We start from the raw sequence: 115,343 nt of genomic DNA, 5'->3' as shown, positions 1-115,343 counted from the left end.
CCCGCTTGGCCAAAACCAAATCGGATTACGAAATGATGCAACCATTAGCTAAAATGAATGCTATCAGCCAAAGAGAATTGATAGCCGCCCGATCTGCTTATAATGCTTCTCAAGCCGCTATTAAAGCCGCATCAGCTAATTTAAAAAATTCAAAAATAGAGTTAGGATATAGTAACATTGTTTCTCCGATTTCCGGATTAATCGGAATCTCAAAAGTCAGAGTTGGCGATTATGTCCGTCCAGGCCCTGCATCTGTTTTAAATACCGTTTCAGATTTAGGTGATGTAAGAGTTCGCTTTACTATAAGTGAACAGGAATTCTTGCGCATTTTTAAAGAAATATCAAAGAAAGATTCTGATTTAAAAAATGCCTCAAAAACTATTTCGATCCTACTTTCAGATGGTTCAATTTACCCTGAAAAAGGGAAAGTTAGTTTTGCTGACAGACAAATTGATCCCGCCACCGGTGCTGTAACTTTTGAGGCTGCATTTGCCAACCCACAACAATTAATTCGACCTGGTCAATATGTAAAAGTTCTTATTGTAACTGATGTCCGCAAAGATGCATTGCTTATACCTCAACGCTCTGTTATTGAAATGCAGGGGATTACACAAGTGTATGTATTAGGAAAAGACAATAAAGTGGAAATGAAAGCCATACAACTGGGTCCGGCGTTCAAAGACTCTTACATCGTTACTGATGGACTAACAGCCAATGACAAAATTGCGCTTGGAGGAACTTCTCAATTAAAAAGTGGCAACGTTGTAACGCCGCAAATTAAAGAATGGACTCCAGGGCAAGGACAAGCAGTTAAATAATTCTGTGCTAACTTAATAATTTACAAACATCATTATGGGAGAATTTTTCGTTAGAAGACCAATTGTTGCCATGGTAATCAGTATCATTATTATTATACTTGGATTACTGGCTTTACAGAAAACGCCTGTCGCTCAATATCCTGATATTGTTCCACCTTTAGTAAAAATCACTACTTCATTTACAGGAGCAAATGCCATAAATGTAGAACAAGCTGTAGCCACACCAATCGAACAGAAAGTAAATGGTGTAGAAAACATGCTATACATGAAATCCATCAATACTTCAGACGGAGCGCTGACTGTCGAAGTAACTTTTGATGTAGGAACTGATTTGGATAATGCCAACATGCTTACGCAGAATAAAGAAAAACAAGCAGAACCTTTTTTACCTCAGAGTGTTAAACAACAAGGGGTTTCGATTAAAAAATCTTTATCATTTCCGATGATGATTTTTACGCTTACCTCAACTGATCCTAAATACGATGGCGTTTTTCTAAACAACTATGCCTACATCAACGTTATTGACGCTCTTGCCAGAATAAAAGGTGTTGGAGATTGTATCCTTTTTGCAGGAAGTGAATATTCGATGAGAATATGGCTTCAGCCTGGGAAAATGAGCAGTCTCGGAATCACGGTCGATGAAATCAAAAAGGCATTGAATGATCAGAACATGATTACACCTGGAGGAAAATTTGGTGCTGAACCTGCTCCGATGGGAACAGATTTTACCTATAGCGTAACACTTCAGGATCGATTGGTAACTCAAAAACAATTCTCAGAAATTATAGTAAAAAGCAAAGAAGACGGATCAAAAGTACTTCTTAGTGATATAGCAAGAATTGAATTGGGTACTGAAAATTATAGTTCGACTTCACGCAGAAATGGCAAACCCAGCGCGGCAATCGGAATATTCCAAATGCCTGGAAGTAATGCTTTAGAAGTAGCTGCAAAAGCTAAAGCAACTATGGACGAGATCTCTAAAAGATTCCCTTCCAATGTTGAATATCAGGTTTCACTGGATACTACAACAGCAATTACAGCGGGTGTTGAAGACATTCTTCATACTCTTGTTGAAGCTATTGTTTTAGTTATACTTGTGGTTTTTATCTTTCTTCAAAACTGGCGTGCGACATTAATTCCACTGATAACGGTTCCGGTTTCATTAATTGGGACAATTGCCGTTTTTCCATTATTAGGATTTTCCATCAACACACTTTCGTTATTAGGATTAGTATTAGCAATTGGTATTGTCGTCGATGATGCTATTGTTGTTGTGGAAGCTGTTGTACATCACATTGAACACGGAAAATCTCCAAAGGATGCCACTATACAAGCGATGCGAGAAGTGTCAGGACCTGTAATTGCAATCGCACTTATTTTGATTGCAGTATTCGTTCCTGTAGCAATGACACCTGGAATCACTGGCCGATTTTACCAACAATTTGCCATAACGATTGCCGTCTCGGTCGCCTTCTCTGCTTTTAGTGCCCTATCCTTAAGTCCCGCGCTCTGTGCAATGTTGTTAAAACCCACAAAGCCTGTAGCAGAACAAACTGGATGGCTTGCTAAATTTTTTACAGGATTTAATAGAATTTTCGAAAATGTCACAGGCAGATATATCAAAGGAGCAACATTCTTTGCTAAAAAAGCCATACGTATTATTGTTTTGCTTGCTGTCGTTTTGGTCGCAGTCGTATTCTTAGGCAAGAAAGTGCCGGCAGGATTTATTCCTGAAGAAGATCAGGGATATGTATTGGTAAATGTTAACGCACCTCCTGCTTCATCTTTACAAAGAACTGATGAAGTTACCAGAAAAATTGAGTCGATTTTATCAAAAGAAGAAACACTGGACTGTTACACCACCATTAATGGATATAGTTTATTAACCAGTTCTTATTTACCTGCAAACGCTTTCATCTTTATTTCACTTAAACCTTGGGATGAAAGAACAATGACAGCGAAACAAATAGCCGATAAAATCAACGGTCAATTTGCCAGACAAATTACTAATGCAACCGTAATGGCGTTTGGTCCGCCTGCGATTCAGGGACTTGGAGCATCGGCTGGGTTTAGTTTGATGTTGCAGGATAGAGGCGGGAATACTCCGCAATATCTCGCGCAGCAAACGCAGCTCTTCCTTGCTGAAGCACAAAAACGTCCAGAAATAAAAAGGATTTATACGACTTATAACGCCGGAACACCTCAGGTTAAATTGGAAATTGATAACGACAAAGCCATGAAACTGGGTGTGCCTGTTTCGAAAGTAACAGAAGTATTAGGTACCTTTTTGGGAGGAACTTATGTGAACGATTTCAACCGCTTTGGACGTCAGTACAAAGTATACTTACAGGGAGAAGCCATAGATCGAGTAAAACCGGAAAATCTGAATCTGATTTATGTAAAAAATGATAAAGGCGATATGTTGCCAATATCTACTTTGGTAACTGCAACAAAAGTCTCGGGTCCTGATTTTACAAATCGTCTTAATTTATTCCGATCGGCAGAAATTGGAGGAGCTCCAAACGAAGGTTATAGTAGTGCGCAGGCACTAGATGCTTTGGAAGAAGTAGCAAAAGCAACACTTCCGGCAGATATGAGTTACGATTACATCAACCTTTCGTATCAGGAAAAACATTCTCCGGGAGGAGGAACTGTATTCTTAATGGCATTGGTCTTTGTATTCCTAATTCTTGCCGCACAATACGAAAGCTGGAAATTACCTTTCAGCGTATTACTTGGTGCACCATTTGCGGTTTTCGGAGCCTTTTTAGGATTGTTCCTCGCAAGATTAGGAAGTGATGCCTACGTTAACAATGTATTTGCACAAATTGGTCTGGTTCTGTTAATTGGATTGGTCGCGAAAAATGCCATTTTGATTGTGGAATTTGCCAAAGAAGAATATGAAAAAGGAACACCACTCTATGAAGCGTCTATGACTGCGGCTAAACTTCGTTTCAGACCAATCTTAATGACGGCTTTTGCTTTTATTCTTGGAGTTGTACCGTTGCTAACTGCGACTGGTGCCGGTTCACAGGCGCGTATCGTAATGGGAATGGCCGTATTTAGCGGAATGTTGATTGCCACAGTTCTTGGAGTATTGATTGTTCCGGGATTGTTTGTTATGATTGAAAATATCGGAAAAAAGAAAGATGAGGTTGTAGCAACTGAAATTAGTACGGATTCAAAAACTACAGATCATGATGAATAAAGTAAAAATAGTAATCGTTATTCTTACTCTGGCAGTATTGCCTACAGCTTGTCTCGTAGGACCAAAATATCAAAAGCCAGAAGACCCTCAAGCGGCTAATTTCCGTTACGGACCTGGATATGCTGATACGCTTGCTTCTGTAGTTAACGTAAAATGGTTTGATCTTTTTAATGATGATGTTTTAAAGGGACTCATCAATAAAGGTTTACAAAATAACTACGATCTGAGAATTGCCATGGCCCGCATTGAACAAACGAGAGCAGAATTAGGGTATTCAAAAGCCGACTTCCTGCCTTCAGTTGGATACAGCGCAACAGTAAACAGCAATGAAAAAGCTTTTATGCCTTCAAATGCTTCAGCTACTTTATCCTGGGAATTGGATTTCTGGGGAAAAGTTCGACATGAAAACAGAGCCGTTCAGGATGAATTAATCGCCAGCGAAGAAGGACGAAAAGTAATTCTTTCTAATCTGGTAAGCGATATTGCCACTGCTTATTTTGAACTTCGGAATTTTGATAATCAACTGATTATCACAAACAAAACTCTCGAAACCAGAAGAAAAGCATTTGATATCATCGATTCAAGATTCAAGGCTGGTTATGTTTCTGAAGTAGATAAAATGCAAATAGCACAACAAGTTGCGATTGCTGAAGCAGTTTTGCCATCCATTCAAAGACAGATAACTATTAGAGAAAATACAATTTCAATACTGACAGGACAGGTACCGGGTCCTATAGAACGCGGAAAAACCGTTACTGAACTTGAGGTAGCCAATAACATACCCGTTTCGATCCCTTCTATTCTATTAAGAAACCGACCAGATGTTAGACAGGCTGAAATGTATTATATGGCTTCCAACGAAAGAATTGGCGTAGCGCAGGCAATGCGTTTCCCTTCATTCAATATCGCAGCACTTGCAGGATTTGCAAGTCAGGATGTAAGCAATTTATTTAACGGTTCTTCTTATTTGCAAAATGCAAGTGCTTCCGTAGCCGGACCTATTTTTAATTTTGGAAAAAACAAAAGAAGAGTAGAGATCTACAGACAAATTGCCGAAGAATCGAGACTCTCCTACCAAAAAACCTGTATCATTGCCCTTTCTGAAGTTGAACAATCGTTGCAAAATGTAAAAACCTATAAAGACGAATGGGCTGCAAGAGACAGACAAGTTATTGCCGCAAGAAAAAATTTAGAATTATCTGAAGCCAGATATTACAACGGTTATGTTTCTTATCTTGAAGTTCTTGAAGTACAACGCTCTCTCTTTGACGCCGAATTAAGTCTTTCAGACTTAACCCAAAGCCAATTGGCTTCTATGATTCAGCTTTACAGAGCTTTAGGTGGGGGATGGAATTAAATTAAGGTACAAAGGTTCAGAGTTGCAGAGGTACAAAGGTTTTATAACTGATATTAAAAACAAAAAGCACTATAAAAATAGTGCTTTTTGTTTTTAACCTTTGTACCTCTGTACCTTTGTTTCTTTGAACCTTAATTAGCAGAATTCGTTAAACGCATCTTGCAAATTCTCAGCGATTAATTCAGCTGGACGACCTTCGATGTGGTGACGCTCTAACATGTGAACCAATTCTCCGTTTTTGAACAAAGCCATAGAAGGCGATGATGGAGGAAAAGGAAACATATGTTGTCTTGCAGCATCAACCGCTTCTTTGTCAACACCTGCGAAAACTGTAATTAAGTGATCTGGTTTTTTAGCACCTTCTAAACTCATTTTTGCTCCCGGACGTGCATTTCTAGCAGCACAACCACAAACAGAGTTTACAACAACTAAAGTGGTACCTTCAGCTTTGATAGCATTATCTACAGCGTCAGCACTATGTAAATCTTGAAAACCTGCAGCAGTCAATTCAGCTTGCATTGGTTTTACCATTTCTTCTGGATACATATTGTTTATTTTTAAATTTTACTTTTGATTTTGCAAAGTTACAAAGTTTAAGCGCAACTACTTAATTTGAAGTATAAAGTTTTGTTATAGTTCGATTGGGTTTAGTCGAAAGTTGTAAAGTCATAAAGTCTAAAGTCAAAATGTGACTTAAAAACACCCTATTTATATAGCTTATTTAATAAACTTTTTCTGATACGGATACGTCTCATAAATCGTATTATCTTCATTAATCGAAAATCCTTTTGCAGCATCTTCTTTGGCACTACCTATCAAAGTATTAACTTCTTCTTTTGACTTTCCTAGTTTAAACAAGCAAATTGCTTTATAATATTTTGCATCCGAAAATTCCGGATAGATTTTGAGTGCTTTATCAAAAATTGCAATTGCCTCATCCCATTTTTTCAATTCATACTTAGCGATTGCTTGATAAAAATACGCAGTGGGATGCTCTAATTGCTGTCTGTTTTTGTAAATATCTGTGACATAATCATCAAAAAGTTTTTCAGCCTTTTCATATTCATTCAACTGCAGGTAACAAATTCCAATATAAAAACTATAAGGATGATCCATTCTATATCCGTTTCCATACAATTTTATACATTCTTCCAAATCTACAATGGCGTCTTTATAAGTCTTTGCAAATATGCATTTTATAAAGCCTCTATAAGGTAGCCATTCCTGCTTATTGTAGAAAACCGCTTTATTCAGATACTGCATTCCTACTTCATATTTTTTACATTTGAACCATAAACGTGAAACAGTACTGTCTTTTTTCAAGCCTTGGTCAAGACAGGCTTGCCACTCAGACATTTCAAATCCATAATGATATTTTTGAGCACAATTGGTTAAAAATTCCTCAACAATTGCGTCGTGCGCTTTATTTGTTGATACTTGTGCAAATGAGAAAAGAGTAAATAAGAAACTAATACCGAAAGTAATATTTTTCAAAGGCTTTGTTTATGGTTAAATTTATTTTGAAAGAAAAATCACTCTAAATAAAGCTTTTATAAATGGCATTTTGGGACACTTTAAAATAACTTTAACATCCTGCAATAAACTCGTTTCTTCGTCCAAAAACTTAAAAACTAATGCAGGATTACCTTTTTTAAATAAAGAGGAGAAAACAGGGCTTCCTAATTCGTTATGATGATACAAAATATCCAAAAGCAGTAAATCATAAAACCAGAATCGGTTCTTTTTATGAAAGGATGACATTTTGAACTTTTCGCTTTGAATAAATTCTATTAATGCTGAAGATTTTTTATCCGAATTTCTAAAAGTAAAACCGGTACTTGCCTTTGTCCATCCGCCGGCAGTTCCAATATTTAAAACTCTTTTGGTATTCATTTTCCAAAAAGGATAACAAGTCATCGGGATACTTCCCTGCTCCTTTTTTATAATTTGAAATGTCTCTGCTCCGAGTTTCTGCAAATAAAGCTGAATCTCCTTTTCGTATTCTTCTTTGGGAAGCAAATTCTCCGAAAATAAGGTATATTCGACCAAAGCTTCTGTTTTCGAAGTGGGCAAAACATACATAAAACGCGTATTTCCTTTTTGTTCCACCGAAAAATCCATGAAAGTAGCCTGTTCCGGATTGAAAATTTCATTTTCTGATTTCACAAACCAACCCACAAAATGCTGTTGCAAAACCGGATATTTGGTTTGAGTTTGAACAAAAGCTTTCGTATAAATACTATTGAATAAGTAATCACAGGTATATCTGTTTTCTTCGGTTCCCACAAAAACATGGGTTTCCAATTCATTGATATCGGTTACTTTTTCATTTAAAAAAGTAATATTTGATTCTTTAGAAATGGCTTCAAAAACAAAATTGTAAAAATCTATTCCCCGAATTTGATTGTATTGATAAGGTTTCAGCTCCAAATCTCTTTTGAATTCTTCATTCGCAAACAAAGCCGAATTCCATTTTTTGGATATAATCGAATCCCACATTGTTTCCTTCTCTGTCCAAAAACACCAGGTTCTGTCATTGCTTTTCTTTTGACTTTCATCTAATAACAAAATCGACTTGTCATTGAATTTTCCAGACAAAACCATTTTATAAACGGTCATCAAAGTCGACAAACCTGTTCCTGTAAATATGTAGTTGAAATGTTTTATTTGCGAAGAATTCATTCTCAAAAATAAGGAATTTTATTCTTTCAATTTTTCTAAAAGCAGTTTAAAATCTTTTGGGCTGAGGTAATTGTTATACTGTAGTATGATTTCATTTTTCTCATTCAAAACACACAAAACCGGATATACAATTTGATTGTTCATCGTTCCGAGTTGCAAAGCCAGTTCATGAACACCAACGTTATTGCCTGTTGGCTGGTATTTAAATGTTTGATTATTAAATGAAATATCCTTTTTCTCCTCTGCATTAAAATCAATAAAATAGAAATCTGAATTTAAACTTTGGATAATTTCCTGCTTTTTAAAAGTCGTGCTTTTCATTTTTTGACAATATTGGCACCAATCGGTATGTATAAAAACTATAATTTTCTTCTTTTGAATCAATTGTAAACTATCGATCGCCTCAAAAGATCTGCTTTGAAGTTGACAGAATCCATTTGAAGTAATTCCAAAAAAGAAGATAAGTATTGCTAGCTTTTTCATTTCGTTATTTTTTGCCACAGATGCCACAGATTAAACTTTATCTCAAAGTATATCGCAATCCAAAAAACCCGCGAATTGACTGATTTTGCCCGTAAACATAAGTTGTATCAAAAGTCAAACCGTATGGATTATCCGGTGTTACCAATACTTTTCCGGCCGAATCGTATTGGACATTTTTATCAAAAGGATCATTTGCTCTTGAAATCAAAAATGGATTTTTCTGCATTGGCGTGAAATTCAAAAGGTTCTTGATTCCTCCATAAAGTTCAAAATTCTTCCATCCAGAATACGTAAACTGAATATTCTGAATACTATACCAAGGCGAGTTTGGATCTCTAGGATCTAAATCGCTCAGTAAAGGCAACTTCATCGGACTGTAAACATTTCCGGTATAATCCAACAATAAATTTAAGGATTCTATTTTATACGAAACGCTCCAGGTTGCCGTAAAATTCTCGGTTAAAAAAGGTCGTTCTGAAACCCCGTTTTCCACATTTTTATTGTCTAAAACAGTAGCTCCCAAAATCATCTTTAATCCCGAAGGAAAATTAACATCCACATTCGTACTGATTCCCTGACTTATAGCGTAACCGTTGATATTGTCGTAAATGATTTTATTCGGATCGGTTTCGTAATCAGATATGATTTTATTACTGAAACGGGTATAAAAAGCCGTTGTTTCAATTCCGATAAAAGTGCCGTTTCCGAAATTTATTTTTTGAATGTAATTCAGATTCGCATTTACAGATTGTTCCGGTTTCAAATCATTCTGAATCACAACATCTCTCGAACCAGTTAATGCTGCGTGATCTTCGGTAAATAAATTCACAACACGAAAACCCGTTCCGGCATTCAATCTGAAAATCGTGTTTTCATTTTTCTTCCAGCGATATGCTACTCTTGGCGTATAAATCGATCCATGAATTGAGTTATAATCGTATCGCATTCCCAATAAAACCTGACTTTTCGGCGAAAGCGTGATTTCATCCTGAACAAAAATTCCGGGTAACCAGGTACTTTCTGCTTCTTTTGTTGCCGTTGTATTGTCATCGTAATAAGAATAGCGATTGGCAATTCCGGCAAGCAAATCGTTTCTTCCCAACTTTTTATCCCAGGTCAATTGCAAAAAACCAATTTTCTGATTCGCGATATACGATGTTGTTCCGTAACGACTGTCCTGATAATGCACATTTCCGGAGAACGAAAGCATCAGTTTTTCTTCAAATGGCAATTGATAACTTCCTATTAATTCGCCTCTTTTGGTATAAATACTTTCGCCGTAAATTTCATCGCCGCCTCGGTATTTTTTCTCCCAGCGCACATCACCGCCCCAGCGATCTTCGTACATTCCACGAGCCGCGATAGTAAAAAGTCGATTTTCATTTCGCAAAAAACTCCATTTATTGAAAACCGAAATCCGTTCAGACAAAGTTACGTCTGTAAAATTGTCTTTGTCTTTATCAACCACTTCATTGTAATTAAAGTAATTGATTCCCAAAAGTGTCATTGATTTTTTGGTGGGACTGAATTTCATTCCTAAATCGACATTGGTTTCTAAATAAGTTGTCGTAAAAACATCAGCAGCAAAAACCGGCGCATTCGTTGGGTTTTTAGTGATAATATTGATCAGACCGCCAACGGCTTCACTTCCGTACAAAGACGAAGCCGGACCTTTTACGATTTCAATTCGCTCTACCAACGAATTCGGAATTCCCGATAAACCATAAACCGTCGAAAGACTGCTCACGATTGGCATTCCGTCAATTAAAACCAAAGTATAAGGACCTTCCAAACCATTGATATGAATATCGCCCGTATTGCAGACACCACAATTAAGCTGTGGCCGAACACCGTTGATGTTTTGTAGTGCTTCATAAATGCTCGGAGTTGGATTCTTCTTAAAGAAAACCGGCGAATAAACCTCAACCGGAACAGCACTTTCTAACCTTTTGACTGCTTTTAAAGTTCCTGAAACCACCACTTCGTTAAGTTGATTTTCATTATCGGTCAGTTCAAAATCATAAGATTGAATAGAATCTTTTATCACTTGAATTTTCCTTTTTAAAGTTTGAAAACCCATTTGAGAAATCTGAATAGTATGATTTCCTATCGCAACATTTTCTAAAGAATAATATCCCAAACTATCCGTAACTGTTTTTTGTTTAGTACCTAGTAAATGTACGTTCGCGGCTTGTATTTTATTTCCTTCGCCAGTTACAAAACCAGAAATGGTAGTGGTTTCCTGCGCAAAAGAAAATTGTAAAGTAAACAGAATCAATATTACTATTGAGTTTTTCATTATTATAAAATTAAATTTAGACAAAACTAAAAATTAAATTTGACAAACAATGATTCTGAAACTGAAATTTTTAATTCAATTTAAATCAATATGTTATAATTTTGTTTAAACACATAGAAACATAGTATTTTGTTTGAGATTGAAGATTAATTTAAAAAGCTAGCTTTCACACATAGTCCCGAAGCTTCGGGATGTTTACATGCAAGTGAAACGCCTTTTAACGACTACAAAAACTATGTTTCTATGTGTTTAAAAATATCGACCAGAATATCAACTAAACCTTTCATCAATAAGTTCTTTATTAATAGAAGCGCCGGCGAAGGATCCCGAAGAAACCGCCATTGCCACAGATCTTGCCTGAATAACACAATCCCCGCTTGCATAAACTCCAGGAAGAGTTGTTTTCTGCATTATATCGACTTTAATTAAACCTTGTTCAGTAATTTCACAACCTAAATCTGAAGGTAAAGCGCAATGCTGTTCAAAAGGTGGTCTGAAATAAATCGCTTTTACTGTTGTTTTTGATTGGTTTTTGAAGATTACTTGCTGGATATTTCCGTTTTCATGCTCCAAGGACTCAATTTCGTCTTCAATGATTTCGATTTGATGCTGTTGAAGAATTTCCTTTTGCTCCATTGTTAAATTTGATTTTCCATTGGTCAGCAATCTTAAATCTTTGGTCCAATTCGAAATCAGTTTTGCATATTCAAAAGCCATTTCTCCGTTGGCGATGATAGCCGTTTTCTTTGTTTTCATTTCATATCCGTGACAGTATGGACAGTGCAAGACCGAAATGCCCCAACATTCAGCCAAACCTTCGATTTTTGGAAGCAAATCTTTTACTCCTGTTGCAAATAACACTTTTTTAGAAGTGAAAGTTTCTCCTGAATCTGTTTTGATCTCGAAACCGTCTTTTGTTTTTGTTGCTTGAACAGCAAGTCCTCTGTAAAACTGAACAGTTTTATAAAAATCTACTTGTAATTTAGCTTTCGCCGAAATGACAGCAGGCACTTCCCCATCTTGTGTAATGAAATTATGCGAATGTGGCGTTTGTCTGTTACAAGGCAAACCGCTGTCAATAACCAAAACCTTACGTAAAGAACGCCCTAAACTCATTGCCGCCGAAAGACCGCTGTAACTTCCGCCTACAATAATCACTTCAAAATGTTTCTGTTCCATAACGCTATCTTTTAATGATTTTTACTTTTGTGTGTTTTGTAATTCAGCAAATGCCCGATGATCATTCCGATTCCGCCAATGAAAATCAGATCAAGATGAATATCCAGAATGATTTCGCTTAAAACACTGATCCAAATTAACATCATTGAAACAATCAAAATTGTTGCTATTAATAGTCCTGATTTTTTTATAATTTTAAAGATTGCAAAAAGCCCGATCGTTGCGAAAAGCAAATCAATAAATGGATTGTGACTCATGCCTAAAGGCAGCACAGTCAGAAGCGGAAAAATCAGACAATGCACCAAACAAATCGTCGCGCTTGAAATTCCTAAAATATCGTAAAAAGGTGTTGTAGTTTTCTTCATTTCGTGTACATTTGCTTAATGCAATTTTGTTGCAAATATACATATAAAAATCAAATGCAACATTGTTGCGTTATTATTTTTTATTAAAAAAAATGAAAACAACGAGAAACACCACAGCAAAAACGGCCGTTTTAGAGATTTTTGGAAAATCTAAAACCGCGCTTTCACATACAGAAATTTACAAACAAATCGAAACTTTATGCGATCGCGTCACCGTTTATAGAATTTTAGATCGCTTGGTTAATGACGATATTGTCCACAAAATTGTTGACCTTGACGGAACCGTTAAATATGCAAAATGTCATCATCATGCACAGCGGGTTCACATTCACAATCACGCTCACTTCAGTTGTGAAAAGTGTCTTGAAATAACTTGTCTTGAAAATGTAAAGCCGAGTTATATCATTCCGCACAATTATAAAGTGAACGATATAAACTTTACGTTGTCAGGATTATGTCCCAATTGTTCCAATTCTAACATTTAAGATTTAGACTCGTCTAAAAATATTGTTGCGCGAATGTAATTTTTATATACATTTGTTAAAACAACATTTTTAAAATGACCAAATCTTTAGAAGAAGTTAACCAATCGGTTGCAACAGAGCATAAAAAGACAGGATTCCGCAAAATATTAGCCTTTTTAGGTCCCGCATACTTAGTAAGTGTTGGTTATATGGATCCCGGAAACTGGGCAACAGATATTGCCGGCGGAAGCCAGTTTGGCTACACTTTAGTGTGGGTTTTGTTAATGAGTAACTTAATGGCTTTGTTACTGCAAAGTTTAAGTGCCCGTCTTGGAATCGTAACACAGCGCGACCTTGCACAGGCTTCCAGAGAAACCTATTCTAAATTCATCAACTACATTTTATACTTTTTGGCAGAAATTGCCATTGCGGCCTGCGATTTGGCCGAAGTTTTAGGAATGGCAATTGGAATCAATCTTTTATTTGACATTCCGCTCATGGAAGGCGTTTTAATTACCGTTTTAGATACTTTCCTTTTATTATTTCTAATCAATAAAGGAATTCGAAAAATGGAGGCCTTTATAATTGCTTTGGTTGCTATTATTGGGTTTTCTTTTATTTTCGAAATGATTTTTGCCGAACCGGAAGTTTCAAAAATCATAGCAGGTTTAGTTCCTTCAATTCCAAATTCGGCCGCTTTATATATTGCGATCGGAATTATTGGAGCGACTGTAATGCCACACAACCTTTATCTGCATTCTTCTTTGGTGCAAACCAGAAAATTTGACCGGAGTCCTGCCGGAATCAAACAAGCCTTAAAATACAATTTGATTGACTCAACGATTGCGCTGAACCTTGCGTTCTTTGTAAACGCAGCAATTTTAATCTTAGCCGCTGCTACCTTTCATAAAAATGGAATGTTTGAAGTTGCTGAAATTCAGGACGCGCATAAATTCCTGGAACCATTATTAGGAACCAAATGGGCACCTATTCTCTTTGCCGTTGCCTTAATTGCCGCTGGACAAAGCTCAACCGTAACCGGAACCTTGGCTGGGCAAATTGTAATGGAAGGTTATCTTCATTTACGCATTCAGCCTTGGGTTCGCCGTATCATTACGCGTTTAATTGCCATTGTTCCCGCCTTAATCGTGATTTATATTTACGGGGAAAGCGTCACGGGGAAACTACTGATTCTAAGTCAGGTTATTTTGAGTCTTCAATTGGGTTTTGCTATTATCCCGCTGATACATTTTGTGAGCGATAAATCGAAAATGAACGGTTTTCATATTTCAAAACTAACTCAGGTTGTTTCCTGGATTATTGCTTCCATCATTGTTTCGCTGAATGCCAAGTTGGTTTATGATGAAATAACTTCGTGGCTCGAAAGCGCTAGTAACCCAATGATACTATGGTTTACGGTTATTCCGCTTGCATTCGGGTTTCTGGCTTTACTGCTTTATATCATTGCAAAACCTTTTATAGTAAAAGCTCAGGCAAAATTTGTGAACCATTCTCCACACAATTTGAAACTGCAATTTTCTCCAAAAGAAAGCCAGAGCTATAAAAACATCGCAATCTCTGTAGATTTCTCCAAAGCGGATGAATCTGCCTTGAACAGGGCTTTTGAATTAGGAGGACTTGACACGCAATATACTTTAATTCACATTGTAGAAACCGTTGGTGCCTTAATGTATGGAGGCCATGTTGATGATCATGAAACCACGATCGATGAGAAATTATTGTTAGAGTACAAAGAAATGCTTTCGCAGAAGGGCTTCAGCATCAAAACCGAACTTGGTTTTGGAAAACCTAACAGCGTGATTCCGAAAATCATAAACGAAGGAAATTTTGATATTTTAGTCATGGGAACGCACGGCCACACCGGATTAAAAGACATTTTATTTGGTACCACCGTAGACAAATTGAGACATAAAATTTCGATACCTTTGTTAATTGTTAAATAAATTAGGCACAAAGGTCCAGAGTTGCAAAGGGACAAAGGTTTTTTTACTTTGAACCTCTGTCCCTTTGAACCTTTGTGCCTCAAAAAGAGAAAAAATGACTTTTTCAGAAGAAAACTATCTTAAATCTATCTACCATCTTACGGCTTCTTTGGAAACTGAAGTGAGCACCAACGCTATTGCGGAAATGATGGAAACCAAAGCTTCATCGGTTACGGATATGCTTAAAAAGCTGGCAGATAAAGATTTAGTAAATTATAAAAAATATCAGGGTGTTTCCTTAACCGAAAACGGAAAACTGGCTGCCAAAATGATTGTTCGAAAACATCGTTTGTGGGAAGTTTTTTTGGTGGAGAAACTAAACTTTAGCTGGGATGAGGTTCACGATATTGCGGAACAATTAGAACACATCAAATCAGAGCAATTGATTAACCGTTTGGATGATTTCCTTGGGAATCCAACGGAAGATCCACACGGCGATCCGATTCCGGATGCGAATGGCCGAATCGTTAAGATTGAAAAACAGCTTCTTGCTGAATTATCAGTACATCAAATTGGGGTTTGTGTGGGCGTGAAAGATACTTCTTCGGAGTTTTTGAAATACCTGGACAAACAGGAAATCGCTTTAGGATCTAAAATCGAATTTCTTTCTAAGGAATCTTTCGATTTATCCGTTAAAATTAAAGTTGATGGAAGGGAATTATCTATTTCGAATAAAATTGCCTCTAATTTGTTTGTGAAGCTTATTTAGGAAAGGGTTATACCACAGAGATACGCGGAGGTTTTTCACAGAGGAACGCGAAGGACTGATTTTTTTCGTTTGTCAGACTGAGCGAAGTCGAAGTCTCGCAAAGTGACTCAGCGAACCGGGCTTCGACTTCGCTCAGCCTGACAAACTGAATGCTATAGCTTCAATATTAGTAAAAACTAAACAATACCTTTTTCAATCATTTCTAACATTACCGGCGAAGCATTTTTAAATGTCGGTTCTTGTTCGATAATACTTCCGGCGTTTTTCTTATTTACTTTGAATGTTACGTCGTTATCCGTCGTAAACAAAAGTGCCGTCAAAAACGGATTTTTGATATAAGTTCCTAAAACCATTAAAGCTTCATCTAAAGTATGGATACTTTCAATTTCTTCGGTTTTGTAACGTGAAGTCAAAGAGATTGAATACGTATTGTCTTCATTCAAAACCAATCGGAAGTAAATGTTTTTAATCTCGGTATCGCCAATCGTTTTGGCTAATGTAAGTTTGGCAAAAGTGCCGCTTTGAATGCTTTCTTTGACGCGTTCGCAAAAAAGAGCAAATATTGTTTCGTACATTTTTTTTAAGGTGCTAAGGTTCTGAGATGCTAAGGTTCTAAGTTTTTAAAACCTTTTGAATCTCTGTATTGTGTTATTTAACCGCAAAGTCCGCAAAGATTTGCGCAAAGAGCACAAGGAAAAACTTTGTGTGTCTCTGTGTAAAACTTTGTGCAACTCTGTGGTATAATTCTATTTCCCTGTAAATTCAGCTTTTCGTTTCTCTAAAAATGCTGCAGTTCCTTCTTTAAAATCCTGGGTTCCGAAACATTTTCCGAATGATTTTATTTCAGTTTCAAAACCATCTTTTCCATCTTTAAAATTGGCATTGATGGCTTTTATCGCTTTTCCTATAGCAAATGGTGCATTTTTAATGATTTTTTGAGCGATTCCGTTTGTAAATTCAAGAAGTTCGGCTTGAGGAACTACGTGATTTACTAAACCGTATTGTTTAGCCTCTTCGGCAGAAATCATTGCAGCGGTCATAATCATTTCCATCGCACGGCCTTTACCCACTAATTGCGGCAAACGCTGTGTTCCTCCATAACCAGGAATCAATCCTAAAGTTACTTCCGGCAATCCCATTTTTGCATTGTCTGATGCTACTCTGAAATGACATGCCATTGCTAATTCTAATCCACCACCAAGTGCAAAACCATTAACGGCTGCAATTACGGGTTTCTTTAAGTTTTCTATATAATCAAAAAGTGATTCTTGTCCTTCGGCAGCTAATTGTGCCCCTTCAACTACTGTATAATTGGCAAACTCTGAAATATCAGCTCCAGCCACAAAAGCTTTTTCGCCGCTTCCGGTCAAAATGATAACGCGAACCTCATCATTTTTGCCTAATAATTTGATGGCTTTATTCAGGTCACTGATCGTTGCTTTGTTCAAGGCATTCAGTTTTGTAGGTCTATTTATGGTTACGGTAGCAATTTTTTCTTCAATAGAAATTAAAAGATTTTCGTAGTTCATGGTCGTGGTTTTATGAGTTTGTGATAGGCAAAGAAACGATGAATGTGGTTCCTTTTCCGTAAGTTGATTCAAAGGTAATTGTTCCTTTGTAATTTTCGATGATGTTTTTTATAATTCCGAGGCCAAGACCCATTCCACTGGTTTTAGTCGTGAATTTTGGTTCGAAAATTCGGCTGGTATCCAATTTCTGAATTCCGATTCCGTTGTCTTTTACCGCAATTTCCACCGTATTATCTATACGTTTAACGGTGACCAAAATAGATTTATGGAACTGACTTTCCGGAATTGCCTGCGTTGCATTCTTAACCAGATTCGTAATCACACGTATTAACTGCGTTCGGTCCATTTTGGAGATGATTTCCTCTTCTTCGCTTTCAAAAACAATATAATCTTCGTTGAAAATATCTAATGCCAATTCCACAACCTCAACCACATTCAACGTTTCATTTTGCTGAGCCGGCATTGAAGCAAAATTCGAAAAAGCCGAAGCCACCGCCGTCATAGTATCTATTTGCTGGATTAAAGTTTCAGAATAATCATTTAATTTCTGCTTGGCATCTGGATCTGTCGGGTCAAATTTTCTCTGATAACTCTGTACCGTCAAACGCATCGGGGTAAGCGGATTTTTAATTTCATGCGCTACTTGTTTCGCCATTTCACGCCAGGCTTCTTCACGCTCGCTTTGGGCTAGTTTTATCGCACTGGTTTCGAGTTTGTCCACCATTCCGTTGTAAGCCTTGATCAGGAAGTTAACTTCTTTACTATTGGCTTCTAGAACAATCTTTTCGTTTTTCTGGTCCAAATTGGTTTCTTCCAATTTATCTGAAATCGTTTTAAGCGATTTGGTAATGTATGTTGAAAGGAAGTAAGCTAACGCAAACGCGACAATCAACATAAAAGAATATACCTGACTTAAACGAATCAGGAAAGTATTCAACTCATTGTCATAATAACCGTCATCTTCTAAATAAGGGAGATTTAATATTCCGAGTGGTTTGAATTTTTCATCTTTAATCAAACTGTATGATGATCTGTTTTTAACTCCGTCGATCGTTTTAATATCTACAAAGCGCTTTTCGATAGACGATTTAACCAATTTCAGAATATAATCCGGAACTGGAGGCGCTACTTTATCAACCGCAAAAGATTCTTTCGACGATTTCAGCAGTTTTCCATCAAGGCTGTAAATATTGATTTCGATTTTGTGAATCTGAGCCAATTCGTGGATCTTATCCTTAAAAATCAAATCTAAATTAGAAGTTTTCAGCGGATATGTCGTAGTCGAAAGCACGTAATTGATATGTTCTTTTACTGCATTTTCTTTACGTTCTAAACGTTCCTGATGGTATTCTTTGGCTTCATTCTTAAACTGAATAATCGAAATCGAAGCCAATAAAAAAGATGCTACAACAATCAATACAATCATCGAAAGGAATATCCTTACACGAAGAGAAAGCATTGACATTTTGAAGTTGTTAAACATAGTTTTGTTTTGTTTGTTTCAGGTTTCAAGTTTCAGGTTTCGTCGCGGGTGGCAACTTGAAACCTGAAACTTGAAACTAAAAAACTATTTTCTTTCGCGAATTCTTTTGTAAAAACGAAATCCCAACATGATTAAAACCGAGAATAAAACAATTCCGATTACACCGAAAATCCAGTTGATGGCACTTTTTAAAACTACCAGAAATACTACAGCAAATAAGATAATGGTAGCTCCTTCATTCCATAAACGCATGAAATTGTTGGAATATTTTACCTCATCATTTTGCAATTGCTTGAAAATTTGATGGCATTTTAAATGATACAAATACAGCAAGAAAACAAAACACAATTTTACGTGCATCCAGGGCATTTTGAGCCAGGCGTTTCCTAAATCGGTAAAAAACAACATCCAAAAAGCAAAAATACTGGCCAAAATTGCCGATGGCCAAGTGATAATGTACCACAAACGGTAGGCCATTATTTTATACTGAGCTTGTAAAATTTCCTTTTCAGGAGATGGTTTTTCGTTGGCTTCAATTTGATAAACGAATAAACGCACAATATAAAACAATCCCGCAAACCAGGTTATTACAAAAATAAGATGCAGTGATTTTAAGTAGTTATAATATTCCATTTATTTTTTAAATGTAGATTGTACAAAAAGATCAGCCATAGCTTTCCCATAATCTTCATTTTCGTATACGACTGAAGCCACAAAGATTTTATCATTGAAAGTTCTTGAAAAAATCAGTATTGTTGCAACCGTTTTTCCTTCTTCAGTTATTGTTATTTGTGATTTTCTGAAATCCAAACCTGAAACATTCTCCACTCCTGTTGAATAACCTCCCAGTTGACCTTTTGGATAAATCTTACCAATATCTTTCAAAAGAAGAAAATCTTTTAACTTCATCTTAAGATCAAGTGATCTTGCGTCTCCTGAAAAATCTTCATAATTCGCTGAGAAATAATTCTCTTTATTTCTTTTAAAGGCAACTATAGAATGTGTCGTTTTAACTAAGGTTGTATCTCCTTTAATTTCTCCTTTTTCCTTTAGGTTCACCTTTTCATAATCGTCCGGAACAGTAATTGTCCACTTAAATGTTTTGTCAAAAAAACTATTATCTACAAAAGTGTCTCTTTTTTTGCATGCAACGAAAATCGCTAAAGCGAAAAGTATCACTGAAAAATATTTTATTCTACTCATTTATAAAAACTTATTATTATTTAGCCCACTCATTTATCCAGTTACTAACCGTCTGACACCACTCATCATCATCATTCAAACATGGAATCGCTAAGAATTCTTCGCCTCCTTTTGCTTCAAAATCTTCTTTGGCGCGCATGGCGATTTCTTCCAGTGTTTCTAGACAATCAGAAACAAAAGCTGGTGTTACAACCGCTAATTTCTTAATTCCTTTTGCTGGCATGTTATCAATTTCAACATCGGTATAAGGTTCTAACCATTTGTCTCCAGCTAAACGCGATTGAAAAGTCAAACTATATTTATCCGCCGGAATTCCTAATAATTTTATGACTTGTCTCGTTGTTTCATAACATTGGTGACGGTAACAGAAATCATGTGCCGGCGAAGGCGTGTTACAGCAAGAGCCATCAATTTTACAATGCGACTTGGTTACATCTGTCTTACGAATATGACGCTCCGGAATTCCGTGATACGAGAATAACAGGTGATCGTAATCAAAACCAACTAAATGTTTCTGAATCGAATCGGCCAAATTCTTGATATAATCTGGTTTGTTGTAAAACGCAGGAACATCTGTAAAAGTCATGTGCGGAAATTTCTTCTTACGGATTTCTTCAGCTTTAACTAAAATTGTCAAAGTCGAAGCCATTGCATATTGCGGATACAATGGAAAAAGCATTACTTCTGTCACGCCTTTATCGTGCAATTCCTGTAGCCCTTTTTCGATTGTCATTGTCCCATAACGCATTGCCAAAGAAACTGGAACGTTTACCAAAGGCTGTACTTTTTTCTGCATTCGTTCAGACAGCACCACTAACGGAGAACCTTCTTCCCACCAAATTTTAGCATATGCATGTGCTGATTCTTCTGGTCTTTTTCTAAGGATAATACCACGAACTAAAAAAGCTCTCAACAAATACGGGACATCGATCACGTATTTATCCATTAAAAATTCGTCTAAGTACGGTTTTACATCTTTTGTAGTTGGACTTTCCGGAGATCCTAAGTTTACTAATAATACGCCTTTCATTATTTTTTTGCTTTAGGCTTTAAGCATTAGGCTTTAAGCTTTGTTTTTGTTTTAGTTTTCGGCAAAAGTAGAACTTGCTACTTTTTAGAAATATGATAATTATTACTTTTTAGTTATCGTGAAATATCTAAAATCGATTTGTTAAGTTTTGTCGCACGCAGATTCGGCAAATTTTTTATTTGTGGAAATTTGTGAAATTTGTGGCAAAAAACCTAAACATTCGTATTAATCGACATCAAATACTTCTTTGGAGTTGTGGCAAACTTTTTCTTGAACGCTGCGATGAAATGACTTCCGGTACTATAACCGATTTTCAATCCCACTTCGTTAACATTATACGATCCGCTATCTAAAAGTTTTCGGGCGAAATCCATTTTGTAGTCGAATAGAAAACCGTAAACGGTATCGCCGTAAATTTGTTTGAAACCCATTTTGAGTTTCTTCAAATTCAAACCAATTTCATCTGCGAGTTCTTGCAATCCTGGCGGTTCGGCCATATTGGCGATGATAATTTCTTTGGCTCTTCGGATTTTCAAGACATTATCTTCATCAATCAAAAACGGACATTGTTCTGCGTTTGGATCTTCGGTTCTGTTGAAATACAAACTCAATAATTCATATCCTTTTCCTTTATAATAAAGGTTTTTTATCGATGGATGAAGGTTATAATGAAACAGCTGACTCAACACAATAGCCATAGAAGGACTGATATTTCCTTCGTTATAATACTTTTTATCCTTATTATCAGGACTTAAAAAAGTAATATAATCTGCTTCCGCAGAAAACAACGCGTGAAATTTCTTGATGGATACAATAACAGAAATGACCCACGAATTTGGAGCGAGTTCTAAATTCAGCGGTAATTCTTTCTGTGGATTGTACAAAAGCAACGATTTTTCTTCCTTCAAATCAAGAGCATAAGAGCCTTGATTGAACAGGAATTTGGCATTGCCTTTTATTCCGAAGTGAAACTGTATCAGACCACTACCCACTTCGTGCTGTCCAAAAAACGGTTCTAAACTGTCGTTTTGAAAACGGATCAGCGTAAAGTCGTCTTCAATTTTTATAATTTCCTGAGAACTCATAGCGATATTTTTTTGAAACGAAAATCATAGCAATTGGAATATGTTATTTAGAATCACTCTAAACAAATCATTTCAAACAACTTGATTTTGCTACAAAAATACTTCTTTTTGCATAAAAACAGACGATTAGAAACAAAAAAACACCCAGCGATACAAAAAGTACTTTGAGCGTTACTTTTATAACCACTATAGTAATAATTTTGTTGCACTTTTATGAAAGTGAATTTATGGAAAACAATAATGTACCGAAACACCTATATTTTTATTCAGTTGGTCTGAGTTATAAAAAAGCTGATGCTGAGGTAAGAGGTCAATTTAGTTTGGATGCAGTTGCGAAGACTCGTTTGCTTGAACAAGCTAAAACAGAAGGAATAGAAAGTTTAATTGTCACTTCAACTTGCAACAGAACCGAAATCTACGGTTTTGCTGAACACCCATTTCAATTAATAAAACTTATTTGCGATAATAGTAACGGATCTGTAGATGCTTTCCAAAAAGTGGGATTCGTTTATAAAAATCAGGAAGCTATAAATCATTTGTTTCGCGTAGGAACTGGTTTAGACAGTCAAATTCTGGGCGATTTTGAAATTATATCTCAAATTAAAACGAGTTTCACGCATTCTAAATCAATGGGTTTGGCCAATACTTTTATGGAAAGATTGGTAAACGCCGTGATTCAGGCGAGCAAAAGAATCAAAAACGAGACTCAAATAAGTTCTGGAGCAACTTCGGTTTCTTTTGCATCGGTTCAATACATTATGAAAAATGTAGAAGACATCGGAAACAAAAATATTTTACTTTTCGGAACAGGAAAAATCGGAAGAAATACTTGCGAGAATCTTGTAAAACATACTAAAAACGAACATATTACTTTAATCAACCGAACAAAAGACAAAGCTGAGAAATTGGCCGGAAAACTAAATTTGATTGTTAAAGATTATTCGGAACTTCATTTAGAACTTCAAAAAGCTGATGTTGTGGTTGTGGCTACTGGCGCGCAAAACCCAACAGTTGACAAAGCTATCTTAAATCTTAAAAAACCTTTATTGATTTTAGATTTGTCTATTCCGAAAAACGTTCATGAAAACGTAGAGGAATTAGAAGGCGTAACCTTAATTCACATGGATTATTTGTCGCAATTGACAGATGAAACGTTGGAAAACAGAAAATTACACATTCCGGCTGCAGAAGCAATCATTGAAGAAATAAAAGAAGAATTTGTGGTTTGGATGAAAGGCAGAAAATTTGCTCCAACTATCAACGCTTTAAAAGAAAAACTGAACGCGATTAAAGATTCAGAATTAAACTTCCAAAGCAAAAAAATCACTGATTTTAATGAAGCCCAGGCTGAAATCATCAGCAACAGAATCATTCAAAAAATCACTACACATTTCGCAAACCACTTAAAAGACGACGACACCATGGTCGATGAAAGCATCGAATGGATCGAAAAAGTCTTCAAAATAAAAGCATCTTAAAACATAATTTTCCACCATATAAGTCATATAAGTTCATTTAATATAGTTATTTACGCAATGCTTAAATTTACTTATATGACTTATATGGTGGAAAAAAATTAAAACATGGCTGAAAAAATAATCAGAATAGGGACTCGCGATAGCGAATTGGCACTTTGGCAAGCACATACTGTCGAGAAAAAACTAAACGATTTGGGTTATAAAACCGAGATTGTTGCGGTAAAATCTACAGGTGATATTATTTTGGACAAACCGCTTTACGAACTTGGCATTACAGGAATTTTTACCAAAACCCTTGATGTTGCCATGATTAACGGCGATTGCGATATTGCAGTTCATTCTATGAAAGATGTTCCAACGGCATTACCACAAGGAATTGTTCAGGCTGCGGTTTTAGAAAGAGCCAATGTTTTAGACATTTTAGTACATAAAGGAAATCCGGATTTTGAGAAACCAAGTACAATAGCAACCGGAAGCTTGCGTCGTCAGGCCTTATGGCTCAATAAATATCCTAACCATACGGTGGTTGATTTACGCGGAAACGTAAACACACGTATGCAAAAACTACAAGACAATAACTGGGATGGAGCTGTTTTTGCTGCTGCAGGTTTGGAGCGCATTAACATAAAACCAGAAAATTATATCAATTTAGATTGGATGATTCCGGCACCGGCGCAAGGAGCGATGCTTGTTGTGGCAATGGAAAATGACAATTATACTTTAGATGCGCTTTCGCAGTTAAATCATATTGAAACGGAGATCTGTACGTATATCGAACGTCAGTTTTTAAGAACGCTGGAAGGTGGTTGTACTGCTCCAATTGGTGCTTTGGTCACTTATAATGAAGACGAAGACACTTTACATTTTCAGGGCGTTTTGCTTTCTGTTGATGGAAAACAAAAACTGGAAGTCGACAAAACGGTCGATATTTCAGAATGGAAAAAACTAGGATTCTTCGCCGCACAGGAAATTCTAAACAATGGCGGAACGGAATTGATGCAATCTATTAAAGAATCTTTAAAAAAATAATGGCAAAATCAATTCAGATATTATCCACAAAAAAGCTATCGGGCGAACAAAAACAAGCGTTAACAAATGCTGGTTTAGAAGTTATTGATACCGATTTCATTCAAACTCAAAATAAATCTTTCGAACTAAAAGACCTCAACGAAAATCTAATTTTCACCAGTCAAAATGCCGTTCACAGTATTTTATCACATCCAAAAGCGGAAGAACTCAAAAGTAAAAACGTTTTTTGCGTTGGTTTAAAAACTAAGATTCTTTTATCTGAAAGTGGTTTTAATGTGGTGGCTTACACTGGTTACGCTTCAGATTTATCTGAAATTATCACTTTGATTTATCGTTCTGAAAGCTTTATTTTTTTCAGCGGAAATCTTCGAAGAGAAACGTTACCAAAAGCTTTAAAAGACGCTGAAGTAAAATTCAATGAAATTCAGGTTTACGATACATCATTAACGCCTCAGAAAATAAAAACAGCCGTTGACGCGATCTTATTTTTCAGTCCGTCTGGTGTTGAAAGTTATTTGAAAGACAACACCATCAAAAAAGAAACCTGCTTTTGCATTGGAGAAACTACTGCAGACGCTTTACATAAAATTACCAAAAACATCATCATTGCAGATCAGCCAACGGTCGAAGATGTGATTGAAGACGTAATTGAAGAATATAAATAAACCTTTGCAACTTTGTCCCTTTGTGACTTTGCACCTAAAATAAAAAACATGTTAAAAAACGACCTATTTTTAAAAGCATTAAAAGGAGAAACTGTTCAACGCCCGCCTGTATGGATGATGCGTCAAGCCGGAAGATATTTACCAGAATTCATCGCTTTGCGTGATAAATATGATTTCTTTACCCGTTGTCAGACTCCGGAATTAGCTGCAGAAATTACGGTTCAGCCAATTCGCAGAATTGCACCGGATGCAGCGATTTTATTTTCGGATATTTTGGTTGTACCTCAAGCAATGGGAATTGAAGTTTTAATGAAAGAAAATTTCGGTCCCTTTTTACCCAATCCAATTCGTTCATTGGCTGATGTTCACAGAGTTTATGTTCCGGACATTCAGGAAAGTTTAGGTTATGTAATGGATGCCATTAAATTAACTAAAGAAATGCTGAACGACGAAGTGCCATTAATTGGCTTCGCTGGTTCACCTTGGACAATTTTCTGTTATGCTGTTGAAGGAAAAGGCTCTAAAAGCTTTGATACTGCAAAAGGTTTCTGCTTTTCAAACCCTGCTGCAGCACATACTTTATTACAAAAAATTACAGATACAACTATTCTATACTTAAAAGAAAAAGTAAAAGCGGGAGTTGATGCCGTTCAGATTTTTGATTCTTGGGGAGGAATGCTTTCTCCGGTTGATTATCAGGAATTTTCATGGAAATACATCAACCAAATCGTTGAAGCTTTGGCTGATCACGCGCCGGTTATTGTTTTCGGAAAAGGATGTTGGTTTGCTCTTGGCGAAATGGGTAAAAGTAGAGCTTCGGCATTGGGTGTAGACTGGACTTGTTCGGCTAGAAATGCACGTTACTTGTCTGGTGGAAACATTACTTTACAAGGAAATTTTGATCCGTCACGATTGCTTTCTCCAATTCCGACGATTAAGAAAATGGTTCACGAAATGATCGACGAATTCGGAAAAGATAAATATATCGTAAATTTAGGTCACGGAATTTTACCAAATATTCCTGTTGATCACGCGAAAGCGTTTATTGACGCGGTTAAGGAATATGGGCAATAGTATAGTCTCGATTGGCTTTCCTGCAAGGTTTCCAAAACCTTGTAGGTATAAAATAGGCAACGTTATAAATTAGCAGACCTACAAGGTTTTGAAAACCTTGCAGGATGAGAAAAAAAAAGATAATAAATGAAGTTGGAGGTATTAGAAAAAGATTATTATTACCATATTTATAACCGTGGAATTAACGGAGTAAATATTTTTGAAAATGAAAATAATAAAATTTATTTCCTAAAACAGTTCTCAAAATATTTATCCGATAAGGTTTCAGTCTTTGCATATTGTCTGATGAATAATCATTTTCATTTCGTCATTCGATTGAATTCAGAAGAGAAAGAGGTTACTCAGGCATTCTCAAACCTATACAATTCTTATGCAAAAGCATTTAATAAGCAAACTAACAGAACGGGAAGTTTGTTCGAGAAGCATTTTAAAAGAATACAATTAAAAAACGAAAACTATTTAAAGCATTTGATTATTTATATTCATCTGAATCCTAAACATCATTTTGATATAAATTTTAAAGATTTTAGATTTTCATCTTATCAAGCTTTTACATCTGATAAAGAGACAAAAATAGAACGAAATGAAGTTTTAGAATTATTTGGAGATTTTGAAAACTTCATATTTTGCCATAATCAAAAGAATGATTTTTTAAATGAAACTTATACTTTTGAGTAGTACGTTTCATCCCGCAAGGTTCCCAAAAACCTTGTAGGTCTATCTGGAGACAATCAAAAAATTTAAATAGATTACGCAAACAATTAAATACCTACAAGGTTTTGGAAACCTTGCAGGAAACGCAAAACAAAATGCTCAACAAAGGCCTTAGAGACGAAGAAAGTATCAGAATAGAAAATACGCTCCGAACTTTACACGCACTTATTTTTGTGCCAAGGTTTTGGAACGCTGAAGATATTAGCCTGGTAGATGAGCAACTGAAGAGTTTTGGTTTAAGTTTAGAACGAACAATTGAAATACCGGAAGAAGAATTAATTATTCTGCTTCAGAGATGCCATCTAGATTGGAATCAACAAGAGAAATTTGCTGATATTTTGATTCATTTATCTCAAGAAAAACAATTTGATTTCTTAGGTAAAGCACTTGCTATTTACCAATACATCCAGAGAGAAAGCAAGGTTTTCTCCTTTGGAATAAATGCCAAAATCACATCCGCTAAAAACAAGTAAACATGAGTTTTACAGATTGGAAAATAGATCGAATTAAAAATGTTACTGCTGAAGAATTTTTCACGCTAGTCGATAAAAATAAAAATCACATTTACAAAACTTTTCCTGTAACGCTTGCCAATTCTGATTCTTTAAAGAAAGCAGAAGGTTTTATGGCCGTCAATCTTGAAAAAGAAAAAAACAATGAAGGCTTTTATTTTTTCGCAAGAGATATTAAAACCAATGACTTAATTGGTTATTTATGCGTAAAAACTATTGATTATCGCATTTCAAAATGTGAATTAGGTTATTTTACTGATGAAGATTTTCAGGGAAAAGGAATTACATCAAAAATGGTTTCAGCTGCACTTGATTTTTGTTTCAACGAATTGAAAATGAACAAAGTTTTCATCTGTACACAAGAAATTAACTTTGCAAGCCAGCGCGTTGCATTAAAACACAATTTCAAACAAGAAGGAATTTTACGAGACGAATTTAGAAATGGTGATGGCGAATTGCAGAACACTCTTTATTTCGGATTGCTTAAATCAGAATATAATACTCATGAAAGATAAATTTTACGCATACATACAAAATCTACAAGATCAAATCTGTGCCGGATTAGAAGCTGTTGACGGAACAGCAAAATTCCGTGAAGATCTTTGGAAACGCCCAGAAGGCGGCGGTGGAAGAACGCGCGTTATTGAAAACGGAAATGTTTTCGAAAAAGGCGGTGTAAACATTTCGGCCGTTCACGGAAAACTTCCTGAAACGATGCAAAAAATGTTTGGCGTAGGCGAAGCTGATTTTTTTGCCTGCGGATTAAGTTTGGTTTTACATCCAAAAAACCCAATGACACCAACCGTTCACGCAAACTGGCGTTATTTTGAAATGTACGATGAACATGGAAAAGTGATAGAACAATGGTTTGGAGGAGGACAGGATTTAACGCCTTATTATTTGTTTGAAGAAGATGCAACGCATTTTCATCAAACGTGTAAAACCGCTTGTGACAAACACAATCCGGAGTTTTATCCAAAATATAAAAAACAATGTGACGCTTATTTTTGGAATGCTCACAGAAACGAAGCCCGCGGAATTGGCGGTTTGTTCTTTGATTATTGCAAAGCAAATGAGCAAATGTCGATGGAAGATTGGTTCAATTTCGTATCTGAAGTTGGGAATAGTTTCTTAGAAGCTTATGTTCCAATTGTGGAGAAAAGAAAGAATTTAGAATATACTTCTGAAAACAGAAAGTGGCAGGAAATCCGTCGTGGCCGTTATGTCGAATTCAATTTGGTTCATGACAAAGGCACTTTATTCGGTTTAAGAACCAACGGAAGAATTGAAAGTATTTTAATGAGTCTGCCTCCGCATGTACAATGGGTTTACGATCATCATGCAGAAGCAGGAAGTGAAGAAGAAAAATTAGTGAAAGTATTGGAAAATCCTCGTGAATGGATCTCATAAATTGAACCCAATATTCATTTAACTTCTTTGTAATCATAAATTTAAATTGTAATTTACTCTAAAATCTTCAATCTAAAATCTAAAATATTATGGAAAGAGAAATGAACATTGCACAATTAGATCGCATGCATTCCGGTCAAGGATTTATTGCCGCTTTAGACCAAAGTGGCGGAAGTACACCAAAAGCACTTGCGCAATACGGCGTTTTGGAAAACAGTTACACCAATGAAGAAGAAATGTACACTCTTGTACATGAAATGAGAACCCGAATAATTAAGAGTCCTGCTTTTAAAAGCGAATATATTCTGGGAGCTATTTTGTTTGAAAACACTATGGATCGCAAAATCGACGGACAATGGACTGCCGATTATTTATGGGAAAAGAAAAACATCGTTCCGTTTTTAAAAGTAGACAAAGGACTTGCTGATCTTGCCAATGGTGTACAGTTGATGAAACCTATTTCCAATTTAGATGAATTACTAGATAGAGCTGTAGAAAAAAATGTTTTTGGAACTAAAATGCGCTCTGTTATCAAAGAAGCAAATGCTGAAGGAATTCGTGAAGTTGTTGAACAGCAATTTGAAGTTGGTTTACAAATCTTTCAAAAAGGACTTGTTCCGATTATTGAGCCTGAAGTTGATATTTACAGTGCTGATAAAGAAAAATCAGAAGAAATTCTGAAAGAAGAAATTAAGAAACAGCTTAGTTTATTGGATAAAGAGGTTAAAGTGATGCTGAAATTGTCTATTCCGAATGTGAATAATTTTTATAAAGAATTAATGTCAGATCCACATGTTGTGCGTGTTGTAGCATTGTCCGGAGGATATTCAGAAGAAGAAGCCAATGCGAAACTGACGCAAAACCACGGATTGATTGCCAGTTTTTCAAGAGCACTTTCCGAAGGTCTTTCTGCTGGCCAATCTGATGATGAATTTAACCAAAAACTTGATAAAACCATAAAAGCGATTTACACCGCTTCAATTACATAAAATAAAACATTAAAATTCTAATAAATTGGATTGTCAATTAAGGATTAAGATCTGTGATTTCTAATATCTGAATACCCACAATCAAAAATCTAAAATCAGCAATCAAAAATCTAAAATAGTTATGTTCCCATTACAAAGAGGCAGAAGACTACGAGTAAATGAATCTATCCGTAGTTTAGTTCGCGAAACAACATTAAGTCCAACTGATTTTATGTTTCCGATGTTTATTGCAGAAGGCGAAAATTATAAAGTTGAAATTCCATCCATGCCGGGGATTTTTCGTCGTTCGATCGACTTAACCGTTGAGGAAGTAAAAGAAATTTTTGCTTTAGGAATTCGCGCTGTCAACATTTATGTAAAAGTAGATGAATCACTAAAAGACAATACCGGAAAAGAAGCCTGGAATCCAAACGGATTAATGCAAAATGCTATTAAAGCCATTAAAGCTGCTTGTCCTGAAATGGTTGTAATGCCAGATGTTGCCCTTGATCCCTACTCTATTTATGGTCACGACGGAATCATCGAAAATGGCGATGTTGCCAATGATGCCACTAACGACGCATTAGTAAAAATGGCCGTTTCGCACGCACAAGCCGGAGCCGATTTTGTAGCACCAAGCGACATGATGGACGGACGTATTTTACGTTTGCGCCAAGGATTGGATGCTGCAGGATTTCATAATGTGGGTATCATGAGTTACTCAGCTAAATATGCTTCTGCATTTTATGGTCCGTTTCGTGATGCTTTGGACAGTGCGCCGAGAGAAGCTGATGTAGTGGTTCCGAAAGATAAAAAAACATACCAAATGGATTATGCCAATCGTATCGAAGCGATTAGAGAAACCCTTATGGATGTCGAAGAAGGTGCCGATATGGTAATGGTAAAACCAGGAATTGCTTATCTTGATATTGTACGTGAGGTAAAAAATGCCGTAAATGTTCCGGTAACCGTTTTTCATGTTTCAGGAGAATATGCCATGATTAAGGCAGCTGCAGAAAGAGGCTGGCTGGATAATGATAAAATTATGATGGAACAGTTAATGTGCATTAAAAGAGCGGGAGCAAGTTTAATTTCGACGTATTTTGCGAAAGAAGCTGCAATTATTTTAAACAAGTAATTAGTGACAAAATAAAGTATATTTTAGCGTCTCAATTTAAACCCTAAAAATATATGAAAAACGTATTACTTACTTTCATGATGGCCGCTACTTTAACAACTGTAGCACAGGAAATTAGAATTAAAAAAGATAAAATTAGTATCGACGAAACGGAGGTTGCCATTTTAGACAAAGAAAAAGTAGTTTACAAAATCTTATCTCTTGACAATCGCCCAATATTTTCAATTGAGCGAAAAAGCAATTCTTTACTTGATGGTTCTACTGTTTATTGGTCACTTCTTACTGATCTAAGCAACAATAAAACCAATGAAATTATTGATTACGGAAAAGATCAGGGGTTAAGTTTTCAGAGAACAATCGTAGCAAGTGTTTGTAATGATAAATACAAATTTATTAGCGCATCTGGTATAGACGAAAAAGGTGTTTTAGAATTTATTAATGGTACCCCAACAGATATTAAAAAAGTATTTGCTGATGCTGACCAAAAAACAAAAGACCAGTTAAAAACAGAATATGATGCAATGACTGCACTGAATGTAAAAGTTTCTGGTGGTACAATTTACCAAAAACAAGAAGTTTATAAAAATGGTGCTCCTGTATTAGAATATGTAGCAATTGGTGATGTGACTAAAAGTAACGTTACGTTTATGCCCAACTTTCCTCCAAGTTTAGTTTATACCGTAAATTCTACTTTTACAGAAATAGACAATAATAACAGAGAACAAAGAAGAACCAGAGTTGTTGGTGCATGGTATGCAACAAAAACAGGTTACAGAAACCCTAACACTGATAAACACATTAAAGACGAAATAATAACACCTGATAACAAATACTTTAATCTTAGAGGAACTCTTACTGATAGTGAAAAATTCAATCTTGATTTTTATGGTAATGAAGATAAAGATTTGCTTTCAAAACAAATCGTTGCAAAATTGCTTTATAATGGTTACAAATTTGAAGCAATGAAATAATAATTAATTTAATAATGAAAAAAGTATTATTCTTAACTGCCGTTTTAGCTTTTGCTTCTTGTAAAAAAGAGCAGGAGCCTTTTGGAAAATCAACTGAAGCTACGACCGAATCTTATTCAGAAGGAGAATCGGCGGAAGTCAAAACACCTGAAGCTTTAGGAAAATCAATTTTTGAAGGAAAAGGGAATTGTGTTTCCTGCCATCAGGTTGATCAAAAAGTTATTGGTCCGAGTATTCAGGAAATTGGTAAAACATACAAAGACAAAAAAGGCGATATTGTTACTTTCCTTAAAGGAAATGCAGATCCAATTGTTGATCCGAGTCAATTTTCAGTTATGAAAACTAATTTCCCGGTAACGCAGGCAATGACTGATGAAGAATTAAAGGCCATAGAAGCTTACATTTACAGCAATTTGAAATAAACAATTTCCTGCTGACATACTGTTGTCGCAAGGTCATCGTACATTTGAAATCAAACAAAACAATTGAACTAAAATGGATATTCAAAAATTTAGTATTATTGGGATTTCAGTACGAACGACTAACGAAAATGGTCAATCGGGAGAAGATATTCCCGCTCTTTGGAACAAATTTATGACAGAAGGAATTGCTGAAAAAATTCCGAATAAAATAGACAATGCTCTTTATTGTGTTTATACCGAATACGAAAAAGATCATACGAAGCCTTACACAACAATTTTAGGATGTCTTGTAAGCTCTTTAGATTTTATTCCGGAAGAAATGACAGGCAAAGCTATTGAAAAAGCAACTTATGAAAAATTCACTGCAAAAGGAAATCTTCATGAGAACATTGTTTTTAATGAATGGATGAAAATCTGGAATTCAGATTTAGACAGAAGTTTTACCTCAGATTTTGAAATTTACGGAGAGAAAGCACAAAATCCTGAAACTGCAGAAGTTGATATTTTTATTGCAATTAATTAGATAAAACAAAAACGGCGCTAAATTAGCGCCGTTTTTTATGATTATAAGATTACCAGATTTTTACTCTTTTCGCTGGTTCTATGTACATTTTATCTCCCTGTTTAATTCCGAATGCCTGATAGAAAGCATCAACATTCTGAATTGGCACATAAGCCCTGTACATTCCTGGAGAGTGTGGATCTGTTTTTACCTGACTTTTAATTGCCTCATCTCTGGTTTTTGTTCTCCAAACCGTAGCCCAAGAAATGAAGAAACGTTGTTCAGGCGTAAAACCATCAATTAGACCTGGATTTCCATGTGCTTTTAAGTACAATTGCAATCCGTCGTAAGCAGCATTAATTCCACCTAAATCTCCAATGTTTTCTCCCAAAGTAAATTTACCATCTACATGAATTCCCGGCAGTGGCTCTAAAGCACTATATTGATCTGCAAGTTCATTTCCTAAAGTTGTAAATTGTTTTAAATCGTCAGCAGTCCACCAGTCTACAAGATTTCCATCTGCATTATAACGTGCTCCTGAATCATCAAAACCATGTGAAATTTCGTGACCAATTACAGCTCCAATTCCACCATAATTCACAGCTTCATCGGCTTGGTAATTGTAAAAAGGCGGTTGTAAAATTGCTGCTGGGAAAACAATTTCATTATAAGACGGGTTGTAATAAGCATTAACAGTTTGTGGCGACATTCCCCACTCTGTTTTATCCACTGGCTTATTTAATTTTTCTAAACCTTTTTTGAAATTCCATTTTGATAAATTGTGTGCATTCTCAAAATAGCTTCCACCTTCAGCAACACTTTTAATTTCTAAAGCAGAATAATCTTTCCATTTGTCCGGATAACCCACTTTTATAGTGATTTTGTTCAGTTTCTCAATTGCTTTTACTTTTGTAGCGTCAGACATCCATGCTAAATTATTAATACGGTTTTGGTAAGCCGTAATCACATTGTGAATCATATCAATCGCTTTGGTTTTTGCTTCAGCAGGAAAAACTTTCTCTACATACAGCTTACCAAGTGCCTCTCCGATACTTCTGTTTACAACCTGTAAAGCATTTTCTTCACGAGGTAATTGTTTAATTGCTCCTCTTAAAGTTTTACTGTAAAAGTCAAAATTTGCCGATTCAATTTCAGTTGTTAAATGTGAAGTTGAACGGTTCAATAAAGTCCATTTTAAATATTCTTTCCATTGTGGTACTTTGTTTTCAGTAAAAACGGTTTGCAACGCTTTCATATAACGTGGTTCAATAACTACAACTGTGTCCAGTTTTGCCAAACCAAGTCCTGTAAAATAAGCATCCCATTTAATTGCCGGAGTTAACTTTTGAAGTTCAGCAACTGTCATCGGGTTATATTGAAGACGACTGTCTCTACTCTCAACACGATTTAATCTCGGACTTGACAAAGAAGTTTCCAAAGCCAGGATTTCTGCTGCGCTCTGTTTTGCTTTTTCAGGAGATTCTCCAATAAACTGCATCATTCTCGCTACATGAAGCTCATATTTAGCACGTTTTTCTTTTGAATCTTTATCTTCAGAAGTGTAATAATCTTTATCAGATAAACCCAATCGGCTTACGCCAAGACTTACCGAATTTTTTGAACTGTTTTTTTCATCAGCTCCAATGTAAATTCCGAAGAAATCATTTCCGCCCTGAGGTTCCATTTCTACTAAATACTTTTGAAGATCAGCTATATTTTTAATAGCGTCAATTTTTTTCAAGTATGGTTTCAAAGGTTCTATTCCTCTTTTGTTTCTCCCTACTGTGTCTAAAACAGTATTGAATAAATTGACAGCTTTACCTTGATCGGTATTCGATTTATACTTTGGATTTTTTGAAGCTTCCTTCAAAATTGCCATTGCATCTTTATCTGTTTTTTTGATCAATTCATTAAAACTTCCCCACGTTGTACGGTCACTCGGGATTTCGGTTTTATCTAACCATGTTCCGTTTACATATTGAAAAAAATCCTGACTCGGACTAACCTTCGTATTCATGTAAGAAACATTGATACCCGGTTCTTTTGGTTTTGCATCTTGAGCCTCAACTGCAGTGAATGTAAACATTGCAGAAACTACACAAAACATAGGTTTAGTAAGCTGTTTAATCATATTTCTTTATAATTTTAGTATATCTACAAACATATTGTTATTATTCGGAACTCTATGTTAAAATTTATCCAATAATTTCAGGTACGATTTTTAATGCAAAAAATCGATCATAAACAACAAAAAATTTCATGAATATATGTCTGATTATAAGTCATTAATTCAAATTGTTTTTGGAATATTTGCTAAAACTTTTATTACAGTGAGAGCAAAAATTCAGAATGCCTTTTCAGGAAAAATTGAAGCTATCGGATTTCCAATTTTAGCTTTATGCTGGGTGAGTTTCTTTTGGGGAACAACGTGGTTAGCATCTAAAGAAGCGGTTAGACATATGCCCGGGCTGCAGGTGGCCACTATTCGTCAGTTTTTGGGTGGCCTTCTTTATGTTGGTTATTTTCTAATCAAAAAAGAGCCATGGCCAAGAGGGAAACAATGGAAAACGATTATTATTTTATCTATTTTGAATTTTGCGTTAAGTAATGGCTTAAGTACTTGGGGCGTAAAATATATCAGCAGCGGATTAGGTGCTATTATTAGTGCTCTGTTTCCAATTTGGATTATTGTTATCAATTTTTTTAATGGTATAAAAATCGCCAAAGTGGCTTTATTCGGAATGCTTATCAGTTTTGGTGGGATCTGTATCATCTTCATGGATTACTTATCTGATTTTCTACGGCCAGATTTTCAATTCGGAATCTTTTTAACCCTCATTTCAACTATTACTTGGGCTTTCGGAATTTTGGAAACTAAGAAAAAGGCGGCCAGTTTTAATCCCTATTTCAGTTTAGGATTGCAGATGTTGATTTCGAGTGTATTTTTATTTGGAATTACAGAAGCCGCAGGAACTAATATTCCTTTGAGTGAAATCTCTTTAAATTCCTGGTGGGCGATTGCTTACTTAATCATTATTGGTTCGGTCTTAACTTTCATCGCCTTTATTTATACATTACAACATCTTCCAACGGAAATCAGCAGTATTTATGTGTATATAAATCCGATAGTTGCCATGGTTTTAGGATCTTTCATTTTTGGAGAAACCCTTACACAGGCCATTGCCATTGGTGCGGCCGTGACTTTAATTGGATTATACTTGGTCAACAAATCTATTAGAAAGACTAAAATTTAAAGAATATTATGTCTCTTTTGATCTCTCGCAAAGACGCGAAGTCGCAAAGTATAACTTAAAAAATAAAACTTTGCGACTTCGCGTCTTTCCGTGATTAAAATATTCTAACATATTACTTTTAATCAAAGTCAAAAGCCTGTTAAAAACAACACATAATTAGTTTTTTGAAAACTCCTTTTCGTATTTTTGCGCCAAATTCTGTTTATGAAATCTTTACTATACAAATACCGCAAATTCTTTATTGTTTTAATTGTATTTTCGGTAGTTACTATATCCCTATTTTATTCGGCTTTAAAACCACAAAAAACATTACCCATTTACAATCCGGCTGACGTAAATCCTGAACTGGTTGATAGCACCATTCAATACAAAAGCAAATACCACACCATTGCAGATTTCTCTTTTGTAAATCAGAATGGCGATACGATTACGCAAAAAAATTACGAAGGAAAAATTTATGTAGCCGACTTCTTCTTTACGACTTGCGGATCGATTTGTCCAAAGATGTCGACCAATTTATCAGAAGTTCAAAAAGCAGTTCTTAACAATCCTAAAGTAATGCTCCTTTCTCATACTGTCTTTCCTGAAGTAGATAGTGTTTCTGTTTTAAAAGCTTATGCTGTTAAATACGGAGTTGTAGACAGCAAATGGAATTTGGTTACCGGCGATAAAAAAGAGATTTACACGATGGCCAGAAAATCATACTTAGCGGTGAAATTAGGTCGTCCTGATCAATTGTATGATATGGTTCACACAGAGAATTTTGTTTTGGTAGATCAAAAACGCCGCGTTCGGGGATTTTATGACGGAACAAATAAAGAAGAAATTCAAAGACTTATAGAAGACATCAATTTCTTGTCGCAAGAGTAAAATTGGCTTATTTAAGTAAATTTTGGCACAATCAAAACGGTTAATTGCCTTGAAATAAAGAATTATTGTCTATTTTTGCAATCTAAATTCAATCTAAATAAGCTTGCAAAATACAATCCATACCCTGAAAAAAGGCGAAAAAGCCATTATCAAAGATTTTGATATCGATCTTATTCCTCTAAAGTTATTAGAAATGGGTTGTTTGCCGGGCAGCTTAGTCGAATTACTTCAAATTGCTCCTTTTGGAGATCCTTTATATTTAGACATTAATGGCTCACATGTTGCCATTCGTATAGAAACTGCTCGTGAAATTGAAGTTGAACTTATCAAAACCAATTTGTAATGAGCATTCAAAATATAAATGTTGCCCTTATCGGGAATCCGAATACCGGAAAAACTTCTGTTTTTAATCAACTTACCGGTTTAAATCAGCAGGTTGGAAATTACCCGGGAATCACCGTTGAGAAAAAAATTGGTTTCTGTAAACTTCCTCATAACATCAAAGCTAATATTCTTGATTTACCAGGAACATATAGTCTGAATGCCAGTTCAATGGATGAAAGTGTTGTGATTGAACTTTTGCTTAACAAAAACGACAAATTATATCCGGATGTTGCAGTAGTGGTAACCGATGTTGAAAATCTGAAACGAAACTTACTGATTTACACTCAAATAAAAGACCTTGAAATTCCGACGATTTTAGTCATCAATATGTCTGATCGTATGGAAAGCAAAGGAATTACACTTGATATTCCCTACTTAGAAGAAAAACTAAAAACCAAAATTGCCTTAGTAAGTTCGCGTAAAGGTCATGGAATCGAGGAGTTAAAAGAATTAATTGTTTCATACAAAACGATTCCGCATGAACCTTGTTTAAATGCTTCTGTAATTGATGCTGCCTATTTTGCAAAACTACAACACGCTTTTCCAAATCAATTATTGTATAAATTATGGTTGGTTATCACGCAGGATGTTAATTTTTTGAATTTGGAACGTAATGAAATCCGAAGCACTTTTACCAAATCACATTCGGAATTAAAGCGCCTACAGCAAAAAGAAACCATCAAAAGGTATCAATTTATCAATGATGTTCTGAAAGAAGGTTTACAGGTTGATGAATCGATGGCAAAAGATATTCGCGCAAGACTTGACCGTGTTTTAACGCACAAGTTTTGGGGTTATGTAATTTTCCTTGCGATTTTGTTTTTGATTTTCCAATCTATTTTCAGCTGGTCAACGATTCCTATGGATTTCATTGACAGCACTTTTGCTTCTTTAAGCAGTTGGGCCGCTTCAGAATTGCCAAGTGGTATTTTAACCGATTTGCTTTCACAGGGAATTATTCCTGGAATTGGCGGAATTCTGATTTTCATTCCACAAATTGCCTTTTTGTTTCTGTTTATTTCCATTTTGGAAGAAAGCGGATACATGAGTCGTGTGGTATTTTTGATGGATAAAATAATGCGTAAATTTGGGCTTTCAGGAAAAAGTGTCGTGCCTTTGATTTCAGGAACTGCATGTGCTATACCGGCAATCATGGCTACTAGAAATATCGAAAACTGGAAAGAACGTTTAATTACTATTTTAGTAACACCGTTCACAACTTGTTCAGCAAGATTACCGGTTTATACGATTATTATTTCGCTCGTAATTTCGGATCAGCGCGTTTTGGGAATTCTAAATTTACAGGGTTTATCGTTAATGTTATTGTATTTACTAGGATTTGGAACTGCTATTTTATCTGCTTATATCTTAAATAAGATTCTGAAATTTAATTCTAAAACCTATTTCGTAGTCGAAATGCCGAGCTACAAAATGCCGCTTTTAAAGAATGTTGGGATTAATGTTGTAGAGAAAACCAAAGCGTTTGTTGTTGGTGCGGGTAAAATTATCTTAGCAATATCTGTGATTTTATGGTTTTTAGCTTCTTTTGGCCCCGGAAGAGATTTTAACGAAGCCGAAACTATCGTAAAAGAAAGATTTGCCAATACAACTTTAAATGAAGTTCAGTTTGAAAACGAAGTCGCTTCTCAAAAATTAGAGAATTCATACATCGGAATTATGGGTAAAGCCATTGAGCCTACCATTTCGCCTTTAGGCTACGACTGGAAAATAGGAATTGCGATTATCAGTTCGTTTGCCGCACGTGAGGTTTTTGTTGGAACTCTTGCCACCATTTACAGTGTTGGAGACAGCGACAATGAAGCAACCATTAAAAGCAAAATGCAGAAAGAAGTAAATCCGCAAACGGGCGAGAAAATCTTTAATTTTGCTTCTGGAATTTCACTATTGCTATTTTATGCTTTTGCGATGCAATGCGCCAGTACATTGGCCATTACCAAAAAAGAAACGAATTCGTGGAAATGGCCCGCGATGCAATTATTCTTAATGAGCGGTTTAGCTTATTTTGTAGCACTTTTAGCCTATCAACTTTTAAAATAAACGGCTATGATACAAGAAATTATTGCCTTTGGAATATTATTTATCGCCGTTGTCTTTTTGATTAAGAAGTTCTTTTGGAAATCTAAGAAGAAAAAGGATTGTGGCGATGGGAATTGTGGATGTTCGTAGAAGAAGGTTCAAAGGGGCAAAGGCTCAAAGGGACAAAGGTTTTGGAAACAATTCACAGAGATATATAGATTAAAATTAATTTCAGAATATGGCAAACTTTATTTATTATGTATTTTTCATATTCTTAAACCTGTTTTTATTCTTATTTCTTCATAAAAAGAATCTTTTAAATCGTTCTGCTAATTTAATCATTGCAACAATTTTTATAAGTATCTACATAACACACCAATTAAATTTCTTTGCACATCAAATAAACCCATCGGATTTCCGAAAAATATGCGCTTTTAGTATTATTCTAATATTCTGGTTTTATTTAAATAATTACATATTAAAAAAAATGGAGACAAAAATAAGTTCTCTAAATTTTTTCAATAAATATATATGCATTTTTATGCAAAAAGGTTTTTTAAGCTATCTCCTTTTTATCATGACAACAATTACTCAAGTAGATTGGATTTCGCGCATGCACTAACCTAAGATTTAAAAAAAGCATTTTGTAGAAATACACAAAGTAAAAAAACACAAAGCTTCACAGAGATTTATATTTCTTTGTGAAGCTTTTTGTTTTCTTGGCGAATCTCTGTGGAATAAAAATCTATTTCACTCCCTCCCATTCTGCGTAAAACTGCGCCAGAAAGGTTTCCATAAACTTATGTCTTTCAGCTGCAATTTGTTTTCCTGTTTCCGTATTCATTTTATCTTTTAAGAGTAAAAGTTTTTCGTAGAAGTGATTTATCGTTGGTGCATTATTCTTTTTGTATTCTTCCTTGCTCATGTTTGTTACAGGCGCAATTTCAGGGTCATATAAGGCTCTATTTTTAAATCCGCCATAATTGAACGCTCTTGCTACTCCAATTGCCCCTATTGCGTCTAAACGATCCGCATCCTGAACGATATCCAATTCTATAGAGGAGAAGTTCTTTTCGAAATTTCCGCCCTTATAAGAGATGTTTTCGATGATGTTTACCACGTGTTGAATGGTATCTTCAGAAACATTCTCAGATTCCAAAAACAATCTGGCCGTTTTTGGCCCGATGGTTTCATCTCCATTATGAAATTTACTGTCGGCAATATCATGAAGTAAAGCGCCAAGCTGAACAACAGTCAAATCGCAATCAGTATCTTTTGCAATTAAAAGGGCATTTTTATAAACGCGCTCGATATGAAACCAATCGTGTCCACCTTCGGCATCATTTAGTTTTTCTTTTACGAACGCAATTGTTTTATTTATTAAATCAGAATTATTCATAGTTTTTTGTGTTGGGAATGGCACGCGGATGACACGGATTTAAACGGATTAACACTGGCTTTTTTCTATTTTAAATAAAAATGTTGATTGTCAAAGCTTACACTTCAACAATCAACAATATGTTTTCAATGTCAATTACAATATCAAAATTCAATTGCAATATCAATCTGAAATCTAAAATCTACAATCTAGCAGGTTCAACCCATTTAAAAATGTGAGATTCCTGCGGAATTACTAATCTTTCAGAAATTCTAGCCATACGGGCTGGTAATTTCATTAAGTAATCACGTGCTTTTTCTGCTTCATCTGTCAAATTAGAAACTTTGTCAATTTCCCATTTGTCAATTAATTTCTGCATGATATCTACATAATCATTTGCAGTGTAAACACCGATACGTTGTGCAGAATCAGAGAATTGTTCGAAAGCTGAACTGATCTTTTGACCGGATTCTCTTAAGAAGTGAGCCGGCATCACGATTTTTTGTTTCATCATGTATTGAAACGCCAACATCATTTCGCTAGGATCAACCTGGAAAATTCTCGTAACAAATTCGCTGTAAGCATGATGATGACGCATTTCGTCACCAGCAATCATTTTACACATTTTAGACAACTTGTTATCACCAAATTTCTTAGCCATTTGAGCTACTCTGTTGTGTGATACATAGGTTGCTAATTCCTGGAAACTAGTATATACAAAGTTTTTGTATGGGTCAGATCCAGTTCCGATATCAAAACCGTCGTTGATTAAGTGCTGTGTTGTCATTTCAATTTCACGCATGTTCACACGACCAGACAAATACAAGTATTTATTTAGTAAATCACCGTGGCGGTTTTCTTCTCCTGTCCATTGACGGATCCATTTAGACCAACCGTTTCCACCATTCTCTACCTGATTTATTCCTTCAACATCCATCAACCATGATTCATATGTAGGCAAAGCCTCTTCAGTGATCGTGTCACCTACTAAAGTTACCCAGAAATCATATGGTAATTCTTTGGCAATTTCGCGTAATTCTCTAACCTCCTCAAAGAAATTATCTCCTTCAGAATTAGGTAGAAAATCTGACGGCTGCCAAATTTTTTCTACTGGAATTAAATACTGTTCTACGAAGCTATCTACGTTTTTTTCCAAAAACTGCATAACCTCTAATCTAATGTTTTTTATAGACATTACTTATTTAAGATTGCGATTTGTGTTTCCGTTTTATTTCTGAAAACAAAAATCTATTTATACTCGTTTACTCCTTCAACAACTGCCTTTTCTGTCAACTTCATTAACTCGGCAAAATCATAATCTTTTACAGCCATTGCTTTATGTGCGGTAAAGGTAAGGTGATTTCCTAAACCAACCGGGAAAAAGCCATATTTTACCATTTTCCATGAATTGTTGATACTTACCGGAACCACATACGCTGATGGCGCATATTTACAAAGAATTTTCAAACCGCTTTGGGCGAATTCTTTTGGTTTACCAGTTTTACTTCTTGTGCCTTCGGGGAAAATTACTGCAGATCTTGTATTCTTTTCAATATATTCAGACAAGCCTTTGATTACAGGAATCGCTTGTTTAGGGTCTTTACGGTCAATTAGGACCGAACCTCCGTGGCGTAAATTGAAAGATACACTTGGGATTCCGCTACCTAACTCCTTCTTACTTACAAATTTACAATGAAATCGTCTAAAATACCAAATCATTGCCACGATATCGTACATACTTTGGTGATTAGACACAAAAATCAAAGGAACTCCCGTGGGAATTGTCTCTCTATTTTTAATAGTATACGTAGTTCCGACAAGATTGGTACATCTTAAAAGGAAAAAATTTAAATAATCAACGCTAATTTTATGAGCCTGATAGCCAAAAACATTTAGGCAGATCCATTGTATCGGATGAAAAACAACCAGACACAATCCAAAACATAAATAGTAAATTACGGATATGGGATACGAAATTATCTTTTGCATGCTTTAAAAAATTAATTGCCAAAAGTAATAAATAAATTTTTAGCGGTATAAAAATTATACAAGTATCAGCATATACGGTACTTAAAAGAAATAATGCTCTAAAAACTATACCAATTTGTACGAATTGTATTTACATTAATAATTGGATTTTACAAATTTAAGCGCTGTAGGACTATTATACATTATAAAAAAAGTGCCAATTCATTTCATAAAACCCATCAACCACTTTAAACCGAAAATAAAAAAATTACCTTTGTACCTGATATTGCAATTTTTTTCTGAATTAAATGAACTTCACTTACCCTAAAAATGAACGCTTAAAGAGCAAAACGACAATTGGTTTACTGTTTTCCGAAGGGAAATCGGTTTCAAAATATCCATTGCGTTTGGTTTACCGTCAAGCGGAAGCTGATTCAGAAGAAAAAATTAAAATGGGCGTTTCCGTTTCTAAGAAATATTTTAAGAGAGCCGTTGACCGCAATTATTTCAAAAGAGTGTTGCGAGAAACCTATCGATTAAACAAACATTTGCTTTGGGATAATGTGGAACAGCCTTATTCTCTGATGTTTTTCTATCAAACGAAAGACAAATTATCTTACGAAGAAATCAATACCAAAACGATTCAGTTGTTTGAGAAATTTCTGCAACAAATAAACAAAACGACAGATTCTGAAACCAAAACAGAAATCTAAATCTCAAAAAACAACTTTGTTTATCAAATTAGAGAAAAAATTATAAAAAAATTGTAGTTTTAACTCTAAATTGGAACTTTATGAGATATATTTTTTGTTTTTTCTGTTTTGTTTTAATTCTTTCTGGTTGTAATAAATCATACGATGCCAAAGATACAGTTATGGCCGTTCAAACTGTAAAACTTCCGCCTAAAAATGAATCAGCTGTATACGACAAAAGTTCAGATCAGTCGGATCCGGCAGCTCCTCCTGCGATAAAAGAAAAAATCGAACAGAAAATCATAAAAGAAGCGACTTTAAGATTTGAAACTGATGATCTTGAAACTACTTTCAATCGAATTCAAAACGCAGCGACCACAAATAAAGCAAGAATAATAAACGATTCTGAAGGAAAAGATTTTGCAACCGTTTTTAGAAATCTTACAATAAAAGTTCCAAGTCAGAATTTTGATCGTTTTATAAGTGATATTTCTAAAGGAGTTTCTTATTTTGAAGTTAAAAGTATATCTGCCGAAGATGTTACGGAACAATTTATTGATCTGACATCCAGATTAAAAACCAAGAAAAAGCTCGAAGAACGTTATCTTGAAATCTTAAAAAAAGCAAACAAGGTAAGTGAGATTTTAGAAATTGAGGAACAAATTTCGACTATTCGTGAAGAGATCGATGCCAAAGAAGGCCAACTCAAATATTTGGAAAGCCGTGTTTCTGAAAGCACGATTACTATTGAATTTTACAAAACAATTGCCGAAAAAGAAGGCGTTAAAATATCGTATGGCTCCAAACTGTGGACAGCAATTAAATCAGGATTCTATAGTTTATCTGATTTATTGATTTCATTATTAAGCGTTTGGCCGTTTGTTATCTTATTTTGTTTAGTAGCCTATTTTATTAGAAGAAGATTAAAAAGAAAAAAAGCATAAATCATGTATCCTTATCTCAAAAAGAAGTTCGTTATACCAGCCGTTGCCGCAGGATTTTTATTTATTGGAACCAGTTTCAAAGATGATTTCTTTGAGATCGCCAAACAAATCGAAATCTTCACGACTTTATTTAAAGCGGTTAACACCAATTATGTCGACGAAACCAATCCCGGTGATTTGATGGACAAAGCGATTAAAAGCATGTTGGGAAGTTTAGATCCGTACACGGTTTACTTTAACGAACAAGATGTTGTCAATTTTAAAATCAATAATACCGGAGAATATACTGGAATTGGCGCCTTGATATCTCGCAAAAAAGATCGTTTAATTGTTCGTGAGCCTTATAAAAATTATCCTGCAGATAAAGCCGGATTAAAAGCGGGTGACGAAATTATTCAGATTGGTGATGTTTTGATTGCCGATTTTAAAGACGACGCTTCTCAATTATTGAAAGGAACAAAAAATACCAAAATCCAGATCAAGTACCTTCGTCAGGGAAAAACCTTTACAACTGAGTTGGTTTTGAACGAAGTTGATATCAAATCGGTTCCGTTTTATGGAAAAATTGATGACAAAACAGGTTATATCGTTTTGGCACATTTTAGCAGAAAAGCGGCTGCAGAAGTAAAAGAAGCTTTAGAAAAACTGAAAGCTGATGGTGCAACACAAATTGTTTTGGATTTAAGAGGAAACCCAGGCGGTTTGTTAAATGAAGCAATTGACATCTGTAATTTATTTGTTCCGAAAAATGAAGTTATCGTAACAACAAAATCAAGAATTGAAAAACACAACAACACTTATAAAACGACCAAAGAACCTGTTGATACACAAATTCCACTTGCTATTTTAGTAAACGGAAGAAGTGCCTCAGCATCTGAAATTGTTTCCGGAGCTTTGCAGGATTTAGATCGCGCTGTTATTTTAGGAAGCCGCAGTTTTGGAAAAGGTTTGGTACAGCGTTCTGTTGACCTGACTTACGGAACTCAGTTGAAGGTTACCATTTCTCGTTATTATACACCATCTGGCCGTTGTATTCAGGCGTTGGATTATGCGCACAAAGACAAAAATGGTGTCGCTCAAAAAACGGATGCTAAAAATTTCAATGCTTTTAAAACCAGAAAAGGAAGAACGGTTTATGATGGTGGAGGTGTCTTGCCAGATATTGAATTAGACGAAACTAAAATGAGTCCGATTACGACAGCATTATTGAAGAATGACGGGATTTTTGATTATGCTACAACGTATTATTACAAAAATCCAAATTTAGGAGATAAGATTCCGGTGCTGACTGATGCTGATTACGCGAGCTTTAAGCAATATTTAAAAGCAAATAAGATCAGTTTTGATACCGAGACCGAAGTAGCTTTGAAAAACACTTTGGCAGCAGCCAAAACGGAGAAAATAGACGAAACAATTGCCCCGGAATACCAACAATTATTGGCAGCACTTGAAAAAAGCGAAACCACCCTATTGGATAAAAACCAAAAAGAAATTAAAGGTCTAATTCAGGAAGAGCTTATCAAAAGATACCAATATCAGGAAGGTTTATATCAATTTTACATTAAAAATAATTCAGAAATTAAAAAAGCGGTCAACGTTTTAAATAATCAAACCGAGTACAAGACGATTTTAAAAATTTAAAAAAAATGAAAATTTGCAGACTGTTGTTTTTATTTTTTATTTACAATTTATCGGCACAGCAAAAACCTATTGAAACCATTTATTTTGAGTTTGATAAATATGATCTTACTCCACAACAAACCGAAGTTGTAACTAAATTTATTAAAAGTATAGACACTACAAAAGTGGAGTCTGTACAGATTTATGGCTATTGCGATGATCGCGGTAACGACGACTATAATTTTAGATTATCAAATAATCGTGCTAATACGATTCAGAACCTCTTGGTTTCTGCCGGTTTTAATCAAAGTAAAATTGTTATTTTAGAAGGAAAAGGCCGTGTTGTCTTAAAACCGGACACCGTAGAAAACCTTCACGAAACCCGTACAAAAAATCGGCGGGTTGACTTGATTGTGGTGAAACGCAATAGTTTTGGAAAGGGTATTTATACCTCGTTTAAAGACAATTTAAAAGTTGGTGATAAAATATACCTTGATAATATATTATTTGACATTGGATGTTCAAAACTTACTCCTGCTTCAAAAAAAGAACTGGATAAAATTGCGGTAAAACTACAAACTGATAAAAAAATTCAATTTGAAATTAGAGGTCACGTTTGCTGCACTCCCGAAATTTACAGTGACGGAATTGACAAAGATACAAAAGAAAGAAGACTTTCGTGGAACCGTGCCAAAACCGTTTTCAATTATCTTTCTACTAAAAAAGTCTCCAAGAACAGAATGTCTTATCAAGGTTGTGGAAATAAATATCCTTTAGGACGTGGTGATGATTTTGACAGACGGGTTGAATTTTTGATTACTAAGATTTAGTGTCGTTTTGCCACAAGTCACTAAAACTTAAAGGTTTTTTACTTAAAGTTTTACTCTAAACAAAACTACTATTTTGCTATTTATCAGATTATTATAAAACTAAAAAGACTCTTATAAAACTATTGCAACATCGTGTCATTAATTTAAAATTCCCAGTTTTCTTATTCTCCGCGAATCATTTCAATATGCGGAATATCATCTTCTAAATACATTTCGCTTGTCTGGACAAATCCATGGCTTTCGTAGAATTTCTTTAAATAAAATTGTGCTCCAATGGTAATTTTATCTTTCCCGAAATTTGCTTTTATTCCAGCGATAGCTTCACGCATTAAATCGTGTCCCCATTTTTTATCGCGATAATTGGCATCAACAACAACTCTTCCAATAGAAGCATTATCAAAACTAATTCCGGCATCGAATAAACGTGAATACGCTACTACTTTTCCATCGTATTCGCCAATTAAGTGTAATGCTTTCTTGTCTTTGCCGTCAATATCCAAATAAACGCAGTTTTGCTCCACTACAAAGATCTCGCTTCTTACTTTAAGCAAATCATATAACTCGTGAACCGTTAGTGCCTCAAACGGCTTTATTTTCCATTTTAATTCCATTGCGAACTATTTATTCTTATTTGAAAGATCAAAATTAAATTTAAAAATCAAAATTACACTGTGATTTAAAAAAGAAATCCCGAATACTTAAAGCAAACGGGATTTATATTATTCTCTAATTATAAATTAGGATTCTTATTTCCTTGTCATCAAAATTTCCATACTTTTGTATTCTTCACCATTCTTCGTGTCATACATTTCCATCTTACGGGTATTTGCATCCACAAAAGTATAAACTTCACGATAAGGTGTTTTTTTACCATTTAATGGGCTAACCATTTCCCCTTTTAATTCAACCTTCTTAGTAGCTTCATCATATTTTCCTGTCGCAACCATCATACCAGTACCCATGTTATCGATAAAAGTAGTCGTAAATTCTTTGCTTGCATTATTATATGCCAAAGTAGCTTTTCCTTCAAATGGTTGCCCTATCATCGTTCCCTGATAATCGGTTTCCTGATAACGTCCACCATAGATCATTTTAATATTTGCTGTAGATGTAGCATTACTAGGTTTGCCATTTGGTTCTTCCCAAAAAGTCATATCACATTTCCAGGTTCCGGTTTCATCTGCCATCATTTTGTGGGCATTTCCAGGCGTAGCATATGCTGTCCACAATTTCATTTGCGTTGCAGAATCTAAAGGCTGCTCGGCAATTGGTTCTTCTGTTTTAACGCTATCCGTCACTGTAACGGCTTCCGTTTCTGGTTTTACTTCTTTTTTACAAGAAACAAAACACAGCACCAACATTGATAATCCTACATAAAAACTTTTCATAATTTACTGATTTAATGTTTGTTAAAACAAAAGTATGAAAATTATTGCAAACTATCTTTTATCAATTTTGACAGATTTTATAATAGCTTCTAACTCCAGCATTAGATCTCTTTCCTGATTGGATGGAGAATAGCAAAAACCTTCAATGACTAAAATTCTATTATAAGCTTCATCGACAATTGCATAATTGATAAAGGGTCCGGTCATGAAATCGTTCTTCAGCTCCCAGGTTCCTTTGGTTTCAAATGTCTTTTTCCCATCTAATGAAATAGTCGAAAAATACGGCGCATAAGCTTCACCGGTAATCATTTGTGTATTGGGTTCACGGCCTTTGATGTAGCGTCCGACTGAATCGCGCATTTTAACAATATTCCCAACAATGTCTGAAGTTTTAGTCAATTGTTTGATGGGTACCTGATAAATTAGAAGACTTGTATTACCGCTGATAATTTCTTTTTTCAGCCAAATAAAGTTCTTTTTGTGCAACATATATTCATACCCTATCGGGATTTGAACGCCAATATGAAATTTATTTTTGAGTACGGCTGGATTTAATAAGGCTTTGCTGTTGTCTTGCTGAATTTTTTCGATTTCGGCATCACGAATCATTTTGATAATTTGCGATCCGTTCATTTCGATACTACAAATAATATCGTCTACCGATTTTCCGTAGATACGAAAGGTGTTATGTGGTAATGCCTTGCTGCGGATAATCTCGAATTTATCTGTAGCGGCTTTTTTCACTACAATAATACTTCGGCTATCGGTAACAAAACCTTCGAGTAATCTTGCGGGGTATTGATTGATTGTAAAAAGAGGTTCTTCCTGAGTAAGACCCCAAACTGGCGAGGCAAATTTATTTCGAATGCTATCACCCACTTCTCCGTACCACAACTGATCATCAATAATGACCGAAATGGTATTGGTTTTACCCGAAACAGGTTCAGGTTGCTTTTCGGTTTTTAAGCACGAAAGCAATAGAAACGGGATTAGGACCAATAAAAAATGGGTTTTATTCATTTTATTAATTTATGAAATAAAACCCAAATTTAAATGATTTTTTTTTATCCGTTTATTTTGAGCTTCATTCCCGGTTTTAAATCTTCATTTTTAATACCATTCCATTTTTTAATATCTGAAATTGTAACTCCAGGATATTTTTTTGAAATACTATATAATGAATCTCCTTTTTTCACGTAATAATCTTCGCCCATGCTTTTTGCAGAAGCTGTTTTCTTTTTGAAAGAATCAACTGAAGCATTTGAAGCAATAGCTGTATTAACTGCAGCAGTTTCTTCGATTGCGGGAATTTCTTTAGAAATCACTAAAGTTTTCCCTAAACCAATATTATTTGACGTTAGATTATTAAGCTCTTTTAGTTCAGCAATAGTCGTACCGAATTTTTTAGCAATGCTTCCTAAATTGTCTCCGGCTACTACAACATATTCTTGCGCCTTACCTGTAGTTTTATCTTTATCATCAACAGCAGCAATGGCTTCTTCTGATTTTTTCTCTATTGCAGGAATTGTTTTAGCCTCTTTTGAAGCTTTAAGCGGATCAACATCAGATTTGATTTTTAACGTTCTTCCAAGTGCAACTGAATTTGATCTAAGGTGATTCCATTTTTTTATATCACTAATACTTACATCATACTTCTCGGCAATAGCGCCTAAATTATCGCCTTTTTGAATTTTATACAACTGAACATCTGTATCAATTGCTTTATTCAATTGTACTTTTGCTTTAGGAGTTACTTTTAAAGCTAAACGACTTGACATTGTTTTATTTTCAGCTTCGTGTCTTACATAAGCGTAAATCTTGTCTTCGTTGCTAACAAAAGTTGCAATTTTATCTTTTGGTAATCGAATAAAATGATTTTCTCCCTGATAAAAAGGAACAACATTTAATTTATAAGAAGGGTTTAAAAGCTGAATTTGAGATTGTGGCATGTCTAACAAATCGGCAATTTGTTTGAATGACATTTCGCTTTTAACATTAACTGTATCCGTTTCAAAGTTTTTAACGACAGCTCTTTCCGGGTTAATACCGTGTTCTTTATGATATTCAAAAAGATACATTGTTGCATAAAATGCCGGTACATAACCTTGCGTTTCTTTTGGAAGATTACTACGAATATCCCAATATTTTGTTTGACCTCCAGAGCGGCGAATCGCTTTGGTCACGTTTCCGGGACCTGAATTATAAGAAGCCAAAACAAGCTCCCAGTCACCAAAAATAGTATACATTTTAGAAAAATAGTCTGAAGCTGCGGCAGTAGATTTCAATGGATCACTGCGCTCATCGACGTAAGAATCGATTTTAAGTGCGTATTGTTTTCCGGTTCCGTACATAAATTGCCAGAGACCTGTTGCGCCCATTCTAGAAACTGCTTTAGGATTTAAAGCAGATTCTACAATAGCTAAATATTTAATTTCTAAAGGAATATTTTGTTTGGCAAAAGTTTCCTCAAAAATTGGAAAATAATATTCTGATAAAGCCATTAATCGGGAAATCGATTTTTTACGGTTCTTAAGAAATGACTTTATTATGTTTTCTAATCCCTGATTGTATTCAATATTAAAAGGAGATTTCTCATTCATTGCCTGCAAACGCTGTTTTAAAAGCTCAGTTGGCAATTCGGCATTAACATCCTGATCTGTATTTACAGTTTGAATATCTGTTGAAAAATCATTGTAGATATCTAAACTCAAACATTCCTTCATCCAGAGACTGTCAACTTTTGCAGCCACCTCGTCCTTTTTGAAAGAACTCTTTACAGAATCTAAGTACGACAGCTTTACTTCTGGTTTTATATCCAGCGAAGTTGTTGCAGTTTCCTGCGCAAACATCGTTATTGAAAAAAGAGCTGTAACCGCTAAGGAGATTTTCTTTACAATCATATAACATATTTTTAAAATCCTATAATTCAAACAATTATAGTAATCGTATTTTTGCAAACTTAAATAGATTACCAATGAAAAATATGCAAAAAAATGTTAATTGTGATTTTTTAGTCTAAAATCGCAGCGATTCCAGGTAAAATTCTTCCTTCTAACATTTCAAGCATTGCTCCACCACCAGTAGAAACGTAGCTCATTTTGTCTTCAAAACCGAACTGTTTTACAGCAGCAACAGAGTCACCACCACCTACTAATGAAAAAGCACCATTTTGCGTAGCTTCCGCAATATAATCGCCTAAAGCGATAGTTCCTTTTGAAAATGTTTCCATTTCAAAAACACCTAATGGTCCGTTCCATAAAATAGTTTTAGATTCTAAAATTACTTTTTTGAAATTTTCCAAAGATTTAGGACCTGCATCAAGACCTTGCCATCCATCAGGAATTTCTTTTACATCTACCACTTGTGTATTTGCTGTATTTGAGAAATCATCAGCAGCAATAACATCAACCGGAATATGAATCTGAACTCCTTTTTCTTTAGCCAATCTTAAAATTTCAAGTGCTAATTCTTGTTTATCATCTTCACAAATAGAATCACCAATTTTACCACCTAGCGCTTTAACGAAAGTAAAAGTCATACCTCCCCCTATAATCATGTGATCTACTTTATCTAAGATATTTTCGATAACCGTGATTTTTGAAGAAACTTTAGAACCTCCAAGAACAGCGGTAACTGGTTTCTCGCTATTTTTAAGAACTTTATTTAAACTCTCTATTTCTTTTGCCAATAATGTTCCGAAACATTTTTCCGTTGGAAAAAATTGTGCAATAATTGTTGTTGAAGCGTGTGCTCTGTGAGCTGTTCCAAAAGCATCGTTTACATAGATATCTCCAAGAGACGCTAATTCTTTTGCGAAAGCAACATCTCCAGCTTCCTCTTCAGCATGAAAACGTAAATTTTCTAACAATAAAACTTCACCTGGCTTTAAAGCTGTAGCTGCAGTTTGAGCTGGTTCTCCAACACAATCAGTAGCAAACTTAACTTCAACACCTAAAATTTCAGAAGCTGTTTTTAAAATATGTTTTAATGAATATTTTTCTTCAGCACCTTTTGGTCTTCCCAAATGTGACATTAAAATAACGCTTCCGCCTTGGGCTAAGATCGCGTCAATTGTTGGTTTTGCAGCTTCGATACGAGTTGCATCTGTTACATTAAAATTCTCATCCAATGGCACATTGAAGTCAACACGGATGATTGCTTTTTTATTTTTAAAATCGAAATCGTTTAAAGTTTTCATTTGATAATTTTTTAATTTTTTGAAAGAAAAACAAATATAGAACTTTTAGAGTAGTATTAAATTTGAAATATGTAAAAATAACCTATCAATAACAACGAAAACGATGTAATTTATGAAAAAAAACAAATTAATAATTAAAAAAGAGAAAAATGGTTGCTTATACCATTATGAAGTTAAACATACTGCAGTAAAAATCTTCTTTATTTTCTTCAAAATAAAATGAAATTCAGACTGCAGTAATTTAACTGTAAATATTAGTCGTGAACAGGGCCTTGCGTACAAGGACAGTTACTGATAGACTGTAAGAAATCAAATCCGATAGTAATTACGTGTGTACCGGTATTATAATTTCCAAGATCATTGAACATTACCTGATAAGAATATCCGAAGTAGAATTTAGACTTCATGAAACCCGCCATTGGCCCAACAGATAATGGTTTAGGAAATTGGTCGTTTAAGAAACGATAAGAAACTCCGATCCAGTAATAATCTTCGTAACGATTGTAACGTCTGTATTTGAAATTAAAATCGGTTGTAGAACGTTTATCACTTGCAAAATACTGGTAGAATACTGATGGTTCATATTCGATACGACTGTTTTCTCCATCTTTAAAAACATATCCGGTATAAACCTGGTAGTTTGAAAGTAAATTAGGTTCTATACCACGATATTTATCTGTGTTTTTCTTTAAAACGTTATTTGCGTTAAAACTCACATAAAAATTCCTGTTACGATACAAGGCACTAATATCAAAGTTATTATTGGCATTATAGCGATTATCTGTAACAGATGGGTCGATAACAGGATGTTCTATCGTCGTATTAAATTCATCTGTATCAATTCTAAACGTATTAAAATTATAGGAAATACCAAGAGACAAATATTGCTTTGTATAATAATCAAGAATCAAGTGATGTGCAAACGAAACTTTCGCTCCTGTTTGTCTTGTATAACCGTTCTTATCATTATAAACGGAGATTCCTACCCCGGAACGATCTAAGACTCTGAAATCAGCATAAAGCGATTGATTTTCTGGTGCATCCTTAATTCCAACCCATTGGGTTAGTCCATTGGCTCTAATTCTAAGATTATCACCAATCCCCGCATAAGCAGGCGAAAGAACAAAAGGGTTATCAGCCAAATACTGAGTAAACACTGGTAGGTTTAACTCCTGGCTGTAACCTGATGTTACAGCCATGAGTACTAAGGATAAAATTAATTTTTTCATTGTAATGATTTTTTTAGACAACATTATAGGGGGCATTATTTTGTTATCTGTATAAAGTGAAATGTCCAACAAACTCTCTTGCATCTTTCTCGTCATTTAGTTTAAGAACATACCAGTAATCACCAGAAGGTAATTCCTCTCCATTGTATTTTCCATCCCATTTTTGACCATAGCGATATTTAGCAATCTCACGTCCGTATCTATCGAAAATTGAGAATATTAAATTTGTATAAATGTTTGTACAGCCAGGACCCCACGATGTATTTGTTGCACCACCAGGAGTAAAGTAATTATCAAGACAAACATCTACATATTTCATAGGAACCGGCAACTCGAATTCACATCCGTTTTGATCTCTAACAATAACCTGATAGATACCAGATTTGTAGACATTGTATTTATTGGATGATGTAAATGGTTCACCGTTGAAACTGTACAAATAATCTTTTTTACCTCCTACACCCTGAACTTCAATAACGTTCATTTCTGTAACTCCCGCTGAAATTATATTCATAGTCAGTTTATCAAAGCTTTCGATATCGAAACTTTGTGTTGGCTGAATGCAACCATTGCTATGTCTGGCATATATTATATGCGTTCCAGGGGCAACATCTTTAAATTCCTTTTCAAACTGATAAGTAGTTCCTTTTGGATCATCAAGAATATAGTCAACATCTGCGTCCGCAACGTTAGGATCGATTGATACAGTTACAGTATTGGTTTCACAACCATAATCAACTTTAGCAATTGGCTTCATGTCTACCGGCATCGGTACATCAACGTCTAATTCCTGAGGGCAGTTTCCGTTATCTTTTACGAACACTGTGTGTATACCTCCTGCAAGATTTGGAAATGTATGTTGTGTTCCGTTAACCAATTGATAAGCACCATTAATATCGTCTAAACTAATCATGTATGGTGGTGTACCACCTGCCAAGTCAATTGTAAATGCACCATTAAGATCTCCAACACACTGTTCAGGCATTGTCATTCCAGGCGTTTCAACAACTGAAAGTGGTGCGTCAGGTTGTTTTATCTCAACTACTTCACTATCAAAGCACCCATGCTCATCAGTTGCTATCACTGTGTAGAAACCAGCTTTTAATTTCTCAAAAATGTTGCTGTCGAAGTATTGATCGTTTCTTGGTGAAATAGAGTATTTATAACTTCCTGTTCCGCCTTTACCGATTACTTCAATCTGTCCATCATTTCCACCAAAACATTTAACTGCAGTTGGGATAAATTCAGCTGAGAATACTTCTTTCGGCTGATCAATCGTAACAGACTCAGGTACAGTTTCACAATCGCCACTTTTAACAACTACCTTATAATCACCAGCTAAAAGATCATCAAATCTACCTTCTGACTGTGGTCCTTTTAGCACGTTTCCAGCACCATCTTGCAAGATGTATTGATAGTTTCCTAATCCGCCTGAAGCACTTGCAACAATTACTCCACTTGGATCTTCACGACATAATACTACAGCATTTGTTATATCTAAATTAGCCAATAATGGTTCAATAGCTTTTATTGTGATTTCATTAGAAACAAAATCAACACATCCATTAGCATCCTTCACATAATATTTGTATGAACCCGGAGCAACATCAAACGAAACAGAACTTGTAAATGGAGCTGTTGAATATGTAAAGTTATCACTACTATAAGTGTATGGAGGCGTACCACCAATAGCACTTAACGTAAGTTCAGTATCTGTAAGACATGTTCTTTTTCTAGACTCTACTAAACTTGGTTTAACTTCAGAAGGTTCCGTAATTGTTATAGGAGCTGATTCTCCACTACAATTGTATCCATCAGTTACAGTTACCGTATAAGTTCCTACACCTAAACCAGCAAATGAAGATGCAGACTGAGGTCCTGAAGATCTTACAGGAGTAACTGAAGTAGTATTTAAAGTATATAAATAATTACTACCCTCTCCACCTGTAACCGCAGTTACTGTTATAGTCGCGCCCAAATCTCCATTACATAATAATAATGTTTTGTCTGCTGAAGCTGTAACCGTTATTGGTGTTGGAACTACTAATCTAACCTGATCAGTATCAATACAACCACCAGCATCTTTAACAGAAACTGTGTACAATCCAGCTTTTAATCCTGTGAATATGTTTTGAGTAGAAAAATCTACTGTCATCGGACCATCTAATTTATATAGATAATCGCCAAACCATCCGCCTTGAGCACTTATACGGATTTCTCCATCATCATTACCTGATACACAAGTAATTTCTTTTTTAACAGCTTTAATTTCTAATTCTGTATCCGGTCCTTCAATCGTGAACTCGGTTGTAACCTCACAATATGGTGAATTAACCAAATTGGCAACTACAGAATACTTACCGGCAGTAAGATTTGCAAGTTTTAATTCAACAGATGTTGAACGTCCACTGCGTATGTTACCTAATTGATCTGTAATTACATAATCAAATATACCCGCGTTGTCTGCTGGTTTAATTTCATCTACTAATGTTAATGTAATACTTCCGTTAGCTGCATTAAAACATGTTATGTTAATCACATCTGAAGCTACTATATCAAAAGTATTTGGATTATTAACCGTGTGGAATCTTTCAACACTACATCCCGTTACAGTGTTTGTTACAATAATTTTATAACTACCAATTTGTAATCCTGTAAATAATCCTGTTGGACTAGATGTAAGTGGATATACAGTAGGAGTAATTCCTTCAATTGTGTAAGTTAAGGTTGGCAATGTTCCGCTTGTAGCGATTGCCGTAACCTGAACTGACTCACCATCTTTACAATTAATAGGTGTAACGTCAAGATCAAGATCAGCTATACCTACATATGGATTAATTGTAACCGCAACTGATGAACCTTGACAGTTGTTAGTATCAAATACATTTACCACATAACTTCCACCTAAATTATCAACTTCAGTGTAAGTATTTCTATCATCTTTTTGAACTGTTTTACCATCTCTGATAAATTCGTAGATAAGATAATTGTTAGAACCACCTGTTACAGAGCCAGGAGCCACTGTAATAGTTGCGCTTAATGGCGTATTAGTTCCAGTATTACATAGATATTGAGTAACTGTTGGTGTAACAACCGCAATAGGGTTTGGTTGCGCTACTACAGCAGTTGCTGTGTTAGAACATCCTTTTCCTGAAGTTACCGTTACAGTATAAGTACCGAAAGGTAAGTCATTGAAAATTGGTGATTCCTGAGCCACTCTGTTTACAGGTCCAGCAAGACTGTACATGTAAATAGGATTATCATTTGTACCTGTTAAAGTTACAGCAATACTTCCGTCTGTTCCTCCATTACAAGATACAGGTGATGGTGTTGCCACAATTCCTGTTACAGGTCTTGGATCTTCAATTATAACAGTAACATCTTTTTCACAAGATGATGTTGTTCCAGTATCTCTTACCTTAAAGATATAAATACCAGGAGCTAAACCATTAAATATTGGAGACACACTAGTTGTTGTCCAGTTATCTCTCGTATAAACATAACTCACAGGAGCAACTGTTCCGCCGCCAGCAGTTAAGGTAACTGTTCCATCAGCAGTTGTACACGTTGGTGTTTTAGTAACCTCAGCAAGTAATGTTAATGGCTCTAAAATTTTAACAGGAGCAGTTGCTTTAACTTCACACTTGTTTTTATCTCTCACCGTTACTGTGTAATCTCCAGGAGAAGAAACTATAAAGAAATTATCATCCTGGAATTCTACTCCATCTAAACTATATTGTAAAGGAGCTACACCCGTTGCAGCAACGTCTATTCTGTATCCGACTGTACTATAACATTGACTAGCAACGCTAACATTTGTAATTGCCGGCATTGGGTCTAATGAAATATTTACCGTAACATGTTGGAAACATCCGTTTGCATCTTTTACATAAACATCCCAGGCATCAAAAGCCGGAGCTATTTTTGTCGTCGCAATTGTTTTAGTATACTCGTCCTGATAATCTCCAGCTGTTGGAGTCGTTCCCGCAGGAACAAAAGCATACGTATAATCAGGAGTTCCGCCAATAATAGTCGTTTCGTCAATTGTTAATACCGCACCCGTAGTTTTACAGTTTTGGTTTACGTTCGTAATTACCAAAGCAGATAAATCTAATACCGGAGGTTGTGTAATGATAACATTACCTGAAACTATAGTACAGAATGGGTAAGCTGTTTCAGTAATACTCACTGTATAAGCTTTACCTTCAACCAAATCAAAAGGAATTGTAAACGGATTAACCGTGTTAGAATTTCCTGTTCCGGAAGCACCCGGTATGGCAACACCACCATTTAAAATTTGGTAAGTATATGGACCTTTGTAATCTGTAATATTAATTGAAATTTTTCCTTCGTTACTTCCAAAACATTTTACCATTGAAGAAGCAGTAGCCACAACTTCTGCTATATTGAACAATGGCACTTTGTATGCATCAGAAATAATGAAACATCCTGTTGTTTTATCTGTTATTTTAAACTGATAAAGTTGTCCAGGTACTGTAGCTGTATAATCGAACGTATTTGTTCCGGCAGCCACAGGAGTTACAGTTGTACTATAGGCAGCGCCATCAACTGAAACCTGATATTCAAAATTATAAGGAACCGATCCTCCTGCAATAGTTACTCTGATAACTTCACCAGCATTATTACAAGCTGCTTTAGTAACTAAAGCTGTTTTTGCAGAAATTAATCTTGGGAAAGGACTAATTGGTACTTTAACATCATCAATACATCCGTTAGCATCTTTAACATAATAAGTCAAGTTTTGCGCAGATCCGTTATCAATCACATTAAATGTATTTGTTGTTTCCCAAACTGTTCCATTTTCACTATAAGTGTAATCACCCAATGCACCTGTACCTGCACCGCCAGCACCAGTTACGGTAACTACAGTTGCATTTAAAGTATTTGCAGGGCTTGAACATGTAAATGGACTTGCAGAAGCGCTAGCCACTACTAATGATGGACTATCAATAACCACCGTAGTTGGAGCACCACAATTTCTTCCTGATGTCACGTTTACTGCATAAGTACCCGCAGACAAATTAGTAAATAATGGTGTATCCTGAGTAATTAGAACACCTCCCGCTGGTATAGTACGCTGAATTGAGTACTTATAATCAGGGTTATTATTTGATGGCGCTAATGTAAATAAGATCGAACCATTGTTTACGTTTCCTTGTGAAGGAGAACAATATGGCGATGTCGGATCTGCAGTATATACAACCGGAGTTGGAGCTGTCATTATAACAGCAGGTACTGGATACGAACAATCTTTTGAATCATATACTACAAACTGGTAAGTTCCAGGAGTTGCAGCGTTCACACTGTAATCTACATAAGTAGCACCAGGTGCAAATGCAATTTTACCAGATACCGGACCCGTACCGATTTTAACAGTATAGCTATAATCTGGGTAACCTCCAAGGGCACTTACTCTAATTGTTCCGTTAAGAGTACCTGTACAATAAATGTCTTTTTTGTTTTCTGCCGAAGCAAAAAGACGTCCATTAATTGTAGTACTTACTGCAGTCGAAACACAACCGAAATTATCTCTCACCATAACTGAATAGGCGCCTGGAGTTAAATTAGGGAATGTATTTGTCGATTGCCATGACTGACCATTATTGATCGAATATTCGAACGTTACCGGATATGGAACTGCTTTTGTTGCAGTTACTACCAACGTCGTAGAATTTGTATTGTAATAACAATATTCTGATGTTGCATCAATTGTTGCTACCGGTTTAGGAGCAGTTACCAAAGTAAATGCAGCTGCTACCGCTACAGTACAATTATTCGAATCTTTTACTGAAACAGTGTATGGTCCTGTTTGTGTAAGATTTTCAAAAACACCATCTGTATTAGTTAAAATAGTTCCATTTGGCTGTGTTAGTGAGTAAGTATAATCACCCCATCCACCGGTAGCAGTCAACGTTACAGCACCAGAAGTTGTACAGCCTAATGGCGTAACAACCGGTGTTGCTAAAATTAATGCTGAAGCCGGAGCTTTAATATTAAATGTTATTATAGGCGTAAAGCAATTCGTTACATTATCAAATATTTGAATTGTATGAGCTCCTTTTGCTAATCCAGTTAAATTAATTGTTGAACTTGTAAAAGGACCTGCAAACGCCACACCATCAAGTGTATAACGGTATGAACCGGCAAAACCAGATACAAGGAAACTTGCTTTTCCATCTGTCGCAGTTGAACATGTAATACCTGTAGTATACTGCTCTACTGCTTTAATATTGATAACATTAGCAATTCTAAATGGTTTTTGAACCGTACATTTATTAGCATCTGTTACCTGGAATACGTAATCAACATCTGGCAATAAGCCTGTAAATGTTGCATTCGTTCCCTGATCTGAGAATGCTGGAGAAATCATTTGATACGTTTTCGTACCAATACCACCTATTACAGCTGAAATAGTAGCGCTTGTATTTAATGTTGTACAAGTGATTACCGCTCCTTGCTTAATTGTGAAATTTGTAGGAGGTACTAGTTTCAAGATAGTAACCGAGCTACTAACTGAACAGCCATTAGCATCCTGAATGGTATATGAAATAGTCTGATCATTTTTAGTATCATCAACAGTATAAGTAGTTTTCTTTGTAAAAGCACTTCCTTTAAAGCTATATAAATAGTCTTTTGTACCGCCAGTCGCCCCTAAAACAACCATTGCAGATTGTGCCACATTACCAGTACCACATTGTAGCGGCGTAATAATTGGTGCAACCAAAGCCAATGCTGAAGGCTGTAATAAAGTTCCTGAACCTGATTGTTCACAACCTAGTGCATCTTTTACTACATAAGTATAAGCACCTGCAGCAGCTGGGTATATAGTTTTTGAAGTAAATGCAGAGGTATTAAACTTATAAGTATAAGGTCCCTGACCACCACTTGCAACTAACTCAACAGAACCTGTTCCTCCAAAACATTTTGGTTGAACATCTAAAGATGAAACTATGATTGGTTTAATTGGGTCAACAGTAACCTCAGTGGTTTCTATTTGACATCCATTTGCATCTGTAATTCTAAATTTGTATACATCAGCATTCGCAGCCGCAACTGAGTATGTAAATGTTGTTACACCAGCAAGTACAGTAGTTGCAGGCGTAATAACCGCATAAGCAGCACTTCCTTTTTTAACTTCGTATTTAGCATAAGGTAATGTTCCCTTTTGAATTGAAACCGTAATGGTAGCATTTACAATAGTAGTACCAGGAGAACAGTTTAACACTTTAGTCACCTTAGCTGTTGCTGTAGGTGTAGGTGTGATTGGAGCCTGCATTAATGGTGTTTCACAATTATTAGCATCTCTAACTGTTACATCTACAGGACCAGAATTTAATCCTGTAATTTTATATGGTAACGGAGTAGTAATTGGTTGGTAATTACCAGAATTTACCTTAATGTAATATGGTGGAATACCTGCAGTAATCTGACTTACTGTTACTGAAAAATCACCTTCTTTAGCACATTTATCATCAATACTTAAAGCAAATACCGGACTTGGGTCTAAAGCAATCTGAACTGGTGCCCATTCAATACATCCATAAGCATCTTTTGCCCACACAAGATAATTTCCTGAGTTAACATTAAATGTATTTGAAGTGTAAGTAGATAAGAATGAAACCGCTGATGGTTTTGTATCTCCAGCGCCAAAACCAATTGCACCATTATCTATCACTATTTGGTATAAGTATGATCCTGCTCCACCAGATGCCTGAGAGGTAACAATACCTGCATTTGGTTTACAGTTGTCATTTTTAAGTGATGAAGCAACTACTTTTAAAGGAGTTGATGATTGTTTGATTTCAAATGTACCTGAAGAAGCCTGACAGCCTTTAACAACGCCATTATATTCAGTATAAGCAATATAATATCTTCCCGGAGCCAAAGTTCCAGGTAAAGTCGCCGGATAAGTTCTTGTAAATGGAGTTGTAGTACCAGCAACATTAACTTTAACCGGAGCGGCCATAATTGGTAAATTATCCTGTTCTCTAAAAATTTGATATGCTACATCAGTTGTAGTTGCTAACCATTTAGAAACCGTAAATGATACGCTTCCATTATTGGCACCACTACAAGTAACATTTGTTGCTGTAGCAGGGCCAACTAGTGCCGATGCTGCAGGAATAGGACCGTTTGCCGATTTTAAGAAGTAGCATTGCGTTGCCTTATCATGTACCACAAACGTATAAGTTACACCTGGTATTAAATTATTAAATGTTTTAACCGTTCCGCCTACAACGTCCGGACCAGAAAAGTTAAGTGAATATGGTGAAGTATTAAACTCCAAAATAGCAAACTCATAATCTGCACTAGGAATAACAACCTTAACAGTAACAACTGCGGTTCCTCCAGTGGTACAGTTTGACGGTGTTGTAGCAATATCTATATCTAAATCCTCCGGAGGAGAAGCCATAGTAATTTCTTTAGATGCCGGACAGCTATTTGCGTCTCTAACTTCTACCGTATAAATTCCAAAATCAATGATATCAAATTTATGAGATGAACCAGTTGGTGCATTAAAAGTATCTGAGTAACCAAAATTATTACTAATATGGTATACATATGATCCTGTACCTCCTGTAACATTTTTAACTGTAATCGACCCAAGATTTGAACCTGTACCTCCTGTTTTATCACATTCAATATTTTCTTGTTCAGTTTCAAAAGCGACAGGATCTGGCGATACTACAAAAGCTTGTGCAACACCTGATTTCAAACAACCTTTAGCGTCACGAACCTGGTACGTATAACCTTTACCTCCTCCTACTGCTCCAGTAAGACCTGAAAAGTAACCAGTATCATTGCTTGTAGCCCAGTTATCAATTGTGTAAGTAAATGGCGGAGTTCCACCAGTTACACTAATTTGAATAGTTCCTTCTGCAGAAGCTGTACATAATGTACCAGTCGCTACTGCTGTCGGTGTTGGAGCAATTGGAGCCGTTACTGTAAATGAAACAGTCGATTCCTCTTCACATCCCGCAGATTTTACTTTAAAGTAATAATTTCCAGGCGTTGAAGTGGTGAACACATTAGTACCCGCAGGTAATAAAGCTGTATAAGTTCCTCCTAAGCCGTTTTTAACCTCATAAGTGTATGTACTGTTACCACCAGCTGCTGACAAAGTCACTTGTGCATTTACAGTAGTAAATGGTGGAATTACCGTACATGTTACATCTTTATTTGGAGTAACTGTTAATTTTAATTGGTTTGTTATAACTAAATCAAAAGCAGCAGATATACAACCATTATCATCCTTAACCGTTAATTTATATGTGCCTGGTCCACTGATCGTTTTACTTGCGTTCGAACTGTAATTACCATCTACTCCATATTGTTTTGCTGAACCAGCAAAAACAGTTCCAGACATGATAATAGTAAGATTTCCGCCTGTATAACAAGTAGTCGCTATTGGATCAACTGTTGGAACAGCGTCTCTTGTAATATGAACATCTTTTGTTATTGGACAGCCATTAGCATCTCTTACGTATGCAACATAATCAAGGCCATCAGCAACTGTATTTTTGTCAAATTTGTTATCAGTAGTATATCCTGCCGGGTAAGTTGGTGCAGCTGCTCCCAATTTTACAACAGCGTAATATAATGTTCCTGTTCCACCAGTAGCGTCTACTGTAATCACACTGTTATTTCTGCTACAGAAAACCTTTGGCCCACTTGCACTTACAATAGTAACAGCAGTAGGATTATCAAGTACTATAGTTTCAGAATCTTTACATGTTGTAAGATTATTTGTTACAGTAAAAGTATATGAATCTCCTTTTAAGCCTGAGTATGTTATAACATCTCCAACTTTTGAAATACCTGTCGTAATTAATCCGGAAACGGCACCTGTTAAGTTATAAGAATAACCATTCGTTCCGTTAGTGTTACCAGAAATTGTGAATTCAAGTTTTCCGTCTGCTAAATCTTTACAAGAAACATTCTTAGTGATTGAACCTGATTCCTGAATTGGATCCACAGGAGCTATAGTATACTCACCTGTTTTAATACAACCATTAGCATCGGTAATTTTAACGTAATATGTTCCAGGAAGTAAACCTGTAAAAGTATAAGTATTAGAATTTTGATTTATAGCAACTAAAGTTCCTGTGGGTGGAGCTGCAGCTGTATGACTTGTAATTTCATATTTTAATGGGAATGTACCACCGGTAACATCCACTTTTAAATCAGTTCTTAATTTTGTCGCATCACAAGTAATAGCCGGAGCTGAAAAAGCTAAAGGTCCAGGAGGGTCTAATGCCACTACTGTCACTGAAGTAGAAACAGTACAACCATTTGCATCTGTAACAACAATATCTACCAATCCTGACTGGTCTGTTGAAAAAGTTTTAGAAGTTATTGGACCAACAACTGTAGCCCCTTGTGTATAGGTATACCTGTATTTATCTGTTCCTGAAAAAGCAGTTCCACCACTAGCCGTAACTGTAATAGTTGCAGCTTGCGCTACATTATTAGTTCCACAAGATAATTTAATTGTTACAAGAGCTGAAGCAGCCAATTTAACAGATGGACCGTTAACTGAGACTGATTTGCTAAAAGTACATTTTGTCTTAGTATCTCTAACTACTATAGAGTAAGAACCTTTTATTAAACCTGTAAATTCATTAGATGGTTGCCAGTTACTTCCATTATCCTTACTGTATTCATAAGTTCCGGAAACTGGAGTAGCCTTAACCGTAATTTTTCCAGTAGCTTCTCCAAAACATTTAACATGTTCTACAACTGTTGTAAAAGCAGGTGTTACTTTTGGTGCAATCGTTTCAGTGAAACCTGTTATACATCCTTTACTGTCTAAAATTTCAAACACGTAAGAACCAGATACACTAGCCGGATAAGTAAATGTTTTTACTCCTACTCCCACTGCTGTGTAAGTAGTTGGAAAGCCTGCACTGTTAATGTTTACTCTGTATTTATAATCCGGATATCCGTCAGCGATTGTAACTTCAATAGTAGCATCTGTACTAGAACTACAATCTAAGATTTTAGTTATTTTATGCTGCGAAACTACTACTGGTTTAGCAACTATTTGTTTCGCTAAATCAATAGAACATCCTGTAGAAAGATCTTTTACAGTAACAATATAATCACCAGGAATTAATCCTGTAAAAGTTCCGTTATTTTGAGTAGTTGTACTGCCATTAATGCTGTACACATAATTAGTTTTAATGTTTGGAGTTACTCTAATTGTTGCTCCTCCTGTTGATCCCGCACATAAATCAGTTGCAGTAGCATCTATATCAGCAACCGGATAAACTTTATCGTTAATTGTAAAAGTTCCATCAACTTTACAGCCTCTTAAATCTTCAACAGTAAAAGTATAATCTCCCGCTTCTAAATTTTCAAACAATTTAGTTGTCTGAACAATCGCTGCTCCTGTTGCAGGTTTTACCGTATAGGTAAAAGATCCCCAACCACCAATTGCGTTAATAGTTGCTGTTCCTTTTTCATCACAAGTAACATGTGTTACATCTGTAGGATTTAATTTCAATACTGCAGTTGGCGCAGCAATTGTAACAGGTTCTGAATCAGAACAAGTGGTAGCTGTATTGGTTACTACTATAGTATGTGTTCCAGTACCTAAGTTAGGCACCGAAATATCAAATGTAGTTCCAATTGCAGGAGAAGTTAAGCCTGTTACTGTAGCTAATGCATCAACTTTATAAGAGTAAGCAACATTGTTACCCATTCCTGAAACCGTGAAGATTGCACTTCCATCGGTTGAACCTAAACATGAAATGCTGATTTTAGATTTTTCTGTTACGACAATAGTCGCCAACGCTTTTATCTCAAGGTCTTTTTCGTAAACGCATTTTTTAGCATCTCTTACTTCAAAAGTGTACGTCTTTCCTGCAGCTAAACCATTAAATTGATTGCTGGTTTGATACGTAGTTGTACCAGGAGGTGTAGGAGATTTAATTCTGTATTCAAGACCTGCTGTTGGTACTGCAACTCCCGCAGCATTCACAACATTTGTGATTGTTACGCTCGCTGTATTACTTGGACAAGTAACTGCACCAGGAGTAAGTGTCATTCCTGCCGGAGAATTCAATGCTACAATTGTTCCAGCAGAAACTGTTTTAGAACAGTCTTCGCTATCCGTAATTTCAACTGTATAGGTTCCTGCTGCAATTAAATTTGGAAATATACCATCTGTATTTGTAGCTACAGTTGTCGTTCCATTTTTTAATACATAAGTAAAGCCTCCATTTCCACCAGATGCTGATGCTGTAATAGTTGCTTTGGTCTCACAAGTGTATGGAGTCGTAATCGAAGCCGAAGCCGTAATGTCTGTCGGCTGATAAACTTTGAATTTGTATTCCTTAGTACATTGTGTAGCATCTTTTACAATAAATGAATATTCAATTCCTGCAACAGATCCTGCTAAAGGACCGTAATGAGTTGTACCTGTAAAAGGACCAGTACCATTAAACTGATATGTAAATAGCGTAGTACCATTACCTGCTGTAATATCAATATAGCCATTAGCTGCACCAAAACAAGTAACGTTTTCTACTTTATACGTTGCCGTTGGTTCCGCTTTTGTACTAACTGTTTTTTCTACAGGGAAAGAACAGTCGTTTGCATCTTTAATATCAAAAACATAAGTTGCTGCTGTTGCTGCAGAATAAGTGAATTTTGGTCCTGTAATGGATCCACTTGTAAATAAAACAGTATTTGTTGCTTTATTTTTAACAGTATAAGTATAAGGACTTGTTCCTCCATCAATCGTAACTTCAATAGTTGCATTTGCAGCATTTCCAGATTTACAAGTTAATGGAGCAGTAATATCCGCTTTAGCTGTTATTGCTTTATCAATTTTTTGACTTACCGCAGCAGCCTCACAATTATTGCTGTCCGTAATTAAAAAGTCATATGTAATACCAGATGCCGTTGCGATATAGGTAAATGTAGGCCCATCAAAAGGTGCACTAGGATTACTATATGTAACACCTCCGTTTGTACTTACCTGATACGTGTATTTACCTACTCCACCTGTAATTTTTACAGTGATTTTAGCATTTGTACCAAAACATAAACCTGCGTCTTTAACTACTTCTGCAGTAGGGTTTTCCGGTTTATCGATAATCAAATCAGAATCTCTGGCATCCTGACATCCGTTTGCATCAACTCCAGATACAGTATAGGTTCCTGGAGGAATATCTTTTAAGATACCATCACTTGGGAATGTTTTAGTAAACGGTGAATTTTTATCTTTAATTGTTAAAGTGTTAGCACCAGTTCCACCAACTGCTGATGCAGTAACCGTTGCACCAACCTTACAAGTTGCTGTCGTAGCAATAGCATTTACAATAAAAGCTTGTGGTGCAGTAACTTTAGGCTTAATAGTAAAATTACAAGATGCAGCATCGTCAGCATAACGAACACGAATATCATATGTCCCTTCTGCCCTGTCAATTACTGGTACAGGAGAAACTTTAGAATTTTGCCAAACAATTGGATTCGCAGATCCGTTTAATGTATAAAAGAATCCATTTGTAGTGTCAAAATTTTCAACTACAATGTTGAAAGAACCATTTGTATCACCTTTACATTTAACTCCGTTTATGTTATCAACTTTAGCTGTAAATGCCTTTTTATCTTCTACTTTAAGATTTAATATTTTATCAGCTAAACATGATTTTGGCAACTGACGTACCCAAACATCGTCAATCACTAAATCGTTTCCATTAAATACTTCACTTCCCGAACGTATCACAAAAGTTAAATTGGTGTTCGCTCCAGGATTTAGTTTAATACTAATCGGAACCCATTTTTTTCTATCAGGATGATTTAAGCCAGGCGCAATTTCTCCTGTATCATCTCTCGCTACTACATTACCTTTAGAATCAATTAATTCAATTCTAATAATTGGAGCAGCACTATCATAAGAAGGCATTAATAAATTTCCTACGTAAAAGTCAACAATAACGTCTTGATTAGGTATAACATCTGCAATTGGTTTACTGTATAAAATACCATATTTCCCAGCAGCATTACCAACATTTACTAATAAATATCTACCATCAGGGTCTCCCGTGTTATCTAAGTTATTAGGGTTTGTAGTATGATCTTTAAAGTGGAACCATGCGCCACTATTATTTGACAGTTTATCATCTCCTCTCCAGAAAAAACTAGCAACGGAGTAGGCATTATCTTCTACAGATTGACTTGGTGTTCCATCAGGGAATTTACATAGATAAGGTGGATTAACTCTTTGGTCATTGAAGCAATATGCCGCAGCAATTCCAGGAGCTGTCGTTGGAGGTCCGCTTCCAAAATCCTCTTTTAGTAAATTACTAAAAGTTGGAACAGATACTAAATTGTACTCTACTTTAATTTTATAATCTCCAACAGGAATATCTTTAAAGATATAAGCCGGAGAATTTGTATTTAAAGTATAAATATAATTAGAAGGATTTGCAGGATCCGGTTTCCCTAAATAGTAAGAATAGCTATAATTTGAACTTGCATCGGCATTAACCGTTACTGTAGCTGTCCCTTCTCCTTTACAATTATAAGTTAAAACAGGATCACTAAATATAGGATCAGCCGGTTTTTCGTCTAAAATAATACCTGACATCGGAAAAACACACCCAGCAGCATCTTTAATATATAATGTAATAGGTGTTTTGCTTGGGTTTATGTAGGCAAAATTATCTTTAATATAAGTATCTCCTCCGTCAAAACTATATCGGTATAAATCTGGTGCAGGAAAAGGTACACCTCCCTGAGGATTGGTAATTCTAACCATTCCTTGTTTAGTATTCCCTGTCGGGCCGCAACCTGACAATTCAGCAACACCAGCAGAAGCAGTTAGCGTAGCTCCAGGCCCTGTAATCTTAATAATTTTTTCCGGATCAGTACATTCTACTCCGTTTATTGTATATTTTACTGTAACCTTATAATCCCCGGCAACTAAACCTGTTGTTGGTAAAGATGTATATGCACCGCCGGCAACTCCAGCGACACTATAAGAAACGGTATAACCAGAATCTGCAGGAGTAACTGTAATCGAAATTTCTCCTTCTTTAGCATTGTAACAATTTAAATTTTTTGAATTTATAGTAACTGTTGGTTTAGCAATAGGATTTACAGAAAATGTTGGAATTGTATAGGTACAGTCATTACTGTCAGCAACTATAATGCTATAGCTACCACCTGGACTTTTAACTATAATTTTATCATCAGAAGAAACATATGGCTGCCCATTTATAGAGTAAAAATAAGGTTTTGTACCACCTTTAGGGTTTATTGTAATTTCTCCATCTGAACAAGCTGTCAGTGATTTTACGTCATAAGTTGCGGTAAGTGGATCAGGTGCGTCTATATTTATATCACTTGAATAGGTACAGCCATCAGCTGTCGTTACGGTAAGTACATAATCGCCCTCAAGTAAATCGAATTTTGTAGTATTTTTAGAAACTGGTCCAACACTTTGAATTGTGGTATTACCTTGCTTGATTACAAAAGTATAATTTGGTTGCACATTATTTGCAGCAACGTCAACACTACCCTTAGCACCTGCACAAAGAGGTTGTGTTATCACTGTCTTAACATCAATATCTCTTTTTCTTATAAGAATGTTTTCAACTGTAAAATCACATGGGAAATCAGTTACAATAGTCTGCCTAACATGCACAGTATAAGAACCAGGAGTACTTATTGGAAATACATTAGTTGGCTGATATGCTCCGATAGCTCCATTTGGATCTGTGCTGATTGCATACTCATATCCGCTTGGAACACCTTCAACTGTAATACTACCATTTGTTGAACAAATAATATCGGTGTGCTTTTCTGTTGGAGTTAAAGGATTTTTATAAACATCAAAATAAAAACGATTGAAACAAACTCCACCTTTATAGGTAACCGTTAATCTGTATTTTCCTTTTTCACTTGCAGTATAATCAGATCCTGTTCCTACTTGCTCCCATTTACAAAGTTCACTTGGGTTTCCAGTACTTGCCAATGCTTCATTCGGACAGTTTTTACCCGTTGCTACGGTACAGCTACCTTCAACGAAACGCTCCCATACTATATTGGATGCATCTGTGATATTTGTTTTTATTTCTTTTTTAGCATTACCACCACACAAATAAATGTTTGGAAACGGTTTACCGTTATCGGCACAAGTTACAGTTTCACTTGCGAAAGGTAGCACAGGATTTGGACTTGTACTTTTAAAACGAGTTACCACAAAAGATTGTGAGATAGATCTACATGGTGCTGCTGCTAAGTTATACACATAATATGTTCCTTCTTTAGTCACATTAAATGGTTTTCCTTCGCCAATTTTATTGGTCATTGCCGCATCACTATACCATGTGTACGTTTCATATCCTTTTGCTGGAATAAGATCAACGCTATCTGTACATAAGGTTACATTTTCAGTATATTTACAACCGTCTATACCTACTAAAAAGTTTGTGGCTTTTGGTGTTACGGCACAACCTTCAGTTGAATTAACACTTCCTTGCGGATCTGTTTCATCGATTGAAAAATTGGTGTTTTCCTTACCTTTGTAAGTAGCAAAGGCCTGGTTATCGATACTATTAGAACAAGCCTCACTTAACGAATGACAATCAGGAACAACCTGAACTTTAAAAGCAATAGTGCTTACAGTAGGATTGTTTTTTGTAATTAACAAGGGATCTGTTACCTCAAATACTATTTTTCTTGTAACAGGATCATAAGGTGTTTTAACTCTAATTCCATCTGGTAACGGAAGTAAGTCTTTTGACTGATCAAAAATAACGTTTATTGGTAACTGGTCCGTAATAACTAAAGAAGTTGCATCATCATTACCCTTATTTTGAATAGTAATTTCATAACGCAGCTGCTGACCAAGTGTCACATTCTTTCCTCCGATATCTTTTCCGTCTGTGTCTTTTACAATTTTTGTTAAAAATATTTGAGGCGCTATAACTTCTACGTTAAAAGCATTAAAATAAACACCATAACCATCACCACTGGTCGTTAATTGTAAATCAGCTTTTTTATCGCCATTTTTAATAATAGCATTATTGGTATTATTCAAATTGATAATACCTGCATCAAAACCAAGTGTATTTGTACTTGCTGGTCTTCTTGCGAGATTGTTTCCCGAAAGATCATTAATAACACTACAAAAGAAATTGTCTTTTTTACGCTCGTTAGTATAAACCTGTGTACCATTTACTGAATAAGTATCTCCTGGCGTATTTGCATCTCCTTCTAAAGCTGAAAAAGCTAATTTTACTTTTACATTTCCTGTTGGAATGGTTTTAAAACCTGAAACTGAATAAGTCAAAGGACTACCATTAGCTTTGATCCAGCTAAATCCATCGTAAGCAGTAATATATTTTGCGCTTGAGTTTGGATCTTCATAAATAACAAACAAGGACCATCCTGCTGCATACCCTCCATTACTCAATTTACCGCGAGCAGCATTAATATTTGCAACTATATATTCTCCTTCAGGGTTTTTTGAAGCTTTTAACAGGTCTGTAGCATCATAATAATAAGCATAGGGTATTTGATCACCATTTGTTGTTTTTGGAGTATTATTGTAATAATCGTAAATTAACGTTCCTGTAATTTTATTATAAGTTGTTTCGTTGGCAAGCTTAAACTTTACCTCACCTAAATCACTTCGCTTTACCGTTTTGTTATCTAAAGAAGCTTGTGTATAAACACCTGACCAATACAATCCTGCATACACAATTTTGTAACAAGCTCTGCTTGCATCCGGCACCTTTAAACTTGCAGCACTTGAGCTAAAAGTATCGGGATCATTATCAATATCAACATATTGCATGTTCTCCGAGTTATTATCTGTAGTTCCGATAAAAGCATCGTTAGCATACTCATTTTTCTTATTGTTATCTCTATTAACAACACTATTACCAATAAGCATCATATCTCCTCTAATACTCGTATCAAACCTTGAAGTAAAAGGTATATGATTTTGTGCTAGCATAAAATAACTTTGTAATAAAAACAAAGTCAATAAAATCAATCTTAGGTTAGTAGGCTTTCTCATAATCTTTTTTTTGTTTACTTACATTTTATCCTTTAAGGGGCATTATTGAATAAAACACTTCGTATTATATAACATTTATTATTATTACGTCCTCCGAAAAGAGGACCAACTTTAACTCTATTAATTCTCCACTTTTACGATGGCCATTTTCCCGTTATATGGCTTGTTACCTTTTGCTTCTAATGCCTTAGTTGCTTCAGATAAACCTTCAAATTTCTCGTAATAGATATAATATTTACTTGTCGCTATATTGTAAAAGAAATTAACGTCTGATCGTCCTGCAGCAACTGCCTTAGTCAGGAATTCATCTCTTTTTTCAACACTGCTGTGAACTGCAATAATCATATAATAACCATTTTCAGAATTTTTGATGTTCTTGATGATCTGCATATTTGACTGATCTTCACCAAAATCAAAATCACTTGCCGTTAATGGTGTACTACTTATTTTTGTATTTTCCTTAATACGTTTAAGAGCTGCAACATCCTGATTGTATCTTCCTTCATCATTTTCATAAGCTGCACGCTTAATTCTACGTTTTTTCTCGATCTCAGTTTCCGCTTTGATACGTTCTAAATTCGCCAATAACGCAGCACTATCTTGTTCCATTTGTAATTGAGCCGCTTTCAATTGGTTTATCTTTTCAAGATAAGCTTTGTTTAAAGCATCATTTTTATTTGGAACTTTTCTTAATCTTTGGTTATATAAATTAGTAAGCTTGATAAGCTCCTCTTTTGATGTTCTGTTTGCATCAGCAAGCTGTACTTTGAAAGCCTCTAACTGACTGTTTTCTGCAGCAACACTTTTAAACGGTTTAGGTTCTCTGTAGATTCCTTTTTCACTTAAATCATTTTCTTCTCTAAGATCATCCAGGTCTTTTTGCTTTTTGGCCACTGTTGTTGTAAACTGTGCATAAAGCTCTTTTTGTGATGTAATTGCTGCATCTATAGCTTTTGATAAAGCCTCGATTTCTTTTGCTGAATCATCTTTTGGAGCTGACGCTGCTGCTGCTGCTGCTGCATCTGCTGCTAACTTAGCTTTCAATTCTGCTTCTTCAGCCAGTCTGGCTTGTAATGCTTCCGCATCAGCTTTCGCTTTGGCATCAGCAGCCAATTTTAACTGAAGTGCGTCTGCATCGGCTTTCGCTTTTTCCTCAGCTTCAAGTTTAGCTCTTACAGCATCTTCCTCAGCTTTCGCTTTGGCATCAGCTGCTTGTTTTATTTTTAATGCTTCTGCATCCGCTTTGGCTTTAGCATCTGCTGCAAGCTTTGCCTGAAGGGCTTCTGCATCAGCTTTTGCTTTAGCATCAGCAGCTAATTTTGCTAAACGAGCTTCTTCTGCTACTTGTAATTGCTTCGCTTCCGCTTCAGCTTGCAATTTTGCAGTAGCTTCAGCATCCGCTTTTACTTTAGCGTCTGCAAGCAGTTTAGCTTGTAAAGCTTCCATATCTGCTTTGGCTTTTGCATCAGCAGCTAATTTCGCCTGTACTGCTTCTGCATCTGCTTTCGCTTTAGCATCGGCAGCTAATTTCGCTTGTAATGCTTCTTCTTCCACTTTTGCTTTGGCATCAGCCTCTTGTTTTACTCTAAGAGCTTCTGCATCTGCTTTCGCTTTTGCATCTGCTGCAAGTTTCGCTTGTAATGCTTCTGCATCTGCTTTCGCTTTGGCATCAGCAGCTAATTTTGCCTGTAGTGCTTCTGCATCCGCTTTCGCTTTGGCATCAGCTGCAAGTTTTGCTTGTAATGCTTCTGCATCTGCTTTCGCTTTGGCATCGGCTGCTAATTTCGCTTTTAGTGCTTCCGCATCTGCTTTCGCTTTTGCATCCGCCGCTAATTTTGCTTGTAATGCTTCTGCATCGGCTTTCGCTTTAGCATCGGCAGCTAATTTTGCCTGTAGTGCTTCTGCATCAGCTTTTGCTTTTGCATCTGCAGCTAATTTTGCTTGTAATGCTTCTGCATCGGCTTTCGCTTTTGCATCAGCTTCAAGTTTTGCTACACGCGCATCTTCAGCTTCTTGTAATTTTTTTGCTTCTGCTTCAGCTTTTGCTTTTGCAGTAGCTTCAGCATCTGCCTTAACTCTTGCATCAGCAATTAATTTTGCCTGCAATGCTTCCATATCAGCTTTCGCTTTCACGTCAGCAACTAGTTTCGCTTGTAGTGCTTCTGCATCGGCTTTTGCTTTTGCATCGGCAGCTAATTTTGCTTGTAATGCTTCTGCATCCGCTTTGGCTTTAGCATCGGCAGCTAATTTTGCTTGTTGTGCTTCTGCATCCGCTTTTGCTTTAGCATCAGCAGCTAATTTTACTTGTAATGCTTCTGCGTCAGCTTTAGCTTTAGCATCGGCAGCTAATTTTGCTTGTAATGCTTCTGCGTCAGCTTTTGCTTTGGCATCAGCAACAAGTTTTGCTTGTAGCGCATCAGCATCGGCCTTCACTTTTGCATCGGCAGCTAATTTTGCTTGTAGTGCTTCTGCATCAGCTTTTGCTTTGGCATCAGCAGCTAGTTTTATTTTCAATGCTTCGGCATCCGCTTTTGCTTTTGCTTCTGCAGCTATTAACGCTTGTCTTGCTTCTGCATCAGCTTTCGCCTTCGCATCAGCAGCTAATTTTTCTTTTAAAGCAGCTTCTTCAGCAGCTTTTGCTTTCGCATCAGCAGCTAACTTTGCCTTATTTGCAGCATCAATATTTGCTTTAGTTTTTGAATCAGCAGCAGCTTTTGCTTTTGCATCAGCAGCTAATTTTGCCTGATACGCATCTGAATCTGCTTTTGCTTTTGCATCTGCGGCTAAAATGGATTGAAGATCTGCGGCTTCCGCTTTTGCTTTTATATCCGCTTTTCTTTTCGCTTCTGCAGCATCTGCTTTTGCTTTTGCGTCGGCAGCTAACTTAATCTGTAGTGTTTCAGCATCAGCTTTCGCTTTGTCAGCAGCTAATTGTGCCGCCGTTTTTTGTGGCTCTTGCTTAGTAGCGGCCGCTTTCGCTTTTGCGGCTTCAGCATCGGCTTTTGATTTGTCTGCAGCTAGTTTTAATCTTAATGCTTCAGCATCTGCTTTAGATTTGTCTGCAGCTAATTGTGCCGCTGTTTTTTGTTCTCCAGTTGCTGTTTTGCTTGCAGTTAATGCTTGTGCTCTCGCAGCAGCAGCAGCATCTACTTTTGCTTTATTATCTGCAGCTAATTTTATTCTGCGTGCTTCAGCATCGGCTCTGGCTTTATCGGCCGCCAATTGAGCTTGTGTCTTTTGTTCTGTTGAAACTGCTTTATTCGCATTTGCTGTTTGCGCTCTCGCAGCAGCTACAGCATCGGCTTTCGCTTTAGCATCTGCAGCTAATTTTAATTTTTGTGCTTCTGCAGCATCAACTTTAGCTTTATTATCTGCTAATAATTTTACTCTTGCCGCCTCAGCATCCGCTTTTGCTTTTTCAGCAGCAGCTAGTCTTACTTGTTTTGCTTCAGCATCTGCCACAGCTTTTGCTTCAGCAGCTAATCTGGCTTTCTCCGCTCCATCAACTCTTGTAACTGGCGCAGTGGATTTTTTAGCCATTACCGGTTTTGGTCTTGAAGGATCAATAAGCGAACCTTCATCATCATCACCGTAATAGTAATTTTTACTTTTGAATTTATAAGCAATTACAAATTCATGGGAAGCACCTAAATTAGTTAGGTTGCCCATTCCTCTTTCGTAATTATATTCAACAGCAATGCTTGGTGAAATATTTACACCAAGCCCTGCCGAAATTCCGTATAATGTATTGTATCCTGCCTGTGCCCATACTCCCTGTGGAATAGCAATCACGGCAAGTCCTGAAAGAACTGTTTTGTCTTTTTTAATTTCTGTTTTTACAATACCTGAAAATTTACTTCTGTCAAAAAAGCCATAACTATCAAGATACCCGGTATACATAGCGTGTAATTCGATCGCTCTTTCCGGATCGTCTTTTACCACTCCTGTACCGAAATTGTAAAGAATAAGATTGTTTACCGATAGTCCGAAATCAAGAAGTGCAGTACCGTAATTGATACCAGGATTAACAGTAAGTAATGTATTTGAAGGATAGTCACCGTTTAGAATAGTTGGGTCGTCAGAAACTATTTTTCCCTTGTCTAATCCGCTTTGATATACTCCGGCATTTAAACCAAATGTTAAGTTACTATCTTCCTGTAAAACGATGTTATGAGCAAAATTGACTACTCCGCCAAAAACGGTCATCAGACCATAATTTTGCTGAAATAAGCCAACTGCAAAAGCTTCGTTTTCTCTGAAACGACCGGAATAATTGAATAAATAAGTATTTGGCGCATCATCAAACTGAACCCATTGTCTTTTGTTATAAAAACTTACATAAGGGTTTGATTCGCGAACAAAACTAAATGTTGGATTGATTAAATATCTATTAAACTTTAATGAATTTCTGATAGGTAATGAAAACGAAACAACTCCATTCTCAGAAGTTTCCTGGGAATAGAGTGAATTTGAAAAACCGTAAAATAAAGTTATGAATAGTAGGATTTTCTTCATATTATTTTATCACAGTTATTGATCCTTTTTTTTCACCTGTGTCTGCTTGAATGACATAGTAGTAAACTGGATTTACATTTTTAAAATCTTTAATAAACGAATTGACCTGGGGGTCGTAATTACTTCCAACATCATCAAACATGATTTCTCCGTTTGAACTTATGATTATCAACTTGGTAGTTGCTGTTTTATATGCATCAGGGATGTTCCAATATGGATAACTTCCACTTAAATTTACTATGTTAGGAATTACCGCTGTTGGTGGGGCTGGTCCGGTAACTTTAAAAAGAAACTCTTTTGTAGCAATACATCCAGATGCCTGAGAAATTTTAGCTTTATAATTACCTACTGCGGCTACCAGATAGGTATTTGTCGTTGCACCGTTAATAAGATTGTTATTTAAATACCATTCGTAAGACGGACTTGTTGCGTCAGTAGTAACAGTAACGTTTATTGTTTCTCCTTCGTTAAGTGAAACCGTATCTGCAACATCAATACTGGCATTAAAACCATTACTCTTAAGATCGATTATGCCTGTAGCAATACACCCACCAAAATCAACTTCGACAGTATAAATACCAGATTCACTAGTTTTTACAGTACGAGTGTTACCACCATATGGAGCACCATCTTTTTTCCAGGTGTAATTATTACCGCTAGTTGCTGTTAAAACAGTCCCATCACCACTTGCACAAAAAGGATTGCCTAAACTTGAATTTATAGTTACAGCAGAACCTGAACTTGAAGAAGAAACAGTAACTCTATTTGAACTATAATTCACACTAGAACATTCACCATAATCAAGTTCAGCAAAATAAACACCCGCCGAATTTACTACTAAAGAAGCTAAATTTTGTCCTGAGATTAGAACATCGTCTTTATACCATTTATATTTAATATTCGGATAATTTGCAGGTGATGACCCCTCTACTTCAGGAGTAAGATTATCAACTGATAAGGTAAAACTCCCTCCAGAACAGAAAGTAGCAGTGTCTCCATTTTTATTAATTAAAAACGAAGATACATAGTCTTTATAATAGGCTGAAAAAGAGTATGAACCGGAGAAATTTTGTGCTCTTGGACTATTAATTCCGTTACTACTTACTATTCTTAAACTATAAGTATTGGAGCCTTTTAATGTTCTGGGGATTGCAAATTTAATTGTTTGTTCAGTACTTGATAAAGGAATAACCTCAAGTGTTGTAGTAGCAGTTGGAGAACTAAAACTACCAAATTCATCAGACAATTGAACTGAAAAAGTAACATCTGACGCAAAATTTAAATACGAAAAAGTCGCTAGATATTCATTGAATTTAGCGTCATCAACAATATCTCCAGCACAAATATCCTTAAAAGGCAATTGTTGAGGAGATATTGATGATTGCGCATACAAATTTACTTCTGAAAGAAAAAGAAGTGCTAAAATTATAATGCATTTAAAAAAATTCAGAGTAGTTTTTTGAATCATATAGTACGAGTTCTTGCTAAGTCTATATCTTCAAAAAACAGAATGTCGATAAATGTTTCAGAAAAGTCATATTTATAGTTCTCAATAATATCCTTTGCAAGAACAGAATAAGAAGCTGTAATCGATGAATTCTCCTGACAATTTGTAGTAGACTGATTGTTCGTTTCAGTCGCTATAGAAAGGCTATCCTTGGGGATGGATAGCCCTGCTATTAACTGATTAGAATTATCATCTAATTTGCTGATACGTTTATCAGCTATATCACTATTTTGGTTTAAAACTATTGACGCAGTTTTATTGCAGTTTGTAGTAAAAGAAGCTGTTTTACCGGCTTCTGTACTTTGTGCATGTAAACTTAAAGCAATAGGAGATACCAAAAATATTGTATAAATAAAATACTTTTTTATAGTTGGGGCCATTATGTTTTGATCTTTATTTAGTCCGGTATAAGACGATACATAAATTGTGTCTGGGGACTTTATTAATAAAATTTACGCTGTAAAATAAAAATCGAAATCAATTATTTGTTGCCGCTCGACGCTGTGATTTTTCCTAATTGTAATCTGAAATCCGGCTTTTTAGCATTGTAGATATCAATGAATGTTTCTTTGTTATCACTTTGCGACATAACATTGAAAAACACAGGGTTTCCGTACCAGCTTTCTAAATCTTCATTGTTAGAATTGTATTCTGTAAAGATGTTTCCATTACATAGGTTAAAGTACATTTCTTCAATTTTGATTTTCTTAAGATTAGCATCGTTAATCTCTGTTTTACTGTCTAATAAAACTGCAGGATTAAATCCAGAGATTACGCTTCTTTTCATTTCTAGTGAAGCAGTTTCAGCAACATAAATTGCCTCTTTTACCAAACCAGCCTGAATATCAGCTTTGATGTTCTCACTGTCGTTAAGCATTGTAATATTTGTGGCTACAACTAAAGTTTGTTTTTTAGTAAAATCAGTTTCATTTTTCTTTTCGAATGATTTTACTTCCATGCAACGAGATCCGTCTTTATTACTTGATAAATAAGAAGATCTTACTGCTAAAGAGTTATATAAACGACATTGTACACCTTGAGTAAATTTGTAATCGTCGTTAATTGATTTATAAGAAACTAATTTAGTAGCGTTCAAATCACCACCAAAGAAAGCAAATGAGTCACCACCAGAGTAGCTAACCATTACATTTTCAACAATAGTTTTGCTTCCAACACCAGCAAGCGTTAAACCATTGAAAGTATCAGCTCCTTTTACTTTTTTTCCTGCAAATTCAACTCTTACATATCTTAAAATCCCTGAGTTTCCAGCAGCATTGTCACCACCATAAGTAGTAAGCGTTGGATCAAGATCTAAGTTATAAGAACCTACATTTCCAAATTTATTGATTGGAGCATCACCAAGAATCACAACTCCACCCCAGTCTCCAGCTTTCTTCTGGCTACGGTTTGATGTAAATACGATTGGGTCAGTTTCTAAACCGTCTGCAATAATTTGAGCACCTTTTGTAACTACCAATGTTCCTTTTGTCTCGAAATCACCAATAATTAAAGTTCCAGGCTCGATCGTTAAAACAGCATTGTTTGTAACATAAACGTTTCCTTGCAAAACATAAATATTCCTCTTCAGCAATTTAGTATTAACAGAAATGTTTCCTGCTAAAATTTGGTTTGCTTCTCCATACTCTACTTTGTTAGGCTTAAATTCGGTCCAGTTGTTCAACCAATTAGTGTAGCCCATAATTCCTTTCTCTTGCTGTGCACTCATTGCAGTAACTGTCAAAAGCACGCAGATCATTTGAGTAATTTTTTTCATGATAAGGGGGTATTACGGTTAATAATAAATTTGGGTATGCGTAAATGATAAAAACTCATCCCGGGTTTTCTGATATTATTCAGAACACATCGAGAACGAGTTGTTTTTTTATATCTCTTTCAAAATAACGTTTATGAAATCTAGCTCATCTACGTAAAGACTTTGAAAAAGGTTTTAAAAAATATTTTTTATTACATTTCGTTCAAATCGTTGAACTCATGTAATGATTTCAATGTGCTTTCGTAAAATAAAATAGCAGCGATCAAATTTCCTTTGTCTGAATAAGGCATCATTTTTCTCTGAAATTCTACTGTTGTATCTAAGAATGCTGTTGTACCAACTGCTTGTCCGTCTAACACTTTCTTGTGTTCAGAATCGTCCGGAATACCTAAGTCAGCCATTGTAACGCCTGGTTTAGTCACCAAAGCAATGTAAGGGAGAGTTTTCACTAAAACTTTTATACGCTCAATGTATAATTCCAAAAGCTCACCTTTTTGCATACCACTCAATTCTTTTTGATCATGGTATTTACGGATAATAGCTGTTGTACTAATTATACTTCTCGGAGCATTTTTTGCCTGCGCAGAAATACCTCCGGTTGTCAATAAAAAAAGTGCACTAAATAAAATAATTTTCCCTTTCATAGATTCTTATTTATAGTTGTTATTGATGAAAACAAAAATATATAAATTAACTTAAATTGCAACTTTATTGATTTCTTTTTTCAAAAAAAAACCTTAAAAAAAACTTAAAATCTAGTCTTATGTCGAGAAAATGTGCGTTTTAACGAGCTTTTTGTTAAAATAGTTAAAACCCAAACTGTAAGATATTACACATAATATTTGTTGGATTTTACAAAATAATAACCAAAAAAAATCCATAATTATCACTTTTTCAAAAAAACTATTAACAAAATATTCTTAATATCTCTCTTAATTAATCCCTGTATTAACAAAAGCTGGCATCAAAAACAAAAAAAATTAAGTTAAAAACCTACTTAAAAAACAGAAATAAAAGTAGCCTGATAAACTTATTTCACGAAAATTTTTGACTATATCATTTTCTTATATCTTTGCTTCATGCAATTTTCACAAATTTTAGGTCAGGATTACATCAAAAGTCACTTGATAAAAAGTGCTGCTTCAGGACGAATTCCGCATGCACAATTATTCATCGGACCAGAAGGAAGCGGTACGTTATCTACCGCCATTGCTTACGCGCAGTATATTTTATGCAACAACACCGGTAATGAAAACGAAAACGGCAACGATTCCTGCAATCTGAAGTTTCAAAACATTTCACATCCCGATTTGCATTTTATCTATCCGACCGTTACGACTGAGGATGTAAAAACAAAGCCAAAGAGTCTGGATTTCATTCAGGACTGGCGAACTTTTATTCAGGAAATGCCTTACGGAGGTTTATTTGACTGGTATAAAATGTTAGGCGTTCAAAACAAACAAGGAGAAATTAGGGTAGAAGATGCTCAGGAAGTTTTAAAATCACTTTCGTTAAAATCATACGAAGGCGGCTATAAAATTATGATTATCTGGATGGCCGATAAAATGAATATCGCCGCTTCAAATAAATTATTGAAACTTTTAGAAGAACCATCAGATAAAACAATTTTTATTCTCATTTCTGAAAATGAAGAAGATATTATACAAACCATTCGATCTCGTTGTCAGGTAATTCACTTTAATGGTGTACCAGAAAAGGTAATTACTGAAGCGCTCGTTTCTCAGGAAAATATCGATTCAAACCAAGCCAAAAAAATTGCGCATCAGGCTCAGGGAAATTTTAACAAAGCTCTTTCTTTATTAAAAGAAGATGATGCAGAATATCCCTTTGAGCAATGGTTTGTCAATTGGGTTCGTGCCGCATTTAGGGCAAAAGGAAATGCAGCCGCTATTCAGGACTTAATTACCTGGAGTGAAGAAATTGCAGGTTTAGGTCGTGAAAGCCAGAAAAAATTCATTCAGTTTTGTATTGAAATGTTCAGGCAGGCACTTTTGCTAAATTATGAAGCTCCTACTTTAGTTTACATTGAACCAAGGGTTGACAAATTCAAACTTGAAAATTTTGCTCCTTTTGTAAACGGAAATAACATTCACGACATTTTTAAAGAACTTTCAGATGCGATGTATCACATTGAAAGAAACGGAAATGCAAAAATAATTTTAACTGATTTATCTATAAAACTGACTCGTTTAATTCATAAAAAATAGTTTCCAAATGAATAATGTTGCCTCCATTTTACTGTTAGCTTTTTTAGCCTTAACCTTTTTACAATCAGGCTATGAAAAAATTTTTTACTGGAAAGATAATGTTGAATGGCTCAAAGGACATTTTGCCAAAACACCATTAAAAAACCAAGTACCGCTTGCCCTTGCGCATCTTTTAGTTTTAGAATTAATTTCTGGAATTTTATGTGTTGTTGGTGCGATACAATTATTAACAAATAGTGGTCGCGAATTTGGTTTTTACGGCGCTATTTTTTCATGTATTTCTTTGTTAATGATGCTTTTTGGTCAACGTTTGGCCAAAGATTACGATGGCGCAAGAACCATTGTAATTTATTTTATTCCGGCCGTTATGGCTGTTTATTGGTTGAATTAAATCAACCGCAATTTTGTAATTCTAAAATCCGTAAAGGATTAAAATAAATTAAAAAAATGAATCCAAAACATCCTTCAGAATCGCTGACTATATTAACTGATTTAGTTTTACCGAGCGAAACAAATCCTTTAAATAACCTTTTTGGTGGTGAATTATTAGCCCGTATGGATCGCGCCGCCAGTATTGCTGCCCGCAGACATTCTCGCCGAATTGTAGTAACAGCTTCTGTAAATCACGTAGCTTTTAACAGAGCAATTCCGCTTGGGGCCGTAGTCACAATAGAAGCAAAGGTTTCAAGATCTTTTAAAAGTTCTATGGAAGCTTTTATTGATGTTTGGGTAGAAGACCGTGAATCCGGAAGCAGAACCAAAGCCAACGAAGCAATTTATACTTTTGTTGCAGTAGATGATAGCGGAAGACCTGTCGAAGTTCCGGCAATTATACCGCAAACCGACTTAGAAATTCAGCGTTTTGATGCTGCTTTACGTCGTAAACAGTTGAGTTTACTGCTTGCAGGGAAAATAAAACCAGAAGAAGCTACAGAATTAAAGGCTTTATTTTTATAGTAAATTTTGATACAATTTGGAACAATAAACTTCAAAAAAAAGAAGTATTTTTACAAAATTACAAGCCTGATACAAATCTAAGTCAGTACGTTATTTAATTTCTGATTTATTTTGAGAATGAAAGAATTATAAAAATTTAGATGAAAGAAAAAGAAAAAAAAGAGATGAGTTCAGAGAAAGATGCCAAATTAAAAGCGTTACAACTTACGCTTGACAAACTAGATAAAACCTACGGAAAAGGTACCGTAATGAAAATGGGCGATAAAGCCATTGTAGAAGTTGAAACTATTTCTTCAGGTTCTCTTGGTGTCGATTTAGCTCTTGGAGTAAACGGTTATCCAAAAGGAAGAATTATAGAAATATACGGACCAGAATCTTCTGGTAAAACAACTTTAACTTTACACGCAATTGCCGAAGCTCAAAAAGCGGGTGGAATTGCTGCGTTTATAGATGCAGAACATGCTTTTGATAGAAATTACGCTGAAAAATTAGGCGTTGATATCGAAAACTTAATCATTTCTCAACCAGACAATGGGGAGCAGGCATTGGAAATTGCTGAAAACTTAATTCGTTCAGGAGCAATTGATATTGTGGTTATTGACTCGGTTGCTGCCTTGACACCAAAAAGTGAAATCGAAGGTGAAATGGGAGATTCTAAAATGGGTCTTCATGCACGTTTGATGTCTCAGGCTTTGAGAAAATTAACAGGAACAATCAGCAAAACAAACTGTACTGTTTTCTTCATCAATCAGTTGAGAGAGAAAATTGGTGTTATGTTTGGAAATCCTGAAACTACGACGGGTGGTAACGCCTTAAAATTCTACGCTTCAGTACGATTAGATATTCGTCGTTCATCTCAAATTAAAGATGGAGAAAACGTAATTGGAAACAGAACTAAAGTAAAGGTTGTAAAAAACAAAGTTGCTCCACCGTTTAAAACTGCTGAATTCGACATTATGTACGGAGAAGGTGTTTCTAAAACCGGAGAAATTCTTGACTTGGCTGTTGAGTTTGATATCGTTAAAAAAGCAGGATCTTGGTTCAGTTATGGCGACACTAAATTAGGTCAGGGTCGTGATGCTGTAAAAGCTTTAATCAAAGACAATCCAGAATTAGCAGATGAATTAGAGGCTAAAATTAAAGCACATATTAAAGAATTAGCAAACGCTTAAATCTTTATAAATATCCTTAAAACAAGGCTTTACATACAACCCGACAAGATTTAAAACTTGTCGGGTTTTTTATTTCAAAAATAATAGTAAAACTGACGCAACCTTTTTAAAACAATTACATCTTATAGAGAGACATAAGAATTGGGTATCGTTATAAGTACCCAATTTGAAGGTTTTTAGAATAAATTTGGTTGATTTGTTTTAAATAAAAATCCGTTGGCTTGTTTGGTGCTGACGGGTTTTTATTCTTTTTTAAAAAAAATATTCAATTTCGACGCAACCTTTCTCATTTTTCGCTCTCTATAGTATTATGACGTTAACTTGAGTTCTAACCAAACTCTTTATTATCAACTCTTAAAGTCTTTTACTATGAAGGAAAAATTAGAAGTGTTGTTGAATAAAAACCGTAAAAAAACCAAACTAAGATTTAAAAAAGTGTTACGCTTTATTTCAGAAAAAATTATCCATAGATAACTTTTTGAATATAAAATGGGGGGTTTTAATTCAAAAGAAAAGCCGACTAATTATTGCAATTAGTCGGCTTTTAAATTATTTTTTATTTTTTACTTTTTGAAACTCAAGCAAGCCTTTGTAGATCACTTGCCTGACTTTATCACGAAGTTCTTTTCTGCTTTCTCCGGTTAACCCTTTAGTTTCTATAAAAGGGAGTATCTTTACTCTCATTTTTCCGGGGCTGCCGCTCAAAAAAGTATAGGAGAATCTTTCCTTGTTGTCCGGATAAACAATCGGAACAATCGGAATTTGATGCTCAATCGCTAATCGAAAAGCGCCGTCCTTAAATTCATCCAATAATATACTTTCATCATCAGGAACTCCTCCCTCAGGAAATATGCAAATACTAAGTCCTTGATTAAGTCTGCTTTGTGCCCTTTTGAAAACTTCATTTTTACTTCTTGAAGAATTTCTATCAACCAAAATACAGGTTCTTTTATAGAAAAATCCAAACAACGGAATCTTAACGAGTTCCTTCTTTCCCACAAAGACAAACGGATTTCTAACCACTGCCAAAGTCAGCATAATATCCGTCATTGAGGTATGATTAGCAACTATCATATAACTCTTTCCTCTTTCCAGTTTCTGTTGGCGCTCCACCAAATAATAAAAACCCATCCCAAAAAGGATGAATTTAGCCCAAATGCGGGCCATTTTAAAGAAATAGGGGTATCCACTTTCGGTTATAATAGAAACAAGCAAAAACGGCAGCATAATCAATATCGGAATGGCCATTACCACGTAAAACCAAATGCGCCACAAAATCCAAAAAATAATCTTAATTCCTTTCATAGCTTCAAATGTAAGAAAACAGAAATGAATTTTTGATAAAAGAATTGCTTCTCTTGGCAAGTAGAGTACTTTTTTTACCACAAAGAGCACAAAGATTTTCACAGAGAAAAGAAGGTTTGAAAACTTATTGCAAGCAAATTAAGATCACGGAGATTTGTGTCTGTGAGAAACTCATCTATGATTTTCAATTATTACAAACACTTTATCATTTTTCAAACTTTATGTTTCAATAGTAAAAAAAACATTAATTTTATAAGAAAATATTTATTAAAAAATTTATCATTATATGACAGAAAATGAAATATCGACTATTATAATTGGATTAGCAATTGATGTTCATCGAGCATTAGGACCAGGTTTGTTAGAAAATGCTTATCAAGAATGTTTATTCTACAAAATTACACAACGTGGACTTGTTGTCGAAAAAGAAAAAGCAATACCATTAATTTTTGAAGAAGTAAAGTTAGATTGTCGCTATAGAGTTGACTTACTAGTAGAAAACAAATTTATAATCGAAATAAAAAGTGTAGAATCATTAACAGTACAACACTTAGCTCAGACTTTAACTTATCTGAGGCTTGGAAACTATAAACTTGGATTACTTATAAATTTCAACGAAATACTTTTAAAAAATGGAGTAAGAAGAGTCATTAATGATAAATAAAAGGCACGATTCCTCAGTGATCTAAGCTAAGTTTTACTTTATAGACAACAGTGAAAACTTCGGATCTCTGTGAAAAACTTCGTGCACTCTGTGGTAAAAAAACATTAACATAGAACGCTTACGTTCTAAAACTTTACAAAAACTTATGCTCTTTGAGGTAAAAAAACGAACTTTGCGTTTAGAAATAAAAAACTAGAATGGCAAAAATACTAACTGGTGTTCAGAGTACTGGAACGCCACACTTGGGAAATTTATTAGGAGCAATCATACCTGCAATTGAATTATCGAATAATCCTGCAAATGAATCTTATTTGTTTATAGCTGATTTACATTCGATTACACAAATTAAAGACGGAAAAACATTAAGAGAAAACACTTATAGCACCGCAGCTGCATGGCTTGCTTGTGGTTTAAATCCAGATAAAGTTACTTTTTACAGACAATCTGATGTGACGCAGACAGCCGAATTAACCTGGTATTTAAGCTGCTTTTTTCCATTTCAAAGATTGACTTTAGCCCATTCTTTCAAAGATAAATCAGATCGTTTAGACGATGTTAATGCCGGACTTTTTACTTATCCGATGTTAATGGCTGCCGATATTTTGTTGTATGATGCTGAATTTGTACCGGTTGGAAAAGACCAGTTACAACATTTAGAAATCACTCGCGATGTCGCTTCCCGTTTCAACCATCAGATGGGCGAAACTTTTGTAATTCCAGAAGCTAAAATTCAGGAAGACAGTATGTTGATTCCGGGAACCAACGGCGGAAAAATGAGTAAATCTGCCAATAATATTATCAATATTTTCCTTGATGATAAAGTGTTACGCAAGCAGGTAATGAGCATTGAAACCGATAGTACGCCACTTGAAGAACCAAAAAATCCGGATACCTGTAACGCTTTTGCCATTTATTCATTATTAGCAACTGAAGAACAAATTGCGGAAATGAGAGCGAATTATTTAGGCGGAAATTACGGTTATGGTCACGCCAAACAAGCTTTGTTTGAATTGATTACCGAAAAATTTAAAACCGAAAGAGAAAAATACAATTACTACATAAACAACCTTGAAGAAGTAGATGCACTTTTGAAAAAAGGTGCTGAAAAAGCTTCTGTTGTTGCAGATGGTGTTTTGGCCAAAGTTCGAGAAGTTCTTGGATTTGGAAAATAATTTTTTTGCCACGAATTACACAAATTTACACTAATTAATTCGTGCAAATTTGTGTAATTTGTGGCAACTTCTTTTAAATTAAATCGCCTCAAAAAGCTTCCCTGGCAAAGGCCGAATAACACCTTTCAATTCCATATTCAAAAGCATTCCTGAGATTTTATAAATAGGAAAATCACATTGAAGCGCAATTACATCCAGCAATTCTTTTCCGTTCTTGAGCAGAAAATCATAAATCTTTTGCTCGTCCAATTCTAATTCTACAAACAATTGTTTTTGTACGGGTTTTGACTTCTTTTCAATGTCCCAATTCAACACATAAACTAAATCAGCAGCGCTCGTTAGAACGTTTGCTTTTTGTGTTTTGATCAGATCATTGCAACCCTGGCTATATTTGTCTGTAACGCGCCCGGGAACGGCAAAAACGTCACGATTATAATCATTGGCTAAATTTGCGGTGATCAGCGAGCCTCCTTTATCTGCAGATTCAATTACAATGGTGGCTTCGGTCATTCCGGCCACAATACGGTTTCGGCGTACAAATTTCTCCTTATCCGGGTTGGATGAGCTCCAAAACTCTGTTATAAAACCGCCATTTTCTTCCATTCTGGCAATATATTTTTTATGCGTTTTTGGGTAAATTTGATTCAGTCCATGCGCCAAAACCCCAATGGTCTGCAGGTTATTATCCATTGCCAATTGATGTGCGACAATATCAACTCCGTACGCAAAACCGCTAACAATTACTGGATCTAGCGGCGCCAGATCTTCAATAAACTTTTTGCAGAATTCCATTCCGTATGAGGTAATCTGCCGCGTCCCGACAATACTTATTAGTTTTTTGTTTTTTAAATTAATATTTCCTGAAGTAAAAATCAAAACAGGCGAATCGATACAATGTTTGAGACGGTCTGGATAACTTTCATCCTGAAAAAAGGAAACATTAATGGCATTCGATTTAATGAATTCTAATTCCTTATTGGCCTTTTCAAAAACCGTCTTGTCTTTTAGATTCCGCAACAAAACCGAACCAACGCCATCAATACCTGCAATTTGATTACTTTTAACTTTGAAAATAGCTTCAGGATTTCCAAAATGGGTCAATAGTTTTTTGGCCATAATATCACCAATGCCATCTACTTTTAATAAGGCTAATAAATAAAATAATTCCTGGTCTGACATGGCTTAAAAAAAAGTTTATTGAGAGGACAAAAAATATCTTTTAAAACAAATTATTATGAAATTAAAAGAAGCGCAAAGATATAAATTAGAAGTAAATTCTTATAAAAAATTAAATAGTAAAGATTTCGCATTACTTTAGTCAAAAAGCTAATTTTATTTAACTAACTGAAAACGAATTGTCTATAAAATTATCAGAATTGTTAATAAAAATTGTGAATAAAATTTTGATAACTATATTGGATGTATAACTTTGTTACTATGAAAATCGAAACTTATATAGCACAGTTATTGTATCGTTATCAGTGTGTAACGGTTCCAGGGTTTGGAGCATTTTTAACCGAAATTCAATCGGCGCAGCTTAATTCAAGTACAAATTCGTTTACTCCACCGAGAAAAACGATCGCATTTAACAGTCTTTTGAAAAACAATGATGGTTTGTTGGCAAATCATATCGCGCTAACAGAAAAAACCTCCTATGGATTTGCTGTAAGTGCTATTGCATTTCAAGTTTTAAGCTGGCAAAAGACGTTAGAGGAATCTGGTGTTTTAAATATAAAAAACATCGGTGATATTCGTCTAAATGCCGATAATAATATGGTTTTCACTCCAAGTGATCAAACTAATTATCTAACGAGTTCTTTCGGTCTTAGTCCGTTTGTTGCTCCAATGGTAAAAAGAGAAATTTTTGAGAAGAAATTACAGGAAATCGAAGAATCGAAAGTATATCAATTACACGATTCTGAAGAAGAATCAAAATCTTCAAATTCTTTCTTAAAATATGCAGCAATTTTTGTTTTAGGTCTTGGCATTACAGGAAGCATTGGTTATCCGTTATACCAAAATCAAATCACTACAAAAACGCTTGTAGTAGAAAATGCGGTTCAGAAAAAAGTAGAGAACAAAATTCAGGAAGCTACATTCTTTATTGAGAATCCGCTACCTGCAGTAACTTTATCTGTCGATTCTGCAAAAACAGAAGTTGTAAAAGTACTGCCTTATCACATAATGGCAGGTGCATACAGAAGTGAGGCAAATGCAAGAAAAGCTTATAACCAACTGGTTAAAGATGGTTATGAAGCGCGAATGCTTGGCGAAAACAAACATGGCTTATTCCCGGTTTTATACGGAAGTTATGCAACAATGTCTGAAGCTCAAAAAGCACAAAAAGAAATACAAAAAGGTGAAAATCCAGATGCCTGGATTCTAGTCGAAAATCTATAAAATTTAAAAAGTCTAATCTTTCGATTAGGCTTTTTTTTGGCCTATTTTATTCTTAAAAAAGCCTTTTACGTTAATATACATCCTCAGCAGCACATACTTTAGATTCAAATAAATCTATAAAAATTATGTGTTACAAATTAAAATTATTCTTTGCTTTTCTTTTAGTATTAACTTCACAATACTTTTATGCTCAGCAAATTACTACGACATCAAAAGCGCAAATTGCTTTAGAAAAAAAAGCGGAAAAATCCTCCGATGATTATCATAAAAAGCTAAATGACGAACATGCTAAACTGAAACAGAATCAGGACAAACTAAAAAAAGAGCAAAAAACGGTTGAGAAACATCAAAAAGATTTGAAAAATTCAGAAAAAGATTTACAGAACAGCAAAAATAAAATAGCTAAATTAGAATCTGAAAATCAAAAGATTAATTCAAAATTGAGTTCTCTTACTACAGAAGAATCTCAGAAACAACAAGTCAAACTGAAAAAAAATGAACTTGAAATTCAAAAACTTAAAGTAAAGCAAATCAATCAGCAAAAAGCTTTAGAAAAGGCACAAGCTCAGATTTAAAAATAAAAAACCTGTTTCATGTGGAACAGGTTTTTATTTTGCAATTATCTTAGCGTTTTGCGAAAGAATCACTTTACCATTCTGATAAATAGTTAGTTTCGCCGGAGGCGCATTTTTTTCACCAGCAACTATAAAGGCGCATTCATACGTATAATTTTCCTTCTTAAATTCGTATTGGTGGTTTCCTCCACTTCCTTCTACCACGAAATTTCCTCTATAAATTATTAGATCAGGCTTTTCACTCATCGCTTTCTCAATTGGCCAGGAAACATAGCGATAATTCTCATTTCCCAAATTATCAATTCTGATCCTGAATTTTTCTGTTTCCAGAACACAAATCGGTTTTAGAAAAAAAGCAATACTGGAATCCAATTCTTTTTTTTGAGCAGCAATCAGTTTCTTTTTCAGATCAATCTCTGCTTGTGACTGGTAATTTACACTGGTTAAACGGCCATCAAAATCCATCCACACATTGCCCTGATTTAGCATTATACCGCGCCAACCCATATCAGACCAGTCTTTTGCAGGATCTGATTTTGTAATTTCATTCTTTAAAGCGGTATCGAAAATTTCATCATAACGTTTGATAAAATCAGATTTGTCGATAATATCAGGTATTGGATATTCGCGTTTTAAAGGATAAGCAACCAGTTCTGCGATCACTTCTTTCTTGTCACTTTTGATCGCATCAATAAAGCTTTTGATACATTTTTGATACTCAGGTTTTACAGTCTGAGCCGAAACGAAAGCGTCCACAAACAGTACTAAAACCAAAAACAGATTTACTTTTTTCATATTAAAAACACTTTAATTGATAATTAATCTGATTATTAAGTTCCAAATATAAAAGTAATTAATTTATGCTTTCACATAAAAACTTTAAGTTTATAACGCATTAATTCATCTCATTATTATTCCAATAAAAACCAAAAAAACCTGTTCCACATGAAACAGGTTTGTTCTTATTTGGTTACTATTTTCGCATTCTGATTGAGAATCTCTTTTCCATTCTGAGAGATTGTTAGATAAGCTGGTGGAGAGTCATCTGTACCGATTACAATGATATAACATTCATACAAATAAGCGTCCTTTTTGAATTCGTAATGGCTATTTCCTCCGCTTCCATCTGAGATCCATTTTCCATTAGTAAGTATTAAATCAGGCTTTTGACTCATCGGATTTTTAATCGACCACGAAGCATATCGGTAATTATCGTTTCCTAAGTCATCTATTCTGATTCTGAATTTAGACGTTTCCAAAATATAAACCGGAGCTTTAAAAGTGGCAATTGACGGATGAAGTTTTCCTTTCTCGCCGGCAATTAATTTGTTTTTAAGATCTTTCTCCGCCTGCGATTGGTAATTTATTGTAATTACTTTTCCGGTTGTATCCATCCAAATATCGCCTTGGCCAAGCATTATGCCACGCCAGCCCATTTCTGCCCAATCTTTTGCGGGATTTGAGTTTATGATTTCTTTCTTGAGGGTTGCATCAAAAATTTGATCGTATCGTTTTATAAAATCGGCTTTATTTTTAACCGTGGGGATTGGATATTCTCTTCCAAGCGGAAAAGAAATAAAAGCCGCAACTCCTTCCTTGTTGTTGCTTTTTACATTGGAAATAAAGCTTTTAACGAATTTTTGATACTCCGGTTTTAGGTCCTGCCCTGATGAATTATGAACACAAAAAACAATAAATAGTACGTAAATTATCTTTCTCATAATTTTCTATTTTACATAATGTTTAATCGGTTTATTCCGATTATAAACACTAAGTTACAAAATAGAAAATTAATTGATACTGGCTTTGAACATTTTAAGTTCGTCCCAGGTAAATTCTTCGCCGTGTTTTTCTTTCAAACCATTCAAAGATTCTTCCTGATAAAACTGAAAAGCCTCACGCAACGCCAGAATTTTGTCGTATGGCAAAACATCAGATATATCAACTTTCTTCGCCTGAATTAATTTAACCAAATGCAATTCAATAGTTTGGACATTCAGTTTTCTAATTCTGGCAATATCCTGAATGGAGTTTTTTTCCAACCACAAATCATACGTTTCTTCCACTGTAGTTTTCTTTACTGCTTTCGGTTCGTTTTTATCTAATTTTCTGGCTGTATAACGCACTGTAGGTTCATCCAATTTAAAAATATCAGTATTCGCCATATTAAATTCCTCTCGTATCTTAGAAACCTTGTCAGTTTTATAGTTTTTAATCGCTGTAGACGTCAATTTCTCTTTACAGATGGTTTCACCTGCCACAACGATTTCTATGAGTAATTTGGCCTTCATTAAGCGCAAAACTGCTTTAGTTTGCAAATCGTCTAAAAGAGCCAGTTCTTCATAAAATTCCTTGACTTTCTTAAACTTCTGAATTTCAGCCATTTTCTGCAAAAGATCAGTTACCAGCCTATCCATCGATTTAAAAAAGTAATCGTAAGCCGCCACTACCCTTTCCTGCACGAAATATAAATCGACATTTTCTTTGCTGAAAATTTTATTAAGCTGCTGAATGAATTTCTGCGAAGGATCCACCAACGCATCGATGGTTTCTAAACGCTTGTGCGCCCAAACAGAATGTTTCGCTTTTTCAGAATTAACCGCATTTTCATTATAACTAAAACGATGATTTCGCCATTCCTGAGCCAAATCTGTCCAATTAAAACTGTTAATCAAATAGTTATGAATAAAATTTTTGGTTTCGAAGTGAAGCGAATTTTTCAGGACTTCTTCTGTCGCTTTGTTCAAAGCATAATCCATTACATCTTGATCATTCGAAATACCATTCATTTGCAGTGGAGAAAGCAAAATAAGGCCGTTTAAAGACGTTAAACGTGATAATGCCACATAGGCCTGTCCGGGAACAAAAACTTGCGATACATCGAGCGCAGCTTTCTCAAAAGTTAATCCCTGACTTTTATGCACTGTAATTGCCCAGGCCAATTTTAGCGGATAATGCGCAAATGTACCTAAAACTTCTTCTTCAATCTCTTTTGTCAGCTCGTTTACTTTGTAGCGAATGTTTTTCCATTCGTACTTTTCCACTTCAATGGTTTTATTCTCTTCCGGAAAATGAACAAAAATTTCCTCCGGAGAAAGGGATTTGATAACGCCCATTTTTCCGTTGAAATAGCGCTTTTCAAATGACAAATCGTTCTTTACAAACATGACTTGTGCACCAACCTTTAATTTCAAATTTTCTTCAACCGGAAAGATTTTTTCCGGAAAATCGCCCACCACAAAAGGCTGATAAGCATATTCATTTCCTGCCAAATCGCCTATAGCCTGCTCGTTCATCGAATCGGCTTTTGCGTTATGGGTGGTCAATGTGATATAACCCGGATTATTCTTTAAATCGAAATCCGGTTTTACATATTCGTTCAAAATCTGAATATCTTGCGGTGTAATCTGATTGTTTCGAAGATTGTTCAAAACCGAAATGAATTTATCATCACTCTGGCGATAAATCTTAGATAATTCAATGTATAAGGGCGGATTTTGCTGAATTACATGCGAATGGAAAAAGAATTTTCCTTTGTAATAATTACGCAAAGTGCGCCATTCTTCATCCCGAATTACGGGCGGTAATTGCAATAAATCGCCAATAAACAGCACCTGAACACCTCCAAAAGCGCGAGTATTTCTTCGTACCGTCTGCATCATAAAATCAATCGCATCAAGTAAATCGGCACGCAACATACTCACTTCATCAATAATCAGTAACTCCATGTTTCTGATTACATTACGCTTAACATTGTTCATTTTGAAATGCCTGCGCAGCGACTCTTTATTTTCAAATTTTACCGTTTCTGTAAACTGTGAACTCTCTTCATAAGTCGGTAAAAAGGCCGAAAATGGAAGCTGAAACATCGAATGAATGGTTACACCGCCAGCGTTTAGTGCTGCAATTCCGGTAGGTGCCACCACAACTGTATTTTTATGTGTAGTCGCAATGATTTCGCGCAATAAAGTCGTCTTTCCAGTCCCGGCTTTACCAGTTAGAAATATAGATTTTTGCGTTTGATTAATGAATTGTAAGGTGTAAGCAGCAGCTTCTGAAACGTTTTGCATTGGGCGTGTATTGAAATGCCAAAAGTATCGCCTTTTTATAAAAGAAAAAACCTAAATCTTGACAGATTTAGGTTTTTAATTTAGTTAGTTTGTTTGGTATTATTTTTTAGCTTCTTCTTTCGCCGGAGCCGGAGTTTCCGTTTTAGGCTCAGCTTTATATTTATCGTTCAAAGCTTTAATGATATCTTTTGTGATGTCATATTTCTCTTCAGCATATAAAATTGACGCTGCATCTCCTGTTCCGTAGATATAAGAATAACCGTTTTTCTTACCGTAATCTTTGATGAATTTTTTAACTCCGCTTATTAGAGAATCCATTTCAACACCACTTTCTTGCTGCAATTGTTGAGATAATGCTTGTTGAGCATAACCCAATTGTTGCTCTCTTTTTTGCAATTCAGCTCCTCTTTGTTGAGCCCATGCCTGTCCATTAGCTTGCGCCTGACTTTGAAAATTAGCAGCGTCTTGTTTAAAACGAGTAATTTCCGCTTGTAGCTGTCTTCCTTTTTCTTCTGCCTGAGCTTTGTATTTAGCTTCAAGATCTTTTGCTTCAGTGTACTCTTTCATTAAAACCGAAGTATCAACGTAAGCTGTTTTTACTTCCTTAACCTCTGTTGCTTTATTACACGAAACAACCAAAATTGAAAGTGCGATAATTACTAATGCTTTTTTCATTTTCTAAATTTCTATTTTTTTTAATGTATTGAAGACAAAAATATAAAAAAATAAATAGCATCAACATAAAGTTTAAAAAATGCTATAATTTTATGATATTGTTTTTATTTATGGAAAGAAAAATGTCAATAATTCAACACTATTAAAACCGGCTTTAATAGCTTTTATTAGAAACGTTTTCTCGAAAAAGACATAAATTACCCTCAGTAAAGCTGAAAAAGCGGCAGAAATGCGCTTAAATTGCGTTTTACTTGTTTTTTAAGACATAAATGTGGGATGAATACTCTTTTGTACTGCCCGCTTTTAAATTTGATTTTAATCCGATGAAAAAAGCGCTGATATAATTCATTTTTCCAGTTTTGTATTTTTCGGATAATAAACTCACATAAAAAGAATCAAATTTCATTGGAAGCACTTTTTCCAATTTCATATCTACTTTTTCAAAAAGCGACTCAATGGCTTTTTTTGAGAAATGCCAAAAATGAATTGGTACATCATAAGCTGCCCAAAATTCATTATAATATTTTGCGTCGTATGATTTAAAATTTGGAACCGCAACAATTAATGTTCCAGTTGGTTTTAGCAAACGCTTCAATTCCTGAATTTGAAGTTCTAAATTTGGAACGTGTTCCAAAACGTGCCACATGGTAATTACGTCAAACGAATTATTTTCAAGAGCGTCAATTTCGTTCACAAAAGAAATTCCTTTTTGTATCGCAATATTTTTTGCTCGCTCGCTTGGTTCCACTCCAACAGTTTCCCAACCGTCATTTTTTGCGGTCAATAAAAAATCTCCCGTTCCGGCACCAATGTCTAAAATTCGTCCTTTTTGAGATTGCTCTAAATTGATTAAATTCAGTTTATTCTTTAAAGCAATATTTTTTACAAAATGATATGCTTTTTCAAATAAGGAACGTTTATTATCTGTATGCGAAATATAATCTTCGCTTTCGTAATATCGTCCAAGATTTTCCAAAGCGGGTTGTGGAGATGTAATCAACATATCTAAAGTTTCATCGTGGTACAATTCGAAAATTTCTTTCGAAACAGAATGATCTTTAACAGTAAGAAAATGTTTTTTGTTTAAAACGTCCATTTTATAATTAGTAGGTATTTGGGTTTAATTTTAGGCTTTAATATATATTCTTTAATGTTTCCAATTTATTTTCACACCCGACATCTTTTCGTTTTCAATTCTTATATCTGCCAAGATTGTAAAACCGTTTTTTATATAAAACGGCATTGGAGATCTATAATGTTTTGTATTCTGTTTTATTTCATTTTCATGATCAATAACCCAACCATTCAAACTCGTATTGTTCTTTTTTAATTCATTGACTAAAAGTGAACCATTTCCTTTTCCTTGTATTTGATGGTCCAAAATTATAGCAAACCAATCTTCTCCTTCTCTCAGAAAAGTAAATGCCCAGCCATTAATTTTATTTGAATCATCAAACAGCAAATAATGTTTTGTATTTGAAAGTCCGTTTAAATACAATTCAAAATCTTCATTGTTTTTCAAATGCAATCTCGCTGGATACTCCTCGTTCCAAAGTTCACGCAGAATTTCTTTTTCCTCTAAAGACAGCATTTTCTTTTCTATAATCTTCATATAACGAAATTTTAGATTTTAGATTACTGAAATAGTTTCACGTGGAACAATTAGTTTTTGTTCCAAGTTTTTCTTGTTTCAAGTTTCAGGTTAAATCCTCAAACTAAAATTCCCTCCCAGTTTCGCGTTCCAACAACCTGAAATCTGAAACAGATCAAGACGCACTAAAGTGCGTCTCTACCTTTATCTTCCCATATAAATCAAAAGCACAGAAATATCACTCGGAGAAACTCCGCTGATTCTTGAAGCTTGTGAAATGGTTACAGGACGAATTCTGCTCAATTTTTGTTTTGCTTCAATTGACATCGATTTGATTTTATCATAATCGAAATTCTCCGGAATTTTCACTTCTTCTAAACGAGTTAGTTTGTCAGCGTTATTTCTTTCCTTTTCTATATAACCAGAATATTTGACCTGGATTTCGGCTTGCTCCAAAATTTCCTGATCAACATCATTTGCTTCTATATATTCTTTTACTTTTTCAAACTTCATCATGTCCTCCAAATCAATTTGCGGACGAGAGAATACTTTGAACATTTTATCACCTTGTGTAATTGGAGCAGTTTCTTTTGCTTCTAAAATTGGATTCGTTTCTGCAACCGAAACACTTGTCTCTTTGAAAAACGCAACCATCTTTTCAGATTCATTTAATTTCTTTTCCATTCTGCGTAAACGAGCTTCAGAAGCCAAACCAATTTCATGAGACATTGGTGTCAATCTGAAATCAGCATTATCTTGACGCAACAATGTTCTGTATTCTGCTCTAGACGTAAACATACGATAAGGTTCTTCTGTTCCTTTCGTAATTAAGTCGTCAATCAATACTCCAATATAAGCTTCATCACGTTTTAAAATTAACGGCGCTTTTTCATGCACTTTTAAATGCGCATTTATTCCGGCCATCAATCCTTGCGAAGCTGCTTCTTCATATCCTGTAGTTCCATTTATTTGTCCGGCAAAATATAATCCCTCAACTAACTTTGTTTCCAAAGTATGTTTCAATTGCGTTGGTGGAAAGTAATCGTATTCGATCGCATAACCTGGACGAAAGAATTTCACATTTTCAAATCCGGCAACTGAACGCAAAGCTTTAAATTGAATATCCTCAGGAAGCGAAGTTGAAAATCCGTTTACATAAACTTCACAAGTATTCCATCCTTCCGGCTCAACAAAAAGTTGATGACGTTCTTTATCTGCAAAACGATTTATTTTATCTTCAATCGAAGGACAGTATCTTGGCCCAAGACTTTTGATTCTTCCGTTGAACATTGGCGAACGATCAAAACCTTCTCTTAAAATATCATGCACGTCCAAAGACGTGTATGTCATGTGACAAGATCTTTGATGTGTCAATGGAGCTGTCAAATCAGAATACGAAAACTTATCCGGCTTTGCATCTCCTTTTTCTTCGTTCATTTTAGAATAATCCAAAGAACGTCCATCCACTCTTGGGGGCGTTCCTGTCTTCATCCTTCCAGCTTCAAAACCTGCTTTCACCAAATCTTCGGTAATTCCGGTTGCGGCACTTTCTCCTGCTCTTCCTCCTCCAAATTGTTTTTCTCCAATATGAATCAAACCATTTAAAAAAGTTCCGTTTGTCAAGACGACAGATTTAGATCGAATCTCTACTCCCAACGAAGTTTTGATTCCTTTTATCTTTCCGTTCTCGATAATCAAACCTTTTACCATCTCCTGGTAGAAATCCAAATTTGGAGTTCCCTCCAGCATCATTCTCCATTCTTCAGCAAAACGCATTCGATCACTTTGAACTCTCGGCGACCACATTGCAGGTCCCTTTGATTTGTTCAACATCTTAAATTGAATTGCTGTTCGGTCTGAAACAATTCCAGAGTATCCTCCCAACGCATCAATCTCACGCACTATTTGTCCTTTTGCAATTCCGCCCATCGCTGGGTTGCAAGACATCTGTGCAATGTTCTGCAGGCTCATCGTAACCAATAAGGTTTTCGATCCCAAATTTGCGGCCGCTGCCGCGGCTTCAGATCCAGCATGACCTGCACCAACTACTATAACATCGTATTCTTCTAAAAACATTTTATTTTCTATTCTCTGGGAAACCGTTTAAGTTGGTCCTCAGAATTAAATTCTTTATTCTTTTGTTCCACGTGGAACGTATTAAAGGGTTTCAAGTTTCAGGTTTCAAGTTTCAGGTTTCAAGTTTCAGGTTCTCACTTTACGAAAGTTCCACGTGGAACATCCGTAGATTTTTTTCCAAAACTTCAAATCAAAACTTCAAATCAAAACTTCAAACCAAAACTTCATTTTCAAATGTTCCACGTGAAACGATGAAATTTTCCTTTCAAAATTAAATATGTTTCACGTGGAACGTTCAGATTCCTTTATTATCAAAACCAAACATGTTTCACGTGGAACAACTAACTCGTTCTAATAACTTGAAACTTGAAACCAAATAAACCTGAAAACAAACTTCTCTACTGTTCCACGTGAAACATTGCGATTTTTTCGTCTTCTTTCGAACGCATTAATTCAGCATCTTTCTCTGACTTATCTTTATAACCACAGTAATGTAATATGCCGTGAGCCAAAACGCGTTTCAATTCTTCTTCAAAAGAAACATTAAAATCCTTTGCGTTATCTTCTACTCTTTCAACAGAAACAAATATATCTCCGTTTAGTTCGTTACCAACCGTGTAATCAAAACTGATAATATCTGTTAATGTGTCGTGATCAAGATATTCTACATTTATCTTATGAAGATATTCATCATCACAAAATATATAGTTTATCTCTCCTTCGTTTTTATTCTCAGAAACGATTACAGCACTTAACCAATCAGAAAAGGCTTGTTCGTTATCTAAAGTAAATTCGGTTTCGTAATTAAAATTGATCATTTTGTATTAAAATATTCTTGAACCTTTTGATTAAAATTCGAGCGCAAAGGTAGTGATTGTCTATTTAAAATCTCTACACTGTTTAAATATTCCAAAAGTGAACTTGGTAAAGCATTCGAACGATTAGAAAATTCAGCTTTGTTTGTTTCAGATTGACGCTTTGTATCCTGACCTTGTTGTTGCACTGCGTTGTTTAATTTTAATAATTCCTGCTGAATATTTAAAATCCTTTGAAGGTTCTCATTCTTAAAACCTTTATTTAAAAGTTGCTTTTCAGATTGTTTCATTTGATCAATTACAGATTTGCCTTGAGAATCTAAACCTTGTTTTGCCAACTCTTTTTGTAAAGCTTCACGAAGTTTTACCTGTTCTTTGTATATTTCCATAATCGCTTCAGCATCTCCTTCTCCATCGTTACCTTCTTTATTCTCATTTCCTTTTCCACCATTTTTATTTCCCTGCCCGTCTTTACCTTGTCCTTCTTTACCCTGCTGTTTACCTTCACCACTTTTACTATCCTTTCCTTCTCCGGGTTTCTTTCCTTCCTTCATTCCTTCTTTCATTTTATCACCCAACCCTTTTTGCTTTTGAATAATATCTGGCAATTGCATTCCTTGTCCTTCTCCCGGTTTTGGTTTTCCAGATCCTGGTTTCGACATTGACATTTGCATATTATTTAATAAGTCACTCAAAAAGTCAGCTAATTTATTGGCAGACGAAACAGCATATTGCTGATGTGAAACTCCTTTTGGAACCTGAACGTCTGTCAAAGATTCAATAGCTTTGTCTACATTATATTGTACGTTACCAATTTCCTTCGTTACATCTTCTGCTACTTTTGGGTTTCTCAAAGACAAAGCAAACAAACTATCATCTACATGTTTGAACTGTTGTTTCAAATTCTGTTGTACTTTAATGTTTTTAGTATAAGCCGAAGAACCTAATTTCATTGATTTAAATTGTTTCATTACATCTTCCTGAGATAATGAATAAGCTAAAAGATTATCCAAAACCTGACGAAGCATTGCAACATCTTCTTCTAATTGTTCCTGATCTCCACCTTCCATACTTGATTGCATTTGTTGTGCCATGCTCTTCATTTTTTGAGCAGCACTTTTTTGTTTTGGCTTAGCCGAAGAAGTATTCTTTTTAGCCAATTCCTCAGAAGCTTTTTGTAAATCAGAATCAACATCTTTTTCTTTTGAAGCATCGGACGGAATATCCAATGGTGCTTTTAATGTTTTATTTTCTTCTTTCAAATCCTTCAGATCTTCCTGGATCTTATCAAAAGATTTATTGATTTCATCCTGTTTGTCTTTTGTGTTTTCACTGTCTTTATTCGAAAGTTTCTCTTGTTGTTCTGCTAACTTATTTAATTTTTCAGCAACCTGATCTGCTTTTTTCTCTACATAAAAACGTTTTGTTAACTCAACTAATTGTTCTAAGTTGCGAGATTGGTTCTTGCTAATCTGTTTGAATTTTTCCATCTTATCAAACAAATCTTCACTGTTCAATTTATCATTTAAGTTCTTTAATTCATCTAAAAGCTTTTGGTTTTTCTCCAAATCTTTCTCTGCATTGTCTAAACGCTTTTGTAAATCATCAGCCGTTTTGTCTTTCTTTTCGTCTTTGAACTTATCTAAATTCTGATTCATTTTCTCAGCGAACTGTTTCATCAATTCATCTTGTTGTTTTTGACGTTTGATAAAATCATTGATTTTTTGCTGATCTTTGAACTCTAAATTATCCTTTTCTTTTCCTGTATTTTGAATCTTATCCATTTCAGAAAATTGCTTGTTCTGATTCTTCAAAGATTTTTCAAGACTATTGATGTTCTGATTTTGTTGTTGCAATTCCATATCCTGAACTTCATCTGTAGTAGAAACTCTGTCTGAAAAAACAGAAGACTTTGTACTCTTAAAATGATGAGGCGCATCATTATCAAAAACCTCGAAATAGTATTCATACGATACTCCTTCTTCTACAGCAAGATTACTTGGAAAGTTAAAAACGAACTGATCAAATACTGCTTGCTTAACAGGAATGGTTCCACGCTTAGCCGTGTTTGGTTTGTTACGTTCATAATAAACTATTTGTAATTTCGATAAACCATAGTCGTCTCCCAATCTTCCCAAGACATAATTTTTATCCAACTTTAAACTGTCTGGTGCGGGAGAAACTGTGATCGTTGGATGCTGATCTTTGATAACTGACAGCTGATAATCCAGTTTTTCATAGTTTTTAACCTTATTATTCGAAGTAAGAATTTGATATTCTGTATTTTGACTGATGTTTCTAGCCAATTTAAACTCGTTTTCTGCTTTATTGAACTTAAAAACTGCATTTCCATCCTTCCAAACAATCTCCTGAGTCGATTGTGTATTCATTTTCCAGGTTACCAAAGTTCCTTCCGGGACAATTGCATTTCCAGTTCCTTGGATAGTTTCTGATTTCTTTTTTAAATAAGATGGAAAATTCAACACCATTTCAAAGTTGGCAATTGATGGAACTGTAATCACTTTTAATTCATATTCATCAGATGAAACTGAATTTCCTTCAAAAGAAAATTGAACATTATCAACTGGTTTTTCAATCTTGAATTCAAACTTTCCTGGTTGCGAAGATTCCATAAAATAGCTTTCATCCCCAATATGAATCATCACATTCTCCGGAACTACTTTCCCAACCGATTCCATTTTGATGACGAAATCTTTATTTTGTTCTGTTTGTAAATTCGAATTTAAAACCACAAATTTGAAAGGAGCTGGTGGCAAAAAGGTAGCATTGAAATGTACCACTCTATTTAAACTTTGCGAAATAATATTGCTATTTCCAGAAATATAAAACACGGCAACAAGTAAAACTGGAACCAAAGCCAATGGCAAATATTTCTTATTCGCTTTAAAATTGATGGCATTCCCAAATGGAATTGGCTGCAACGAATTCGCTTTTTGTTCTATCGAAGCCAGCATTAATTCTGAACTTTCTGCTGAATTTTCAGAAGAAGATAATTGTAAAAAGTTCGTCAGCTTATCACTTACTTCTGTAAAGTGGTTTCCAATAATTTTAGAAGCCTGATTATAATCAATTCCTCTCTGAAGTTTGAACAACTTGAAAATTGGAAACAAGATAAATCGGAACAAAAGGAAAACTTCTACTCCAATAAACAGCCAAAATAAAATCGTCCTTCCTACTGGTTTTAACCAAAGAAAATACTCTATAAAAAGCGTAAACAGAAAATACAATAATCCAAAACCAATAAAAAGAAGTCCCCCTTTTATCAATTCATTGGTGTAATATTTCTTTATAAAAGCTTCTAACTTTTGATATATAGCAGATGTCGTTTTCAAAATAAAATCTCTTTTGATTATAACCTATAAAAGTAGTAATTATAGTTATTCAAATTCCAAAAAATAAATTCCAAATTCCAACTTGAACAGCATCTTGGAATTTGGAATTTAAAAAATTGGAATTTAAGTAAAGTTGTATCTTTGCATCAAAATTTAAACAAATGTCAAAGCAAGTTCGCGTGCGTTTTGCACCAAGTCCAACAGGACCTTTACATATTGGCGGAGTTCGTACTGCCCTATTTAATTATTTATTTGCCAAAAAAAACAATGGTGTTTTCTATTTAAGAATTGAAGATACAGATCAGACTCGTTTTGTTCCTGGTGCTGAAGCTTATATTATGGAAGCATTAGAATGGTTAGGAATTGCTCCTGAAGAAACCGTTGGTAAAAATGAAAAATTTGGTCCGTACAGACAAAGTGATCGTAAAGATTTATACCAATCTTATGCTGATCAATTGATCAATTCGGGTTGGGCGTATTATGCTTTTGATACTCCGGAAGCTTTAGATGCACATAGAAAACAGCACGAAGCAGAAGGAAAAACATTTATTTACAACCATCACAATCGTGAAAAGTTAGATACATCTTTGGTGATTTGTGCTGAAGAAGTTGCTAAAAGAATTGCTAATGGAGAGCATTATGTAATCCGTTTTAAAACTCCGGTTAATGAAACTTTACATTTAAAAGATATCATTCGTGGCGATGTAAAATTTGAAACGAATTTACTTGATGATAAAGTATTATTTAAAAGTGATGGTATGCCAACCTACCATTTGGCTAATATTGTTGATGATCATTTGATGGAAACTTCACACGTAATTCGTGGAGAAGAATGGTTGCCATCGATGCCGCTTCACGTTTTATTATACAGAGCTTTTGGTTGGGATGCTCCGGAATTTGCACATTTACCTTTGATTCTAAAACCGGTTGGAAACGGAAAATTATCAAAAAGAGATGGAGACAAATTAGGATTTCCTGTGTTTCCATTAGAATGGAAAACCGAAGAAGGCATTTCATCTGGTTACAGAGAGAAAGGATTTTTCCCTGAAGCTGTTATCAACTTCCTTGCTTTGTTAGGTTGGAATGACGGAACTGATAAAGAATTATTTTCTTTAGAAGAATTAGTTGAAGCATTTGACCTGAACAGAGTTCATAAATCGGGAGCAAAATTTGATCCTGAGAAAAACAAATGGTTCAATCACCAATATTTAATCAAACAAAATGATGCTGATTTAGCGAAAGACTTCACTCCTTTTTTAGTTGAAAAAGGTGTTGATGTTTCTAAATATGACGTTACAAGAATTGTTTCCTTGATTAAAGAAAGAGCGCATTTTGTTTCTGAATTTTGGGATTTAACTGATTTCTTTTTCCAGGCTCCAACCTCTTATGATGAAAAAGCAAGCAAAAACTGGAAGGAAGAAACTCCGGCTTTAATGCAGGAATTGATTTCGACTCTTGAATATATTGATGGATTTGACTCCGCAAATATTGAAGCCATCGTAAAAGATTGGTTAACTAAAAACGAAATTGGAATGGGTAAAGTAATGCAGCCTTTCCGTTTAAGTTTGGTTGGAGCTCTTAAAGGTCCTCACCTATTTGACATTGTTGAAATCATCGGAAAAGAAGAAACTATTTCGAGAATTCAGAAAGCCATAAGTACTTTATAAATAAGTATACTTTAAATATCAAACGCTAAGAAACATCTATTAAATGTTCTTAGCGTTTTTTTAATGTCTAAAAAATTTAAATTGGAAGAATATTCGTAATTTACCCAATCATAAAAACTAAACAATATCACCATGAACACAGCATTAATTATCCTTTTAGTCTTCGGATTCTTTATTTTTATGTCTTCTTTTTTTACCGTGAAACAACAATCGTCTGTTGTAATCGAAAGATTTGGTAAATTTTTAAGCGTAAGAAATTCAGGTTTACAACTTAAAATTCCGATCGTCGACAGAATTGCCGGACGTGTAAATCTTAAAATTCAACAGTTAGATGTTATCATTGAGACAAAAACCAAAGACAACGTTTTTATCAAAATGAAAGTTTCGGTTCAGTTTAAAGTGATTCAGGAAAAAGTATACGATGCTTTTTATAAACTGGAATATCCACACGATCAGATTACCGCTTATGTATTTGATGTCGTTCGTGCCGAAGTTCCTAAACTAAAATTAGACGATGTTTTTGAAAGAAAAGATGATATCGCCATTGCAGTAAAAAGAGAATTGAACGAAGCTATGACCACTTACGGTTATGATATTATCAATACTTTGGTAACCGATATTGACCCAGACATTCAAGTAAAAAATGCTATGAACAGAATTAACGCTGCTGACAGAGAAAAAACGGCTGCCGAATTTGAAGCTGAAAGTTCAAGAATCAGAATTGTTGCAAAAGCAAAAGCAGAAGCTGAAAGTAAACGTTTACAAGGTCAAGGTATTGCAGATCAGCGTCGTGAAATTGCAAGAGGTTTAGTAGAAAGTGTTGAAGTTTTGAACAGTGTGGGAATCAATTCACAAGAAGCTTCGGCATTAATTGTAGTTACACAGCACTATGATACATTACAAGCAATTGGTGCAGACGCCAATTCAAATTTAATTTTGTTACCGAATTCTCCACAGGCCGGAAGTGATATGCTGAATAATATGGTTGCATCGTTCTCAGCATCGAATCAGGTTGGAGAAATGATGAAGAAAAACAATAAAAAATTAGAAAAACCTAAAAAGATTGAACCACTTCAATCTGGTTATGAAGATGATATTCAACCCGAGATAAAAGAATAATACAAATAAAAAAGAGGCTTAATTGCCTCTTTTTTTATTAAATAACCAACTGATAATATGTGGTAAAATGGATTGCAAAATCTTAGGATAGTTGTTGGAGAAATAATCTTTATAAGAAGAAAAGAATCCATTAACAATTTTCTGCGGTGTAATTCCTTCTTTGGTTCTCTGAAAACTTAAGACCAATTTCTGATAATTAATCTCCTTTTCTAATTTCAGAATTTCCAAATCTCTTTCGATTTCAGCGTATGATGCGTATTTTTTTGGTTCCATAAATTAGTCGTTAAAAAAGATTTCTGAGAATTTTTCTAAAATTGGACCTTCCACAAACTTATCTTTAATAAAGAAAAGTAAAATGGTAAACAAAAGATAGATCCCTCCTACTGCTAAAAATCCAAGCGCTGTACTTTCGAATAATGCTCCAAAAGCGTAAGCTGCCGCAAAAGATCCAAAAAGTAAAACCATACTAAAACACAATAAAATTAGAGTAAACTTGAAAATTAAAGTAGTCGATTTCATCGCAACCTTAAATCCCCAAAGTTTGTAATACGCTAAATGACTGTCTAAATAAACTTTAGCCTGATCCTGAATGTTTTCAGTATTTTCTTTTAACTCCTCAAAAGCCATAATTGTAGTTTAAATTTAAAAAAAGAAGCACAAAAAATTACTTTTAAAAGTAATCAAAATTTGTGCTTCTTGTATTTATTATTTTTGAAGTTTAGCGTTCTGTGCTTTTAAATCAGCTAGTTTAGATTCTAAAAACGTAATTACCTCTTCTGTTTTATGACTTACATTCGAAAGCAATTCATCAAATGTACCATCAAGGCCTTTAGTAGCACCAGTGAATTTTTCACGAAGAACTTCAGAACTTGCTGATAATGAATCTTTCAAATTATGTGCTGCATCATCTATACCTTCTTTCAATTTCGCTCGGGTTTTTGATCCTTTATCCGGAGCAAATAAAATTCCAATTGCCGCACCTGCAGCGGCGCCAGCTAATATTGCCGCAATAGTATTTAAGTTCTTTGACATAATATTAAAATTTAAATGATTAATAAAGGTACTGCTTTTTTGAAATATAAAATATTGATTAAATGATATTTACTATAATTTAACAATACAATTAATACATGTAAGCTACTGCTTCGTATTTACCATCATTTTCAACTATGCTTACAAACGGATAACCTTTTGTAGCTGACTGCGTTTTGATCCTTAAAGCAGTTTGGTTTTGATTTGCAATTGGCGGCTCTCCTTTTGTCTTCGTCGATATTCCTGAAAAATTAGCGGCTTGTTTTAAACCTATTGTCTTTTCCTGAGGCAAAACAGTTACCATTTTGTAATCTGATTTTGAATCTACTACTACTCTATCAGATATTTTTTTAGTTTGATTCGTTTGTTTATTGGTAATTTTTGAAACAGCGTACTTCGTAATTTTATGTTCTTCCGAGCTTCCGTTAAAAGAATAATGAATTAAATCATTTTCATGTTTGATAAAATTAACATCCAATTCTTCTCCATTATGTTTTGAGATTTGATGTGTTTGAGAAATTGCAATGTTTGCAAATAAAATAGCCAGAGTAAAAAATACATTTTTCATGATAATTAAATTTAAGGATTAAAAAATTTCTTTGATCAAAAATGAAAATCAAAATTTATAAATCACAAAACCAATTTCATGAAATTTGAAAATTATGAAATGAATCGAAAAATACTTTTACTGAAGTATTATCAAAACACAAACACAATTAGAATTGACCATAAAACCAATTTTCGGAATGCAGACTTAGAATAAAATCTAAAAACAAAAAACGTAATTTTTGAATTTTCAGATAAACTCAGATTTGATTCCTCAAGTGTCATTTTTAAAATTAAAAAATTTAAGATTTGACCTTTGGATAAAAATAGCAACTTTATAAACAATTGTATGTTAATAACCCGTTAAACTCACAAAAATGATGTCTAAAACTTAAATAAAGCTTAAAAATCAACAATTATTCAAAAGATGAGTTACGAGATGGAAGAAGTAAAAAAAGGCCTTAAAATTAAATTATGAAGGTCACTTTTACTCTAAATTATCTATTAAAACATTAATTTTGATAGTTTTTATATATAATAATTATAAACTTCTAAATTAGAATTATTGATTGTTAAAATTGATATAATAAAATTTACTTTTTAATTTTGTCAAAATTCACAGCTTTTTTAAAAGAAGATTGAAAATAGCAACTTTATAAACATTCTGTTGTTAATAAGCTCTAAAGAAGACCAAAATGAGACCTAAAACTAAAATGAGACGCTTATTTTAATTGTTTTTTAAAAGATGAATTCTGTATCGGAAGAAGTAAAAAAAAGCGTTTAAAAGCAATTTATATAAGTCATTTTTAATATAAAATATTTATAAAAATTTAATTTTAAATAGAAAATATAAATAATAAAAAAAGCGCTTATAAAAAGCGCTTTTCAATAGATTTTAATGATGTTATTTCTTTACCATTTCAGAAAGAATTTCAATTTCTCTCTCTGAAGCATTTTTTGGAGGATTTGAATATAATTTTAAAATTTCATCTTCAAACTGACTTTTTAAACTTTGATTTTCTAAATCTCTTAAATTCAAAAGTGCTTTTGATCGAACATAAGTTGATTCACTTCTTAATGACATTGTATATAATTTTTTGATATCCTCTTCTTCAAAATCAGCAGATTTCAAATGAGAATATTTCAAAATAAACTGAGCAAATAACAACGAAGCCTTATTATTGTTAATATTTTTCTTTAATGAATTTTGTAACAATGAAAAACTTGAAACATTTTTGATGCTCTCCCCTATTGCACTTTCAATTGCAATACGTTCCGGCTTAGTTTCAACTTTAAAATATTTATTAATATCTTTTAAAGAATTATTGATACTATTTTCTTCCTTTTTACCTTTTTCTTCCCAGGCATCTTTCAAGCCAACAGTTTTGTTAAATACTAATTTTGAAGCAGTTGAATCTTTATCAACAGTAAAATAACCTAAACGTTGAAATTGAAATTTATCTTCATTTTGAGCAGTTGCCAAACTTGGTTCTACAAATCCTTTGATGATTTCTAATGAATTTGGATTGACAAAATCTAAGAAATTTTTCTCTTTATAACTGTCCGGCGCTTCATCTGTAAACAAACGATCGTACATACGAACTTCTGCTTCAACGGCATGCTGAATAGAAACCCAATGCAGAGTTCCAGATACTTTTCTTTGACTTGCTTCTGTTCCGCTTCCGCTTAAAGAATCGGTATCATAAGTAACATGAATTTCTGTAATATTTCCTGCCGAATCTTTTATAACACTTTCTCCTTTAATGATATATGCATTTTTAAGACGTACTTCTTTTCCTAAAGTCAAACGGAAAAACTTTGCCGAAGCTTCTTCTAAAAAGTCTTCTCTTTCAATGTACAATTCACGAGAAAAAGGCACTTTTCTGAAACCAGCATTCTCATCTTCCTGATTATTCTCTGCTTCCAACCACTCCTCTTTTCCTGCAGGATAATTTGTAATTACCAATTTTACAGGATCTAAAACAGCCATTACACGAGGTGCAATTTTGTTCAAATCTTCACGAATACAGAATTCTAAAACTGATACATTGATTAAATTATCACGTTTTGCAATACCAATTGTATTCGCAAAATTACGCAATGAAGCAGCAGTATAACCACGTCTTCTTAATCCGGAAATAGTTGACATTCTAGGATCATCCCAACCGTTAACATGCTTTTCTTTAACTAGTTGCTGTAATTTTCTTTTACTAACAACAGTATGTGATAAGTTACGTCTTGCAAATTCTCTTTGCTTTGGACGAATCTGATTTTCATCAATAATCTGGTCTAAAAACCAATCGTATAATTCACGGTGAGGCAAGAATTCAAGTGTACAAAAGGAGTGTGAGATTTCTTCTAAATAATCACTTTGTCCGTGTGCCCAATCGTACATTGGATAAATTTTCCAATCGTCTCCTGTTCTATGATGATGTCTGTGCAAAATCCTGTACATGATAGGATCACGCATCAGCATATTGGTAGATTTCATGTCTATTTTCGCACGAAGAATATGAGTTCCAGCCTCAAATTCACCGTTTTTCATTCTTTCGAATAAATCTAAATTTTCTTCAACAGAACGATTTCTGTACGGACTATCTGTTCCAACAGTAGAAGGAGTTCCTTTTTGAATCGCCATATCTTCAGAAGACTGACTATCAACATACGCTTTATCTTTTTTAATTAATAAAACGGCCCAATCGTACAATTGTTGAAAATAATCAGAAGCATAACGTTCTTCTGCCCAGGTATAGCCTAGCCATTCCACGTCTTTTTTAATAGCGTCAACAAATTCCTGCTCTTCTTTTTCTGGATTTGTATCGTCAAAACGTAAATTTACAGGAGACTGATAATCAAGTCCTAAACCAAAATTTAAAGCAATAGAACTAGCGTGTCCGATGTGTAAATAACCGTTTGGTTCTGGTGGAAAACGAAAATGAAGTTTAGTTTGTGAAAGACCTGATTTTAAATCTTCCTCTATGATTTGTTCAATAAAATTGAGTGATTTCTCTTCTGATGCCATTATTTTATAGTAATTTTAGCAAAGATAAAAAAAAGGTTTCAGGTTTCAGGTTTAAAGTTACTTAAGTGGCGTTAAACGTGAAACTTTAAACCTTAAACAACAAGAAAATGGGAGTTATAAAACTAAAAAACATCCGCACTTTTTCCTACCATGGATGTTTAATTGAAGAAGGAAAAATTGGATCAGACTATACTGTTGATCTAAAAATTAAAGCCAATTTACAGCAATCAGCACAAACAGATCATCTTCTTGACACTGTTGATTATGTACATTTGAACAAAATTGTTACTGAAGAAATGGCAATTCGTTCGCATTTATTAGAACATGTTGCTAAAAGAATCAATATTCGTGTACTTGCTGAAATAGAAATGATAGAAAAAACAACAGTTTGGGTTTCTAAAATAAATCCTCCTATTGGTGGTGATGTTGAATCAGTTACTATAAAAATGACCGAAATTAGAAAGTAATTTTTTCACGCATAAAAACTAATTTTTTAAAATAGTTACTTTTAAAGTTTTGAATTTTAAAGATTTTAGTTACTTTTGCCATCCGTTCAAGCAATGGCGTCGTGGCCGAGCGGCTAGGCTGGGCTCTGCAAAAGCTCCTACTCCGGTTCGAATCCGGACGATGCCTCAAAAACCTCTAAAGCAATTTAGAGGTTTTTTTTATGTTTAATTTTTAGAAAAAATTAGATAAAGTTTAAGTTCGAATCCGAACAATGCCTTTAAAAACATACAGAAATATATATCTTTTTTTATGTTTAATTTTTAAAAAAAATTAGATAAAGCTTATATTTGAATCCGAACGTTGCTACAAAATCGGTAACGCAATTTGAAGGTTTAATTCTTAGTATTTCCACAATCTTGTCACCAGAGGTTAAAATGTAACTTATAAAAATAAAAAAACCTCTGAAATTCAGAGGTTAAATTTTATATTTTCTAGTTATTAACTACTACTTCTCAATCTTCTCAAAAGCATTTCTAACCATTTCTTTTTCTTTTGGAAACCAGCCCTGAATCATTAGAGCAAATCCAAAAACCATTAAAACAATACTGATAATCTTCTTTATTTTAAGAATATTATTGGGTGTCATTTTAGACTTTAATTGTTTGGCTAATACTATTTTAAGACAATCAACCAATAAATAAGTTATAATAACTGATGTAAAAAAAGTAATCATTCTGGAGTTTTGCATCTCTAATTTTGGTCCGACAGAAATGATAACTGCTAACCAAAATCCTAATACTCCAATGTTAATAACGTTCAGTAAAAAACCTTTCACAAACAAACTTCCGTAGTTTCTTTTGATGATATCACGATCAATTTCTTCATCGTTTATTTTTTCTTCTTTCTTTAATCTTACAAATGAAATTAAACCATACGCGAGCATAATAATTCCACCAAAAATAAAGAGTGCCGGCTTATCTTTTAAACTCTGAATTAGTCTGTAACTTCCTAAATACGCAATGGCTATAAAAAAAATATCACCTAATACTACACCAAAATCAAAGACTATTGCAGCTCTGAATCCTTTTGTAATACTGGTTTCAAGTAATATAAAAAATACTGGACCTACCATAAAACTTAAAAAAAGTCCCCATGGCAGTCCAGCCAAAATATCATTTATCATTCAAATAGAATTATTATTTCACTTCTTCGATTTTACCTCCAAAAACCGTTTTTTGATTAATTTGTCTAGGTTTTCCGTAAATGTAAATAGAGCCTCCTGCGCTTACTTTTGCATCAACAAGCGTAGTAGCATTCACATCTGCTTTTCCGCCCGCAGAAACGCTTACTGTAGTTTGAGAGGTAACTAATTTGCTAGCTAATAAAAAACCACCAGCGCCCAGACTTGCATCCTGGTTTGAAGCTTTACCAGTCAAGGTAATTTCTCCTCCTGAAACTGAGCTCACTTTTAGTTTATCAACATCCAAATCTACATTAATTTTACCACCTTCCTGTGCACTTACTTTAAATGAAGTTGCTTTTATAGCTTCTGTACCTGTAACGAGAGCACCTTCGTTAACATCAATAAGTTCTAAGTGTTTGTAGTACAATGTAATATCCAGCTCATCTCCAGCTAATGGTTTAGATATAGTCATTCTTATTTTTAAGGTCCCTTTTTTGTTGATAACCTCTACTTCTGATTCACGAGCTCCTTTAATGACTACTTTATTGTCTGAAGACGCTACTAATTTAACATGAAGTTTATCAAAAACTTTTACTTCATCAAAATCTCCTACTTCTTTCGTTACCTGTGCAAATGACATTTGTACAAATAAAATTGCAACACCAATTAATAACTTTTTCATATCTCTCTATTTTAATTTAATAACTATTCTGCTCGTCGCAAAAAATGAAAATCCAGTTGTTTTTTAACTAAATCGGCATTTTTTACTTTAACATAAATTTCATCTCCTAATTGTAATATGCTGTTTGAAGTCGCTCCAACCAAGGCATACTGTTTTTCATCGAAAGTATAATAATCATCTTTTATTTCTCTGATTCTCACCATTCCTTCGCATTTATTTGAAACAATTTCAACATAAATTCCCCATTCTGTAACTCCTGAAATAACGCCCAAAAATTCTTCGTCCTGATGATCCTGCATGTATTTAACCTGCATGTATTTGATACTGTCACGTTCAGCATTTGTTGCTAAACTTTCCATATTGGAACAATGTAAACACTTTGTTTCGTAAATTTCTTCGTTTACAGAAGCTCCTCCATCTAAATAAAATTGCAGCAAACGATGTACCATAACGTCAGGATAACGACGAATTGGCGAAGTAAAATGGCTGTAATAATCAAAAGCTAAACCATAATGACCAATATTTTCTGTTGAATATTTGGCTTTACTCATACTTCTAATGGCAAGAGTATCAATTAAGTTTTGTTCTTTTTTACCATTCACTTCTTCCATCAAAGCATTCAATGATTTTGAAATATCACCTTTATTTCTGAAATCAATTTTATAACCAAATTTAGCAATTACGGTTTGCATCGCAATCAATTTATCTTCATTTGGTTCATCGTGAATCCTGTAAACAAATGTTTTCTTTTGTTTTCCAATGTATTCAGCCACTTTTCTATTGGCTAAAAGCATGAACTCTTCAATAAGATGATTGGCATCTTTTGAGACTTTGAAGTATACTCCTTCTGGTTCTCCCTCTGCATCTAAATTGAATTTTACTTCAACTTTATCAAAAGAAATTGCACCATTGGCCATTCTTTTCTTTCTTAAAATCTTAGCTAATTCATCTAATTTTAAAGTTGCTTCCACAATTTCATCTGAAACAACGTAAGATTCTCCGGTAATTGAAATATCAACCGGAATTGTATTGTCTTTTGTTTCAATGATATATTGTGCTTCTTCATAAGCAAATCGCTGATCTGAATAAATTACTGTTCTTCCAAACCATTGATTGATAACCTGCGATGTTTCAGAAACTTCAAATATGGCAGAAAACGTATATTTCTCTTCATTTGGACGCAATGAACACGCAAAATTAGATAAAACTTCGGGAAGCATTGGCACTACTCTATCTACCAAATAAACCGAAGTTGCTCTTTGATACGCTTCATCATCCAGGATTGTTCCTTCTTCTAAATAATAAGAAACATCAGCAATATGAATACCAATTTCGTAATTTCCATTTTCTAACTTTTTGAAAGACAAGGCATCATCAAAATCTTTTGCATCTTTTGGATCGATCGTGAACGTAAGCGTATCACGCATATCACGACGTTTTGCAATTTCAGATTCCTGAATCGAAGTATCAATCTTTTGTGCAAAAACCTCTACTTCTACCGGAAAATCTGCCGGTAAACCATATTCAGCTAAAATAGCATGAATCTCTGTATTATGTTCTCCAGGTTTTCCTAAAACTTTAATCACAGATCCAAACGGACTATCAGCTCTTTTAGGCCAATCTTCAATCGTAACCAATACAACATCACCGTTTTCTGCTTCTCCAATTTTATCTTTCGGAATAAAAATATCCGTATACATTTTAGGATTTGCTGTCGATACAAAAGCAAAATTGGCCTGAATATCTATTACACCAACAAACTCTGTTTTATTTCTTTCAATTACTTCAATTACTTCTCCTTCAGGTCTTTTCCCTTTTCTTCTGTTATAAACATAAACTTTTACTTTGTCTTTGTCTAATGCACGATTTAAATTATTAGTCGGAATAAAAACGTCTTCACTAAAATCAGGACAAATAAAATAAGCTGTTTTTCTGCTCGTCATATCAATTGTTCCTTCGTAATAATCCTGACTTTCGGCTTTTACTAAATATTTACCAGGTTCCGTTTCTATAATTTTCTTTGAAGCAGCGAGAATTTTTAAATCTTTTATAATCTGATTTCTGCTTTTTGTATCGTCAAGTTCAAGTTTTGCTCCTATTTGTTTGTAGTTGAATGCTTTATTTGGGCTTTGCGATAAAATTTTTACTATCTTACTAGAGAAATCTTTCTCATTTTTTATCGGCTTTCTAATTTTCTTACTCATATATCTTTTCTTAAAAAGTTAAAATTACAAATAAGATATCAGATTATAGATTTTAACAAATAAATTATTAAAAAAATAACTTTCGTATCTTTATAAAAAGACCTTGTATGGAAAGCTTTAAAACCATCGCCATATTCAATTACCAGCACGAAACTGTTGTTCTGAAACACTTATTAGAACAAGAAGAGATTCCTTATTTTTTTGAAAACGAAATAACGCTCTCTGTGGCTCCAATGTATTCGGCAGCATTGGGTGGAATCAAACTCAAAGTTCATCCAAACGATTTCGAAGAAGTTCAGCAAATTCTGGACAATCTCAACAGTCCGCTGAAAATCGTTTAAACACTTCTATTTTTTCAATTTCAAAAAAATTTTTTCTTTTTAAACTTTCAAAGTTGTCAACATATATTAAATACAACAAAAAGAAAAATTTAATTTAAATTAATTTATGGTTGTTATTATAGCTTGTTAATATGTGCAATAATTTTATTTTTAAATGTATTGAAATGAAGTTTTGCTTACTTATATATAGTTATCAACATACTTATATTTAGCTAAAAGATTAATTTATAAGCCTTTTTATATTTTAATTAACAACGGTTGACAACTAAAAATAGATTCATTTTGTAGATAAGTTCATATGTTGATATTTGTTGAAAATGGCATTTTTGATATTGATAACTTTTCTAAAAATTCCTCAAACTTTATTAGGTTTTTTGATTCCGGTTTTGGATTAGTTTTTTTTATGACACGACCAAAAAAAACTTCTAATTTTCTATCTGAACTTATTAACAAATAATGTTAATTTAAAGTTAACTGAATATCAACGAATTAGCTTTTGGTATTAACATTCTAAAATTTTAACAAAATATATGTTTATTTCTAATTGATATTCAGCTAATTATAGAGATAGTAAAATTGTTAATAACGCTAAGTTTTTGATATAAAGCTTGTTGTAAA

At 34.8% G+C, this 115,343-nt stretch carries 89 protein-coding genes and 1 tRNA gene (1 of these 90 cut by a window edge); 41 read left to right on the top strand and 49 right to left on the bottom strand.

The window, feature by feature from the left end; genetic code table 11:
- The 3 genes in view from IRZ99_RS06625 to IRZ99_RS06615 are tightly spaced (at most 34 nt apart) and all read left to right on the top strand, a layout consistent with a single transcriptional unit that may run on beyond the window.
- On the top strand, nt 1-818 hold the 3' portion of the coding sequence (locus tag IRZ99_RS06625; protein ID WP_194656500.1) for an efflux RND transporter periplasmic adaptor subunit. Its footprint begins 322 nt before the window's first position; only the last 818 of its 1,140 coding nucleotides appear in the window; its start codon lies beyond the left edge, outside the window; it ends in the stop codon at nt 816-818.
- 34 nt (nt 819-852) lie between these two features.
- A complete protein-coding gene (locus IRZ99_RS06620) occupies nt 853-4,026 on the top strand; it encodes an efflux RND transporter permease subunit (protein ID WP_194656499.1) in 3,174 nt (1,057 codons plus the stop codon).
- On the top strand, nt 4,016-5,383 hold the full coding sequence (locus IRZ99_RS06615; RefSeq protein ID WP_194656498.1) for an efflux transporter outer membrane subunit: 1,368 nt from the start codon (nt 4,016-4,018) through the stop codon (nt 5,381-5,383). The genes IRZ99_RS06620 and IRZ99_RS06615 overlap by 11 nt, the downstream gene beginning before the upstream one ends.
- A gap of 135 nt (nt 5,384-5,518) precedes the next feature.
- On the opposite strand, the gene IRZ99_RS06610 is transcribed toward IRZ99_RS06615, so the two are convergent.
- The 7 genes from IRZ99_RS06610 to IRZ99_RS06580 form a co-directional block, all read right to left on the bottom strand.
- Entirely contained in the window at nt 5,519-5,929 is a 411-nt protein-coding gene (locus IRZ99_RS06610) for a BrxA/BrxB family bacilliredoxin (protein ID WP_026982321.1), read from the bottom strand.
- Between the two features lie 171 nt (nt 5,930-6,100).
- Nucleotides 6,101-6,877 carry a tetratricopeptide repeat protein gene (locus IRZ99_RS06605; protein ID WP_194656497.1) on the bottom strand — a complete coding sequence of 259 codons (777 nt, stop codon included), beginning with the start codon at nt 6,875-6,877 and terminating at the stop codon, nt 6,101-6,103.
- 21 nt (nt 6,878-6,898) lie between these two features.
- The gene (locus IRZ99_RS06600; protein WP_194656496.1) at nt 6,899-8,065 is read right to left on the bottom strand and encodes a lycopene cyclase family protein; all 1,167 of its coding nucleotides are present in this window, start codon (nt 8,063-8,065) and stop codon (nt 6,899-6,901) included.
- Between the two features lie 18 nt (nt 8,066-8,083).
- Nucleotides 8,084-8,548: a thioredoxin family protein gene (locus IRZ99_RS06595; RefSeq protein ID WP_194656495.1), complete on the bottom strand. Its 465-nt coding sequence runs from the start codon at nt 8,546-8,548 to the stop codon at nt 8,084-8,086.
- Between the two features lie 37 nt (nt 8,549-8,585).
- Nucleotides 8,586-10,847, bottom strand: a complete 2,262-nt coding sequence (locus IRZ99_RS06590) for a TonB-dependent receptor (RefSeq protein WP_194656494.1) — start codon at nt 10,845-10,847, stop codon at nt 8,586-8,588.
- 270 nt (nt 10,848-11,117) lie between these two features.
- A complete protein-coding gene (locus tag IRZ99_RS06585; RefSeq protein ID WP_194656493.1) occupies nt 11,118-12,026 on the bottom strand; it encodes an NAD(P)/FAD-dependent oxidoreductase in 909 nt (302 codons plus the stop codon).
- An 11-nt stretch (nt 12,027-12,037) separates the two neighbouring features.
- Nucleotides 12,038-12,391: a MerC family mercury resistance protein gene (locus IRZ99_RS06580; protein ID WP_194656492.1), complete on the bottom strand. Its 354-nt coding sequence runs from the start codon at nt 12,389-12,391 to the stop codon at nt 12,038-12,040.
- 92 nt (nt 12,392-12,483) lie between these two features.
- On the opposite strand from IRZ99_RS06580, the gene IRZ99_RS06575 reads away from it, so the two are divergent.
- From IRZ99_RS06575 to IRZ99_RS06565, 3 genes are all read left to right on the top strand, one after another.
- Nucleotides 12,484-12,876, top strand: coding sequence for a Fur family transcriptional regulator (locus tag IRZ99_RS06575; RefSeq protein WP_194656491.1), 393 nt, complete (start codon nt 12,484-12,486; stop codon nt 12,874-12,876).
- Between the two features lie 74 nt (nt 12,877-12,950).
- Nucleotides 12,951-14,819 carry an Nramp family divalent metal transporter gene (locus tag IRZ99_RS06570; protein ID WP_194656490.1) on the top strand — a complete coding sequence of 623 codons (1,869 nt, stop codon included), beginning with the start codon at nt 12,951-12,953 and terminating at the stop codon, nt 14,817-14,819.
- Between the two features lie 94 nt (nt 14,820-14,913).
- A complete protein-coding gene (locus tag IRZ99_RS06565) occupies nt 14,914-15,567 on the top strand; it encodes a metal-dependent transcriptional regulator (protein WP_194656489.1) in 654 nt (217 codons plus the stop codon).
- Between the two features lie 176 nt (nt 15,568-15,743).
- On the opposite strand, the gene IRZ99_RS06560 is transcribed toward IRZ99_RS06565, so the two are convergent.
- From IRZ99_RS06560 to IRZ99_RS06530, 7 genes are all read right to left on the bottom strand, one after another.
- On the bottom strand, nt 15,744-16,142 hold the full coding sequence (locus IRZ99_RS06560; RefSeq protein ID WP_194656488.1) for a hypothetical protein: 399 nt from the start codon (nt 16,140-16,142) through the stop codon (nt 15,744-15,746).
- Nucleotides 16,143-16,313: 171 nt separating this feature from the next.
- Nucleotides 16,314-17,096, bottom strand: a complete 783-nt coding sequence (locus IRZ99_RS06555) for an enoyl-CoA hydratase/isomerase family protein (RefSeq protein WP_194656487.1) — start codon at nt 17,094-17,096, stop codon at nt 16,314-16,316.
- A 10-nt stretch (nt 17,097-17,106) separates the two neighbouring features.
- A complete protein-coding gene (locus IRZ99_RS06550) occupies nt 17,107-18,522 on the bottom strand; it encodes a HAMP domain-containing sensor histidine kinase (RefSeq protein ID WP_194656521.1) in 1,416 nt (471 codons plus the stop codon).
- 141 nt (nt 18,523-18,663) lie between these two features.
- Nucleotides 18,664-19,212: a CopD family protein gene (locus tag IRZ99_RS06545; RefSeq protein ID WP_194656486.1), complete on the bottom strand. Its 549-nt coding sequence runs from the start codon at nt 19,210-19,212 to the stop codon at nt 18,664-18,666.
- Entirely contained in the window at nt 19,213-19,782 is a 570-nt protein-coding gene (locus IRZ99_RS06540) for a hypothetical protein (RefSeq protein ID WP_194656485.1), read from the bottom strand.
- A gap of 16 nt (nt 19,783-19,798) precedes the next feature.
- Nucleotides 19,799-20,812, bottom strand: a complete 1,014-nt coding sequence (gene hemH, locus IRZ99_RS06535; protein ID WP_194656484.1) for a ferrochelatase — start codon at nt 20,810-20,812, stop codon at nt 19,799-19,801.
- A gap of 212 nt (nt 20,813-21,024) precedes the next feature.
- On the bottom strand, nt 21,025-21,897 hold the full coding sequence (locus IRZ99_RS06530) for an AraC family transcriptional regulator (protein ID WP_074660184.1): 873 nt from the start codon (nt 21,895-21,897) through the stop codon (nt 21,025-21,027).
- A 227-nt stretch (nt 21,898-22,124) separates the two neighbouring features.
- Between IRZ99_RS06530 and hemA the strand changes: the two genes are divergently transcribed.
- From hemA to IRZ99_RS06465, 13 genes are all read left to right on the top strand, one after another.
- Nucleotides 22,125-23,375, top strand: coding sequence for a glutamyl-tRNA reductase (hemA, locus tag IRZ99_RS06525; RefSeq protein WP_194656483.1), 1,251 nt, complete (start codon nt 22,125-22,127; stop codon nt 23,373-23,375).
- A 105-nt stretch (nt 23,376-23,480) separates the two neighbouring features.
- A complete protein-coding gene (gene hemC / locus IRZ99_RS06520) occupies nt 23,481-24,404 on the top strand; it encodes a hydroxymethylbilane synthase (RefSeq protein WP_194656482.1) in 924 nt (307 codons plus the stop codon).
- Nucleotides 24,404-25,069 carry a uroporphyrinogen-III synthase gene (locus IRZ99_RS06515; protein ID WP_194656481.1) on the top strand — a complete coding sequence of 222 codons (666 nt, stop codon included), beginning with the start codon at nt 24,404-24,406 and terminating at the stop codon, nt 25,067-25,069. The genes hemC and IRZ99_RS06515 overlap by 1 nt, the downstream gene beginning before the upstream one ends.
- 48 nt (nt 25,070-25,117) lie before the next feature.
- Complete coding sequence (hemE, locus tag IRZ99_RS06510) at nt 25,118-26,143, top strand: uroporphyrinogen decarboxylase (protein ID WP_194656480.1); 1,026 nt, start codon at nt 25,118-25,120, stop codon at nt 26,141-26,143.
- Between the two features lie 126 nt (nt 26,144-26,269).
- A complete protein-coding gene (locus IRZ99_RS06505; protein WP_194656479.1) occupies nt 26,270-26,821 on the top strand; it encodes a transposase in 552 nt (183 codons plus the stop codon).
- 101 nt (nt 26,822-26,922) lie between these two features.
- A complete protein-coding gene (locus IRZ99_RS06500; protein WP_370527656.1) occupies nt 26,923-27,330 on the top strand; it encodes a hypothetical protein in 408 nt (135 codons plus the stop codon).
- 2 nt (nt 27,331-27,332) lie between these two features.
- Nucleotides 27,333-27,884: a GNAT family N-acetyltransferase gene (locus IRZ99_RS06495; RefSeq protein WP_194656478.1), complete on the top strand. Its 552-nt coding sequence runs from the start codon at nt 27,333-27,335 to the stop codon at nt 27,882-27,884.
- Nucleotides 27,874-28,779 (top strand): oxygen-dependent coproporphyrinogen oxidase, encoded by a 906-nt coding sequence (gene hemF, locus IRZ99_RS06490; protein ID WP_194656477.1) that lies wholly within the window; start codon nt 27,874-27,876, stop codon nt 28,777-28,779. Before IRZ99_RS06495 ends, hemF begins: the two co-directional genes overlap by 11 nt.
- 101 nt (nt 28,780-28,880) lie before the next feature.
- Nucleotides 28,881-29,768 (top strand): fructose bisphosphate aldolase, encoded by an 888-nt coding sequence (locus IRZ99_RS06485; protein WP_194656519.1) that lies wholly within the window; start codon nt 28,881-28,883, stop codon nt 29,766-29,768.
- A gap of 121 nt (nt 29,769-29,889) precedes the next feature.
- Nucleotides 29,890-30,885: a porphobilinogen synthase gene (gene hemB / locus IRZ99_RS06480; RefSeq protein WP_194656476.1), complete on the top strand. Its 996-nt coding sequence runs from the start codon at nt 29,890-29,892 to the stop codon at nt 30,883-30,885.
- Nucleotides 30,886-30,938: 53 nt separating this feature from the next.
- On the top strand, nt 30,939-31,856 hold the full coding sequence (locus IRZ99_RS06475; RefSeq protein ID WP_194656475.1) for a hypothetical protein: 918 nt from the start codon (nt 30,939-30,941) through the stop codon (nt 31,854-31,856).
- Between the two features lie 14 nt (nt 31,857-31,870).
- Nucleotides 31,871-32,278, top strand: a complete 408-nt coding sequence (locus IRZ99_RS06470) for a c-type cytochrome (protein WP_194656474.1) — start codon at nt 31,871-31,873, stop codon at nt 32,276-32,278.
- A gap of 73 nt (nt 32,279-32,351) precedes the next feature.
- Complete coding sequence (locus IRZ99_RS06465) at nt 32,352-32,801, top strand: GyrI-like domain-containing protein (RefSeq protein WP_194656473.1); 450 nt, start codon at nt 32,352-32,354, stop codon at nt 32,799-32,801.
- 49 nt (nt 32,802-32,850) lie between these two features.
- Here IRZ99_RS06465 and IRZ99_RS06460 read toward each other — a convergent pair whose 3' ends face one another.
- A complete protein-coding gene (locus IRZ99_RS06460; protein ID WP_194656472.1) occupies nt 32,851-34,911 on the bottom strand; it encodes a M13 family metallopeptidase in 2,061 nt (686 codons plus the stop codon).
- Nucleotides 34,912-35,110: 199 nt separating this feature from the next.
- On the opposite strand from IRZ99_RS06460, the gene IRZ99_RS06455 reads away from it, so the two are divergent.
- The 5 genes from IRZ99_RS06455 (at nt 35,111) to IRZ99_RS06435 (ending at nt 39,475) form a co-directional block, all read left to right on the top strand.
- Complete coding sequence (locus IRZ99_RS06455) at nt 35,111-36,034, top strand: DMT family transporter (RefSeq protein ID WP_370527657.1); 924 nt, start codon at nt 35,111-35,113, stop codon at nt 36,032-36,034.
- Nucleotides 36,035-36,238: 204 nt separating this feature from the next.
- Nucleotides 36,239-36,904: an SCO family protein gene (locus IRZ99_RS06450; RefSeq protein ID WP_194656470.1), complete on the top strand. Its 666-nt coding sequence runs from the start codon at nt 36,239-36,241 to the stop codon at nt 36,902-36,904.
- 103 nt (nt 36,905-37,007) lie between these two features.
- Nucleotides 37,008-37,247, top strand: a complete 240-nt coding sequence (locus tag IRZ99_RS06445) for a FeoA family protein (protein ID WP_026982352.1) — start codon at nt 37,008-37,010, stop codon at nt 37,245-37,247.
- Nucleotides 37,247-39,346: a ferrous iron transport protein B gene (gene feoB, locus IRZ99_RS06440; RefSeq protein ID WP_194656469.1), complete on the top strand. Its 2,100-nt coding sequence runs from the start codon at nt 37,247-37,249 to the stop codon at nt 39,344-39,346. The genes IRZ99_RS06445 and feoB overlap by 1 nt, the downstream gene beginning before the upstream one ends.
- A 6-nt stretch (nt 39,347-39,352) precedes the next feature.
- On the top strand, nt 39,353-39,475 hold the full coding sequence (locus IRZ99_RS06435; protein ID WP_194656468.1) for a FeoB-associated Cys-rich membrane protein: 123 nt from the start codon (nt 39,353-39,355) through the stop codon (nt 39,473-39,475).
- Between the two features lie 595 nt (nt 39,476-40,070).
- Here the strand turns inward: IRZ99_RS06435 and IRZ99_RS06430 are convergent.
- The 3 genes from IRZ99_RS06430 to IRZ99_RS06420 form a co-directional block, all read right to left on the bottom strand.
- Nucleotides 40,071-40,724, bottom strand: a complete 654-nt coding sequence (locus IRZ99_RS06430; RefSeq protein ID WP_194656467.1) for an HD domain-containing protein — start codon at nt 40,722-40,724, stop codon at nt 40,071-40,073.
- A 181-nt stretch (nt 40,725-40,905) separates the two neighbouring features.
- Entirely contained in the window at nt 40,906-41,898 is a 993-nt protein-coding gene (locus tag IRZ99_RS06425) for an acyl-ACP desaturase (RefSeq protein WP_194656466.1), read from the bottom strand.
- A gap of 53 nt (nt 41,899-41,951) precedes the next feature.
- Nucleotides 41,952-42,692: a 1-acyl-sn-glycerol-3-phosphate acyltransferase gene (locus IRZ99_RS06420; protein WP_194656465.1), complete on the bottom strand. Its 741-nt coding sequence runs from the start codon at nt 42,690-42,692 to the stop codon at nt 41,952-41,954.
- Between the two features lie 287 nt (nt 42,693-42,979).
- On the opposite strand from IRZ99_RS06420, the gene rnpA reads away from it, so the two are divergent.
- The 4 genes from rnpA (at nt 42,980) to IRZ99_RS06400 (ending at nt 46,757) form a co-directional block, all read left to right on the top strand.
- The gene (rnpA, locus tag IRZ99_RS06415) at nt 42,980-43,384 is read left to right on the top strand and encodes a ribonuclease P protein component (RefSeq protein WP_194656464.1); all 405 of its coding nucleotides are present in this window, start codon (nt 42,980-42,982) and stop codon (nt 43,382-43,384) included.
- A gap of 80 nt (nt 43,385-43,464) precedes the next feature.
- Nucleotides 43,465-44,307, top strand: a complete 843-nt coding sequence (locus tag IRZ99_RS06410) for a DUF4349 domain-containing protein (protein ID WP_194656463.1) — start codon at nt 43,465-43,467, stop codon at nt 44,305-44,307.
- A 3-nt stretch (nt 44,308-44,310) separates the two neighbouring features.
- The gene (locus IRZ99_RS06405) at nt 44,311-45,948 is read left to right on the top strand and encodes a S41 family peptidase (RefSeq protein WP_194656462.1); all 1,638 of its coding nucleotides are present in this window, start codon (nt 44,311-44,313) and stop codon (nt 45,946-45,948) included.
- Nucleotides 45,949-45,953: 5 nt separating this feature from the next.
- The gene (locus IRZ99_RS06400; protein ID WP_194656461.1) at nt 45,954-46,757 is read left to right on the top strand and encodes an OmpA family protein; all 804 of its coding nucleotides are present in this window, start codon (nt 45,954-45,956) and stop codon (nt 46,755-46,757) included.
- A gap of 161 nt (nt 46,758-46,918) precedes the next feature.
- On the opposite strand, the gene IRZ99_RS06395 is transcribed toward IRZ99_RS06400, so the two are convergent.
- The 12 genes from IRZ99_RS06395 to IRZ99_RS06340 form a co-directional block, all read right to left on the bottom strand.
- Entirely contained in the window at nt 46,919-47,368 is a 450-nt protein-coding gene (locus tag IRZ99_RS06395; RefSeq protein WP_194656460.1) for a GNAT family N-acetyltransferase, read from the bottom strand.
- Nucleotides 47,369-47,503: 135 nt separating this feature from the next.
- Nucleotides 47,504-48,145: a DUF1579 domain-containing protein gene (locus IRZ99_RS06390; protein ID WP_194656459.1), complete on the bottom strand. Its 642-nt coding sequence runs from the start codon at nt 48,143-48,145 to the stop codon at nt 47,504-47,506.
- A 51-nt stretch (nt 48,146-48,196) separates the two neighbouring features.
- On the bottom strand, nt 48,197-49,165 hold the full coding sequence (locus IRZ99_RS06385) for a DUF4837 family protein (RefSeq protein ID WP_194656458.1): 969 nt from the start codon (nt 49,163-49,165) through the stop codon (nt 48,197-48,199).
- Nucleotides 49,166-49,209: 44 nt separating this feature from the next.
- Nucleotides 49,210-51,045 carry a LysM peptidoglycan-binding domain-containing protein gene (locus IRZ99_RS06380; RefSeq protein WP_194656457.1) on the bottom strand — a complete coding sequence of 612 codons (1,836 nt, stop codon included), beginning with the start codon at nt 51,043-51,045 and terminating at the stop codon, nt 49,210-49,212.
- 110 nt (nt 51,046-51,155) lie between these two features.
- Nucleotides 51,156-52,343 (bottom strand): phosphoglycerate kinase, encoded by a 1,188-nt coding sequence (gene pgk, locus IRZ99_RS06375; protein WP_194656456.1) that lies wholly within the window; start codon nt 52,341-52,343, stop codon nt 51,156-51,158.
- 254 nt (nt 52,344-52,597) lie between these two features.
- Nucleotides 52,598-53,572: a type IX secretion system membrane protein PorP/SprF gene (locus tag IRZ99_RS06370; RefSeq protein ID WP_228519030.1), complete on the bottom strand. Its 975-nt coding sequence runs from the start codon at nt 53,570-53,572 to the stop codon at nt 52,598-52,600.
- 43 nt (nt 53,573-53,615) lie between these two features.
- Nucleotides 53,616-71,633, bottom strand: a complete 18,018-nt coding sequence (locus IRZ99_RS06365) for a T9SS type B sorting domain-containing protein (protein ID WP_194656455.1) — start codon at nt 71,631-71,633, stop codon at nt 53,616-53,618.
- A gap of 120 nt (nt 71,634-71,753) precedes the next feature.
- Nucleotides 71,754-76,148, bottom strand: coding sequence for a type IX secretion system membrane protein PorP/SprF (locus IRZ99_RS06360; protein WP_194656454.1), 4,395 nt, complete (start codon nt 76,146-76,148; stop codon nt 71,754-71,756).
- Between the two features lies 1 nt (nt 76,149).
- Nucleotides 76,150-77,616 carry a gliding motility protein SprC gene (sprC, locus tag IRZ99_RS06355; RefSeq protein ID WP_194656453.1) on the bottom strand — a complete coding sequence of 489 codons (1,467 nt, stop codon included), beginning with the start codon at nt 77,614-77,616 and terminating at the stop codon, nt 76,150-76,152.
- Nucleotides 77,613-78,035 carry a hypothetical protein gene (locus IRZ99_RS06350; protein WP_194656452.1) on the bottom strand — a complete coding sequence of 141 codons (423 nt, stop codon included), beginning with the start codon at nt 78,033-78,035 and terminating at the stop codon, nt 77,613-77,615. The genes sprC and IRZ99_RS06350 overlap by 4 nt, the downstream gene beginning before the upstream one ends.
- Before the next feature lie 101 nt (nt 78,036-78,136).
- Complete coding sequence (locus IRZ99_RS06345) at nt 78,137-79,429, bottom strand: hypothetical protein (RefSeq protein ID WP_194656451.1); 1,293 nt, start codon at nt 79,427-79,429, stop codon at nt 78,137-78,139.
- A gap of 191 nt (nt 79,430-79,620) precedes the next feature.
- Entirely contained in the window at nt 79,621-80,073 is a 453-nt protein-coding gene (locus IRZ99_RS06340; RefSeq protein WP_194656450.1) for a hypothetical protein, read from the bottom strand.
- A 435-nt stretch (nt 80,074-80,508) separates the two neighbouring features.
- Between IRZ99_RS06340 and IRZ99_RS06335 the strand changes: the two genes are divergently transcribed.
- The 4 genes from IRZ99_RS06335 (at nt 80,509) to recA (ending at nt 83,786) form a co-directional block, all read left to right on the top strand.
- Complete coding sequence (locus tag IRZ99_RS06335) at nt 80,509-81,657, top strand: DNA polymerase III subunit delta' (protein WP_194656449.1); 1,149 nt, start codon at nt 80,509-80,511, stop codon at nt 81,655-81,657.
- A gap of 7 nt (nt 81,658-81,664) precedes the next feature.
- Nucleotides 81,665-82,048: a DoxX family membrane protein gene (locus IRZ99_RS06330; RefSeq protein ID WP_026982373.1), complete on the top strand. Its 384-nt coding sequence runs from the start codon at nt 81,665-81,667 to the stop codon at nt 82,046-82,048.
- Between the two features lie 56 nt (nt 82,049-82,104).
- A complete protein-coding gene (locus tag IRZ99_RS06325; protein WP_194656448.1) occupies nt 82,105-82,614 on the top strand; it encodes an acyl-CoA thioesterase in 510 nt (169 codons plus the stop codon).
- Between the two features lie 164 nt (nt 82,615-82,778).
- Entirely contained in the window at nt 82,779-83,786 is a 1,008-nt protein-coding gene (gene recA / locus IRZ99_RS06320; RefSeq protein WP_086065163.1) for a recombinase RecA, read from the top strand.
- A gap of 549 nt (nt 83,787-84,335) precedes the next feature.
- Here recA and IRZ99_RS06315 read toward each other — a convergent pair.
- Complete coding sequence (locus tag IRZ99_RS06315) at nt 84,336-85,091, bottom strand: 1-acyl-sn-glycerol-3-phosphate acyltransferase (protein ID WP_194656447.1); 756 nt, start codon at nt 85,089-85,091, stop codon at nt 84,336-84,338.
- Between the two features lie 286 nt (nt 85,092-85,377).
- Here IRZ99_RS06315 and IRZ99_RS06310 point away from each other — a divergent pair, with 286 nt between their 5' ends.
- Both IRZ99_RS06310 and trpS read left to right on the top strand, forming a co-directional pair.
- On the top strand, nt 85,378-85,755 hold the full coding sequence (locus IRZ99_RS06310; protein ID WP_194656446.1) for a GxxExxY protein: 378 nt from the start codon (nt 85,378-85,380) through the stop codon (nt 85,753-85,755).
- Between the two features lie 197 nt (nt 85,756-85,952).
- Nucleotides 85,953-86,927 (top strand): tryptophan--tRNA ligase, encoded by a 975-nt coding sequence (gene trpS, locus IRZ99_RS06305; RefSeq protein WP_194656445.1) that lies wholly within the window; start codon nt 85,953-85,955, stop codon nt 86,925-86,927.
- 78 nt (nt 86,928-87,005) lie between these two features.
- On the opposite strand, the gene dprA is transcribed toward trpS, so the two are convergent.
- On the bottom strand, nt 87,006-88,106 hold the full coding sequence (gene dprA, locus IRZ99_RS06300) for a DNA-processing protein DprA (protein ID WP_194656444.1): 1,101 nt from the start codon (nt 88,104-88,106) through the stop codon (nt 87,006-87,008).
- 258 nt (nt 88,107-88,364) lie between these two features.
- Between dprA and IRZ99_RS06295 the strand changes: the two genes are divergently transcribed.
- Both IRZ99_RS06295 and IRZ99_RS06290 read left to right on the top strand, forming a co-directional pair.
- On the top strand, nt 88,365-89,327 hold the full coding sequence (locus IRZ99_RS06295; protein WP_194656443.1) for an SPOR domain-containing protein: 963 nt from the start codon (nt 88,365-88,367) through the stop codon (nt 89,325-89,327).
- Between the two features lie 125 nt (nt 89,328-89,452).
- Entirely contained in the window at nt 89,453-89,902 is a 450-nt protein-coding gene (locus tag IRZ99_RS06290) for a hypothetical protein (RefSeq protein WP_194656442.1), read from the top strand.
- A 33-nt stretch (nt 89,903-89,935) separates the two neighbouring features.
- On the opposite strand, the gene IRZ99_RS06285 is transcribed toward IRZ99_RS06290, so the two are convergent.
- From IRZ99_RS06285 to IRZ99_RS06245, 9 genes are all read right to left on the bottom strand, one after another.
- The gene (locus IRZ99_RS06285) at nt 89,936-90,697 is read right to left on the bottom strand and encodes a hypothetical protein (RefSeq protein WP_194656441.1); all 762 of its coding nucleotides are present in this window, start codon (nt 90,695-90,697) and stop codon (nt 89,936-89,938) included.
- A gap of 167 nt (nt 90,698-90,864) precedes the next feature.
- Nucleotides 90,865-91,623: a hypothetical protein gene (locus tag IRZ99_RS06280; protein WP_194656440.1), complete on the bottom strand. Its 759-nt coding sequence runs from the start codon at nt 91,621-91,623 to the stop codon at nt 90,865-90,867.
- Nucleotides 91,624-91,692: 69 nt separating this feature from the next.
- Nucleotides 91,693-93,972 (bottom strand): helix-turn-helix domain-containing protein, encoded by a 2,280-nt coding sequence (locus tag IRZ99_RS06275; RefSeq protein ID WP_194656439.1) that lies wholly within the window; start codon nt 93,970-93,972, stop codon nt 91,693-91,695.
- 99 nt (nt 93,973-94,071) lie between these two features.
- Complete coding sequence (locus tag IRZ99_RS06270) at nt 94,072-94,647, bottom strand: OmpH family outer membrane protein (RefSeq protein WP_194656438.1); 576 nt, start codon at nt 94,645-94,647, stop codon at nt 94,072-94,074.
- A 247-nt stretch (nt 94,648-94,894) separates the two neighbouring features.
- Nucleotides 94,895-95,743, bottom strand: a complete 849-nt coding sequence (locus IRZ99_RS06265; protein WP_194656437.1) for a bifunctional 2-polyprenyl-6-hydroxyphenol methylase/3-demethylubiquinol 3-O-methyltransferase UbiG — start codon at nt 95,741-95,743, stop codon at nt 94,895-94,897.
- Between the two features lie 51 nt (nt 95,744-95,794).
- Nucleotides 95,795-96,259, bottom strand: coding sequence for a hypothetical protein (locus IRZ99_RS06260; RefSeq protein ID WP_194656436.1), 465 nt, complete (start codon nt 96,257-96,259; stop codon nt 95,795-95,797).
- A 183-nt stretch (nt 96,260-96,442) separates the two neighbouring features.
- Nucleotides 96,443-98,314 carry a tRNA uridine-5-carboxymethylaminomethyl(34) synthesis enzyme MnmG gene (mnmG, locus tag IRZ99_RS06255; protein ID WP_194656435.1) on the bottom strand — a complete coding sequence of 624 codons (1,872 nt, stop codon included), beginning with the start codon at nt 98,312-98,314 and terminating at the stop codon, nt 96,443-96,445.
- Nucleotides 98,315-98,712: 398 nt separating this feature from the next.
- The gene (gene ybeY, locus IRZ99_RS06250; RefSeq protein WP_194656434.1) at nt 98,713-99,132 is read right to left on the bottom strand and encodes an rRNA maturation RNase YbeY; all 420 of its coding nucleotides are present in this window, start codon (nt 99,130-99,132) and stop codon (nt 98,713-98,715) included.
- The gene (locus IRZ99_RS06245; protein ID WP_194656433.1) at nt 99,129-102,482 is read right to left on the bottom strand and encodes a DUF4175 family protein; all 3,354 of its coding nucleotides are present in this window, start codon (nt 102,480-102,482) and stop codon (nt 99,129-99,131) included. Before IRZ99_RS06245 ends, ybeY begins: the two co-directional genes overlap by 4 nt.
- 161 nt (nt 102,483-102,643) lie before the next feature.
- On the opposite strand from IRZ99_RS06245, the gene gltX reads away from it, so the two are divergent.
- Together gltX and IRZ99_RS06235 are read left to right on the top strand one after the other, a co-directional pair.
- Entirely contained in the window at nt 102,644-104,149 is a 1,506-nt protein-coding gene (gene gltX, locus IRZ99_RS06240; protein WP_194656432.1) for a glutamate--tRNA ligase, read from the top strand.
- Nucleotides 104,150-104,281: 132 nt separating this feature from the next.
- Nucleotides 104,282-105,268 (top strand): SPFH domain-containing protein, encoded by a 987-nt coding sequence (locus tag IRZ99_RS06235; RefSeq protein ID WP_194656431.1) that lies wholly within the window; start codon nt 104,282-104,284, stop codon nt 105,266-105,268.
- Between the two features lie 18 nt (nt 105,269-105,286).
- Here the strand turns inward: IRZ99_RS06235 and IRZ99_RS06230 are convergent, their stop codons facing one another.
- From IRZ99_RS06230 to IRZ99_RS06210, 5 genes are all read right to left on the bottom strand, one after another.
- On the bottom strand, nt 105,287-105,541 hold the full coding sequence (locus IRZ99_RS06230) for a DUF6327 family protein (RefSeq protein ID WP_072970013.1): 255 nt from the start codon (nt 105,539-105,541) through the stop codon (nt 105,287-105,289).
- A 3-nt stretch (nt 105,542-105,544) separates the two neighbouring features.
- Nucleotides 105,545-105,895 carry a hypothetical protein gene (locus IRZ99_RS06225; RefSeq protein WP_026982394.1) on the bottom strand — a complete coding sequence of 117 codons (351 nt, stop codon included), beginning with the start codon at nt 105,893-105,895 and terminating at the stop codon, nt 105,545-105,547.
- 78 nt (nt 105,896-105,973) lie between these two features.
- On the bottom strand, nt 105,974-106,300 hold the full coding sequence (locus IRZ99_RS06220) for a YtxH domain-containing protein (protein WP_072970015.1): 327 nt from the start codon (nt 106,298-106,300) through the stop codon (nt 105,974-105,976).
- 91 nt (nt 106,301-106,391) lie between these two features.
- Complete coding sequence (locus tag IRZ99_RS06215; RefSeq protein WP_194656430.1) at nt 106,392-106,868, bottom strand: hypothetical protein; 477 nt, start codon at nt 106,866-106,868, stop codon at nt 106,392-106,394.
- A gap of 882 nt (nt 106,869-107,750) precedes the next feature.
- Nucleotides 107,751-109,868: a glutamine--tRNA ligase/YqeY domain fusion protein gene (locus IRZ99_RS06210; protein WP_194656429.1), complete on the bottom strand. Its 2,118-nt coding sequence runs from the start codon at nt 109,866-109,868 to the stop codon at nt 107,751-107,753.
- Between the two features lie 107 nt (nt 109,869-109,975).
- Here IRZ99_RS06210 and folB point away from each other — a divergent pair, with 107 nt between their 5' ends.
- Both folB and IRZ99_RS06200 read left to right on the top strand, forming a co-directional pair.
- Nucleotides 109,976-110,335 (top strand): dihydroneopterin aldolase, encoded by a 360-nt coding sequence (gene folB, locus IRZ99_RS06205; protein ID WP_194656428.1) that lies wholly within the window; start codon nt 109,976-109,978, stop codon nt 110,333-110,335.
- 95 nt (nt 110,336-110,430) lie between these two features.
- A tRNA-Cys gene (locus IRZ99_RS06200) sits at nt 110,431-110,501 on the top strand.
- Between the two features lie 319 nt (nt 110,502-110,820).
- On the opposite strand, the gene IRZ99_RS06195 is transcribed toward IRZ99_RS06200, so the two are convergent.
- Genes IRZ99_RS06195 through rnr form a run of 3 tightly spaced genes read right to left on the bottom strand, consistent with a single transcriptional unit; the run spans nt 110,821 to nt 114,384 of the window.
- Nucleotides 110,821-111,498 (bottom strand): LysE family translocator, encoded by a 678-nt coding sequence (locus IRZ99_RS06195; RefSeq protein ID WP_194656427.1) that lies wholly within the window; start codon nt 111,496-111,498, stop codon nt 110,821-110,823.
- Nucleotides 111,499-111,511: 13 nt separating this feature from the next.
- Nucleotides 111,512-112,180: a head GIN domain-containing protein gene (locus tag IRZ99_RS06190; protein ID WP_194656426.1), complete on the bottom strand. Its 669-nt coding sequence runs from the start codon at nt 112,178-112,180 to the stop codon at nt 111,512-111,514.
- A gap of 23 nt (nt 112,181-112,203) precedes the next feature.
- The gene (rnr, locus tag IRZ99_RS06185; RefSeq protein ID WP_194656425.1) at nt 112,204-114,384 is read right to left on the bottom strand and encodes a ribonuclease R; all 2,181 of its coding nucleotides are present in this window, start codon (nt 114,382-114,384) and stop codon (nt 112,204-112,206) included.
- A 107-nt stretch (nt 114,385-114,491) separates the two neighbouring features.
- Here rnr and IRZ99_RS06180 point away from each other — a divergent pair, with 107 nt between their 5' ends.
- Nucleotides 114,492-114,725: a DUF2007 domain-containing protein gene (locus tag IRZ99_RS06180; protein ID WP_194656424.1), complete on the top strand. Its 234-nt coding sequence runs from the start codon at nt 114,492-114,494 to the stop codon at nt 114,723-114,725.
- Nucleotides 114,726-115,343: the final 618 nt, after the last annotated feature.

The organism is Flavobacterium sp. LC2016-12 (assembly GCF_015351595.1).
In the GTDB taxonomy this organism is placed as follows: domain Bacteria; phylum Bacteroidota; class Bacteroidia; order Flavobacteriales; family Flavobacteriaceae; genus Flavobacterium.
The sequence above is the reverse complement of the archived record's forward strand: the minus strand, read 5'-3'. Positions and strand labels throughout refer to the sequence as shown.

Excerpts from the sequence above, each read along its gene's own strand:
- IRZ99_RS06215 (WP_194656430.1), bottom strand. The coding sequence starts at position 106,868 with ATGAAAAATGTATTTTTTACTCTGGCTATTTTATTTGCAAACATTGCA.
- folB (WP_194656428.1), top strand. The coding sequence starts at position 109,976 with ATGGGAGTTATAAAACTAAAAAACATCCGCACTTTTTCCTACCATGGA.
- IRZ99_RS06225 (WP_026982394.1), bottom strand. The coding sequence starts at position 105,895 with ATGGCTTTTGAGGAGTTAAAAGAAAATACTGAAAACATTCAGGATCAG.
- IRZ99_RS06450 (WP_194656470.1), top strand. The coding sequence starts at position 36,239 with ATGAAATCTTTACTATACAAATACCGCAAATTCTTTATTGTTTTAATT.
- IRZ99_RS06580 (WP_194656492.1), bottom strand. The coding sequence starts at position 12,391 with ATGAAGAAAACTACAACACCTTTTTACGATATTTTAGGAATTTCAAGC.
- gltX (WP_194656432.1), top strand. The coding sequence starts at position 102,644 with ATGTCAAAGCAAGTTCGCGTGCGTTTTGCACCAAGTCCAACAGGACCT.
- IRZ99_RS06385 (WP_194656458.1), bottom strand. The coding sequence starts at position 49,165 with ATGAATAAAACCCATTTTTTATTGGTCCTAATCCCGTTTCTATTGCTT.
- IRZ99_RS06370 (WP_228519030.1), bottom strand. The coding sequence starts at position 53,572 with ATGAAAAAATTAATTTTATCCTTAGTACTCATGGCTGTAACATCAGGT.
- mnmG (WP_194656435.1), bottom strand. The coding sequence starts at position 98,314 with ATGTTTTTAGAAGAATACGATGTTATAGTAGTTGGTGCAGGTCATGCT.
- IRZ99_RS06400 (WP_194656461.1), top strand. The coding sequence starts at position 45,954 with ATGAAAATTTGCAGACTGTTGTTTTTATTTTTTATTTACAATTTATCG.
- IRZ99_RS06530 (WP_074660184.1), bottom strand. The coding sequence starts at position 21,897 with ATGAGTTCTCAGGAAATTATAAAAATTGAAGACGACTTTACGCTGATC.
- IRZ99_RS06570 (WP_194656490.1), top strand. The coding sequence starts at position 12,951 with ATGACCAAATCTTTAGAAGAAGTTAACCAATCGGTTGCAACAGAGCAT.
- rnr (WP_194656425.1), bottom strand. The coding sequence starts at position 114,384 with ATGAGTAAGAAAATTAGAAAGCCGATAAAAAATGAGAAAGATTTCTCT.
- IRZ99_RS06180 (WP_194656424.1), top strand. The coding sequence starts at position 114,492 with ATGGAAAGCTTTAAAACCATCGCCATATTCAATTACCAGCACGAAACT.
- IRZ99_RS06395 (WP_194656460.1), bottom strand. The coding sequence starts at position 47,368 with ATGGAATTAAAATGGAAAATAAAGCCGTTTGAGGCACTAACGGTTCAC.
- IRZ99_RS06275 (WP_194656439.1), bottom strand. The coding sequence starts at position 93,972 with ATGCAAAACGTTTCAGAAGCTGCTGCTTACACCTTACAATTCATTAAT.
- pgk (WP_194656456.1), bottom strand. The coding sequence starts at position 52,343 with ATGAAAACTTTAAACGATTTCGATTTTAAAAATAAAAAAGCAATCATC.
- IRZ99_RS06420 (WP_194656465.1), bottom strand. The coding sequence starts at position 42,692 with ATGCAAAAGATAATTTCGTATCCCATATCCGTAATTTACTATTTATGT.
- rnpA (WP_194656464.1), top strand. The coding sequence starts at position 42,980 with ATGAACTTCACTTACCCTAAAAATGAACGCTTAAAGAGCAAAACGACA.
- IRZ99_RS06285 (WP_194656441.1), bottom strand. The coding sequence starts at position 90,697 with ATGAAAAAAGTAAATCTGTTTTTGGTTTTAGTACTGTTTGTGGACGCT.
- feoB (WP_194656469.1), top strand. The coding sequence starts at position 37,247 with ATGAGCATTCAAAATATAAATGTTGCCCTTATCGGGAATCCGAATACC.
- IRZ99_RS06555 (WP_194656487.1), bottom strand. The coding sequence starts at position 17,096 with ATGAACTACGAAAATCTTTTAATTTCTATTGAAGAAAAAATTGCTACC.
- IRZ99_RS06295 (WP_194656443.1), top strand. The coding sequence starts at position 88,365 with ATGAAAATCGAAACTTATATAGCACAGTTATTGTATCGTTATCAGTGT.
- sprC (WP_194656453.1), bottom strand. The coding sequence starts at position 77,616 with ATGATTCAAAAAACTACTCTGAATTTTTTTAAATGCATTATAATTTTA.
- IRZ99_RS06540 (WP_194656485.1), bottom strand. The coding sequence starts at position 19,782 with ATGAGTAGAATAAAATATTTTTCAGTGATACTTTTCGCTTTAGCGATT.
- IRZ99_RS06615 (WP_194656498.1), top strand. The coding sequence starts at position 4,016 with ATGATGAATAAAGTAAAAATAGTAATCGTTATTCTTACTCTGGCAGTA.
- IRZ99_RS06390 (WP_194656459.1), bottom strand. The coding sequence starts at position 48,145 with ATGAAAAGTTTTTATGTAGGATTATCAATGTTGGTGCTGTGTTTTGTT.
- hemA (WP_194656483.1), top strand. The coding sequence starts at position 22,125 with ATGGAAAACAATAATGTACCGAAACACCTATATTTTTATTCAGTTGGT.
- hemH (WP_194656484.1), bottom strand. The coding sequence starts at position 20,812 with ATGAAAGGCGTATTATTAGTAAACTTAGGATCTCCGGAAAGTCCAACT.
- IRZ99_RS06425 (WP_194656466.1), bottom strand. The coding sequence starts at position 41,898 with ATGTCTATAAAAAACATTAGATTAGAGGTTATGCAGTTTTTGGAAAAA.
- IRZ99_RS06235 (WP_194656431.1), top strand. The coding sequence starts at position 104,282 with ATGAACACAGCATTAATTATCCTTTTAGTCTTCGGATTCTTTATTTTT.
- IRZ99_RS06545 (WP_194656486.1), bottom strand. The coding sequence starts at position 19,212 with ATGGAATATTATAACTACTTAAAATCACTGCATCTTATTTTTGTAATA.
- IRZ99_RS06435 (WP_194656468.1), top strand. The coding sequence starts at position 39,353 with ATGATACAAGAAATTATTGCCTTTGGAATATTATTTATCGCCGTTGTC.
- IRZ99_RS06365 (WP_194656455.1), bottom strand. The coding sequence starts at position 71,633 with ATGAGAAAGCCTACTAACCTAAGATTGATTTTATTGACTTTGTTTTTA.
- IRZ99_RS06405 (WP_194656462.1), top strand. The coding sequence starts at position 44,311 with ATGTATCCTTATCTCAAAAAGAAGTTCGTTATACCAGCCGTTGCCGCA.
- IRZ99_RS06230 (WP_072970013.1), bottom strand. The coding sequence starts at position 105,541 with ATGGAACCAAAAAAATACGCATCATACGCTGAAATCGAAAGAGATTTG.
- IRZ99_RS06290 (WP_194656442.1), top strand. The coding sequence starts at position 89,453 with ATGTGTTACAAATTAAAATTATTCTTTGCTTTTCTTTTAGTATTAACT.
- IRZ99_RS06495 (WP_194656478.1), top strand. The coding sequence starts at position 27,333 with ATGAGTTTTACAGATTGGAAAATAGATCGAATTAAAAATGTTACTGCT.
- IRZ99_RS06560 (WP_194656488.1), bottom strand. The coding sequence starts at position 16,142 with ATGTACGAAACAATATTTGCTCTTTTTTGCGAACGCGTCAAAGAAAGC.
- ybeY (WP_194656434.1), bottom strand. The coding sequence starts at position 99,132 with ATGATCAATTTTAATTACGAAACCGAATTTACTTTAGATAACGAACAA.
- IRZ99_RS06565 (WP_194656489.1), top strand. The coding sequence starts at position 14,914 with ATGACTTTTTCAGAAGAAAACTATCTTAAATCTATCTACCATCTTACG.
- IRZ99_RS06310 (WP_194656446.1), top strand. The coding sequence starts at position 85,378 with ATGACAGAAAATGAAATATCGACTATTATAATTGGATTAGCAATTGAT.
- IRZ99_RS06350 (WP_194656452.1), bottom strand. The coding sequence starts at position 78,035 with ATGGCCCCAACTATAAAAAAGTATTTTATTTATACAATATTTTTGGTA.
- hemB (WP_194656476.1), top strand. The coding sequence starts at position 29,890 with ATGTTCCCATTACAAAGAGGCAGAAGACTACGAGTAAATGAATCTATC.
- IRZ99_RS06380 (WP_194656457.1), bottom strand. The coding sequence starts at position 51,045 with ATGATTGTAAAGAAAATCTCCTTAGCGGTTACAGCTCTTTTTTCAATA.
- IRZ99_RS06260 (WP_194656436.1), bottom strand. The coding sequence starts at position 96,259 with ATGAAGATTATAGAAAAGAAAATGCTGTCTTTAGAGGAAAAAGAAATT.
- IRZ99_RS06410 (WP_194656463.1), top strand. The coding sequence starts at position 43,465 with ATGAGATATATTTTTTGTTTTTTCTGTTTTGTTTTAATTCTTTCTGGT.
- trpS (WP_194656445.1), top strand. The coding sequence starts at position 85,953 with ATGGCAAAAATACTAACTGGTGTTCAGAGTACTGGAACGCCACACTTG.
- IRZ99_RS06550 (WP_194656521.1), bottom strand. The coding sequence starts at position 18,522 with ATGATTGTATTGATTGTTGTAGCATCTTTTTTATTGGCTTCGATTTCG.
- IRZ99_RS06610 (WP_026982321.1), bottom strand. The coding sequence starts at position 5,929 with ATGTATCCAGAAGAAATGGTAAAACCAATGCAAGCTGAATTGACTGCT.
- IRZ99_RS06315 (WP_194656447.1), bottom strand. The coding sequence starts at position 85,091 with ATGAAAGGAATTAAGATTATTTTTTGGATTTTGTGGCGCATTTGGTTT.
- IRZ99_RS06460 (WP_194656472.1), bottom strand. The coding sequence starts at position 34,911 with ATGATTAAACAGCTTACTAAACCTATGTTTTGTGTAGTTTCTGCAATG.
- IRZ99_RS06575 (WP_194656491.1), top strand. The coding sequence starts at position 12,484 with ATGAAAACAACGAGAAACACCACAGCAAAAACGGCCGTTTTAGAGATT.
- IRZ99_RS06220 (WP_072970015.1), bottom strand. The coding sequence starts at position 106,300 with ATGTCAAAGAACTTAAATACTATTGCGGCAATATTAGCTGGCGCCGCT.
- IRZ99_RS06620 (WP_194656499.1), top strand. The coding sequence starts at position 853 with ATGGGAGAATTTTTCGTTAGAAGACCAATTGTTGCCATGGTAATCAGT.
- IRZ99_RS06190 (WP_194656426.1), bottom strand. The coding sequence starts at position 112,180 with ATGAAAAAGTTATTAATTGGTGTTGCAATTTTATTTGTACAAATGTCA.
- IRZ99_RS06340 (WP_194656450.1), bottom strand. The coding sequence starts at position 80,073 with ATGAAAGGGAAAATTATTTTATTTAGTGCACTTTTTTTATTGACAACC.
- hemF (WP_194656477.1), top strand. The coding sequence starts at position 27,874 with ATGAAAGATAAATTTTACGCATACATACAAAATCTACAAGATCAAATC.
- IRZ99_RS06345 (WP_194656451.1), bottom strand. The coding sequence starts at position 79,429 with ATGAAAAAAATTACTCAAATGATCTGCGTGCTTTTGACAGTTACTGCA.
- IRZ99_RS06505 (WP_194656479.1), top strand. The coding sequence starts at position 26,270 with ATGAAGTTGGAGGTATTAGAAAAAGATTATTATTACCATATTTATAAC.
- IRZ99_RS06360 (WP_194656454.1), bottom strand. The coding sequence starts at position 76,148 with ATGAAGAAAATCCTACTATTCATAACTTTATTTTACGGTTTTTCAAAT.
- IRZ99_RS06475 (WP_194656475.1), top strand. The coding sequence starts at position 30,939 with ATGAAAAACGTATTACTTACTTTCATGATGGCCGCTACTTTAACAACT.
- IRZ99_RS06590 (WP_194656494.1), bottom strand. The coding sequence starts at position 10,847 with ATGAAAAACTCAATAGTAATATTGATTCTGTTTACTTTACAATTTTCT.
- IRZ99_RS06265 (WP_194656437.1), bottom strand. The coding sequence starts at position 95,743 with ATGGACGTTTTAAACAAAAAACATTTTCTTACTGTTAAAGATCATTCT.
- IRZ99_RS06210 (WP_194656429.1), bottom strand. The coding sequence starts at position 109,868 with ATGGCATCAGAAGAGAAATCACTCAATTTTATTGAACAAATCATAGAG.
- IRZ99_RS06195 (WP_194656427.1), bottom strand. The coding sequence starts at position 111,498 with ATGATAAATGATATTTTGGCTGGACTGCCATGGGGACTTTTTTTAAGT.
- IRZ99_RS06280 (WP_194656440.1), bottom strand. The coding sequence starts at position 91,623 with ATGAGAAAGATAATTTACGTACTATTTATTGTTTTTTGTGTTCATAAT.
- IRZ99_RS06430 (WP_194656467.1), bottom strand. The coding sequence starts at position 40,724 with ATGAATAATTCTGATTTAATAAATAAAACAATTGCGTTCGTAAAAGAA.
- IRZ99_RS06335 (WP_194656449.1), top strand. The coding sequence starts at position 80,509 with ATGCAATTTTCACAAATTTTAGGTCAGGATTACATCAAAAGTCACTTG.
- hemC (WP_194656482.1), top strand. The coding sequence starts at position 23,481 with ATGGCTGAAAAAATAATCAGAATAGGGACTCGCGATAGCGAATTGGCA.
- IRZ99_RS06330 (WP_026982373.1), top strand. The coding sequence starts at position 81,665 with ATGAATAATGTTGCCTCCATTTTACTGTTAGCTTTTTTAGCCTTAACC.
- IRZ99_RS06470 (WP_194656474.1), top strand. The coding sequence starts at position 31,871 with ATGAAAAAAGTATTATTCTTAACTGCCGTTTTAGCTTTTGCTTCTTGT.
- IRZ99_RS06585 (WP_194656493.1), bottom strand. The coding sequence starts at position 12,026 with ATGGAACAGAAACATTTTGAAGTGATTATTGTAGGCGGAAGTTACAGC.
- IRZ99_RS06485 (WP_194656519.1), top strand. The coding sequence starts at position 28,881 with ATGAACATTGCACAATTAGATCGCATGCATTCCGGTCAAGGATTTATT.
- IRZ99_RS06595 (WP_194656495.1), bottom strand. The coding sequence starts at position 8,548 with ATGAAAAAGCTAGCAATACTTATCTTCTTTTTTGGAATTACTTCAAAT.
- recA (WP_086065163.1), top strand. The coding sequence starts at position 82,779 with ATGAGTTCAGAGAAAGATGCCAAATTAAAAGCGTTACAACTTACGCTT.
- IRZ99_RS06600 (WP_194656496.1), bottom strand. The coding sequence starts at position 8,065 with ATGAATTCTTCGCAAATAAAACATTTCAACTACATATTTACAGGAACA.
- IRZ99_RS06270 (WP_194656438.1), bottom strand. The coding sequence starts at position 94,647 with ATGAAAAAAGCATTAGTAATTATCGCACTTTCAATTTTGGTTGTTTCG.
- hemE (WP_194656480.1), top strand. The coding sequence starts at position 25,118 with ATGTTAAAAAACGACCTATTTTTAAAAGCATTAAAAGGAGAAACTGTT.
- IRZ99_RS06325 (WP_194656448.1), top strand. The coding sequence starts at position 82,105 with ATGAATCCAAAACATCCTTCAGAATCGCTGACTATATTAACTGATTTA.
- IRZ99_RS06515 (WP_194656481.1), top strand. The coding sequence starts at position 24,404 with ATGGCAAAATCAATTCAGATATTATCCACAAAAAAGCTATCGGGCGAA.
- IRZ99_RS06465 (WP_194656473.1), top strand. The coding sequence starts at position 32,352 with ATGGATATTCAAAAATTTAGTATTATTGGGATTTCAGTACGAACGACT.
- dprA (WP_194656444.1), bottom strand. The coding sequence starts at position 88,106 with ATGTCAGACCAGGAATTATTTTATTTATTAGCCTTATTAAAAGTAGAT.